At 73.3% G+C, this 90,391-nt stretch carries 90 protein-coding genes, 1 rRNA gene, 1 pseudogene and 1 riboswitch (1 of these 93 cut by a window edge); of the genes and pseudogenes, 62 read left to right on the top strand and 30 right to left on the bottom strand.

Annotation, left to right across the window (positions count from 1 at the left end; genetic code table 11):
• Positions 1-169 precede the first annotated feature (169 nt).
• The 11 genes from rrf to ACIGHB_RS13760 all read left to right on the top strand — a co-directional run bounded on the left by rrf (position 170) and on the right by ACIGHB_RS13760 (position 10,865).
• Positions 170-286, top strand: a 5S ribosomal RNA gene (gene rrf / locus ACIGHB_RS13810).
• Between the two features lie 138 nt (positions 287-424).
• Positions 425-1,033, top strand: coding sequence for a CDP-alcohol phosphatidyltransferase family protein (locus ACIGHB_RS13805; RefSeq protein ID WP_360318920.1), 609 nt, complete (start codon positions 425-427; stop codon positions 1,031-1,033).
• Positions 1,034-1,149: 116 nt separating this feature from the next.
• Positions 1,150-3,645 (top strand): mannose-1-phosphate guanyltransferase, encoded by a 2,496-nt coding sequence (locus ACIGHB_RS13800; RefSeq protein ID WP_360318922.1) that lies wholly within the window; start codon positions 1,150-1,152, stop codon positions 3,643-3,645.
• 100 nt (positions 3,646-3,745) lie between these two features.
• Positions 3,746-4,675, top strand: coding sequence for a DUF881 domain-containing protein (locus ACIGHB_RS13795; protein ID WP_360318925.1), 930 nt, complete (start codon positions 3,746-3,748; stop codon positions 4,673-4,675).
• The gene (locus ACIGHB_RS13790) at positions 4,672-5,004 is read left to right on the top strand and encodes a small basic family protein (protein WP_030492461.1); all 333 of its coding nucleotides are present in this window, start codon (positions 4,672-4,674) and stop codon (positions 5,002-5,004) included. Before ACIGHB_RS13795 ends, ACIGHB_RS13790 begins: the two co-directional genes overlap by 4 nt.
• Positions 5,005-5,009: 5 nt before the next feature.
• Entirely contained in the window at positions 5,010-5,933 is a 924-nt protein-coding gene (locus ACIGHB_RS13785) for a DUF881 domain-containing protein (RefSeq protein WP_399912723.1), read from the top strand.
• An 81-nt stretch (positions 5,934-6,014) separates the two neighbouring features.
• Positions 6,015-6,950, top strand: a complete 936-nt coding sequence (locus tag ACIGHB_RS13780; protein ID WP_399912748.1) for an FHA domain-containing protein — start codon at positions 6,015-6,017, stop codon at positions 6,948-6,950.
• A gap of 34 nt (positions 6,951-6,984) precedes the next feature.
• Positions 6,985-7,743 carry a MerR family transcriptional regulator gene (locus ACIGHB_RS13775; protein ID WP_360318930.1) on the top strand — a complete coding sequence of 253 codons (759 nt, stop codon included), beginning with the start codon at positions 6,985-6,987 and terminating at the stop codon, positions 7,741-7,743.
• Between the two features lie 124 nt (positions 7,744-7,867).
• Positions 7,868-8,335: a bifunctional nuclease family protein gene (locus tag ACIGHB_RS13770; protein WP_030492457.1), complete on the top strand. Its 468-nt coding sequence runs from the start codon at positions 7,868-7,870 to the stop codon at positions 8,333-8,335.
• Positions 8,336-8,638: 303 nt separating this feature from the next.
• Positions 8,639-9,256, top strand: coding sequence for a MerR family transcriptional regulator (locus ACIGHB_RS13765; RefSeq protein ID WP_360318933.1), 618 nt, complete (start codon positions 8,639-8,641; stop codon positions 9,254-9,256).
• 112 nt (positions 9,257-9,368) lie between these two features.
• Positions 9,369-10,865, top strand: a complete 1,497-nt coding sequence (locus ACIGHB_RS13760; protein WP_399912718.1) for a DNA polymerase IV — start codon at positions 9,369-9,371, stop codon at positions 10,863-10,865.
• 359 nt (positions 10,866-11,224) lie between these two features.
• Here the strand turns inward: ACIGHB_RS13760 and ACIGHB_RS13755 are convergent, their stop codons facing one another.
• Positions 11,225-11,593, bottom strand: a complete 369-nt coding sequence (locus ACIGHB_RS13755; protein ID WP_360318939.1) for a PRC-barrel domain-containing protein — start codon at positions 11,591-11,593, stop codon at positions 11,225-11,227.
• Between the two features lie 113 nt (positions 11,594-11,706).
• Positions 11,707-11,806, top strand: a riboswitch (glycine riboswitch).
• A 179-nt stretch (positions 11,807-11,985) separates the two neighbouring features.
• Here ACIGHB_RS13755 and gcvP point away from each other — a divergent pair.
• Entirely contained in the window at positions 11,986-14,871 is a 2,886-nt protein-coding gene (gcvP, locus tag ACIGHB_RS13750; RefSeq protein WP_399912713.1) for an aminomethyl-transferring glycine dehydrogenase, read from the top strand.
• A gap of 69 nt (positions 14,872-14,940) precedes the next feature.
• On the opposite strand, the gene ACIGHB_RS13745 is transcribed toward gcvP, so the two are convergent.
• Together ACIGHB_RS13745 and ACIGHB_RS13740 are read right to left on the bottom strand one after the other, a co-directional pair.
• The gene (locus ACIGHB_RS13745) at positions 14,941-15,147 is read right to left on the bottom strand and encodes a DUF5999 family protein (protein ID WP_360318943.1); all 207 of its coding nucleotides are present in this window, start codon (positions 15,145-15,147) and stop codon (positions 14,941-14,943) included.
• A gap of 329 nt (positions 15,148-15,476) precedes the next feature.
• Entirely contained in the window at positions 15,477-16,073 is a 597-nt protein-coding gene (locus ACIGHB_RS13740) for a hypothetical protein (protein WP_360318982.1), read from the bottom strand.
• Positions 16,074-16,584: 511 nt separating this feature from the next.
• Here ACIGHB_RS13740 and ACIGHB_RS13735 point away from each other — a divergent pair.
• Together ACIGHB_RS13735 and ACIGHB_RS13730 are read left to right on the top strand one after the other, a co-directional pair.
• Positions 16,585-18,090, top strand: a complete 1,506-nt coding sequence (locus ACIGHB_RS13735; protein ID WP_399912710.1) for a glutamate-cysteine ligase family protein — start codon at positions 16,585-16,587, stop codon at positions 18,088-18,090.
• A gap of 334 nt (positions 18,091-18,424) precedes the next feature.
• Positions 18,425-19,198, top strand: a complete 774-nt coding sequence (locus tag ACIGHB_RS13730) for a CPBP family intramembrane glutamic endopeptidase (protein ID WP_399912707.1) — start codon at positions 18,425-18,427, stop codon at positions 19,196-19,198.
• 79 nt (positions 19,199-19,277) lie between these two features.
• Here the strand turns inward: ACIGHB_RS13730 and ACIGHB_RS13725 are convergent, their stop codons facing one another.
• Positions 19,278-20,087, bottom strand: a complete 810-nt coding sequence (locus tag ACIGHB_RS13725) for a PhzF family phenazine biosynthesis isomerase (RefSeq protein WP_391085290.1) — start codon at positions 20,085-20,087, stop codon at positions 19,278-19,280.
• Positions 20,088-20,262: 175 nt separating this feature from the next.
• Between ACIGHB_RS13725 and ACIGHB_RS13720 the strand changes: the two genes are divergently transcribed.
• A complete protein-coding gene (locus ACIGHB_RS13720) occupies positions 20,263-20,904 on the top strand; it encodes a PadR family transcriptional regulator (RefSeq protein WP_399912703.1) in 642 nt (213 codons plus the stop codon).
• A 73-nt stretch (positions 20,905-20,977) separates the two neighbouring features.
• On the opposite strand, the gene ACIGHB_RS13715 is transcribed toward ACIGHB_RS13720, so the two are convergent.
• Positions 20,978-21,406, bottom strand: coding sequence for an SRPBCC family protein (locus ACIGHB_RS13715; RefSeq protein WP_360318954.1), 429 nt, complete (start codon positions 21,404-21,406; stop codon positions 20,978-20,980).
• A 70-nt stretch (positions 21,407-21,476) separates the two neighbouring features.
• On the bottom strand, positions 21,477-21,698 hold the full coding sequence (locus tag ACIGHB_RS13710; RefSeq protein WP_399912700.1) for a hypothetical protein: 222 nt from the start codon (positions 21,696-21,698) through the stop codon (positions 21,477-21,479).
• Positions 21,699-21,893: 195 nt separating this feature from the next.
• Between ACIGHB_RS13710 and ACIGHB_RS13705 the strand changes: the two are divergent.
• The 3 genes and pseudogenes from ACIGHB_RS13705 to ACIGHB_RS13695 form a co-directional block, all read left to right on the top strand.
• Positions 21,894-22,412, top strand: a pseudogene (locus ACIGHB_RS13705) (Clp protease N-terminal domain-containing protein); the annotation flags it as partial.
• Positions 22,413-22,779: 367 nt separating this feature from the next.
• The gene (locus ACIGHB_RS13700) at positions 22,780-23,793 is read left to right on the top strand and encodes an EamA family transporter (RefSeq protein ID WP_399912697.1); all 1,014 of its coding nucleotides are present in this window, start codon (positions 22,780-22,782) and stop codon (positions 23,791-23,793) included.
• Positions 23,794-23,964: 171 nt separating this feature from the next.
• The gene (locus tag ACIGHB_RS13695; RefSeq protein WP_399912694.1) at positions 23,965-24,966 is read left to right on the top strand and encodes a DMT family transporter; all 1,002 of its coding nucleotides are present in this window, start codon (positions 23,965-23,967) and stop codon (positions 24,964-24,966) included.
• Positions 24,967-24,987: 21 nt separating this feature from the next.
• Here ACIGHB_RS13695 and ACIGHB_RS13690 read toward each other — a convergent pair whose 3' ends face one another.
• Together ACIGHB_RS13690 and ACIGHB_RS13685 are read right to left on the bottom strand one after the other, a co-directional pair.
• Positions 24,988-25,635, bottom strand: a complete 648-nt coding sequence (locus ACIGHB_RS13690; RefSeq protein WP_360318962.1) for an FMN-binding negative transcriptional regulator — start codon at positions 25,633-25,635, stop codon at positions 24,988-24,990.
• Between the two features lie 10 nt (positions 25,636-25,645).
• Positions 25,646-26,479 carry a pyridoxamine 5'-phosphate oxidase family protein gene (locus ACIGHB_RS13685; RefSeq protein ID WP_399912691.1) on the bottom strand — a complete coding sequence of 278 codons (834 nt, stop codon included), beginning with the start codon at positions 26,477-26,479 and terminating at the stop codon, positions 25,646-25,648.
• Between the two features lie 47 nt (positions 26,480-26,526).
• Here ACIGHB_RS13685 and ACIGHB_RS13680 point away from each other — a divergent pair, with 47 nt between their 5' ends.
• The gene (locus tag ACIGHB_RS13680; protein WP_399912688.1) at positions 26,527-27,861 is read left to right on the top strand and encodes an aminotransferase class I/II-fold pyridoxal phosphate-dependent enzyme; all 1,335 of its coding nucleotides are present in this window, start codon (positions 26,527-26,529) and stop codon (positions 27,859-27,861) included.
• Positions 27,862-27,920: 59 nt separating this feature from the next.
• On the opposite strand, the gene ACIGHB_RS13675 is transcribed toward ACIGHB_RS13680, so the two are convergent.
• Positions 27,921-28,997: a DMT family transporter gene (locus tag ACIGHB_RS13675; RefSeq protein WP_399912685.1), complete on the bottom strand. Its 1,077-nt coding sequence runs from the start codon at positions 28,995-28,997 to the stop codon at positions 27,921-27,923.
• A 73-nt stretch (positions 28,998-29,070) separates the two neighbouring features.
• On the opposite strand from ACIGHB_RS13675, the gene ACIGHB_RS13670 reads away from it, so the two are divergent.
• Complete coding sequence (locus ACIGHB_RS13670; protein ID WP_360318970.1) at positions 29,071-29,973, top strand: LysR substrate-binding domain-containing protein; 903 nt, start codon at positions 29,071-29,073, stop codon at positions 29,971-29,973.
• A 67-nt stretch (positions 29,974-30,040) separates the two neighbouring features.
• Here ACIGHB_RS13670 and ACIGHB_RS13665 read toward each other — a convergent pair whose 3' ends face one another.
• Positions 30,041-30,508, bottom strand: coding sequence for a pyridoxamine 5'-phosphate oxidase family protein (locus ACIGHB_RS13665; protein ID WP_360318972.1), 468 nt, complete (start codon positions 30,506-30,508; stop codon positions 30,041-30,043).
• Between the two features lie 140 nt (positions 30,509-30,648).
• Here ACIGHB_RS13665 and ACIGHB_RS13660 point away from each other — a divergent pair, with 140 nt between their 5' ends.
• Positions 30,649-31,371, top strand: coding sequence for a cysteine hydrolase (locus tag ACIGHB_RS13660; protein WP_399912682.1), 723 nt, complete (start codon positions 30,649-30,651; stop codon positions 31,369-31,371).
• 71 nt (positions 31,372-31,442) lie between these two features.
• Here the strand turns inward: ACIGHB_RS13660 and ACIGHB_RS13655 are convergent, their stop codons facing one another.
• Positions 31,443-31,859, bottom strand: coding sequence for a Rieske (2Fe-2S) protein (locus ACIGHB_RS13655; protein ID WP_360318974.1), 417 nt, complete (start codon positions 31,857-31,859; stop codon positions 31,443-31,445).
• A gap of 214 nt (positions 31,860-32,073) precedes the next feature.
• Here ACIGHB_RS13655 and ACIGHB_RS13650 point away from each other — a divergent pair, with 214 nt between their 5' ends.
• Positions 32,074-33,222 carry an AraC family transcriptional regulator gene (locus ACIGHB_RS13650; protein WP_399912678.1) on the top strand — a complete coding sequence of 383 codons (1,149 nt, stop codon included), beginning with the start codon at positions 32,074-32,076 and terminating at the stop codon, positions 33,220-33,222.
• Between the two features lie 159 nt (positions 33,223-33,381).
• On the top strand, positions 33,382-33,993 hold the full coding sequence (gene lepB / locus ACIGHB_RS13645; RefSeq protein ID WP_399912675.1) for a signal peptidase I: 612 nt from the start codon (positions 33,382-33,384) through the stop codon (positions 33,991-33,993).
• Between the two features lie 11 nt (positions 33,994-34,004).
• On the opposite strand, the gene ACIGHB_RS13640 is transcribed toward lepB, so the two are convergent.
• Positions 34,005-34,622 carry a TetR/AcrR family transcriptional regulator gene (locus tag ACIGHB_RS13640; RefSeq protein ID WP_399912673.1) on the bottom strand — a complete coding sequence of 206 codons (618 nt, stop codon included), beginning with the start codon at positions 34,620-34,622 and terminating at the stop codon, positions 34,005-34,007.
• Positions 34,623-34,829: 207 nt separating this feature from the next.
• Between ACIGHB_RS13640 and ACIGHB_RS13635 the strand changes: the two genes are divergently transcribed.
• The 6 genes from ACIGHB_RS13635 (at position 34,830) to ACIGHB_RS13610 (ending at position 38,673) form a co-directional block, all read left to right on the top strand.
• A complete protein-coding gene (locus ACIGHB_RS13635; protein ID WP_360321538.1) occupies positions 34,830-35,510 on the top strand; it encodes a DUF6230 family protein in 681 nt (226 codons plus the stop codon).
• Positions 35,511-35,629: 119 nt separating this feature from the next.
• Positions 35,630-36,145 carry a DUF6114 domain-containing protein gene (locus ACIGHB_RS13630; RefSeq protein WP_399912670.1) on the top strand — a complete coding sequence of 172 codons (516 nt, stop codon included), beginning with the start codon at positions 35,630-35,632 and terminating at the stop codon, positions 36,143-36,145.
• Positions 36,142-36,927 (top strand): DUF6230 family protein, encoded by a 786-nt coding sequence (locus tag ACIGHB_RS13625; protein ID WP_360321532.1) that lies wholly within the window; start codon positions 36,142-36,144, stop codon positions 36,925-36,927. The genes ACIGHB_RS13630 and ACIGHB_RS13625 overlap by 4 nt, the downstream gene beginning before the upstream one ends.
• Positions 36,921-37,331: a DUF6114 domain-containing protein gene (locus tag ACIGHB_RS13620; RefSeq protein ID WP_360321529.1), complete on the top strand. Its 411-nt coding sequence runs from the start codon at positions 36,921-36,923 to the stop codon at positions 37,329-37,331. Before ACIGHB_RS13625 ends, ACIGHB_RS13620 begins: the two co-directional genes overlap by 7 nt.
• Before the next feature lie 59 nt (positions 37,332-37,390).
• The gene (locus ACIGHB_RS13615) at positions 37,391-37,972 is read left to right on the top strand and encodes a hypothetical protein (protein ID WP_399912666.1); all 582 of its coding nucleotides are present in this window, start codon (positions 37,391-37,393) and stop codon (positions 37,970-37,972) included.
• A complete protein-coding gene (locus ACIGHB_RS13610) occupies positions 37,969-38,673 on the top strand; it encodes a DUF6230 family protein (protein WP_360321523.1) in 705 nt (234 codons plus the stop codon). Before ACIGHB_RS13615 ends, ACIGHB_RS13610 begins: the two co-directional genes overlap by 4 nt.
• A 12-nt stretch (positions 38,674-38,685) precedes the next feature.
• On the opposite strand, the gene ACIGHB_RS13605 is transcribed toward ACIGHB_RS13610, so the two are convergent.
• From ACIGHB_RS13605 to ACIGHB_RS13590, 4 genes are all read right to left on the bottom strand, one after another.
• A complete protein-coding gene (locus tag ACIGHB_RS13605) occupies positions 38,686-38,868 on the bottom strand; it encodes a hypothetical protein (RefSeq protein ID WP_360321520.1) in 183 nt (60 codons plus the stop codon).
• Positions 38,869-38,977: 109 nt separating this feature from the next.
• Positions 38,978-39,934 carry a DUF4436 domain-containing protein gene (locus ACIGHB_RS13600; protein ID WP_399912662.1) on the bottom strand — a complete coding sequence of 319 codons (957 nt, stop codon included), beginning with the start codon at positions 39,932-39,934 and terminating at the stop codon, positions 38,978-38,980.
• Positions 39,935-39,957: 23 nt separating this feature from the next.
• Positions 39,958-41,127, bottom strand: coding sequence for an agmatine deiminase family protein (locus ACIGHB_RS13595; protein ID WP_360321514.1), 1,170 nt, complete (start codon positions 41,125-41,127; stop codon positions 39,958-39,960).
• 184 nt (positions 41,128-41,311) lie between these two features.
• Positions 41,312-41,893 (bottom strand): TetR/AcrR family transcriptional regulator, encoded by a 582-nt coding sequence (locus ACIGHB_RS13590; RefSeq protein WP_360321511.1) that lies wholly within the window; start codon positions 41,891-41,893, stop codon positions 41,312-41,314.
• A gap of 129 nt (positions 41,894-42,022) precedes the next feature.
• Here ACIGHB_RS13590 and ACIGHB_RS13585 point away from each other — a divergent pair, with 129 nt between their 5' ends.
• The 18 genes from ACIGHB_RS13585 to ACIGHB_RS13500 all read left to right on the top strand — a co-directional run bounded on the left by ACIGHB_RS13585 (position 42,023) and on the right by ACIGHB_RS13500 (position 61,711).
• A complete protein-coding gene (locus tag ACIGHB_RS13585) occupies positions 42,023-43,720 on the top strand; it encodes a protein kinase (protein ID WP_399912658.1) in 1,698 nt (565 codons plus the stop codon).
• 85 nt (positions 43,721-43,805) lie between these two features.
• Entirely contained in the window at positions 43,806-44,387 is a 582-nt protein-coding gene (locus ACIGHB_RS13580) for a helix-turn-helix domain-containing protein (RefSeq protein WP_360321505.1), read from the top strand.
• Positions 44,388-44,759: 372 nt separating this feature from the next.
• Positions 44,760-45,779, top strand: coding sequence for an agmatine/peptidylarginine deiminase (locus tag ACIGHB_RS13575; protein ID WP_399912654.1), 1,020 nt, complete (start codon positions 44,760-44,762; stop codon positions 45,777-45,779).
• Positions 45,780-46,054: 275 nt separating this feature from the next.
• The gene (locus ACIGHB_RS13570; protein WP_399912651.1) at positions 46,055-47,764 is read left to right on the top strand and encodes an ABC transporter substrate-binding protein; all 1,710 of its coding nucleotides are present in this window, start codon (positions 46,055-46,057) and stop codon (positions 47,762-47,764) included.
• Positions 47,761-48,720 (top strand): ABC transporter permease, encoded by a 960-nt coding sequence (locus ACIGHB_RS13565; protein WP_399912648.1) that lies wholly within the window; start codon positions 47,761-47,763, stop codon positions 48,718-48,720. Before ACIGHB_RS13570 ends, ACIGHB_RS13565 begins: the two co-directional genes overlap by 4 nt.
• Positions 48,717-49,571 carry an ABC transporter permease gene (locus tag ACIGHB_RS13560; RefSeq protein WP_360313385.1) on the top strand — a complete coding sequence of 285 codons (855 nt, stop codon included), beginning with the start codon at positions 48,717-48,719 and terminating at the stop codon, positions 49,569-49,571. The genes ACIGHB_RS13565 and ACIGHB_RS13560 overlap by 4 nt, the downstream gene beginning before the upstream one ends.
• Positions 49,568-50,569, top strand: a complete 1,002-nt coding sequence (locus ACIGHB_RS13555; RefSeq protein ID WP_399912644.1) for an ABC transporter ATP-binding protein — start codon at positions 49,568-49,570, stop codon at positions 50,567-50,569. The genes ACIGHB_RS13560 and ACIGHB_RS13555 overlap by 4 nt, the downstream gene beginning before the upstream one ends.
• Positions 50,559-51,356, top strand: coding sequence for an ABC transporter ATP-binding protein (locus tag ACIGHB_RS13550; protein WP_399912641.1), 798 nt, complete (start codon positions 50,559-50,561; stop codon positions 51,354-51,356). The genes ACIGHB_RS13555 and ACIGHB_RS13550 overlap by 11 nt, the downstream gene beginning before the upstream one ends.
• A 195-nt stretch (positions 51,357-51,551) precedes the next feature.
• A complete protein-coding gene (locus tag ACIGHB_RS13545) occupies positions 51,552-52,691 on the top strand; it encodes an agmatine/peptidylarginine deiminase (RefSeq protein WP_399912638.1) in 1,140 nt (379 codons plus the stop codon).
• Positions 52,692-52,856: 165 nt separating this feature from the next.
• Positions 52,857-54,308 carry a purine-cytosine permease family protein gene (locus tag ACIGHB_RS13540; RefSeq protein ID WP_399912635.1) on the top strand — a complete coding sequence of 484 codons (1,452 nt, stop codon included), beginning with the start codon at positions 52,857-52,859 and terminating at the stop codon, positions 54,306-54,308.
• Between the two features lie 164 nt (positions 54,309-54,472).
• Positions 54,473-55,639: an agmatine/peptidylarginine deiminase gene (locus ACIGHB_RS13535; RefSeq protein ID WP_399912632.1), complete on the top strand. Its 1,167-nt coding sequence runs from the start codon at positions 54,473-54,475 to the stop codon at positions 55,637-55,639.
• A 72-nt stretch (positions 55,640-55,711) separates the two neighbouring features.
• Complete coding sequence (locus tag ACIGHB_RS13530; RefSeq protein WP_360313373.1) at positions 55,712-56,551, top strand: HipA family kinase; 840 nt, start codon at positions 55,712-55,714, stop codon at positions 56,549-56,551.
• Positions 56,548-56,931 (top strand): DUF3037 domain-containing protein, encoded by a 384-nt coding sequence (locus ACIGHB_RS13525; protein WP_360313371.1) that lies wholly within the window; start codon positions 56,548-56,550, stop codon positions 56,929-56,931. The genes ACIGHB_RS13530 and ACIGHB_RS13525 overlap by 4 nt, the downstream gene beginning before the upstream one ends.
• A 165-nt stretch (positions 56,932-57,096) precedes the next feature.
• Entirely contained in the window at positions 57,097-57,858 is a 762-nt protein-coding gene (gene fabG / locus ACIGHB_RS13520) for a 3-oxoacyl-ACP reductase FabG (RefSeq protein WP_360313369.1), read from the top strand.
• Positions 57,859-57,894: 36 nt separating this feature from the next.
• Positions 57,895-58,662, top strand: a complete 768-nt coding sequence (locus tag ACIGHB_RS13515; protein WP_360313367.1) for an SDR family oxidoreductase — start codon at positions 57,895-57,897, stop codon at positions 58,660-58,662.
• Between the two features lie 149 nt (positions 58,663-58,811).
• Positions 58,812-60,392 carry an ABC transporter substrate-binding protein gene (locus ACIGHB_RS13510; RefSeq protein ID WP_399912626.1) on the top strand — a complete coding sequence of 527 codons (1,581 nt, stop codon included), beginning with the start codon at positions 58,812-58,814 and terminating at the stop codon, positions 60,390-60,392.
• A 90-nt stretch (positions 60,393-60,482) separates the two neighbouring features.
• Positions 60,483-61,166 carry a uracil-DNA glycosylase gene (gene ung, locus ACIGHB_RS13505; protein ID WP_399912623.1) on the top strand — a complete coding sequence of 228 codons (684 nt, stop codon included), beginning with the start codon at positions 60,483-60,485 and terminating at the stop codon, positions 61,164-61,166.
• Between the two features lie 71 nt (positions 61,167-61,237).
• A complete protein-coding gene (locus ACIGHB_RS13500; protein WP_360313362.1) occupies positions 61,238-61,711 on the top strand; it encodes a hypothetical protein in 474 nt (157 codons plus the stop codon).
• A gap of 125 nt (positions 61,712-61,836) precedes the next feature.
• Here ACIGHB_RS13500 and ACIGHB_RS13495 read toward each other — a convergent pair whose 3' ends face one another.
• From ACIGHB_RS13495 to ACIGHB_RS13485, 3 genes are all read right to left on the bottom strand, one after another.
• Positions 61,837-62,349, bottom strand: a complete 513-nt coding sequence (locus tag ACIGHB_RS13495) for a hypothetical protein (RefSeq protein ID WP_399912619.1) — start codon at positions 62,347-62,349, stop codon at positions 61,837-61,839.
• A gap of 115 nt (positions 62,350-62,464) precedes the next feature.
• Positions 62,465-63,004, bottom strand: a complete 540-nt coding sequence (locus ACIGHB_RS13490) for a DinB family protein (RefSeq protein WP_399912616.1) — start codon at positions 63,002-63,004, stop codon at positions 62,465-62,467.
• On the bottom strand, positions 62,992-63,654 hold the full coding sequence (locus ACIGHB_RS13485) for a TetR/AcrR family transcriptional regulator (RefSeq protein ID WP_399912614.1): 663 nt from the start codon (positions 63,652-63,654) through the stop codon (positions 62,992-62,994). The genes ACIGHB_RS13490 and ACIGHB_RS13485 overlap by 13 nt, the downstream gene beginning before the upstream one ends.
• 152 nt (positions 63,655-63,806) lie before the next feature.
• Here ACIGHB_RS13485 and ACIGHB_RS13480 point away from each other — a divergent pair, with 152 nt between their 5' ends.
• Positions 63,807-65,000, top strand: coding sequence for an FAD-dependent monooxygenase (locus tag ACIGHB_RS13480; protein ID WP_399912612.1), 1,194 nt, complete (start codon positions 63,807-63,809; stop codon positions 64,998-65,000).
• Between the two features lie 56 nt (positions 65,001-65,056).
• Positions 65,057-65,962 carry a Gfo/Idh/MocA family protein gene (locus tag ACIGHB_RS13475; RefSeq protein WP_399912609.1) on the top strand — a complete coding sequence of 302 codons (906 nt, stop codon included), beginning with the start codon at positions 65,057-65,059 and terminating at the stop codon, positions 65,960-65,962.
• A 31-nt stretch (positions 65,963-65,993) separates the two neighbouring features.
• On the opposite strand, the gene lnt is transcribed toward ACIGHB_RS13475, so the two are convergent.
• From lnt to ACIGHB_RS13455, 4 genes are all read right to left on the bottom strand, one after another.
• On the bottom strand, positions 65,994-67,721 hold the full coding sequence (lnt, locus tag ACIGHB_RS13470; protein ID WP_399912606.1) for an apolipoprotein N-acyltransferase: 1,728 nt from the start codon (positions 67,719-67,721) through the stop codon (positions 65,994-65,996).
• Positions 67,722-67,777: 56 nt separating this feature from the next.
• Positions 67,778-68,224 (bottom strand): nuclear transport factor 2 family protein, encoded by a 447-nt coding sequence (locus ACIGHB_RS13465; protein WP_399912603.1) that lies wholly within the window; start codon positions 68,222-68,224, stop codon positions 67,778-67,780.
• 159 nt (positions 68,225-68,383) lie between these two features.
• Positions 68,384-69,259: an undecaprenyl-diphosphate phosphatase gene (locus ACIGHB_RS13460; protein ID WP_360313346.1), complete on the bottom strand. Its 876-nt coding sequence runs from the start codon at positions 69,257-69,259 to the stop codon at positions 68,384-68,386.
• Between the two features lie 80 nt (positions 69,260-69,339).
• Positions 69,340-70,167, bottom strand: coding sequence for a TVP38/TMEM64 family protein (locus ACIGHB_RS13455; RefSeq protein WP_399912600.1), 828 nt, complete (start codon positions 70,165-70,167; stop codon positions 69,340-69,342).
• Positions 70,168-70,214: 47 nt separating this feature from the next.
• Here ACIGHB_RS13455 and ACIGHB_RS13450 point away from each other — a divergent pair, with 47 nt between their 5' ends.
• The 3 genes from ACIGHB_RS13450 to ACIGHB_RS13440 all read left to right on the top strand — a co-directional run bounded on the left by ACIGHB_RS13450 (position 70,215) and on the right by ACIGHB_RS13440 (position 72,907).
• Complete coding sequence (locus ACIGHB_RS13450; RefSeq protein ID WP_399912745.1) at positions 70,215-70,988, top strand: DNA alkylation repair protein; 774 nt, start codon at positions 70,215-70,217, stop codon at positions 70,986-70,988.
• Between the two features lie 66 nt (positions 70,989-71,054).
• Entirely contained in the window at positions 71,055-72,011 is a 957-nt protein-coding gene (locus ACIGHB_RS13445) for a patatin-like phospholipase family protein (protein WP_399912597.1), read from the top strand.
• A 50-nt stretch (positions 72,012-72,061) separates the two neighbouring features.
• Positions 72,062-72,907 (top strand): spermidine synthase, encoded by an 846-nt coding sequence (locus tag ACIGHB_RS13440; RefSeq protein WP_399912594.1) that lies wholly within the window; start codon positions 72,062-72,064, stop codon positions 72,905-72,907.
• Here the strand turns inward: ACIGHB_RS13440 and ACIGHB_RS13435 are convergent.
• Complete coding sequence (locus ACIGHB_RS13435) at positions 72,869-74,431, bottom strand: MFS transporter (protein ID WP_399912591.1); 1,563 nt, start codon at positions 74,429-74,431, stop codon at positions 72,869-72,871. The genes ACIGHB_RS13440 and ACIGHB_RS13435 overlap by 39 nt on opposite strands.
• 63 nt (positions 74,432-74,494) lie before the next feature.
• Entirely contained in the window at positions 74,495-75,682 is a 1,188-nt protein-coding gene (locus ACIGHB_RS13430) for a hypothetical protein (RefSeq protein ID WP_399912589.1), read from the bottom strand.
• A gap of 119 nt (positions 75,683-75,801) precedes the next feature.
• Here ACIGHB_RS13430 and ACIGHB_RS13425 point away from each other — a divergent pair, with 119 nt between their 5' ends.
• The 3 genes from ACIGHB_RS13425 (at position 75,802) to ACIGHB_RS13415 (ending at position 78,159) form a co-directional block, all read left to right on the top strand.
• A complete protein-coding gene (locus ACIGHB_RS13425) occupies positions 75,802-76,254 on the top strand; it encodes a DUF4442 domain-containing protein (protein ID WP_388878673.1) in 453 nt (150 codons plus the stop codon).
• Positions 76,255-76,801: 547 nt separating this feature from the next.
• Positions 76,802-77,311 (top strand): hypothetical protein, encoded by a 510-nt coding sequence (locus ACIGHB_RS13420; RefSeq protein ID WP_360313332.1) that lies wholly within the window; start codon positions 76,802-76,804, stop codon positions 77,309-77,311.
• Positions 77,312-77,490: 179 nt separating this feature from the next.
• Complete coding sequence (locus ACIGHB_RS13415; RefSeq protein ID WP_360313330.1) at positions 77,491-78,159, top strand: DedA family protein; 669 nt, start codon at positions 77,491-77,493, stop codon at positions 78,157-78,159.
• 288 nt (positions 78,160-78,447) lie between these two features.
• Here ACIGHB_RS13415 and ACIGHB_RS13410 read toward each other — a convergent pair whose 3' ends face one another.
• On the bottom strand, positions 78,448-78,975 hold the full coding sequence (locus tag ACIGHB_RS13410) for a gamma carbonic anhydrase family protein (RefSeq protein ID WP_360313328.1): 528 nt from the start codon (positions 78,973-78,975) through the stop codon (positions 78,448-78,450).
• Positions 78,976-79,143: 168 nt separating this feature from the next.
• Between ACIGHB_RS13410 and ACIGHB_RS13405 the strand changes: the two genes are divergently transcribed.
• The gene (locus ACIGHB_RS13405; RefSeq protein ID WP_399912584.1) at positions 79,144-80,013 is read left to right on the top strand and encodes an acyltransferase; all 870 of its coding nucleotides are present in this window, start codon (positions 79,144-79,146) and stop codon (positions 80,011-80,013) included.
• Here ACIGHB_RS13405 and ACIGHB_RS13400 read toward each other — a convergent pair.
• The gene (locus ACIGHB_RS13400) at positions 79,997-80,860 is read right to left on the bottom strand and encodes an EamA family transporter (RefSeq protein ID WP_388878688.1); all 864 of its coding nucleotides are present in this window, start codon (positions 80,858-80,860) and stop codon (positions 79,997-79,999) included. The genes ACIGHB_RS13405 and ACIGHB_RS13400 overlap by 17 nt on opposite strands.
• Positions 80,861-80,979: 119 nt before the next feature.
• On the opposite strand from ACIGHB_RS13400, the gene ACIGHB_RS13395 reads away from it, so the two are divergent.
• Entirely contained in the window at positions 80,980-81,552 is a 573-nt protein-coding gene (locus ACIGHB_RS13395; protein WP_399912581.1) for a helix-turn-helix domain-containing protein, read from the top strand.
• A 76-nt stretch (positions 81,553-81,628) separates the two neighbouring features.
• On the top strand, positions 81,629-82,192 hold the full coding sequence (locus ACIGHB_RS13390; protein ID WP_360313322.1) for a YbaK/EbsC family protein: 564 nt from the start codon (positions 81,629-81,631) through the stop codon (positions 82,190-82,192).
• Positions 82,193-82,271: 79 nt separating this feature from the next.
• Here the strand turns inward: ACIGHB_RS13390 and ACIGHB_RS13385 are convergent, their stop codons facing one another.
• From ACIGHB_RS13385 to ACIGHB_RS13375, 3 genes are all read right to left on the bottom strand, one after another.
• Positions 82,272-82,712, bottom strand: a complete 441-nt coding sequence (locus ACIGHB_RS13385; RefSeq protein WP_399912577.1) for a CoA-binding protein — start codon at positions 82,710-82,712, stop codon at positions 82,272-82,274.
• A 175-nt stretch (positions 82,713-82,887) separates the two neighbouring features.
• A complete protein-coding gene (locus ACIGHB_RS13380; RefSeq protein WP_399912574.1) occupies positions 82,888-84,513 on the bottom strand; it encodes a carboxylesterase/lipase family protein in 1,626 nt (541 codons plus the stop codon).
• A gap of 27 nt (positions 84,514-84,540) precedes the next feature.
• Positions 84,541-86,031 carry a long-chain fatty acid--CoA ligase gene (locus tag ACIGHB_RS13375; protein ID WP_399912571.1) on the bottom strand — a complete coding sequence of 497 codons (1,491 nt, stop codon included), beginning with the start codon at positions 86,029-86,031 and terminating at the stop codon, positions 84,541-84,543.
• A gap of 186 nt (positions 86,032-86,217) precedes the next feature.
• Here ACIGHB_RS13375 and ACIGHB_RS13370 point away from each other — a divergent pair, with 186 nt between their 5' ends.
• From ACIGHB_RS13370 to ACIGHB_RS13355, 4 genes are all read left to right on the top strand, one after another.
• On the top strand, positions 86,218-87,651 hold the full coding sequence (locus ACIGHB_RS13370; RefSeq protein ID WP_399912568.1) for a PucR family transcriptional regulator: 1,434 nt from the start codon (positions 86,218-86,220) through the stop codon (positions 87,649-87,651).
• 9 nt (positions 87,652-87,660) lie between these two features.
• Positions 87,661-88,287, top strand: coding sequence for a YigZ family protein (locus ACIGHB_RS13365; RefSeq protein ID WP_399912565.1), 627 nt, complete (start codon positions 87,661-87,663; stop codon positions 88,285-88,287).
• A 339-nt stretch (positions 88,288-88,626) separates the two neighbouring features.
• Positions 88,627-89,802, top strand: a complete 1,176-nt coding sequence (locus ACIGHB_RS13360) for an exonuclease SbcCD subunit D (protein WP_399912562.1) — start codon at positions 88,627-88,629, stop codon at positions 89,800-89,802.
• Positions 89,799-90,391: the beginning of an AAA family ATPase gene (locus ACIGHB_RS13355; protein ID WP_399912559.1), read on the top strand. The gene runs 2,464 nt beyond the window's last position; 593 of the gene's 3,057 nt are visible here — the first part of the coding sequence; the start codon lies at positions 89,799-89,801; its stop codon lies off the right edge, out of view. Before ACIGHB_RS13360 ends, ACIGHB_RS13355 begins: the two co-directional genes overlap by 4 nt.

Raw genomic sequence — 90,391 nt, 5'->3', positions numbered from 1 at the left:
CGGATGTGGAAGCCCAGTAATGGGTGGAGCTGACCGGTACTAATAGGCCGAGGGCTTGTCCTCAGTTGCTCGCGTCCACTGTGTTAGTTCTGAAGCAACGAACAGTTGCTGGTTTCTTGAGCTAGAACACAACTACAGAGTGTGCTTGTTCGCTCGAAACCGATAGGGTTTCGGTGGTCATAGCGTTAGGGAAACGCCCGGTTACATTCCGAACCCGGAAGCTAAGCCTTTCAGCGCCGATGGTACTGCAGGGGGGACCCTGTGGGAGAGTAGGACGCCGCCGAACAATCATTGTGGGAAAGCCCCGCACCTTATGGTGCGGGGCTTTTCTGCGTTTACGAGGCCCCGGGTCCGGAAGGGGTGGGGACGAGAGGTAAGGTCAGGGGTCAACGCGTCCGTACCGTTCTCAGCAGGAGGCCCCCGGGTGGAGGTCCAGGAGACCGAGGTCCAGACGGACCGGGTCCTCACCATCCCCAACATTCTCAGCATGGCGCGTCTCCTCGGCGTGCCGCTGTTCCTGTGGCTCATCCTCCGGCCGGAGTTCGGCGGGCCCAACAGCGACGTCTGGGCGCTGCTCGTCCTGATGCTCAGCGGCGTCAGCGACTACCTCGACGGCAAGCTCGCGCGGAAGTGGAACCAGATCAGCAAGCTCGGCCGGCTGCTCGACCCCGCCGCCGACCGGCTGTACATCCTGTCCACGCTCGTCGGCCTCACCTGGCGCGAGATCCTGCCGCTGTGGCTGACCGCCGTCCTTTTGGCGCGCGAGGTCATGCTGCTGGTCATGGTGGGAATCCTCCGCCGGCACGGCTACCCGCCGCCGCAGGTGAACTTCCTCGGGAAAGCTGCGACTTTCAACCTCATGTACGCGTTCCCGTTGCTGCTTCTCAGTGACGGAACCGGCTGGCTGGCGTCACTCGCTGAAGTTTTCGGATGGGCTTTCGCCGGATGGGGTACAACTCTGTATTGGTGGGCAGGGATCCTCTACGTGGTCCAGGTCCGCCGACTCGTGAAGGCGGATACCGCGGCCGATTGAGCCCGTCCGTCCCGTGCCGTGCAGCGTCGCCGGCAGGAACGAGGACGTCCGAGGGCGAGTGAGCGGACAGGTTCGGTCGGCAGGACCGTCGTCTCTTCAAGGAGGACGCTTCCGACATGAAGGCCGTCGTGATGGCCGGTGGCGAAGGAACACGCCTTCGCCCCATGACCTCGAGCATGCCCAAGCCTCTTCTGCCGGTGGTGAACCGGCCGATCATGGAGCACGTCCTGCGACTGCTCAAGAGGCACGGTCTCAACGAGACCGTCGTCACCGTCCAGTTCCTCGCCTCCCTCGTCCGGAATTACTTCGGCGACGGCGAGGAGCTCGGAATGGAGCTCACCTACGCCAACGAGGAGAAGCCTCTTGGCACAGCGGGCAGTGTGAAGAACGCCGAGGAAGCGTTGAAGGACGACGCCTTCCTCGTGATCTCGGGGGATGCCCTCACCGATTTCGACCTCACCGACCTGATCCGATTCCACAAGGAGAAGGGCGCACTCGTCACCGTCTGTCTGACGCGCGTGCCGAATCCACTGGAATTCGGCATCACGATCGTCGACGAAGAAGGACAGGTCGAGCGCTTTCTGGAGAAGCCGACCTGGGGACAGGTCTTCTCCGACACCGTGAACACGGGCATCTACGTCATGGAGCCCGAAGTTTTCGACTACGTCGAAGCCGATGTACCGGTCGACTGGTCCGGGGACGTCTTCCCGCAGCTGATGAAGGAAGGCAAGCCGATCTACGGCTATGTCGCCGAGGGCTACTGGGAGGACGTCGGCACCCACGAGAGCTACGTCAAGGCGCAGGCCGACGTGCTGGAGGGCAAGGTCCAGGTCGACATCGACGGCTTCGAGATCTCGCCCGGCGTCTGGGTCGCCGAAGGGGCCGAGGTCCACCCCGACGCGGTGCTGCGCGGACCGCTCTTCATCGGTGACTACGCCAAGGTCGAGGCCGGCGCCGAGATCCGCGAGCACACCGTCGTCGGCTCCAACGTCGTCGTGAAGAGCGGCGCCTTCCTCCACAAGGCGGTCGTCCACGACAACGTGTACATCGGGCAGCAGAGCAACCTGCGCGGCTGTGTCATCGGCAAGAACACCGACGTCATGCGGGCGGCCCGGATCGAGGACGGGGCCGTCATCGGCGACGAGTGCATGATCGGTGAGGAATCGATTGTGCAGGGCAATGTCCGGGTCTACCCGTTCAAGACCATCGAGGCCGGCGCGTTCGTCAACACCTCGGTGATCTGGGAGTCCCGCGGACAGGCCCACCTCTTCGGAGCGCGCGGGGTGTCCGGCATCCTCAACGTCGAGATCACGCCGGAGCTGGCCGTCCGGCTCGCGGGGGCGTACGCGACGACGCTGAAGAAGGGCGCCACCGTCACCACCGCCCGCGACCACTCGCGCGGTGCGCGAGCCCTCAAGCGGGCCGTGATCTCCGCGCTCCAGGCCAGCGCCATCGACGTGCGGGACCTGGAGAACGTGCCGCTGCCCGTCGCCCGGCAGCAGACCGCGCGGGGGAGCGCTGGCGGGATCATGGTGCGTACCTCGCCCGGTGTGCCGGACTCGGTCGACATCATGTTCTTCGACGAGCGGGGCGCGGACCTGTCGCAGGCCAGGCAGCGGAAGCTGGACCGGGTGTACGCGCGGCAGGAGTACCGGCGTGCGTTCCCGGGCGAGATCGGGGACCTGTCCTTCCCGGCGAGCGTCTTCGACTCGTACACCGGCTCCCTGCTGCGGAACGTCGACACCGGCGGGATCGCGGAGGCCGGGCTCAAGGTGGTCGTGGACGCGTCCAACGGCAGCGCGGGCCTCGTCCTGCCGAGCCTGCTCGGGCGGCTCCAGGTGGACTCGCTGACCATCAACCCGGGACTCGACGAGTCGCGGCCGACGGAGTCCGCCGAGCGGCGGCGGGCCGGGCTCGTCCGGCTCGGGGAGATCGTGGCGTCGGCGCGGGCCGCGTTCGGCGTGCGGTTCGACCCGGTGGGCGAGCGGCTGTCGCTCGTCGACGAGCGGGGCCGGATCATCGAGGACGACCGGGCGCTGCTGGTGATGCTCGACCTGGTGGCGGCCGAGCGGCGGTCCGGGCGGGTCGCGCTGCCGGTCACCACGACCCGTATCGCCGAGCAGGTGGCGGCGTACCACGGCACCCAGGTCGAGTGGACGACCACCTCGCCCGACGACCTCACCCGGGTCGGCCGGCAGGATTCGACGATCTTCGGCGGCGACGGGCGCGGCGGGTTCATCGTGCCCGAGTTCAGCAGCGTCTTCGACGGGGCAGCGGCCTTCGTGCGGCTCATCGGTCTGGTGGCGCGGACGCAGCTCACGCTCAGCCAGATCGACGCGCGGATCCCGCGGGCGCACGTCATCAAGCGGGACATCGCGACGCCGTGGGCGGTGAAGGGGCTCGTGATGCGGCGGGTGGTCGAGGCGGCCGGCAGCAGGTCGGTGGACACCACCGACGGCGTGCGGGTCGTGGAGGCCGACGGGCGGTGGGTGATGGTGCTGCCGGACCCGGCCGAGGCCGTCACCCATCTGTGGGCCGAGGGGCCCGACGACACCTCCGCGCAGGCGCTGCTCGACGAGTGGGCGCGGGTGGTCGAGAGCGCAGGTCGCTGACCAGATGACGGGCGGGGGCCGGGCGGCGGCGGGACGGAGCCGCCCGGCCTTTCGTGGGGCCATTCGGCGGTAGGGCGTGCGACGTGCGACGATGTGCGGCATGTCGCAGCAGCCCCCCGTTCGGAGCACCGGTTCTCCGCCTCCGCGTCCGGACGCGTCGATGTCGCTGCTGAACAACGTGATGGACCACGCGCTGGACGACGGGTACGCGGAGGCGACCGCCCGGCGCGCGGCCGAGGGCGGTGCCCTTCCGAAGCCGCTGCGGGCCAAGCTCGGTCTCGCGGCCGGACTGGTGCTGGCCGCCGCCGTGGTGACCGTCGGCGCGGCCGAGGCGCGGATCTCGGCCCCCGTCGTCGCCAAGGAGCGGCAGGAGCTCATCGACCGGATCGAGGGTGAGAACGAGGCGGCCGACGGGCTGGAGCGGGACGTCGAGCGGATCCGCGCCGAGGTCGGTGACCGGCAGCGGGCGGCGCTCCAGGAGCACGGCGGTGACCAGGGCGAACTGGTCGCGCTGCTGTCCGGTGCCACGCCCGTGCAGGGGCCCGGGGTGAAGCTCGTGGTCGACGACGCCAAGGGTTCCGACAGCGGGGGAGGCGGGCCGCGCGAGAGCGCCGGCTTCTCCGACACCGGGCGGGTGCGGGACCGCGACATGCAGCGGGTGATCAACGGGCTGTGGGAGTCCGGCGCCGAGGCCGTGTCGATCAACGGACAGCGGCTGACCTCGCTCTCCGCGATCCGGGCCGCGGGCGACGCCATACTCGTCGACAACCGGCCGCTCGTGCCGCCGTACACCGTGCTCGCCGTCGGCGACGGCCAGCGGCTGAACACCGCTTTCCAGGACAGCGCGGACGGGCAGTACCTGCACGCGCTGGTGGAGAACTTCGGGATCCGCAGCAGCATCTCGGTCGAGGGCGCGCTGAGCCTTCCGGCCGCGCCGAGCCTGATCGTACGTACAGCTGAGCCGCTGGGGGCCGGGGCGGCGACGCCGACCGGCCGGGCCACGGCCGACAAGGGGAAGGCAACATCGTGATCGCCGTACTGGGCCTGATCGTCGGAGTCGTGGCCGGACTGCTGGTCCGGCCCGAGATTCCGGCGGTCGTCGAGCCCTATCTCCCGATCGCCGTGGTCGCCGCCCTCGACGCGGTCTTCGGCGGCCTGCGGGCCATGCTCGACGGGATCTTCGTCGACAAGGTCTTCGTCGTCTCCTTCCTCTCCAACGTGGTCGTGGCCGCGCTGATCGTCTTCCTCGGCGACAAGCTCGGCGTCGGCGCGCAGCTCTCCACCGGTGTCGTCGTCGTGCTCGGCATCCGGATCTTCTCCAACGCGGCCGCGATCCGCCGCCATGTCTTCCGGGCGTGAGGCCGATGAGTGTGAACCCGAACGAGCAGCCCGGACCGGGTGGCGAGGAGCCGAAGGCCGCGGAGGCGCCGCAGCCGGCCGGGCAGCGGGAGACGCCGGAGGCCCCGGCGGCCTTGCCCGGGCCCATGCCCGCGTCCGTGGAGGGCGGTGAGAGCGCTCCCGAGGGGGCTGTGTCCTCCCCGGAGGCCGCGGCCGGTGCCGGGGGCGCGCCGGACGGGCGGCGGCGCCTGGCGGACGCCCTGTGGCCGCCGCGGGTGACGCGGGCCCAGCTCGTGGTGGCACTGCTCCTGGCCTGTCTCGGTTTCGGCCTCGCCATCCAGGTCTCCTCCACCAGCGAGGGCAGCGCGCTGCGCGGGGCCCGGCAGGAGGACCTCGTACGGATCCTCGACGAGCTCGACGACCGCACGCAGCGCCTGGAGGACGAGAAGGCGCGGCTCGAGAAGCAGCGGTCGGAGCTGGAGTCCAGCTCGGACCAGGCCGAGGAGGCCCGCCGCCAGACGCAGGAGAAGGAGCGGCAGCTCGGGATCCTGGCCGGCACGGTGGCCGCCGAGGGCCCCGGCATCACGCTGACCGTGACCGACCCGGTCGGGGCGGTCGAGTCCGACATGCTGCTCGACGCCATCCAGGAGCTGCGCGCGGCCGGTGCCGAGGCGATCCAGGTCGACGGTGTGCGGGTGGTGGCCAACAGTTATTTCACCGGCGGCGGTGATGACATGCGGATCGATGGAACGCAGGTGACCGCTCCGTACGTCTTCAAGGTCATCGGCAAGCCCGAGGATCTCGAGCCCGCGCTCAACATCCCCGGTGGCGTCGTGCAGACCCTGGAGAAGGAGCAGGCCACGGCCACGGTGGAGCGGTCGGCGAAGATCGTCGTCGACGCCTTGCGACCCGCGAAGCGGCCTGACTACGCTCGGTCGTCCTCCCCGTGAGAGAGGGGGTGGGGGGTCCCGCGACATGGGCTGGAGCGTTGCGGGGGGTCGGCGCACCACAACGGTGGTGCGTGGTGGAAACTGTCCGGAGGATACGGACGTTGTGAAGGTGTCCGGGTCGGCAGGTGTGATGGATCTCGGTTCGTCCTGCCCCACGGGCGGGTCTGTTTCGGTCAAGGGGAATCGCCCGTGAAGTTGTTTGCGAAGTTGTTCGGCAAGAGCGCACGCGAGGACGGCGGCAACGCCAGGCACCGCGCGCCGCGCCACGCCCAGAGCGAGGAGCAGGGCGGCGAGCGCCCGCTCTTCCGTGACGAGGTCGGTGGCGACATTCCGGGCGCGCAGGGCGCGTCGTCTGTTGACCACGCCGGTGCCGCGCGCATAGGTTTCGGTGAACCATCAACCTCAAGTACGGGTGGAGGGTTCAACCCCGATCCGTACGCGACCCAGACCTCCGCGGGGCAGCCGCGGCAGGAGGACGCGTCCATGCCGGTGTGTACGAGGTGCGGTCGCCGCAACGCGGCGGACAGCCGTTTCTGCTCCCACTGCGGTACGCCGCTGCGGGGCGGGATCGCCGCCGAGCGTCCCTCCGAGACGACGTCGACCATCTCGATCTCCGGTCTTGAGGCGTACGACGCGGAGACCACCGGTCAGATCGCGATCCCGGCGCTGTCCCCCGAGGCCCTCGCGGCCGTGGAGGCGCTGCCGCCGGGCTCCGCTCTGCTCGTGGTGCGCCGCGGTCCGAACTCGGGCAGCCGCTTCCTGCTGGACGGCGAGCTGACGACGGCCGGCCGACACCCGCAGAGCGACATCTTCCTGGACGACTTCACGGTCTCCCGGAGGCACGTCGAGTTCCGCCGGGGCCAGGACGGGCGGTTCACCGTCGCCGACGTCGGCAGCCTCAACGGCACCTACCTCAACCGTGAGCCGATCGACTCCGTCGTGGTGCTGAACAACGGCGACGAGGTGCAGATCGGCAAGTACCGGCTGGTCTTCTACGCGAGCCAGCGAGGCGTCTGACACACGCCTGGCGGAGATCCTTCAGGAAAGGTCCATGGTGCGAACACCGATGGGCGGTGCCGGCTCCGGCACCGCCACCGCGGGCGACCGGCTGGTGAGTATCGGCACCGTGCTGAACCAGCTGCGGGACGAGTTTCCCGAAGTGACGATCTCCAAGATCCGCTTCCTGGAGGCCGAGGGGCTCGTCGAGCCCCGTCGTACGGCCTCCGGGTACCGGAAGTTCAGCCCGCAGGACGTGGAGCGGCTCGCCGCCGTCCTGCGGATGCAGCGTGACCACTATCTTCCGCTGAAGGTCATCAGGGAGCATCTCGACGCCCTCGCCCGCGGCGAGCAGGTGACGCTGCCCGCGCCCGGACGGCGGCGTGATCTGCTGGACGGGCTGCTCGACCCGCCCGCGGACGGCGAGAGCGGGGACCGGCCGACCGCCGCGCGCCTCGGCCGCGCGGAGCTGGTCGCCGCGGCCGGGGTCACCGAGGTCGAGCTGGCGGAGTGGGAGTCGTACGGCCTGATCGGCGAGAGCGAGGGCGGCGGCTACGACGCGGAGACCGTGAACGTGGCCCGGATCGTCGCCGACCTGGGGCGCTTCGGCCTCGAACCCCGGCATCTGCGCGCCGTGAAGGCGTCCGCGGACCGGGAGGCCGGGCTGATCGAGCAGGTGGTGGCGCCGCTGCGCCGGCATCGCAACCCCCAGACCAGGGCCCACGCCGAGGAGACGGCGGCCGAGCTGGCGCAGCTGTCGGTGCGGCTGCACGCCGCGCTGGTGCAGACGGCCCTCGGGATCCGCCTCCAGTGACCCTTCGGTGACGTTCTCCGGCGGCTCCCCGGCGGGGCGCGGAGGGGGTTCCGGGGCGGGCCGCGGGGGCGCCGGCCGGGGGCCCGACTATCCAAACCGGTCGGGCACGTCCTAGGGTTGCTGTGTGAACGAGCTCGACGTTGTGGGTGTCCGGGTGGAAATGCCCTCCAACCAGCCGATCGTGCTCCTGCGTGAGGTGGGGGGCGACCGGTACCTGCCCATCTGGATCGGACCCGGCGAGGCGACCGCGATCGCCTTCGCCCAGCAGGGCATGGCGCCGCCCAGGCCGCTGACGCACGACCTGTTCAAGGACGTGCTGGAGGCCGTGGGCCAGGAGCTCACCCAGGTGCGCATCACCGATCTGCGGGACGGGGTGTTCTACGCCGAGCTGGTCTTCGCCAGCGGCGTGGAGGTGAGCGCGAGGCCGTCGGACGCGATAGCCCTGGCCTTGCGGACCGGTTCGCCGATCTTCGGCAGCGACGGGGTCCTCGACGACGCCGGCATCGCGATCCCCGACGAGCAGGAGGACGAGGTGGAGAAGTTCCGCGAGTTCCTCGACCAGATCTCGCCCGAGGACTTCGGGAGCCAGTGACCCGCGGCCGGTCGGTGCCGGTGAGCCGTCGGTGCCGGTGAGCGGTGCCGGTGACCGGTAGGAGGCGGCGGAGGCCGGTCGGTGCCGGTGAGCGGTCGGTGCCGGGCGCGGGGCGGGTGAGGGCGCGGAGGGGGCGACCGGAGAGCGCTGTCGGCGCATTCGAGTAGCCTTTCCCCGGAGTGGGATACGTGAAACCACTCTCTGGGTGATTATCACTCGGCGTGCCGAGTGTGGCGATCGTTGACGCACCCCGAGCGACTGCCTACCTTCGAGTGGGCAGGTCAAGGACGGAGGGTCGGCGTGATGAGCAGCGCGGACGGTACGGCAGGGAGCTCGCTCGGACGCGTGTCCGAGGAGAGCGGTCCGTATCCGCTTCACGGCAGTGTGGGCGACTTCGGTACGGAGACGAGCGCCGGGCCGGCGGACGAGGCGATCGGCTATCGCGGTCCGACGGCCTGCGCCGCCGCCGGCATCACCTACCGCCAGCTGGACTACTGGGCGCGCACCGGGCTCGTCGAGCCGAGCGTGCGGCCCGCGTACGGCTCGGGGACGCAGCGGCTCTACAGCTTCCGGGACGTCGTCGTCCTGAAGATCGTCAAGCGGTTCCTGGACACGGGCGTCGCCCTCCAGAACATCCGGGCCGCCGTGCAGCACCTGCGCGCCCGGGGCTTCCGCGACCTGGAGCGGATGACGCTGATGAGCGATGGTGCGACCGTCTACGAGTGCTCCTCGCCCGACGAGGTCGTCTCCCTGCTCCAGGGCGGGCAGGGCGTCTTCGGCATCGCGGTGGGGGTCGTCTGGCGGGACGTCGAGTCGGCGCTGTCCCAGCTGCACGGAGAGCGTGTGGACACCGGGGAGACGCTGGTCCGGCACAACCCGCAGGACGAGCTGGCCCGGCGGCGGCGCGACCGGGCCGTCTGAGGCCGTCCCGGATGCTTCATCCCGGCGGTCCTCCGCGCAGGGTAACCCCCGGCCGGTGCGGGCCCGTCGCCCGTACGGGCGATTGTCAGTGGCGTGAGGCAGCATCGGAGACGTGAGAGCCGCCCCCACGATCCTGCATCTGGACATGGATGCCTTCTTCGCCGCGGCCGAGCAGGCGTCGAAGCCGAGCCTGCGCGGCAAACCGGTCGTCGTGGGCGGGCTCGGGCCGCGCGGGGTGGTCGCCACGGCCTCGTACGAGGCGCGGCGCTTCGGGGTGCACTCGGCGATGCCGATGGGGCAGGCGAGGCGGCTCGCGCCCAACGCCGCGTACCTGGTGCCGCGCTTCGCCTTCTACCGGGCGATCAGCGGGCAGGTCATGGAGCTCCTGGGGCGGCTTTCGCCGCTGGTGGAGCCGCTCAGTCTCGACGAGGCGTTCGTGGACCTGGAGGCCGGCGGGCTGGCGGACGACAGCGCGGGCGCGCGGGCCGTGGGGGAGCGGCTGCGGGCCGAGATCCTGGCGACGACGGGGCTGACCGGATCGGTGGGGCTCGCCGGGTCGAAGATGCTCGCGAAGATCGCCTCGGAGGAGGCGAAGCCGGACGGGCTCGTGCTGTACGAGCCGGGCACCGAGCGGGCGCTGCTCGCGCCCCGGTCGGTGCGGATCATCCCGGGGGTGGGGCCGGCCACCGGGGACCATCTGCGGCGGGCCGGGATCACGACGGTCGCGGACGTGGTGGAGGCCGGCGAGGACGAGCTCGTACGGATCCTCGGGCGGTCGCACGGGGCCTCGCTGTACCGGATGGCGCTCGGGCACGACGACCGGCCCGTGGTGGCCGAGCGGGACGCCAAGTCGGTCTCCGTCGAGGACACCTTCGACATCGACCTGCACGACCGGCTGCGGATCCGGCTGGAGGTGGAGCGGCTGGCGGAGCGGTGCGTGGCGCGGCTGCGGGGCTCGGGGCACTCGGGGCGGACGATCGTGCTGAAGGTGCGCCGGTTCGACTTCTCGACGCTGACCCGGTCCGAGACCCTGCGCGGGCCGACGGACGATCCGCTGGTGGTGCGGGAGGCGGCGGAGCGGCTCCTCGAACTGGTGGACACCACGGGCGGGGTGCGGCTCCTCGGGGTCGGGGTGAGCGGGCTCGCCGACTACACGCAGGAGGACCTGTTCGCCCAGGCGGAGGCGGAGGCGGAAGCGGGGGCCGGGGCGGACTCCTCCGGCACGGCGGCGGAGGAGGCGGGGCGGGGGGCCGCCGGGGAAGCCGCCGGGCCGCCGGGGGCCGGGGACGCGGCGGCGGACGGCGTGGCCGGGCCGGGGACGGCCGTGGAGGCCGTCGTACGCCGGTGGGCGCCCGGGCACGACGTGCGGCACGCGGTACTGGGCGCCGGCTGGGTGCAGGGCAGCGGGCTCGGGCGGGTCACCGTCCGGTTCGAGGAGCCCGGCAGTACGGCACCGGGGCGGGTGCGGACCTTCGCGGTGGACGATCCCGAGCTGGAGCCGTCGGATCCGCTGCCGCTGGTGCCCGGCGGCGTCACGGGGGCGGAGGGAGCGGACGCCCCGGCGGCCCGCGCCGGTGCCGGTTCGGTGGGTGAGGTGGGCGCCGCGTGACGTGTCCGGCGGCGGGCGCGCGGCCGGCGTGGCCGGGCGCGTGCGCCGGGCTGGGCGGATGGGCGCGGGCAGGTGCCCCGATCAGTGGTCCCGCGCCGGTCGGGAGCGCCGCGGAGGCCGTCCGGTGCGAAACCGGCCCCGGAGATCGGAAGTCGGTCAGGCCCGGAGTCGGCCGGGTGGATCGGAATCCGGCCGTTCCGGAGTCGATCCGGCGGGAAAGAAGGCGGACGGGGCCCGACCGGACAGGGCGGAAGGCCGTACGCGCGGCCCGACCGGGCAATACGGAAGGCCCTGCCCCCGGCCCGACCGGGCAAGGGGCAAGGCGGAAGGCCCGTGCGCCGTAACCCGGAGGCGGGGCCCTACGCTGCGTCGTCCTGGCCGGCCAGGCGGCCGAAGTCGGGGATCGCGTCCGGCGGCGGGAGGGTCAGCTCGTAGTGGCGGTAGAGCTGGAGCTCCTGCTCGGGGGAGAGGTGACGGCCCACGCCGAAGTCCGGGGCGTCCTTGATCAGGGAGCGCTCGAAGGGGATGTGGAGACCGTCGTCGGCCAGCTCGCTCGGCTCCAGCGGGACGAACGCGTCCCGGCTGAACAGGCCGGTGCGGACGGCTGCCCACTCGGGCACGCCGGTCGCGTCGTCCAGGTACACCTCGTCCACGGTTCCGATCTTGTGCCCGTTCCGGTCGTACGCCTTGCGGCCGATCAGGCTGCGCGGATCGATGTCGGTCTGCACGGTCCCTCCAACTGGTCGCAACTGCTCTACACCCCTACGAAAGTGCACATCTGGGATGTCGGCCACTTGAGCGATGCGGGCGACAACCGCGCTGGTAGGCTGGCTGTGGCTGTCGACACCGTGCGGGAGAGTCCTCCGGAGAAGGTTTCCGGGGGCGCCGAAGGAGCAAATCCTCCCCGGAATCTCTCAGGCACCCGGTACCGCGCGGGCGAGGTCACTCTGGAAAGCAGGGCGGGAGTCCGACGGCATCCGCTCTCACCGACGGTGAAAGCCGGCGTGCCCACGGGCGTGCCGGTGAAGCTCTCAGGTTGAGATGACAGAGGGGGAGGCCGTCCGGGCACCCGCGCCGTGGTGCCCCTCGCAGGTCGTGACGACCAGGAGGCCCCCGCATCATGACCGCCAACCGCACCCCGCTCTCCGAGCTCGAGCAGGGCATCCCCTTCGAGCAGCGGCACATCGGACCCGACGCCGAGGCGCGGGCCAAGATGCTCGCCCAGGTCGGCTACGGCTCGCTCGACGAGCTGACCGCCGCCGCGGTACCGGACGTCATCAAGAACGCCGACGCGCTGGACCTGCCGGGAGCCCGCACCGAGGCCGAGGTCCTCGCCGAGCTGCGCGCGCTCGCCGGCCGCAACGAGGTCCTCGCCCCGATGATCGGCCTCGGCTACTACGGCACCTTCACCCCGCCGGTCATCCTCCGCAACGTCATGGAGAACCCGGCCTGGTACACGGCGTACACGCCCTACCAGCCGGAGATCTCGCAGGGCCGCCTGGAGGCGCTGCTCAACTTCCAGACGATGGTCGCCGACCTCACCGGTCTGCCGACCTCCGGCGCCTCCCTCCTCGACGAGGGCACCGCCGCCGCCGAGGCCATGGCGCTCTCCCGCCGCGTCGGCAAGGTCAAGAACGGCGTGTTCCTGATCGACGCCGACACCCTGCCGCAGACCATCGCCGTCATCGAGACGCGCGCCGAGCCGACCGGTGTCGAGGTCGTCGTCGCCGACCTGAGCGAGGGCATCCCGGCCGAGATCGCCGAGCGCGGGGTCTTCGGCGTCCTCCTCCAGTACCCGGGCGCCTCGGGTGCCGTCCGCGACATCAAGCCGCTGATCGACCGCGCCCACGAGCTCGGCGCGATCGTCACCGTCGCCGCCGACCTGCTCGCCCTCACGCTGCTCGTCTCGCCCGGCTCGCTCGGCGCCGACATCGCCGTCGGCACCACCCAGCGCTTCGGCGTCCCGATGGGCTTCGGCGGCCCGCACGCCGGCTACATGGCCGTCCAGGACAAGCACGCCCGCTCCCTTCCCGGCCGCCTCGTCGGCGTCTCCGTCGACGCCGACGGAAACAAGGCGTACCGCCTCGCACTCCAGACCCGCGAGCAGCACATCCGCCGCGAGAAGGCCACCAGCAACATCTGCACCGCGCAGGTGCTCCTCGCCGTGATGGCCGGCATGTACGCCGTCTACCACGGTCCGGACGGTCTCAAGCAGATCGCCCAGCGCACCCACCGGTACGCGGCGATCCTCGCCGCCGGTCTGACCGCCGGGGGCGTCGAGCTCACCCAGGGCGCGTTCTTCGACACGATCACCGCCCGCGTCCCCGGCCGCGCCGACGCCGTCGTCGCCGCCGCCCGCGAGGCCGGCGTCAACCTGTACCGGGCGGACGCCGACCACGTCTCGGTCTCCTGCGACGAGACCACCGGCCGCGCCCAGCTCGCCGCCGTCTGGGGCGCCTTCGGCGTCGACGCGGACGTGGAGGCCCTGGACGCCGCCACCGAGGACGGCCTTCCCGCGGGACTGCTGCGCTCCGACGCGTACCTGACCCACCCGGTCTTCCACGCGCACCGCTCCGAGACCTCGATGCTGCGCTACCTGCGCCGCCTCTCGGACCGCGACTACGCGCTCGACCGCGGCATGATCCCGCTCGGCTCCTGCACCATGAAGCTGAACGCGACCACCGAGATGGAGCCGGTGACCTGGCCCGAGTTCGGCCAGATGCACCCCTTCGCGCCGATCGACCAGGCCCAGGGCTACGCCACGCTCATCACCGAGCTGGAGGAGCGTCTGGCCGAGGTCACCGGCTACGACAAGGTCTCGATCCAGCCCAACGCCGGGTCGCAGGGCGAGCTGGCCGGACTCCTCGCGGTCCGCGCCTACCACCGCGCCAACGGCGACGAGCAGCGCACCGTCTGCCTCATCCCGTCCTCCGCGCACGGCACCAACGCCGCCTCCGCCGTGATGGCCGGCATGAAGGTCGTCGTCGTCAAGACCGCGGAGGACGGCGAGGTCGACGTCGAGGACCTGCGCGCCAAGATCGCGCAGCACCGCGACGAGCTCTCCGTGCTGATGATCACCTACCCGTCGACGCACGGCGTCTTCGAGGAGCACGTCGCCGACATCTGCGCCGAGGTCCACGAGGCCGGCGGCCAGGTGTACGTCGACGGCGCCAACCTCAACGCCCTGGTCGGCCTCGCCAAGCCGGGCCACTTCGGCGGCGACGTCTCGCACCTCAACCTGCACAAGACCTTCTGCATCCCGCACGGCGGCGGCGGCCCGGGTGTCGGCCCGGTCGGCGTCCGCGCCCACCTCGCCCCGTACCTGCCGAACCACCCGCTCCAGCCCACCGCGGGCCCGGAGACCGGCGTCGGCCCCATCTCGGCCGCCCCGTGGGGCTCCGCCGGCATCCTGCCGATCTCCTGGAGCTACGTCCGCCTGATGGGCGGCGAGGGCCTCAAGCGCGCCACCCAGGTCGCCGTCCTCGCGGCGAACTACATCGCCAAGCGCCTGGAGCCGCACTACCCGGTGCTGTACACCGGCCCGGCCGGGCTCGTCGCCCACGAGTGCATCGTGGACCTGCGCCCGCTGACCAAGGCCACCGGCGTCTCCGTCGACGACATCGCCAAGCGCCTGATCGACTACGGCTTCCACGCGCCGACCATGTCCTTCCCGGTCGCCGGCACGCTGATGATCGAGCCGACCGAGTCCGAGGACCTGGCCGAGCTGGACCGTTTCTGCGACACGATGATCGCGATCCGTGCCGAGATCGAGAAGGTCGCCTCCGGCGAGTGGCCCGCCGAGGACAACCCGCTGGCGAACGCCCCGCACACGGCGGCGGCGCTCGGCGGCGAGTGGACCCACGCCTACGACCGTGACGTGGCGGTCTTCCCCGCCGGCGTCTCGGCCGCCGACAAGTACTGGCCGCCGGTCCGCCGCATCGACGGCGCCTTCGGCGACCGGAACCTGGTCTGCTCCTGCCCGCCGCTGGACGAGTACGACCACTGACCGCAGGCATGACAGAGGGCCGGTCCGGAGTCTCCTCCGGGCCGGCCCTCGGCCGTGCCCGAGCGGCGGTCAGGCCGCCGTCGTCACCCGGCCCGTCGTGAGCGGCCGGTGCGGAGCGATGATCTGCCCGTCCGGCAGCAGTTCGCCGGTGTCCTCGAAGAGCAGGACACCGTTGCACAGCAGGCTCCAGCCCTGCTCCGGGTGGCACGCCACAGGATGGGCGGCCTCGCGGTCGGCGGAGTCGGCGGTGGGACAGGCAGGCTGGTGCTCGCACATGGGTGGGTTCTTTCGCTGCGTCGTGGTGGATGTCCTGCGGCTCGTCGCGCTCATGGCCGCCCCCGTCGGTCGGTTCGGTTCCGGTCCCCAGTCTTGCCGCACGGACGGTCTTCCGCAGGTATTTCGCGTCAGCTCGTCCTCTCCTGGGAAGACGCATCACCCGCAGGGGCGGTTCAGGTCAACACCCCCGCTATTTCGGGTGGTTCGGGATGGCCCGAGCGGGCTAGTCCGTACGGGAGGGGTGTTCGGCGACGGCGTTCGGGCACGGTTTCCGGACAGCAGTGCGCCCCGTGACCCGGTCGGGTCACGGGGCGGTGCGCGGGGCCGGATCAGGCGGGCGCGGGCGCCGCGGAGCCGAGCAGCGGCGGCGGCGCGAGCCGGGTGCTGAGCACGGGCAGCAGATCCGCCACCCGGTAGGGGCGGTTGGCGGCGATGCCGGGCGGCGCCGGGGCGAGCGGCACGAGGACGTCGGCGGACTCGGCCGCCGGGTCGGCGCCGTCCGGGTCCGGCTCGGCGTGCAGCCACAGCGTCAGCATGTACAGCTCCGGCACCGAGAGCAGCCGCGGCTCGTACGTGCCCGGCAGCGCCTCGGCCTGGACCAGGGCGCGTTCCGTGGCGGCGACGTACGGCCCCTCGAAGAAGTGCGAGAAGGACCAGCCGTCCGGGGTGAGCATGGTGTCCGCGGCGGCGATCGCCCGGTCCCCGCTCCGGATCAGGAACCGCCAGCCGACGAGTCGGGTGCCGGGCGCCTGCCCCGGCGCCTCGGAGATCCTCAGCACATGGACGGGCAGCGGGAGTTCGGGGCTCAGCGGCCCCGGCGCGGCCCGCAGGGCCGGGGTGCGGGCCTCGCGGACGGCCGTGGGCGAGCCGAGTGCAGCGAGGACGCTGCGGAGGGCGGGCGCGGGGGCCGGGGAGGGTCGGAGCATCGTGTGGGTCGCCTCTCGCTCAGGAGACACGGGGATACGGGAACGCACGGCCAAGGGACTGGTACGACGGCGCTGTCGGCGGCGGGGGCGGAGCGGGGGGCCATGGGTCATGGCCGTCGCCGGCGCTCTGCCTCGTCCGCGGAGTTTATACGACACGTGTTCACAGAGTGTTTCCGCTAGACGCCGCCGATATTCCTGACAAGACCTCATCAGGCCGCGTGCGGTGGATCGTGGAGCGGAATCGGAGCGAAGACAGGATCTCCGTCCTCGCATTCCCCGGCAAGCCGGACGTCAGAATTCCGAAAGTCGTGCCGCCCGCACCGGCAGGGCAATATGACAGTGGTATATGTCGTCAGCCGGTCCGGAGGTGGAGGGCCGTGCGCGCGGCGGCAGGTTCGTACCAGACTATCCGCGGAGCGGCCGGAAACGCAGGCGTTGTCGATCAGTGGCGTGGGCATCATCGTCCGTACGCGCGGCCCGCCCGGGCCGCCCACGCGGGAGGTACGCCTCGATGGGGGAGAAGGTCGCGACGGACGGCTTCGGCCCGGCCGACCGGCAGCGCTACCGGCGCAAGCTCCAGCAGTGTCTGGCGGGGCTCGCCCGGCTCCTCGCGGAGCAGCGGTTCGACCGTCCGCGGAACCTCATGGGCGTCGAGATCGAACTCAATCTCACAGGTTCCGACGGACTCCCGCGGATGTTGAACGACGCCGTCCTCGAAAAGATCGCCAGCGCTGATTTCCAGACCGAACTCGGAATGTTCAACCTGGAAGTGAACATCGCTCCGCGGCGGCTCGGGGGCCGGGTTTTCGACCGGCTCGCGGAAGAGCTGAGAACCGGCCTGGGATATGCCGACCGCAAGGCGGCCGAAGTCGACGCCGGCGTCGTCATGATCGGCATACTGCCGACCCTCTCGCAGCGCGATCTCGTCTTCGAGAACCTTTCCGCCGCCGACCGCTACGCCCTGCTCAACGACCAGATCCTGGTCGCCCGCGGGGAACACATCACCGTCGACATCCAGGGCGTCGAACGGCTCCGGCACACCGCGGAGTCGATCATCGCGGAGGCCGCCTGCACGTCGGTCCAGCTGCACCTCCAGGTCACCCCGGCCCGCTTCGCCTCCGTCTGGAACGCGGCCCAGGCCGTCGCCGGCGTGCAGATAGCCCTGGGCGCCAACTCGCCCTTCGTCTTCGGCCGCGAGGTGTGGCGCGAGTCCCGTCCGCCGCTCTTCCAGCAGGCGACCGACACCCGCCCGCCGGAGCTCCAGTCGCAGGGGGTGCGGCCGCGCACCTGGTTCGGCGAGCGGTGGGTGGACTCGGTGTACGACCTCTTCGAGGAGAACGTGCGCTACTTCCCCTCGCTGCTGCCGCTCTGCGACGAGGAGGACCCGCTGCGGGTCCTCGACGACGGCGGGGTGCCGCAGCTCAAGGAGCTCGTCCTGCACAACGGCACCGTCTACCGCTGGAACCGGCCGGTCTACGGCTGGATGGACGGCGTCCCGCACCTGCGGGTGGAGAACCGGGTGCTGCCCGCGGGGCCCACGGTCACGGACGTCCTCGCCAACGCCGCCTTCTACTACGGGCTCGTCCGCTCGCTCGCCGACGACCCGCGCCCGGTCTGGAAGCGGATGGCGTTCGAGGACGCCGAGGCCAACTTCGACACCGCGTGCCGGTACGGCATCGAGGCGGAGCTGCGCTGGCCCCGGCCGGGCCGCGCGGGCGGGACGGCGGTGCTGCCCGCGGTACGCCTCGTCCTCGACGAGCTGCTGCCGCTGGCCGCGGCGGGGCTCGACGCCTGGCACGTCGACCCGGCGGACCGCGACTTCTACCTGGGCGTCATCGAGCAGCGGTGCCGGCGCCGGGCCAACGGCGCGTCCTGGCAGGCCGACACCTTCCACCGGGCCCTGGAGTCCGGCCTCGACCGGGACGCGGCCCTGGCGGCGACGACCCGCCGGTACCGCGAGCTGATGCTGGAGGGCGAGCCGGTGCACACCTGGGCGGTGGGGGCCGAGGGCGCCTGAGACGGCGCCGGGCGAGGGCCTGGAGGGCGTGCCGGGCGGGGGCTGGAGGGGCGGGCGTGCCTGGTAGGGCCTGGAGGGGCGTGTCGGGCGGGGCCTGGAGGGCGCTCCGGGTGGGGCCTGGAGAGGCGGCGTGCCGGGCGGGGGCTTGGACGGCGCTCCGAGCGGTGGGGCCTGGACGGCGCTCCGGGTGGGGCCTGGGCGGCGTTCCCGGCGGGGCCTGGATGGCGTTCTGGGTGGGCCGTCGCGGATGATCGTCGTACGGGGGACCCGCCGGTGGTCCCCGAGACGGTCGTGACGGGAACGGGAGCCGGGCGTGGTGTCGGAACAAAGGGTCGTGGACACGGCCCCGGGCGGTCTCTCGCGGCGGGTGCTGGGCTCCGAGACGCTCATCGTGCTCGCGCTCTCGCTCGGCGCGAGCGCGGTCTCCTCGCTCATCAGCTTCATCGGCTCCCTGACCCGGCCCGGCGCCCTCAAGGAACAGGCCGCCAACCTCAACGGGTCGTACGCCCCCGACCGCCCCTGGCTCGACCTCGCCTGGCAGCTCTTCGGCATCGCCACGGCCCTCGTGCCCGTGGTCCTCGTGGCGCACCTGCTGCTGCGGGAGGGGGCCGGGCTCAGGGCCATCGGCTTCGACCGGACCAGGCCGTGGCCGGACCTCGGGCGCGGGACGCTCGTCGCCGCCGGGATCGGCAGCGCCGGCCTCGCCTTCTACCTGGTGGCACAGGCGTCGGGCTTCAACCTCACGGTCGTCCCCGAGTCGCTGCCGGACGTGTGGTGGAAGTACCCCGTCCTGATCCTCTCGGCGATCCAGAACTCCGTCCTGGAGGAGGTCATCGTCGTCGGCTATCTGCTGCGCCGCCTCGGCCAGTTGGGCTGGTCGCCGATGGCCGCGCTGGTCGCGAGCTCGGTGCTGCGTGGCTCGTACCACCTGTACCAGGGCATCGGCGGCTTCATCGGCAACATGGTGATGGGCGTCGTCTTCGTGCTGCTCTACCGGCGCTGGGGGCGGGTCGGGCCGCTGGTGGTCGCCCACGCGCTGCTCGACATCGTGGCCTTCGTCGGATACGGGCTGCTGGCGGGGAAGGTGGACTGGCTGCCGACGGTGTGAGTCCGTGAGGGGGCGGTGAGGGGCGTACGGCATCGGTGCCGTACGCCCCTTCGTCGTACCGGAGCGGCGGCCGACGGCGTCAGGCGTGCAGGTCGCCGTCGATCACCGTCACCGCGTGGCCGGTCAGGAGGGTGCGGTCGCCGCGCAGGCGGGTGCGCACCAGACCGGTACGGGCCCCGCCCTGGAAGCCGGTGAGCTCGTCGCGGCCGAGGCGGGCCGACCAGTACGGCGCGAGCGCGGTGTGGGCGCTGCCGGTGACCGGGTCCTCGTCGATGCCGACGGCGGGGAAGAAGCCGCGCGAGACGAAGTCGTAGCCCAGGCCGGGGTCGGCGGCGAGGGCGGTCGCGATCACGCCGCGCGAGGAGTGGGCCTTGAGGGCGGCGTGGTCGGGGGCGAGGCCCCGGACGGTGGCCTCGTCGCGCAGTTCGACCACCAGGTCGCCGATGTGGGCGGCGGTGTCGTGGACGGCCAGGATCTCGGCGCCGAGCGCCTTCGCCAGGCCGTCCGGTGCCGGCACGGGGGTGAGCGAGGAGGTCGGGAAGTCCATGGTGATGCCGCCGTCCGCCTCGGTGACGGCCCCGAGGACGCCCGAGCGGGTGGCGAAGCGGACCGGGCCGGTCGCGGCGCCGGTGGTGTGCAGGACGTGGGCGGTGGCGAGGGTGGCGTGGCCGCACATGTCGACCTCGGTGGTCGGCGTGAACCAGCGCAACGCCCAGTCGGCCTCGCCGCCGGCGGGCAGCGGGTGCGCGAAGGCGGTCTCGGACAGGTTGACCTCGGCGGCCACCGCACGCAGCCAGGCGTCGTCCGGGAAGGAGTCGAGGAGGAGGACCCCGGCGGGGTTGCCCGAGAAGGGCCGGTCGGTGAAGGCGTCGACGATTCGGATGCGCATGTGCCGGACCGTACCGGGGGCCGGTGGGGGAGGGCCAAGGCCAATCCGGGACCGGCGGCCCCCGGAGGCCGTACGAGGGGTGGGGCAGTCGGTGGGTTGCTCACCGAACAGTTCCGATATATCGTTGAGGCATCGCGACAGTTCGACGATGTCATCTCACGAAAGGAGCGTTGCGATGCGTTCACATGGACACGACCACGGACACGAATTCGGTCACGGGCACGGCCCCGGTGCCGGGCGCGGGAACTGCGGGCCCGGACCGCGGGGCGACTTCGAGGGACGGCGTGCCGCCTTCGGGCCCTTCGGCCCCGGTTTCGGCGGCGGGCCCGGTTTCGGCGGCGGCCCCTTCGGGCGCGGCCGGGGCGGCGGCCGGGGACGGGCGCGGCGCGGTGACGTGCGCGCCTCGATCCTGGCGCTGCTGAAGGACCGCCCGATGCACGGCTACGAGATGATCCAGGAGATCGGCGAGCGCAGCGGCGGGGCGTGGAAGCCCAGCCCCGGCTCGGTCTACCCGACCCTCCAGATGCTGGAGGACGAGGGGCTGATCGTCAGCGCGAGCGAGGGCGGCAAGAAGCTCTTCTCGCTCACCGACGCCGGTCGCGAGGAGGCCGAGGCCGGTGCCGAGGCCCCTTGGGAGGAGGTCGGCCGCGGCGTCGACTGGGAGGCCATGAACGAGGTCCGGCAGGCCGGTTTCGGTCTGATGGAGGCGTTCGGGCAGGTCTGGAAGACCGGCAGCGCCGAGCAGCGGCAGAAGGCCGTCGGGGTCATCAACGAGGCCCGGAAGAAGCTGTATCTGATCCTCGCCGACGAGCACTGAGGCGCGGTGGGGACAGGGGAAGGGCCCCGGTGGCACACGCCACCGGGGCCCTTCCGCGTTCCGGGTGCCCGGCTCAGCCGACCAGGCCGGCGAGCTTGCGCAGCGACTCGTTGAGCGCCGCCGTCGCGGAGTCCTTCAGCTTCCCGGCCATCAGGGAGACCGCCGCTCCGGTGAAATCGCCGTCGATGCGGACCGTGGTCGCCCCGCCTTCGTCGGCGAGCGAGTAGCGGGTGCCGACGATCACGCCCATCGGGCCCTTGCCGCGGATGGCGAGGGTCCGGCCGTCCTCCAGCTCCTCGACGGTCCACAGCACCTCGGCCGGGAATCCCATGAGCTTCATGTTCTCGGTGAACGTGGAGCCGGCGGCCAGGGTCTCGGGACCGCCGTTCGGGAAGCTGGTGTGGGTGGCGTTCCACTCGCCGTACGAACCGAAGTCGGTGAGGCGTTCCCACACCTTCCCGGCCGGTGCCTCGATCCGTGCCTCCGCGCTGACTTCGGCCATGACGACCACCCCTTCACGCGTGCCCGCTGGGTTCTGGTGTCGCGGAACGTAGCCGGAGGGGCGTGAACATTCAATACTGATGAACCGTCAGTTCTGCGGCGGCCGGGCCCGTACCGCCGATCCACCAGATCTCGGCGGCGTCGAAGGAGTCCGACACGCGCGGGCCGCCGTCCTCCTCGTGCCGGTGGAACGCGGCCCAGAACAGATCGCCCGGCAGCGCCTCCCGGGGGGCGTACACCCGGTACACGAACTGCCGGCCGTCACCCGCGGCCAGGCCCACCATCCAGAACACACAAGGAGGACGCCCGGCACCGGCACATGGTTGCGTTCCGGGCGCGAGGCAAGGCGGCGCGCGCCCCGTACGGGAAATCGTCCGGATCTCCTCCCCGAGGAGGAGGGGCCGCGCGCGGGCGCACGACTCGGGTGGGACGCGGACATGGTTCTCCCGTGGGATGACCCGTGCGGGCGCGGCTGGTGAGGTGGGAGGGTGCACCCTCCCGTCCCGTCGCGCTCCGCCCGGCCCTCGGCCCACGCCGACCCCGCGCCGCTCCTCGCCACCGTGCTCGGCGCCGCCCGCCGCCGGGCCCTGCGGGACGGCGACCGCCAGGTGGACACCGCCCATCTGCTGCACGCCCTCGTCGAGTCCGACCCCGAGACCCGCGCCGCGTTCGACGGCGAACCACGGGTCGCCCGGGTCCTCGGCTACCTGGTCCAGCGTTCGATCGGATACGGGCTCCGCTGGCAGCGGTCCGGCGAGGGCGGGGGAGCCCCGGTCCCGCTGCCCGCCGTACGGGCCGAGGAAGGGACGCGGCGCCGCACCTCCCGCTGGTCCCCGGCGGCCGCGGCGGCCCTGGAGGAGGCGCTGCGGCGCGCCGCAGCCCGGGGGGAGCAGCAGCCCCGGGGGCTCGACCTGCTGGCCGGACTCGCCGCGGACCCGGGCAGCCGGGCCGGCGAGGTGCTGCGGCACGCCGGGATCGACCCGCCGGTGCTGCGCGCCCGGGCCGCGGCGCTCGCCTCCGGCCTCGCGCCGGCGAGTGGTGCCGCCGTCCTCGACGGGGATCCGGTGGGAGGGGCTGGGGGGACGGGGGGGCAGGTGGGGGCTGTGGAGACTGGGGGGACGGTGGGAAAGGCGGGGGCTGCGGAGACTGTGGGTCCTGTGGGGCCTGCGGAGACTGTCGGGCAGGCGGGGTAGGCAGGGTAGGCGGGGCAGGCGGGGCACGCGGGGCACGTAGGGCAGGTGGGGGCGGCGGGGCGGTTCGGGGCGGTGGACGCGGAGCGCTGAGTTCCGCCCCGGCGAGGGGGCTTCGGGGGCCGTCGTCTCAACAGGTGCGACGGGGGTTACACGCCTGACCGGGTCCTGACATGATGGCCCGATGCACGCGTCTCAGGGGAGAAGCGCCGGCCTGGGACTCGCCCTGGCCTCGGCCTTCGCATTCGGTGGTTCGGGAGTGGCGGCCAAGCCGCTGATCGAGGCGGGCCTCGATCCGCTCCATGTCGTCTGGCTCCGGGTCGCCGGCGCGGCGCTCGTCATGCTGCCCGTGGCCTGGCGCCACCGGGACCTGCTGCGCCGCAAGCCCGGCCTGCTCCTCGGCTTCGGCCTGCTCGCCGTGGCCGGCGTCCAGGCGTTCTACTTCGCCTCGATCTCCCGGATCCCCGTCGGCGTCGCCCTCCTCATCGAGTACCTCGCCCCCGCGCTGGTCCTCGGCTGGGTCCGCTTCGTACAGCGCCGGCCGGTCACCCGCGCCGCCGCCCTGGGCGTGGTGCTCGCCGTCGGCGGTCTCGCCTGCGTCGTGCAGGTCTGGTCGGGGCTGAGCTTCGACCTCCTCGGACTGCTCCTCGCGCTCGCCGCCGCCTGCTGCCAGGTCGGCTACTTCGTCCTCTCCGACCAGGGCTCCGACGAGGCCGAACCGGCGGATCCGCTCGGCGTCATCGCGTACGGACTGCTCATCGGCGCGCTGGTGCTCACGCTCGTCGCCCGCCCGTGGGGCATGGACACGGACGTGTTGGCCGGGACGGCCGACCTCGACGGGACCTCCGTACCGGCCTGGCTGCTGCTCGGCTGGATCATCCTGATCGCCACCGTCCTCGCGTACGTCACCGGCGTCGTCTCGGTGCGACGGCTCTCGCCGCAGGTCGCCGGGGTCGTCGCCTGCCTCGAGGCGGTCGTCGCGACCGTCCTCGCCTGGGTGCTGCTCGGCGAGCACCTGGAGGCGCCGCAGCTCATCGGCGGCGCGCTCGTCCTCGTCGGCGCCTTCATCGCCCAGTCCACCGCGCCGAAGCCGGCGTCGGAGGGGCCCGTCGCGGGCTCCGACGGCGGGGGCGGGGGCGGGGCCCCGGTGGCGGGCCATGGGGAGGCGAGGGAGGAGCTGTCGGGCGGTCGGTCCTAGGACGGCGGCGGCTTTCGCCGCTCCCGCCGTCTCTCACCGGCCTCGCTGTTCCAGTCGTTTCTCATCGGCCCTCGCTGTTCCAGTCGTTTCTCATCGGCCCCGCTGTTCCAGCCGTCCCTCACCGGACTCTCGCTGTCGCTGTCGTTCTCACCGTCCTCACGGAGCGTCCACGTGCCGAAGCCGCCGTCCGGCGCCGCGCTGCCCGTCGGGCGGGGTCTCGGCTACCTCGCCGTCGCGGGCATCGCCTGGGGCACCGCCGGGGCCGCCGGTTCCCTGGTGTTCCGGAGCAGCGACATGGGCCCCCTCGCCCTCTCCTTCTGGCGGTGCGCCGGCGGGCTCCTGCTGCTCCTCGTCGTCCCGGCGCTGCGATCACCGCGACGGCCGGGGCGGCGGGCCAGCGCGTCCGCCGGCCCGGCCGTCGCCGAGCCGCGCCGGACCCGGCTGATCCGGATCGTCGGCACCGGGGTCGGGCTCGCGGTCTTCCAGACCGCCTACTTCGCCGCCGTCGAGTCCACCGGGCTCGCCGTCGGCACCCTCGTCGCCCTCGGCGCGGGGCCCGTCCTCATCGCCGTCGGTGCCCGCCTCACCATGGGCGAGCGCCTCGGCCCCGGCGGGTTCGCCGCGGTCGTCGGCGCGCTCGCCGGGCTCGCCGTCCTCGTCCTGGGCGGCGGGGGAGCCGAGGTGCGGCCGGCGGGTGTCGGGTACGGCGTGCTCTCCGCCGCCGGGCTCGCCTCCTTCACCCTGCTCACCCGGTGGCTGGGCCGCACCGGCGCCGGCGCGGCCGGCTCGCTCGCGAGCACCGCGTGGACCTTCGGCGTCTCGGCGGTCGTCGTGCTGCCCCTGGCCGTCGCCGAGGGGCTGCTGCCGCACACGGACGACGCCGTGCGGCTGCTGCTCCTGCTGCTGTACGTGGCGGCGATCCCGACGGCCCTCGCCTACGCCCTCTACTTCGCCGGGGCCGCGGTCGTGCGGGCCGCCACCGTCTCCGTGATCATGCTCCTGGAGCCGGTCAGCGCGGCCCTCCTCGCCGTCACCCTCCTCGGCGAGGAGCTGACGGCGACGGCCGTCCTCGGGACCGTCCTGCTGCTCGCCGCCGTCACCGGACTCGCCCTGGCGGAGGCCCGGACGGCGGCGGCCGGGCGGCGGGAGCGCGCGGAGCCCGCGGCGGCGTAGGCGGTCAGGCGGCGTAGGCGGTTAGGACGCGCCGGTCAGCCTGCGGAGCTGGTGGGCGCGGGCGGCGAGGTCGCCGGGCCCGGCCCGCTCGGCGAGCCGGTCCGCGATCCTCTCCTGCGTCGCGACGGGTTTGTTGCCCGCGTACTTGAACTTCGCCCGTACCTCCGTCACCTCCAGGACCAGCCCCCGGATCCCGGGGAGCAGCCGGCCGAACGGGGCCTCGCCGGGGGCGACCCGGGCGGTCCCGCCGTCCGGCTGGAAGTGGGCGACCTGGCGGTTCAGCAGCTCGGCCTTCTCCTCCGGGTCGTCCACCACGCGCGCGGCGCACCGCAGCTGCACCGCCGCGTAGTACGAGGTCGGGGTCCCGTGCTCGGCGGGCGCGCCCTCGGGCGCCGTCCAGGGGCCGGGGGCGTACACGTAGTCGTCGACGACGCTGAGCAGCACCCGCGGATCGGCCTCCAGGGCGCGCCACAGCGGGTTGGGGCGGGCGAGGTGGAGGAGGACGCGGCCGTACGGGCCCGGCTCCGCCTCGTAGCGGAAGTGCGCGGGCTGGACCCAGGGCGGGTCGCCGGGCAGGCCGTTGACGGCGAGCTGGCCGAAGTCGTGGCGGGCGAGCCACGTGCGCCACTCGGTGTCGTCGGTGGCGGCGTCCCAGGGATGGATGAGCATGCCGGCCCCCTCAGCGCGCGGTGAGGTAGGCGGGCAGGGCGATCGACGGGTCCAGGTCCGCCGCCGGGACCGGGAGACCGGTGTGCGGGGCGACCGGGACCACGCCCGCCCAGTGCGGCAGCGCAAGGTCCTCGGCGTCGTCGTTCGGGCCCGCGTCGCGGACCTTGGCGGAGACCTCCTCCAGGTCGAGCCGGAGGACGGCGGTGGCGGCCAGCTCCTTGGCGTTCGCGGGCCGCGAGTCGGCGGCGCGGCCGGGGACGACCTGGTCGACGAGCGCGTCGAGGGCGGTGCGCAGCTCCTCGGGGTCGGTGACCTGGTGCGCGGTGCCGTGGACGACGACCGAGCGGTAGTTGAGCGAGTGGTGGAACGCGGAGCGGGCGAGGACCAGGCCGTCGACGTGGGTGACGGTGAGGCAGACCGGCAGCCCGGGAGCTTCGGGGCGGTCCGGGCTGGTGGCGGTGGCGTCGGTGCCGGCGCCGGCGGGGGCCGCGGGGGCGCGCTTGGGGTGGGCGGCCATGCGGAGCGGCCGGGAGCCGGTGGAGCCGTGGACGTACAGCCGCTCGCCGATCCGGCCGTAGAGGGTGGGCAGCACGACCGGTGCGCCGTCCCGTATGAAGCCCAGGTGGCAGACGTACCCCTCGTCGAGGATCGCGTGGACGAGCGCCCGGTCGTACGAGGCGCGCTGCCGGGCGCGCGTGGGCACGGTCCGGTCGGTGGGCGTGTACTCCGGGGAGGCTTCGGCGGAGGGCCGGCCCTCGGTCCGGTCGGCGGGGGAGCGGTCCGCGCTGCGGTCGGCGGGGGCTCGGTCCGCCAGGTGTTCGGTGGCGGTGGTCGTGGTGTTCATGGCGGGTCCCCTTGCCCTCTCTATTGCACTAGTGCATAATCTGGTTTGTGCTAGGAGAGTATCGGATCGAAGGTCGTCGCGCATCGGATATCGCCGCCAGTGTGGAGCGAGGCGTGGGGACGGGGGCTCTGGAGCCTGGGCAAGCTCTCCCGCCCATGCGGGAGTTGGCGGCGCTCCTGGGGGTGAATCCGAACACCGTCGCCGCCGCGTACCGCACCCTTCGGGAGCGCGGGGTCATCGAGACCGACGGGCGGCGCGGCAGCCGGGTGCGTCCGCGACCCGCGACCACCGCGCGCGGCTCGCTGCGCGTCGAGGCACCGCCCGGTGTCCGGGACCTCAGCGGCGGCAACCCCGACCCCACCCTGCTGCCGGCGCTCGACGGGGCCTTCGCCGAGGCGGCCCGGCGGTACGCCGAACGGCCCGGCCTTTACGGCGAGGCGCCCGTCGACCCCGGCTTCGCCCGGCTCGCGCGCGCCGCCTTCGACGCCGACGGCGTCCCCGACGGACCGATCGGTGTGGCCTCCGGCTCCCTCGACGCCATCGAGCGGATCCTCGCCGTCCGCCTCAGGCCGGGTGACGCCGTCGCCGTCGAGGACCCCGGCTGGGGCAGCCTCCTCGACCTCGTGCCCGCCCTCGGCCTCCGGCCCGTACCGGTCGCCGTCGACGACGACGGGCCGCTCGCGGAGGGCGTCGAGCGGGCGATCGCCCGCGACGGCGCCCGGGCAGTGATCGTCACCGACCGCGCCCAGAACCCCACCGGGGCCTGCCTCGGTGCCACCCGCGCCGCCGAACTGCGTCGGGTCCTCGCCGCCCACCCCGGCGTGCTGCTCATCGAGGACGACCACGGCCACGGCATCGTCACCCGGCGGCTGCGGCCGCTCGCCGGCGTCACCGACAGCTGGGCGCTCGTCCGCTCCGTCGCCAAGGCGTACGGCCCCGACCTGCGGATCGCCGCCTTCACCGGCGACCCCGAGACCGTCGACCGCGTCCTCGGCCGGCAGCGCCTCGGCCCCGGCTGGGTCAGCCGCCTCCTCCAGCAGGCGGTCGCCCACCTCTGGAGCACGGACGCGGTCGATCCGGAGGCGGTCGCCGACGCGTACGGGGAGCGGCGCGACGCCCTGGTCGGGGCGCTGGCGCGGCGGGGCGTCGCGGCGCACGGCCGCAGCGGCATGAACGTCTGGGTGCCGGTCGCTGACGAGACCGGGGCCGTGGCGCGGCTGCTCGCCTCGGGCTGGGCGGTCGCCCCCGGCGCCCGCTTCCGCCTCGCCACGGGGCCGGCCGTCCGGATCACCGTCTCGACCCTCGCCCTCGACGACATCGAGCCCCTCGCCGACGCCGTCGCGACGGCCGCCGGCCCGGCCCCCGCCCGCAGCTTCGGCTGAGGGGAGGGGGCGGGCCGGTCTTGCCGATGCGAGTCGGGTTTGACACGACGGTGCGGGGTTCAGGTGCGGGCCGGGGTCTTCCCGGGCGACGCGACGGGGGCGGAAGCGGAGGCAGGGGCAGAGGCGGGAGCGGAGGTTGAGGTGAGGGTGCGAGTGGTGCGGGACGGGGCCGGGGTGCGGGGTGAGGTGCGGGTCTGGGTGAGGGCCGCGCCGAGGAGGACCACGACGGCGCCGACCGGGGTGTTCCACGCGAGCTGCTCGCCCAGGAAGGCCACACCCGCCGCCGTCGCGATGACCGGGATGAAGTACGTGACCATCGAGGCCGTCGTCGGGCCGACCTCCGCGACCACGCCGTACTGGAGCAGCATCGCGTACCCCGTACCGAGGGCGCCGAGGGCGATCACCGCGAGGAGCGGCAGGAGCTCGACCGAGTCCGGGACGGTCGTGAAGAGCGGGGTCACGACGGCGAGCTGCAGGGTCGCCACGCCGACCTGGCCGGTCGCCAGGGAGAGGTTCGACGCGCCCGTGCCGCTCAGGGTGCGGCGGACGTAGATCCAGCCGACCGCGTAGCTGAACGAGGCGAGCAGCGCCAGCACCGTGCCCGTCACGTCCAGGCCGGAGAAGCCCTGCCACGCGCCGAGCACCGTCAGGACGCCGATGAAACCGATGCCGAGACCCGCCGCGCGCACCCGTGTGGGCCGGTCCTCGGAGAGCGCCACGAGCGAGAGAACCATGCCCCACAGCGGGGTCGTCGCGTTGCAGATCCCCGCCAGCGTCGACGGGATCGTCAGCTCCGCGTAGGCGAACAGCGAGAACGGCAGCGCGTTGAGCAGGAACGCCGCCACCGTCAGGTGCCCCCACGTCCGTGCCCCGCGCGGCAGCCGGTCCCGCTTCACCAGCACCGCCACCGCCAGCACCGCCGTACCGAAGAGCAGCCGGCCGAACGTCACCTGGAAGGGCGCGAAGCCCTCCGTGCCGACCTTGATGAGCAGGAAGCTGAAGCCCCAGATCAGGGCCAGCACGCCGAAGCGCACCCGCCAGTCGAGGAGGCGCGAGCGGAGGGGGCGGCGGCCGGGGGCGGAGGACGGTCCGGGCGGGGTGGCGGAGGTGGGGGCGGGGACGGCTGCGTGGCTCATGCACTCAGGGTGACGGCCACGACATCGTAGAACAAGCGAGATTATCTCGACCCTTTCCCTTAGCATTGCTTACATGTTGAACCTGGAGCGCCTGCGCACCCTCGACGCCGTCGCCCGGCACGGCTCCGTCAGCGGTGCCGCCGACGGTCTGCACGTGACCACCTCCGCCGTCTCCCAGCAGCTGTCCAAGCTGGAGCGTGAGGTGGGCCAGCGGCTCCTCGCCAAGAACGGGCGCGGGGTGCGGCTCACCGACGCCGGGCTGCTGCTCGCCGAGCACGCGGCCCGGATCCTCTCCCACGTCCAGCTCGCCCAGGCCGACATCGAGGCCCAGCGGGGCCAGGTCGTCGGTGAGGTCCGGCTGGTCGGCTTCCCGACGGCCGCGCGCGGCCTCTTCCCCGCGGCCCTCGCCTCCCTCCGCGCCCGCCACCCCGATCTGCGGGTCCGCACCGCGGAGTTCGAGCCCGAGCACGGGGTACGGGCGGTGCTGCGCGGCGACGCCGACCTCGCGATCGTCCTGGACTGGAGCAACCGGCGGGCGCCGGTCCCCGGCGAGTTGGAGCGGGCGCATCTGCTCGACGACTCCGCCGACGTCGCCCTGCCGGCCGGCCACCGGCTCGCCGGGCGGGAGGCGGTGGACCTGGTGGACTTCGCCGACGAGGAGTGGGTGTCCTGGCCGGAGGGCGAGTTCTGCCACGACTGGCTGATGTTCACGCTCCGCTCCCAGGGCATCGAGCCGCGCATCGCCCACTTCGCGGGCGAGCACCACACCCAGCTCGCGCTCGTCGCCGCCGGACTCGGCGTCTGCGTCACGCCCCGGCTCGGCCGGCCGCACCCGGAAGGCGTCGTCTGCGTGCCCGTACGCCAGCAGATGCGCCGGCACATCTACGCCACCTGGCGCACCGACGCCGGCCGCCGGCCCTCGCTGCGGGCGGTCGTCGAGGCGCTGCGGGAGGCGGGCGGGCCGCACGCGGGCTGAGCGGCGGGAGGGCCTGCGCGCGGCTGAGGGGTGGGAGGGCCTCTACGCCGCTGAGCGGCGGGGGTTCCTACATGCCGCCGAGCTTGCGGAAGTCCCAGGAGGCGATCGCGTCAGGGGTCAGCCGGAGCCAGGCGTGCCGGCCGTCGTGCGGCATGGAGTCCAGGCCGAAGTTCTTCGCGGCGAAGAGACGCTCCACCGCGTCGAGTTCGGGACAGGGCTCGCCCGTGCGCGGTGCCTCGCCGACGAAGACGGCCGTCCCCGACAGTTCGACCCCGCGCAGATCTCCGTACTCCTCGCCGTCGTCCACCAGGACGGAGATCCGCGGATCGGCCCGCAGCTCCGCCCAGCGGCGGCTGCGCGTCAGCGAGTACAGCCAGAGCGAGGTGCCGTCCCACGCGAACCAGAGCGCGCTCACATGGGGCCGGCCGTCGGCGGACACGCTCGCGACCCGGCAGGTGCGCTGTTCGGCGAGGAAGGAGTCGAGCTCCTCCGGGGTCATCATGATCCGGCGTCCACGGCGCTGTGCGACGGTCATCGTCCGCACCCTTCTGGATTTCCGAGGGGACTGGTCGTCCGCTGAGACTGGTTTTCTGATGAAGCGTCAGAAAACATGGGCCGTCAGAAAGCATGGGTGCCTGTCCACGCCGGTGCAAGAGGTACGTCCGAGGGGGAGCGATGAGCGGAAGCGGAGCAGCGGGCCGAGAGGGAGCGGGCCGAGGGGGAGCGGGCCGAGAGGGGGCGGCGGACCGCCGGGAGGAACTGGAAGAGCGGCTGCGCCCCGACTCGACGGTGCTGCTCACCGTCGAGTGCCAGGAAGGGGTCGTCGGCGAACTCAGCGCCCTTCCCGAACTCGCCGCCGTCGCCCGGCGTTCGGGCGCCCTCGCCAACGTGGCCCGGCTGGTCGACGCCGCGCACGGCGCCGGCGTCCAGGTCGTCCACGCCGTCGCCGAGCGGCGTCCCGACGGGCGCGGCTCCAGCGGAAACGCCCGCCTCTTCCGCGCCGCCGCGCGGCTTCCTGTGCAACAGCACAGCGGTTCCACGGCGGTACGCGTCGCGGCGCCGATCCAGGTGGCGGACGAGGACCTGGTGGTGCGCCGCCTGCACGGCCTGTCCCCGCTGGCCGGGACGGACGTGGACGCCCTGCTGCGCAACCTGGGCTGCCGGACCCTCGTCGTCACCGGCGTCTCCGCGAATGTGGCCGTGCCCAACGCCGTCTTCGACGCCGTGAACCTCGGCTACACCGTCGTCGTCCCCCGGGACGCGATCGCGGGGGTCCCGGCCGACTACACCCCCGCGATGATCCGCAACACCCTCGCCCTCGTCGCCACCCTCGCCACCACCGACGACCTCCTCGCCGCCTGGAAGGCGCCCCGGCGTTCCTCGGCGCGGGAAGGGTGACGGCTTCGGGGTGACCGCCCCGGAGTGGCGGCCGTGGGGCGAAGGCCCCGGGGTGACGGCCGTGGGACGGGTCAGCCGAAGGAGATGTCCTCGCCCTTCACCTCGATCGGTTCCGGGGGGAGGGGCGAGGTCGCCGGGCCCGACGTCACGCTGCCGTCGTTCATGTCGAACCTGCTCTGGTGGCACGGGCAGATGATCACGCCGTCCTTCACCTCGCTCACCGCGCAGCCGGCGTGGGTGCACTTCGACGAGAACGCCTTGTACTCGCCGGCCTTCGGCTGGGTGATGACGATCCCCCTGTCCGCCAGGACCTTGCCGCCGCCGACCGGGATGTCCCCGGTCTTCGCGAGCGGGGCCTGCGGCGCGCCGTCGCCGCCCCCCGTACCGGTGCCGCCCTCGGCGTCCGAGCCCCCGCAGGCGGCCAGTGCCGCCGCCGCGAGCCCCGCCCCGCCGGCCGCCACTACGGTCCGCCGTGCCACTCCGCTCATGCCTGCCCCTCTCCCGTTCGTGCCCTCGCGCGCCGCCGGCAGCACCGTCGGCGCGTTCCTGGAGCGACGGTAGACGCAGTTCCTGTGACGTACGCCCCGTTCGCGCAGACTCCCTCCCCGCACCTGACAGTTCGCTTTAGAGTGTCCGAACCTGGACAGTGGGTGCATGAAGTGTCCAGCCTGCGGGGCGGGTCGGGGCGGGGAGGCGGCGGGCATGCGAACGGCGTCGGGGGTGGGCTCCGGGTCGGTCCGCGTGCGGCACGTACGGGCCGTGCTGCTGGGCGCCCGGCGGCGCGGGGCGGACACCGCGGCGCTGCTCGGCCGCTCCGGTCTGCCGGCCGGACTGCTCGCCGAACCGCTCGCGGACGCCGGAGCCGGTGTCGGAGCCGAAGTCGGAGCCGACTTCGACGCCGACGGGGCGGGCCGCGTGCCCGCCCGTGCGTTCGGGCGGCTCGTACGGAGGGTCTGGGCGGCCCTCGACGACGAGCTGATCGGGTTCGGCGGCGCCCCCACCAGGGTCGGCACCTTCGCGATGATGGGGCACGTCGTCGTCCACGGCAGCCGTGACCTCCGCGAGGCGATGCACCGCGCGGGCACCTTCTACTCCCTCTTTCCCGGCGGGCCGAGCTTCCGCCTCGTGGAACCGGCCGGGCCGGCGGGGGAGCGCGGCGGGCCCGACGAGGCCCGGCTGGAGTTCGACGTCTCCGAGTACGACGACCCGCTGCACTTTGGCGCCGAGGCCACCGTCCTCGTCGCCCACCGGTTCGCCGGCTGGCTCGTCCGCCGCCGGATCGGGCTGCGCCGCGTCGAGTTCGCCCACCCCGAGCCCCGCCACGCCGCCGAGTACGCCCCGCTGTTCGGCGCCCCCTGCGTCTTCGGCACCGGGCGCACCACCGCGGTCTTCGACCGCGCCGATCTCGACGAGCCCGTCCTGCGGGACGCGGAGGCCCTCGCGGACTTCCTCCGCCGCGCCCCCGACGACGTCCTCGGCTGCGCGGAGTGGGGGAGCACGACCACCGGCCGGGTGCGCCACCTCATCGGGCGGGCCCTGCCCGCCGGGCCCGTACCGACACCGGAGGAGCTCGCCGAGCGCCTCTCCGTCAGCCCGCAGACCCTCCGCCGTCGGCTGGCCGCCGAGGGCACCACGTACCAGCGGCTGCGCGACCAGGTGCGGCGGGATCACGCCCTCGCGGAGCTCAGCGCCGGCCGGGTCTCCATCGAGCGGCTCTCCCGCCGGCTCGGCTTCTCCGAACCCAGCGCCTTCCACCGGGCCTTCCGCCGCTGGACCGGCGAGACCCCGCGCGCCTACCAGGCCCGCGACCGGGGCGACGCCCTCACGCCCACCGCCGGGCGCTCTTGTTGACATACGGTCAACAAGGCTGAGCGGTACGGTCACAGCGGCCGCCCTCCGACCGGCCTACCGTCCCGGCATGACCGAACACGTCCGGTCCGGGGCCGCACCGCACCCGGGCCGAGGGGGCCGCCGCACAGGCTGCCGGGGAAGCCGCCGAAGGGGCGGCCGATGAGGGCGCGGCGGGCCGCCGGCGCGGTCGTCGGGGCCGGCGTCCTGCTCTGTCTGCTCGCGGGAGTGGCCGTCACCGCCCTCGGCGTCCGGGTCGACGGGGCCAGCATGGACCCGACCCTGCGCCCCGGCGACCGGATCCTCGTCTCGCCGGACTCGGAGGGCCGGGTGAGCCGCTTCGACGTCGTGCTGCTCCGCGGCGGCCGGCAGGACTCCCTCATGGTGAAACGGGTGATCGGCGTACCGGGCGACCGGGTGGCGATCGCGTCAACCGGCGAGGAACCCTTCCAGGTGCTGCTCCAGGAGAACGGCACGGGACCCGTCCGGCGGGTCGTCGCCGCCCAGTGGGCCGACCGGGCCCACCGCACGGGCGCGTGCTGCGCGGCGGACGGCACCAGGTCGGCCCGCGCCGCGCTGCGGACCGTGCCGGAGGGGTCCTTCTTCTACCTGGGCGACAACCCCGACCTCTCCGACGACTCCCGCCAGTACGGCTGGGGCGCGATCGACCGGGTCGAGGGGCGGGTCGGGCTGCGCGCCTACCCCGTCTCGACGGCGCCGGGCCTCGGCAACCGGCCCGTCCTGGAGGAGTACGCGGGCCCCCGGCCGCCCTAGGGCGGCGCGGCTCAGGCGCGGGGCTCGGCGGCCGGAGTGCGCTCCGCGCCGGTGCTGAGGGCGACCCGGACCACGGTGTCCGCGATCCGGCGGGCCGACTCCCCGGGCGGGGCTGCGGCCTGGACGACGTGGCTCGCCGTCAGGCGGACCGCCGCGTCCACCGCCAGTTCGCGTGCCACCGGGTCGAGCGAGGGCCAGGTCTCCGCCGCGTACGTGTCCGCCGCCGTCGTCGCGAGCTCGAACGCGGCGGCCGAGCGGGTCGTGAGGTAGGGGAGGAGGCCGTCCTCGCCGGCGCTCGTCAGCATCGCCCGGATCAGCGGATTCCGGCCGGCGAGCGTCAGCGTGAAGGCGACGGCCGCCTCCACCGCCGCGCGGAGGTCGTCCCGGTGCGTGTCCAGGGCCTGCTGGACACCGACCAGGCAGCGCTCCAGCTCGCGCCGGAACAGGGCCTCGCCGACCGCCTCCTTGGACGGGAACTCGGAGTACAGCGTCTGCCGGCTGACGCCCACGTCGCCGGCGAGGTGCGCCATGCGCAGCTTGGCGAAACCGTGCTCCGAGACCCGGACGAAGGCGGCGTCCAGCAGGCGTTCGCGCAGCAGTGTCCGGACGGTCTCCCTGAAGCGTGCCATCGCGCCAGCGTAGAGCAGCGCTCTCCGTCCGCCCGCGGATGTCGGAACGGCGAAGTCTGTCCGTTCTCTTGACACTCCCTCTCCAAGTGTCCAATTCTCGAACAGGCAGCCGCCAAGTGTCCGTCGTCCCGGGCTCCGGCTCCCGACGCACGGCCGTCCCACACCCCTCCCGCGCCCCGCGCGCGGACCGACGGTTGGAGAACCCTCATGCAGACCGAGCCCAGAGGCGTCACCCGCTGGCGCAGATCGGCCTTCCTCGCCGTACCCGCCTGCGCGGCGGTCGCCGCCATGGCCACCGCGATGGTGCAGGGCGCCCTCGCGGCGAACCTCTCCCTGACCAGCGTGCCGTTCACCCTCAGCTCCAGGACCGTGGCGGCCCCCCAGGGCATCGGGGCGGTCCTGCACACCATCGACGCCGGCGGACCCAAGGGCGCCGCGCAGGTCGGCATCGCCAAGGCGGGGCTCGACGGGATCTGCGTCCACGCCACCCAGTCCGTCAACCTCCCGGTGATCGGCAGCCTCGGCACCTGGTCGCTCAACATCTCCTCGCCCGCCGCCGCGACCCCGCTCACCAGCGAGCAACTGGTCAACGGCGCCGGGCTCCAGGCCAACAAGCTCGTCCTCGACGCGCAGGCCCTCCGGGCGGCCACCGCCACCCTCAACGCGAGCGACGCCACCCCGAACGTCATCGGCGCCGCGGCCGACGGCGACGGCATCAAGGCCACCGGCATCAAGGACGGCGCCGCCGGCCAGTTCGGTCTCGACGCCACCGGTGGCCGCACCGACATCAGCAACCTGAACGCCGACGCGAACGGCGCCACGATCGCCGGAGCCATCACGCTGCCGGACCTCGCGATCGCCATCAAGCACGGCGACTCGGGCTGCTGAGACCCACCTCCCACCGCGCGAAGCACCACCGCACGACCGGCACCGGGGCGGCGCGCCACCGCGGGGCGCCCCGCCCCGGAGCCGGCACCCCGTCCGCCGCACGCCCCTGCGAGGCCCCTGTGACGCGTACCGACCCACCCGCCCCCGGCGTCCCCGAGACGGCCGGTGTCTCCGAGGCGCCGCCCTCCGCCCCGGCCCGTGCCCGCCGCGCCTTCCGCCGCTGGCGTCGCACCCGGCCGTTCTGGGCCGCGCTGTGGATGGCCCTCGGCGGCTTCGTGATCTTCTTCCTGCCGATGGCCCCCCTCGGCAAGATCCTCCAGGTCGGCGTCGGCGGCGTCGCCGGCATGGCCGGCGGCGTCGTCATCATGGCGATGGCCCTGCTGGTCCTCGCCCTGCCCGGCCAGCGCCACACCGCGGGGACCATCGCCGTCATCGCCGGTGTGGCGTCCTTCCCCCTCTCCAACCTCGGTGGCATCTTCGCCGGAATGGCCCTGTCGGTCCTCGGCGGCGCCATGGCCTTCGGCTGGCTGCCCGAGAAGCCCGCCAAGCGGCCCGGCGGCCTCCTCCGCCGGCGTACCCGCGCCACCGACGGGACCCCCGCGTCCCCCGTATCCGTGGGGAGCGGCTCCGTATGAACCCCCTCATCGCAGGCTCCCGCACGGCAGGCGCCCGGCTCGCCCGGCTCCGGGCGCACGGCGCCCGTGCCACCGCCGAGTGGAACGCCCGGATGCTCGCCGAGGCCGCCGACGGCACCCGCCGCGGCACCCGCTGGGGGCGCGGCGCCTGCGCCCTCGTCCCCTCCTGCCTCGCCATCGGCGCGCTCGGCGCGGCCCTCGCCCAGGGCGCCCTCGCCGCCAACTTCAGCGTCACGGGCCGGCCGTTCACGCTCACGTCCAACGGCGTGTCCGGCTCGGGCTTCGGCGCCATCGTCAACACCCCCGCCGTGGGCCGCCCGGACGGTACGACGACCACCGACACGGCGATGGCACGGGTCGGGTTCGCCAGCGCCGGCCTCGCCGGGCTGTGCGGGATCGTCCACCAGTCGATCGCGGGCGTGCCGTACTCCCTCCTCCTCACCGGCGGCCAGAAGGTGACGGCGACCCCGCCCGCCTCCTTCACCACCGACATCGACGCCTCGAACCTCTACATCCAGGCGACCGAACTCCAGTCCTACGGCCCCACCACCCTCCAGAACGCGGTCCTCGGCCAGTCCGCCGACCAGGTCACCGTCGCCGGCAAGCCGCTCACCGGCGCGCTCCCCGGAGGCTTCGGCCTCGGCTCGGCCGGCGGCGAGGGCGGCAGCTCCATCACGCTGCACGGCCTCAACGCCACCGCGTACGACGCCGAGATGGCGGGCGCGCTGGTCCTGCCCGACCTGCGGCTGAGGGTCGTCGCCGGAACGGCCACCACATGCTGAGCCGGGCGCGGACGGCGTACGCGTGGTTCCGGGCCTTCCGCCGCACCCGCCCCTTCTGGGGCGCGGTGTGGCTGGTGGCCGGCGGCTGGACCGTGCTCAAGTTCTCCCTCAGCTCGGTGCAGCTCATCGTCAGCACCGGCTTCGGCGGCGTCGCCGGATACCTGGTCGGCGGCGGGATGATCCTCTGCGGGCTCGTCCCGCTCGCCGCCCCCCGGCAGCGCTACACCTTCGGGATCATCGGCTGCGTCCTCGCCGTCGTCTCGCTCGTCGTCTCCAACCTCGGCGGCTTCCTCGTCGGCATGGCCCTCGGGGTGCTCGGCGGCTCGATGCTGGTCGGCTGGGGCGCCCGGCGTCCCCGAGCCGCCGCCGGCTCCGCGGCCGTACCCGAGGCGGTGGAGGCGTGACGGGCGCGGCGGCGCCGCGGAGCGGAGGCGTACGGGGGAGGCGCAAGGCGCTCGCGGTCGTGGCCGCCCTCGGGCTCGCCGTCGCGAGCGCGCTCGCCTCCGGGCAGCCCAGCAGCGCCGCCGGGCGCCCGCCCGCGGCCGTGCAACCCCTCGGCGTACCGTTCCTGCCCAGCCCCGACCCGCTCCACGTGACGATCGACAGCATGGTCGCCATCTCCCTGACCGTGGACAAGGGCGTCACCATCCGGCTCTCCGACGGCACCACCCGGGTCACCAACAAGTACACCTTCACCAAGCTGAAGATCCGCTCGCACATGAACGTCACCCAGCGGGCCGCGGGACACACCCTCGTCATCGACGTGCCGGACGAGGGCTCGCTCGGCGGCTACGACAGCGCCGGCAAGCCCGAGACGACCACGATGTGGGGAAACATCACCCACGTCTGCGTCCGCGTCCTGCTCAAGATCTGCGGGGTGCAGGGACTGCTCGACTTCTTCGGCTCGCTCATCCCGCTCACCGCGGGCGCGGAGGAGTTCTCCGGCGACATCTACGCCATCCGGACCGTCGACGACCACGCCGCCCTCGACTCCACCGACAACCCCGTCCACCTCCCCGGAACGATCACGGTGACCACGCCATGAGCCCCCCGGACCTCCTCGGGCCCGAGGGCCGCACCCACTGGTGGCGCGCCCTCGCCGTCGCCGTCCCCGCGCTCCTCGCCGCCGGCGGACTCGGCTCGGCGATGGCCACCGGGGCGCTCGCCGTCGGCCTGCGCGTCCAGGACCGGGCCGTCGACTTCACCACGAGCAGCCTGTACGGGACGCGGTACGGCGCCGCGATCGTCGACCAGGAGGTCGTACGGTCCGACGGCACGGCCGGCAGCGTGCGGGTGCTGCGGATGGGGTTCGCCGAAGGCGTCCTCAACGGGCTCTGCCTCAGCCAGCGGCAGCGGATCGCGGGAGCCACGTACACCCTGCTGCTCACCCTGGGCGACGACAACCCCGGCTCCTGGGAGATCCGCACCCGGAACACCGTCCTCGACCTCAGGAACGCCACCGGCGTACTCGACATGGACGGCATCGTCGACCTCAACGTCAACGGCGCCGACGTCCGCACCGTCGAGGACGCCACAGGCACCCCCGTGCCGAACCCGCTGGGGGCACCGCAGCACCGTTTCGGCATCCAGGCCCGCTACGCCAAGTTCGACCGGATCACCGGCACCGCGCAGGACTTCCAGATCCCGGGGCTGCTCACCACGCCCCGGCTCAAGCTCTCCGTGAAGCCCGGTGCCGTCGCCTGCCCCGCGCCCGCCGCCCCCACCGGGACGCCCGGAACGCCGTGAGGGAGGGGTCTTTCAGCCGAGGAGGCCGAGCAGCCAGCCGAAGAAGTCCCCCACGGCGCCGAAGGCCCACTGCGCCACGACCACGAGGAGCACGCAGAAGCCGAGGAAGAGGACGGTGCCCCAGCCGCAGCCGTGGCCGCCCACGTCCGGCGCGTCGTTGCCCCGCCCGCCCGCCTCGAAGTCGAACAGATCCATGAGGACTCCCCCTGATCGCCGCGCGGAGCCCCCCGGCTCCGCCCCCGTGATCGGAGACTCTGCCACGGCCCCGCCGGTTCCAGGACCGGCGGGGCCGTCGAGCCGGATGTCAGGCGGTCTCCGGGGCGCTTCCTTCCGTTCGTCCGGCTGCTTCGGCTCTCTTCGCTCCTTCGGCTCGTTCCGCTCCTTCGGCTCGTTCCGCGCGGAAGCCCGTGACGGCCACCGCGACGAGGCAGCAGGCGACCACGGTCTCCGCCCAGAGGAAGGCGAGGTAGTCCAGGAGACAGCCGATCGGCGGTGTGCCGGGGGCCGTGTTGCGGAAGGCCGCGAGGGCGAAGAGCGTGGCCGCCATCCAGCCGAGGGCCGGCCAGGTCAGGCCCTTCCGTCCGGTGACGAGGAACCAGGCGCCGAGGAACACGGAGACGGCGAGCGCCCACATGGCCACCATCATGAAGACGGCGAAGACGAGCACGCTGTCGGACCGGCCGAGGGAGACGTCGTAGAGCGCGGTCCCGTTCTCCTCCGAGGCGTCCACCGTCGCCGCGAAGAGGGCGTCGGCGTTGGTCAGCGTCATGTGGACGGGGACCTTCTCGCCGCCCTGGACGGCGGTGAACTCGATCGCCGCGTCGTAGGCGTCGAAGGGGTAGTCGGTGATCGAGCCGCCCGTCAGCGTGACGGGAAGGTCCCTGGTCGCGATGCGGCTGTGCGCCGGGAAGGACAGGTCGCCCCGGGTGGAGGGGGAGGTCTGGAGCGTCAGGTCCTCGGTCGGCGAGACGCCGCCGGCCTCGGCCAGGGCGCCCCGGGGGGTGACCAGGACGCGGAGCGTGAGTTCGCGCCCGGCGGCGTCGACGCGCTGGACCGAGGCCAGGACGTCGACCCGGTCCGGGGCGCCGCCGCCCACGGTGTACGCCGTGTCCTGGGCCTGGCGTTCGCCGAACTGGACCCAGACGCCCAGGGCGAGGGCGGCCACGACGAGGAGGCAGGCGAGGGCGGCGGGCAGCGGGCCGCGCCGGTGCGGTCCGCCCCCGAGCGGTCCGCGGCGGCGGGTGGTGGACACGTGGGGCACGTGGTCTCTCCTCGGTTCCCGCGTCAGTCGACCGGCTTGCCGGGCTGGTCGTGCGTGGCGCAGTGGATCCCGCCGCCGCCGGTGGCGATGGTGTCGATGTTCACCTGCACAATGTCCCGCTTCGGGAAGTGCTCCTGGAGGATGCCCCGGGCCCGGTCGTCCGCCTTCCGGTCACCGAACTTGGGCATATACACAGCGTCGTTGCCGATGTAGAAGTTCGCGTAGGTGGAGAGGAAGTCGTCGCTGTAGCCCGGGATCCGGTCGGGGTCGGGCTGGGGGAGGTCGATGACCTCGAAGGGGCGGCCCTTCGCGTCGGTCGCCTCGCCCAGGACGGACGCGGCCTGGTCGGAGGAGCGGGACCAGGAGTCGGGGGGCGTGCCGGGGAAGGCGCGGTCGAGGAGGATCACGCCGGGCGCGGTGAACCGTACGAGACTGTCGACGTGCGCGTCGGTGATGTCCTCGCCGCGGACGCCCTTCAGCCAGATCACCTTCTCCATGCCCAGGAGCTCCTTGAGGTCGGCCTCGATCTCGGCGCGGCTCATGCCCGGGTTGCGGTTGTCGTTGACGATCGAGCTCTCGGTGACGAGGAGGGTGCCCTCGCCGTCGGTCTCGAAGGAGCCGCCCTCGGCGACGAGCGGTGCCTCCTCGCGGGGGACGCGGTACTTGGCGAGCAGCTTCCTGCCGACCTGGGCGTCGTTGTCGTGGACCTGTTTCTCGCCCCAGCCGTTGAAGTGGAAGTCGACGCCGACGACCTCGCCGCCCTCCTCGACGAAGACGGGGACGGTGTCGCGCGCCCACAGGTCGTCGACGGCGAGCGGGATGACCTCGACGTCCCTGCCGCACGCCTTCTGCGCCGCGGCGACCTGGTTCGGCCGCGCCATCATCACGACGTACTCGTACGCGGCGATGGCCCGGGCCACGCGGGCGATGTCCTCCCGTACGTAGGGCAGGTCCTCGCCCCAGACGGAGTCCAGGGCCGGCCACGACATGAAGGTGCGGGCGTGACTCTCCCACTCGGCGCCCAGGCGGCGGTCCACGTCGGTGCCGGTGCCCCTTCCGCCGGCGGGGCCGGTGGCGGAGGCACCCGCCCGGCCGGGGTCGGCGGGCCCGCAGGCCGTGGAACCGAGGGCGAGGGCGCCGATCCCCGCGAGCACCCGCAGGGCGGAGCGGCGGGAGGGACGGAAGGCGGACATCTGGGTCTCCGATCGAGTGGGGGGCGGGACCAGGTCAACAGCGTGCATGGACAGGCCCCTGGATCCCCGGCATCGCCGGGCCGGATGAGGCTGTCGTGTCGCCACTCTGACACTGACTGAAAATTCAGTCAAACCAGCGGAAGGGCGGGCGCGGCGCGTAGGGGTGAGGTGGTGGCGCCCGCCGTCAGCGGCTCAGGCGGTCGAGTTCGAGGGTGACCGCCTCCTCCACCAGCTCGCGGGCGTGGGGCAGGGGGAGCGCGCCGCTGAGCCAGCGGGTGCTCAGTCCCTCCAGGAGGCCGGTGAGCCGCTCGGCGGAGGCCGTGAGGGCGGGCGCGGGGGCCGTCGGCCGGATGCCGCCCAGGAGGTCGGCGACGTCATGGATCCAGGTCAGCGTGGCCCTGGCCAGATCGCCGCGCAGCTCGGGCTCGAAGACCGCGCTGGCCCGCAGCTCTCCCCAGGCCGTGCTGTTCTCCCTGACCTCGGGGAGGTCCTGGAACTCCAGGAGCAGGGACTGCACCAGCTCCTGCCGGGGGTCGAGCCGTCCGCCGGGGTCGCCCGCGCCCGAGGTGTACCGGTCGGCCCGGTCACTGATGAACTCCAGGGTGTGTCGCAGAACGCCGGCCCGGTCCTTGAAGTGGTAGTAGATCAGCGCGGTGGAGACCCCCGCCTCGGTGGCCAGTTCCTCCATGCGCAGCCCGCGCACTCCCCGCCGGGCTATCACCCGGGCCGCGCCTTCCAGGATGGCGTTTCGGCGGTCCGTCGCCACGTGTGATCCCCTCCCGATGGTTCGAGGCACCAGTGTCGCATGTTGACTGAATCTTTAGTTAGAGGCACGATGCGCCGGTTGTGTCCGTCGACCCGCGCCCCTCTTTCCACCTCGTCGAAAGAGCCCCGCATGTCCGCTCAGCTTCCTGGTGTTCCCGGCGCGCAGTCCGCCCACGCGGCGCTGACGGCCGACGACCCGCGAGAGATCGGCGGCTACCGCCTCCAGGCGCGGCTCGGTTCGGGCGGCATGGGGGTGGTGTACCTGGCGCACACGCCCGGTGGACGGCCGATCGCGCTCAAGGCGGTGCGGGAGGAGTTCGCGGGGGACCCCGAGTTCCGTCTGCGGTTCGCCCAGGAGGTGGCCAGCGCGGAGCGCATCCACGGCCTGTTCACCGCGCAGGTGGTCGCCTCGGGCGTGGACGCCCCGACCCCGTGGCTTGCGACCGCGTACGTCCCCGGGCCCTCGCTGCACGAGGCGGTACGGCGCCACGGCCCGCTCCCGGTCCGCACGGTGCTGCCGCTCCTGGCCGGGATCGCCGAGGCGCTGGAGGCGATCCACCGGGCCGGTGTCGTCCACCGCGACCTCAAGCCCGCCAACGTACTGCTCGCGGAGGACGGCCCCCGGGTCATCGACTTCGGCATCGCGCGCGCCGCCGACGCGGTCGCGCTGACCGGCACGGGGCTGCGGATCGGCACCGCCGCGTTCATGGCGCCCGAGCAGGCGCTGGGCGGCCCGGTGTCCCCGGCCACCGACGTGTTCGCGCTCGGCGCGCTGATCGCGTACGTGGCGGGCGGCGAGCCGCCCTTCGGGGCGGGCCCGGAGTCGGCGGCCCTGTACCGGGTGGTCCACGAGGAACCGGACCTCGCCCGCGTGCCGGAGGAGCTGCGCGGCCTGGCGGCCTGGTGCCTCGCGAAGCGGCCCGAGGACCGTCCGTCACCGGCGGACCTGATCGCGGCCGTCCACGCCCACCCGCTGGTCGGAGCCCGCCCCGAGTTCGGGGAGGGCTGGCTGCCGTGGTCGATCGGCAGCGAGGTGGCGGGACGGGCGGTGGGACCGACGGGGGGCGGGGCGGAGGGGCGGACGGTGGGACGCACGGAGGGACGGACGGCGGGGCGGGCGGAGGGGCTGACGGTGGGAGGGGCGGAGGGGCGGGCGGTGGGTCCGGCGCCCGTCTGGTCCGTGCCGGGGCGGCTGCCCGCTCCGGTCCACGCGCAGCCCACGGTCATGGCGCCGGCGGCTCCCGGAGCCACCCCGGTGCCGCCGGACGCCGCGGCGCGGGACGGCGCGGGGGGCTCCGCCGCGTCCTCCTCGCGCCGAGGCGTCCGGCGGGGCGGGCGGGACGGGCAGGGCGGGCGGCGCGGAATCGTGTGGGCGCTGACGGCGTGTGCGGTCGCCGGGGCGGTCGGCGGCGGGCTGTACGTTCTCGGTCCGCCGGCCGGCCCCGACCCGGCCGCCCCCTACACCCGGGTCGGGCAGGAGGTCACCCTCACCGCCCCGGACGACAGCTACGAGTTCGATCTGCACGCCCGGAAGGTCGTCCCCGCGGACACCGCCGGCTGGTACCTGGCGCGCGACCGGTCGGAGTTCGTCCTGCCCGAGGACAGCGACGCCTTCGTCGCCGAGGGGTTCGACCTGGGCCCCGACGCCTGCGTGCGGGGCGTCGACACGGAACCCGTGACCCGGGTCGCCTTCGCGGACCTGGACGACGAGCGCCCCTTCTGCATCCGGGGCGCGGACGGCCGGGACCTCGTCGTCGTACGACTCCTGGAGGCCCGGACCGACGGGGGTCCCGTCGCCGCCGCCTTCGAGCACTACCGGCGGGAGTAGAACGGCGAGCCCGTCAACCTCCTCACATCCGCCCCCTCACATCCGCCTCGTCCGGCGGCCGGTGGGGACCGGTAAGGTTCGGGCCATGGCGTCTCGCAGTACTCAGATCCTCGAAGCGGCCGCCCGGGTGATCGCCCGGCGCGGGGTCCGTGGCCTGCGCGTGGAGGAGCTCGCCGCCGAGGCGGGCGTGTCCACCGCGCTGATCTACTACCACTTCAAGGACCGCAGCGGGATCCTGCTGAAGACGCTGGAGTTCATCAACGACCGCGCCGAGCGGTACACGCGCGAGCGCGACCCGGACGCCCCGCCGCTCAGCCCGCGCGAGGAGCTGGAGCACACCCTGCTGCTGGAACTCCAGGACACCACCGAGGTCCGGGAGAACAGCAGCGCCTGGGGCGAGCTGCGCGCGAGCGCCGTCTTCGACGACGTGCTGCGCGAGGACCTGGCGCGGGCCACGCTCGTCTGGGTCCAGGAGGTCGCGGCGCTGCTCGGCCGGATCCAGCCGATGGCCCCGGCGGTCGCCCTCGCGGGCGCGGCCGAGCGCCTCACCGCCCTGCTGGAGGGGCTGAGCATGCGCTGGCTCAGCGGCACGCTCCAGATCTCCCACGCCCGGACGCTGATGAGCGAGGGCATCGACGCCGAGGTCGAACGACTCGGTCGCCGCTGACCCGCTCGGCACCTGCCCTGCCTGCCTGAAACCGGCGCAGGCAGGGCTTGCCTGTACCCCGCACCGGTAAGGGCGCACACCCGTACCTGTGCCAGTACCTGTACCCGGCCCGTACCGCCCCCCCACGTACCCGTACCCGTACCCGGCCACGTACCGGCCCCCGCGCCCCGTATCCGGCCACGTACCGGCCCCCGTGCCGCCCCCCGTACCCACCCCCCACGACATCCGCGGCCCGAATCCCTGCCCTCACCCTTGACTGAATTTTCAGTCGAGAGGAGGATGCTGTTCACACCGCGTACCCGTCCCCACGTTCGCGCCAGGCCGAGCCGGCGCCGCCGACGGGTACTTCTGGCGAAACGAAGAGAGACCGTGATGACTGCATTCCGTATGCCTGCCGAGTGGTCCGAGCACGAGGCGTGCCTCATGGCCTGGCCCGTCCGAGAGGACCTGTGGGGCAGCGTGCTGGACGACGTCAAGGAGGAGTACGCGAACGTCGCCCGCGCCATCGCCGCCTTCGAACCCGTCACCATGGTCGCGCCGCCCGGCCACGGCGACGACGCCAGGGCGCGGTGCGGTGACGGCATCACCGTCGTCGAGCTGCCGCACGACGACTCGTGGTTCCGCGACTCCGCCCCGCTCTTCGTCCTCGACGGCGACGGCAACCGCGCCGGCGTGGACTTCCGCTTCAACGCCTGGGGCCGCAAGCACCACCCGTACGACTCCGACGACCGCGTCAGCGCGCTCCTCCTGGAGCACCTGGGCGTCGACCGCATCGCCTCCGGCATGATCCTGGAGGGCGGGGCGATCACCGTCGACGGCGAGGGCACGCTCATCACGACCGAGCAGTGCCTGCTCCACACCAACCGCAACCCCGGTCTCACCCGCGACCAGATCGAGGCCGAGCTCAAGGCCAGGCTCGGCGTGGAGAAGGTGATCTGGCTGCCGTACGGCGGTCTCCTCGACACGGAGACCGACGGACACGTCGACGGCGTCTGCGCCTTCGCGGCCCCCGGCACCGTCGTGGTCTCCCTGCCCGACGACCCCGACCACCCGGACCACGCCCGGATGCGCGCCAACCGCGCGGTCCTGGAGTCGACCCGGGACGCCCGGGGCCGGCGCCTGGAGATCGTCGACGTGCCCCAGACCGCCTTCGCCGAGATGCCGGGCGGCGAGGTCGAGGTCTCGTACCTCAACTACTACGTGGCCAACGGCGGCGTCGTCGTCCCGGTGGCCGGGCGGCCCCAGGACGAGGCCGCCCTCGCGGTGATCGCCTCGGCCTACCCGGGGCGCAAGGTGGTTCCGGTGCGCGCCACCGCGATCGCCTACGGAGGCGGCGGCGTCCACTGCATCACCCAGCAGGTCCCGGCCGCCCGCGCCCGCGCCTCCGCCTAGCGCGCGCCCTCCGCACCGCGCGGGGCCGCCGGCGCCCCCGGAGCCTCCCGGAGCCGCACCGCGCGGGCCCCGGAGCCGCACCGCGCGGGCCCCCGGAGCCGCTCCGGGAGCCGCCCCGAGCCGCACCGGGAGCCGCCCCCGACTCCGTGCCCCGCGCGGTGCTCTCGCCCCCTTCCGTACGAACCGCCGCTGCGGTGCGGTCCGCCGCCGTGCCCGCCTCCGACGGCCGCCCCCGGCCGGCAGCCCCGTACCCCTCACGGAAAGACAGCGCGACGATGACGACACCTCCCTCACCGAGCAGCAGACGCTCCGACCGTCCCGCCCGGCCAGACCTCTCCGCCCGCCCCGACCTCCCCACCCGCCCCCGCCGCCGAGGCCGGACGGTCGCCGCCACCGCGGCACTCGCCGCGCTCGCCCTCCTCGCCGCCTGCTCGGGCCCGCCCAAGGGCGGCGCGAACGGCGTCGAGGCCCGGCTCTCCGCCACCACGCCCCCCGCCCGCGCCGAGATCGACTCCTTCACCTGGGCCCTCTACGCCGAGCCGCCCACCCTCGACTACACGGTCGCCTTCGACTACCCGCAGAACACCGTCCTGTCCAACGTGTGCGAGAGCCTCATGCGCTGGACGCCGCAGCTCACCGTCGAACCGGGGCTCGCCCGCAAGGCGTCGAGCCCGGACCCCCGCACCTGGGTCTACGACCTGCGGCCCGGGGTGCGCTTCCACGACGGGCGGACGATGACCGCCGACGACGTCGTCTTCAGCCTCGGCCGGCAGACCGACCCGAAGAACGCGGCGGCCTGGGCGCAGGTCTTCCAGAACGTCGCCTCGGTCCGCGCGACCGGCCCCCTCCAGGTCACCGTCCGCCTCAAGCGGCCCGACTCCCAGTTCCCGCAGTACATGGCCACCGCCGCCGGCGTCGTCGCCTCGCGCGAGGGCGTCGAGGCGGCGGGCAAGGACTACGGCACCACCGGCGGTCTCGCCTGCACCGGCCCCTTCCGGCTCGGCGCCTGGCAGAAGGGGCAGTCCATCGAACTGGAGCGGTTCGACGGCTACTGGGGCACCGGGGCCAAGGCGAAGAAGGCCGTCTTCCGCGTCCTCACCGACCCCTCCGCCCGTACCAACGCCATGCTCAGCGGCGAGATCGACGGCGGCTACCTCATCCCCACCGAGAGCTACGCCCGCCTCAAGGCCGCGGGGATCGGCACCCTGTACTTCGGCGAGGGCCTCAGCACCGTCAACGTCAACATCACGAACATGAAGGGCCCGCTCGGCGACGTCCGGGTCCGCCGGGCCCTCTCCCTCGCCCTCGACCGCTCCGGCTTCGTCAAGGCCGGACTCGGCGGCGCCGGCACCGTCACCGGCTCCCTCACCACCCGCGCCGCCTGGGCCGCCGCACCCGAGAGCGCCCTCAAGACGGCGTTCGACGGACTGCCGCCCACCACACCCGACATCGAGAAGGCCAAGGCCCTCGTCAAGGAGGCCGGGGCCACCGGCAAGACCCTGACCATGGTCACCAGCCCCATCGGCCAGGACGTCTCGCTGCTCGCCACCGCCGTCCAGGCCGCCGGCACCCGCATCGGCCTCGACATCCGCCTCAAGACGGTCTCCCCGAACGCCTTCACCGCGCTGTTCACCGACCCGGAGGCCCGCGAGGGCGTCGACCTGTTCCCGCTCACCCTCTACAACTCCATCACCGACCCCCTCGACCTGCTGACCAACTTCAAGACCGGCGCCTACCTCAACTACGCGGGCCACAGCGACCGGCGGTACGACGAACTCGTCGACCGGGCCTCCGCCGCGTACGAGCCGGGGGAGCGGCTGGCCATCGAGGCCGAGCTGAACAGGATCGCCGCCGAGCGGCTCCTGTGGATCCCCGTCGCCGAGTGGCCCACCTCGGTCTTCCTCAACAAGAGGATCACCGGCGCCCCCACGACCATCTCGTACATGTACCAGCCGTGGGCCGCCTCCGTGGGGGCCGCGCGGTGAGCTTCCTCCGCTTCGCCGTCCGGCGCGTGGCGGAGATGGCCGCGACCCTCCTCGCCGCCTCCTTCGTGGTCTTCGGCGCGCTGTACCTGGCCCCCGGCAGCCCGGCGAGCTTCCTGCTCGCCGGCCGCTCCGCCTCGCCCGACGCGCTGGCCGCGATCAACGCCCGGTACCACCTCGACGACCCCTTCGCCGTGCGGTACCTGCGCTGGCTCGGGGACATGGTCCAGGGCGACTTCGGACGCTCCCTCACCTACCGCACCGACGTCTCCCGCCTCCTGGCCGACCGGCTGCCGACCACCCTGCTCCTGATCGGCATGGCGCTCGTCGTCGTGGTGGTCGTCGGCCTCTTCCTCGGCCGGCTCTCCGCCGTCCGCGGCGGCGCCACCGACACCGCGGTCCTCGTCGGCACGACCTTCGCCGTCGGCACCCCGTCGTTCGTCGCCGCCGTGCTGCTCCAGACCGTGTTCGCCGTGAAGCTCGGCTGGTTCCCCAGCAGCGGCGCCGGCGACGGCTTCCTCGACCGGGTCTGGCACCTGACCCTGCCGGCCATCGCCCTCGCCCTCTACCTGATCGGCATGCTCGCCCGGGTCACCCGCTCCGCCATGCTCGAAGCCCTCGACAGCGAGCATGTCACCGTCGCCCGCAGCCGGGGCGTACCCGAGCGCCAGGTCATCCGCCGCCACGTGTTCCGCAACTCGCTCGGCACCGTCCTCACCACCGGCGGCCTCATCGTCTCCACCCTGCTCGTCTGCACGATCCTCGTGGAGACCGCGTTCAGCATCGGCGGCGTCGGCCAGCTCCTCGAACTGTCCACCTCGACCAAGGACTTCCCGACCGTCCAGGCGATCTCCCTGATCATCGTCGCTCTCTTCATGTCCGTGAACCTGCTCGTCGACCTGCTGCTCCCGCTGGTCGACCCCCGGATCGCGCTCGGAACGAGGAGCTCCTCCGCATGACCGCCGTCCTCACGCGCCGGCCGGGCCTCGCCCGGCTCCGTACCGCCCGGTCCCCGCTCCACCTGGCCTGCCTCTGCCTCGTCGGCCTCGTCACCGCCGCCGCCCTGCTCGCGCCCTGGATCGTCCCGTACGACCCCAACGAGATCGACCTCGGCAACGCGCTCGCGGGCCCCTCCGCCGCGCACCCGCTCGGCGTCGACGCGGCAGGGCGCGACACGCTCTCCCGGCTGCTGCTCGGCGCCCGCACCTCCCTCCTCGGGCCCCTCGGCGTCGTCCTCTTCTCCACGCTCGCCGGCCTCGCGATCGGCATGGCGGCCGCCTGGCGCGGCGGCTGGCTCGACTCCGTCCTCTCCCGCTCCACCGAACTCGTCTTCGCCTTCCCCGGCATGCTGCTCGCGATCCTGATCATCTCGATCCACGGCGAAGGGCTGCTCGCCCCCGTCATCGCGCTGTCGCTCGCCTACCTGCCGTACGTCAGCCGGCTCACCCGCTCGCTCGTCCTCGCCGAGCGGGCCCGGCCCTACGTGAGCGCCTACCGGGTCCAGGGCCACTCGGCCCTCCAGATCTGCCTGCGCCACATCCTCCCCAACATCGCCCCCGTCGTCCTCGCCCAGTCCACCATCAACTTCGGCTACGCGCTCATGGACCTGGCCGGCCTGTCCTTCCTCGGCCTCGGCGTCCCCGCGCTCACCCCCGACTGGGGCCGCATGGTCTTCGACGGGCAGACCGCGGTCCAGCACGGCTACCCGCTCTCCGCGGTCCTGCCCTGCGTGTTCATCGTGCTGACCGTCGTCGCCTTCAACGTCGTCGGCGAGCGCTGGGCCGACCGCGTCGCCAGGAGAGACCGATGACCCCCACCACGAAGCCCCCGCACGCCCTCGATGTCCAAGGGCTGAGGGTCACGCTGCCCGGCACCGCCCGGCCCGTCCTCGACGGCGTCGACCTGCACGTCGCCGCCGGCGAGACCGTCGCCCTCGTCGGCGAGTCCGGCTCCGGGAAGTCCCTCACCTCGCGCGGCGCGCTCGGCCTGCTGCCGCCCGGCGCCACCGTCGAGGGCCGGATCCGGGTCCGCGGCCACGACGTCCTCGCCATGAAGGCGGAACAGCTGCGCGCCCTGCGCACCGACACCGTCGCCATGATCTTCCAGGACCCCCGGGCCGCCCTCAACCCGATGCGCCGCATCGGCGACTTCCTCACCGAGAGCGTCACCCTCACCCGGACGATGAACCGGGCCGACGCCACCGCCCGCGCCGCCGAACTCCTCCGCGCCGTCGGCCTGGACGACTCCGCGCTGCGCGCGTACCCCGGCCAGGTCTCCGGCGGCATGCTCCAGCGCGTCATGATCGCCGCCGCGCTCATGGGCGACCCCGAGCTGCTCCTCGCCGACGAGCCCACCACCGCGCTCGACGTCACCACCCAGGCCGAGGTCATCGCCCTCCTCGCCGAACTCCGCGCCCGCTTCCGCACCGGACTGCTCTTCGTCACCCACGACCTCGACCTCGCCGCCGCCATCAGCGACCGCGTCTACGTCATGTACGCCGGGCGGATCGCCGAGAGCGGACCCGCCGAAGCCCTCTTCGCCCGGCCCCGGCACCCGTACACCGCCGCCCTTCTCGCCTCCACCCCCCGCCTCGAAGCCCCCGGCGGCCGGCTCGCCGCCATCGACGGGCAACCCCCCGACCTGCGGCAGGAACTGACCGGCTGCCCGTTCGCCGCCCGCTGCCCCTTCGCCACGGAGCTCTGCGGCCGGAAGGCGCCCGAGCCGGCCGGCGCGCCGGGCCTTCCGGACCACCGGGCCGCCTGCCACCACACCGACCGGCTCGAAGGGAGCACCGTCGATGTCCGATAACGCCCTGGAGGCCGTCGGCCTGCACCGCGCCTTCGGGAGCGTCCGCGCCGTCGACGACGTCTCCTTCGCCCTCCCCGAAGGCGGATCCCTCGGCATCGTGGGCGGATCGGGCTCCGGCAAGACCACGACGGCCCGCATCGTCGTCGGTCTGGAGCGGGCCGACGCCGGAGAGGTACGGATACGGGGCCGGGCCCGGACCGCCGCCGGACGCGGCCGGGCACGGCGCCTGGCCCGGGCCCGCGAGGTCCAGATGGTCTTCCAGGACCCGTACCTCTCCCTCGACCCCCGCGTCAGCGTCGAGGAGGTGCTGCGCGAGACCCTGCGCCTGCACTTCCCCGGCACCGACCACGACCGGCGCGTCCGCGAACTCCTCGACCAGGTCGGCCTGGGGACCCGGGCCGCCGACGCCCGCCCCCGGCACCTCTCGGGCGGCCAGCGCCAGCGGGTGGCCATCGCCCGCGCCCTCGCCGTCGAACCGGCCGTCCTCGTCCTCGACGAGGCGGTCGCGGCCCTCGACGTCTCGGTCCAGGCCCAGATCCTCAACCTCCTCGCGGACATCCGCGAACAGACCCGGATCGGCTACGTGTTCATCACCCACGACCTCGGCGTGGTCCGGTGCGTCACCGACGACGTCCTCGTCATGCGCCACGGTCGCGTGGTCGAGGCCGGCCGCACCGCCGACGTCCTCGCCGCGCCCGCACACCCCTACACCCGGCTGCTGCTGGAATCGGTGCCCCGCCCCGGCTGGGACCCCGAGGCGATCGCGGCCGCCCGCCGGGCCCTCTGACCACTGCGCCCGCACCGGGCCGCCTGAACACCCTCCCGCCCGCGGGGCTCTCTGTCCCTCCCATCCGTGGGCCCTCCGTCCCCCTCCCGTCCGTGGGCCCTCCGTCCCCCTCCCGTCCGCGGGCCCTCCGTCCCCTCCCGACCGCCCCGCCCGTGCGGGCGTCTCGCGCCCGCCGATCCCAGGAGACCGACCACCATGAACGAGCAGACCGCAGGACGCCACGCCCGCAGGGGCCTGAACCGGCGCGGATTCCTCGTCGCCGCCGGAGCGACCGCCGTCGGCGCCGCACTCGCGACGACCCTGCCCGAGCGCGCCGACGCCACCGCGCGGCCCTTCCGGGTCCCGATCGAGGACGTCCGCCACACCCGCACCTGGATGGCCTGGCCCGACAGCACCTCCATCTGGGGCGGCCGGCTCGGCGGCGTCCAGGCGGACATCGCGCTGATCGCCCGTACGATCGCCCGGTACGAGCCCGTCGTGCTGTGCGCCAACCCGGGCGGCGCCGCCCGGGCGCGGGAGCTGTGCGGGCCCACGGTCACCGTGCTCACCTCCATCCCCGTCGACGACTGCTGGATGCGCGACACCGGCCCCGTCTTCCGCGTCGACGGCGCCGGCGGGCTGGACGCCGTCGGCCTCAACTTCAACGGCTGGGGCAACAAGCAGGCGCACGCCAGGGACGCCCGTGTCGCGGAGCGGATCGCCGCCTGGGCCGACGTCCCCTTCACCCACGCCGACGTGGTCGGCGAGGGCGGCGGCGTCGAGCAGGACGGCGCCGGCACGCTCATGGCCACCCGCAGCAGCTGGGTCAACCGCAACCGCAACCCCGGGATGTCGGAGCGGCGGATCACGGACGCCCTGTGCGACGCGTACGGCGCCTCGAAGGTCATCTGGTTCGACGGCGTCTACGGACAGGACATCACCGACGACCACGTCGACGCGACCTCCCGCTTCCTCGCTCCCGGCGAGGCCCTCGTCCAGATGCCCCTCCGCTCGGACACCGACGCCTACGCCCGCGACGCCCGGCAGCAGTTCGCCGTCCTGTCCCGCTCCACCACCGCCTCCGGCCGCGCCATCGAGGCCCTGCGCCTCCAGGGCCCCGACTACGAGCGGATCCGCTCCACCGACCGCGGCTTCCTCGCCTCCTACGCCAACTTCTACCTCTGCAACGACGCCGTGATCAGCGCCCGGTTCGGCGACCGGAGGGCCGACGAGGCGGCCCGCGCGACGCTCACCCGGCTCTACCCGGACCGGGTGATCGAGCAGCTCGACATCGACCGCCTCGGCACCGGGGGCGGCGGCATCCACTGCGTCACCCAGCAGCAACCCGTCGCCTGACGGCCCTTCGACGACGAAATCCGTAGTGAAATTTCAGTCAATTCCTTCGGTTCGAAGGATTGACTGAAATTTACGTCAGTTCCTACGGTGTCTGCACCGAGCGGCGCCCCGGGGGTCCTGGGGCGTCCGCCGGTTCCGTGGAAGCACCCCTGAACAGGAGCCCGCATGGGGCCAGTTGCCTCGCAGACGAATGATCCCGCCCCCCTCGCCGGGATCGAGCAGCACTCGATCGACTGGGTGCCCCTCTCGGAACGCCACGGCAAACCGTCGGACGTCGGAGCCATCTGGTTCGTCGGCAGCCTCAACCTCACCGGCCTGGCGACCGGCGTCGTGACCCTCTCCATGGGGGCCTCGCTCGTCTGGACGGTCACCGCCACCGTCCTCGGCTCCCTCTTCGGCACCTTCTTCATGGCGTTCCACTCCGCCCAGGGACCCCAGCTCGGTCTGCCCCAACTCGTACAGTCCCGCCCCCAGTTCGGCTACCTGGGCGCGGCGCTCACCGTGTGGGTGTTCGCCCTGGTCAACTACGTCGCCTTCAACACCTCCGACGCGCTGCTCTCCGGCCAGGCCGTGAACCTGCTGACCGGCATGCCGAACACCGCCGGCTACCTCCTGGCCGCCGCCGTGGCGACCGTGATCGCCCTCTTCGGGTACGAGTGGATCCACCGCATCAACGGCTGGCTCACCTGGCCGTTCGTCGTGGTCACCGCTGCCGTCACCGCGGCCGCCCTCTTCGGCGGCGGACTGCCGGACGGCGTCTGGGAGGCGGGCCCGTTCGAACTCGCCCCGTTCATGTTGGTGTTCGTCTTCGTCGCCGGCTTCCAGCTGGGCTGGGCGCCGTACGTCTCCGACTACTCGCGCTACCTCAGACCCGACGTCCCGGTCCGCTCCACCTTCTGGTGGACCTACCTGCCGAGCGCGGTCTCCGGCATCTGGGTCTTCGTCCTCGGCGCCGTCGTCTCGGCCGGCGCGCCCGAGGGCACCGATCCGGTCACCGCGCTGAAGCTGGCGGCGGACCGGCTGTTCGACGGATTCGGCACCGTCGCCGTCGTCGTCCTGCTCGTCGGACTGCTCTCCATCATGGCGATCAACCAGTACGGCGGCAGCCTCACCATGATCTCGATCATGGACTCCTTCCGGCCGGTCAAGCCGACGCGGACGCTCCGGGTCGTGACGATCGGCATCATGCTGGCCGCCGTCGGCACGGTCTCCACCCTCGTCGGCATCGACCGGTTCACCTGGTTCTACTCGCACGTGGTCGTCGCCCTGACCTACCTCTTCATCCCGTGGACGGCCATCAACCTCGTCGACTACTTCTTCGTCCGCCGGGGCCAGTACGTCGTCGGGGAGATCTTCAACCCCCGCGGGATCTACGGCCGGTGGGGCTGGCGCGGCAACCTCGCCTATGTCGTCGGCCTGGCCTGCATGGCCCCCTTCATGGTCGTCACCGACGTGTTCGTCGGGCCCGCCGCGCGGCTCCTCGGCGGCGTCGACTGCTCGCTCCTCGTCGGACTGCCGGTGGCCGGCGGCCTCTACCGGCTCCTCGCCCGCAGCCTCGACCTGGCCGCCGAGCGCCGGCTCGTCAGGGAGGAGGGACTGCTGGACCGCCTCCACTGACCGCACCGCAAGGAACACCGCGCGGCGCCCGCCCCGCACCCGCGTCCGCACCGCACCCGCGCCCGCTCCGCACGCGCCCGCACCGCCCCCGTACGCACCCGACACAGGAGAGGACACCCGCACCGCCCCCGTACGCACCGAACACAGGAGAGAAGGAGCACCACGTGAAGAACGCACACGACGGCGACCGCCCCGGTCTCAGCCGCAGATCCCTCCTCGCCCGCACCGGAGCGGTCGCGGCCGCCCTGGCGGTGGGACCGGTCCTCGGCGCCCAGCCCGCGCGGGCCGCCTCCTGGCGCGTGCCGGGCGAGGACGAGGCGCACCGCAGGACCTGGATGGCCTGGCCGTCCAGCTCCACGATCTGGGGGAGCGACCTCTCCCGGATCCAGGCCGACATCGCCAGGCTCGCGAGGGAGGTCGCCAAGCACGAGCCGGTCGTGATGTGCGCGGACGGCTCCACCGCCGCCTCGCGGGCCAGGAGCGCGTGCGGCTCCACCGTCACGGTGATCAGCTCGATCCCGGTCTCCGACTGCTGGACGCGCGACACCGGCCCGCTCTTCCGCGTCGACGACGCCGGCGGCCTCGACTCCTTCGGCCTGAACTTCAACGCCTGGGGCGAGAACGCCACCCGCTTCTACGGCATCCCCGCCTCCGCCTACGACAAGGACCGCGTCGTCGCCCAGCGGATCGCCTCGTACGCCGGCGTCCCCTTCGCGAAGTCCTCCGTGGTCGGCGAGGGCGGCGGGATCGAGTACGACGGCGACGGCACCCTGATGGCCACCGACAGCTGCTGGGTGAACTCCAACCGCAACCCCGGCCGCACGCGCGCCCAGATCGAGGCCGAGCTGCTGGCCCGCTTCGGCGCCTCCAAGATGATCTGGCTGCCGGGCGTCCGGGGGCAGGACGTCACCGACGGGCACATCGACGGCACCGCCCGCTACATCCGGCCCGGCGTCGTCATGGTCCAGCTCGCCGGAGCCGTACGCCCCGACGTCTGGACCGCGAACGCCCGGGCCATCCGCGACACCCTCGCCGGCGCGACCGACGCCCGGGGCCGCAGGCTCCAGGTGCTCACCATCGAGGGGCCCGACACCCTGCCCCGGATCCCGGCCGGGCGGCGGGACGAGTTCCTCAGCTCCTACATGAACTGGACGGTGACCAACGGGGCGATCATCACCACCCAGTTCGGCGACACGGCGAAGGACGCGGCGGCGAAGGCGGCCATCGCCGCGGCGTACGGCCGGCCGGTGGTCCAGCTCAACCTCGACAACCTCTACGGCAACGGCGGCGGAGGCGCCCACTGCGTGACCATGCAGGAACCGAGCCGCTGAGCCGGTGAGCCGCCGGCCCGGGCCCGCCGCGCGGGCCCGGGCCGAGTCCCGCGGTCCGGATAGCCTGGGCCGATGCTTACCGAAGTGACGGCGACCCGCTACGTCACGCCCTTGCGCGAGGGCGGATCGCTCCCGGGGATCGTCGAGGCCGACGATCTCGGCACGTATGTCATGAAATTCACCGGCGCCGGGCAGGGCCGCAAGACCCTCGTCGCCGAGGTGATCTGCGGGCGGCTCGCCCGCCGCCTCGGGCTGCGCGTGCCCGAGCTGGTCGCCATCCAGCTGGACCCGGTCATCGGGCTCTCCGAGCCCGACCAGGAGGTGCAGGAGCTGCTCAAGGCGAGCGGCGGCCTCAACCTGGGCATGGACTTCCTCCCCGGCTCGCTGGGCTTCGACCCGCTCGCGTACGAGGTCGACCCGCTGGAAGCCGGCAAGGTCGTCTGGTTCGACGCGGTCGTCAACAACGTGGACCGGTCCTGGCGCAACCCGAACATGCTCGTCTGGCACGGCGACCTGTGGCTGATCGACCACGGCGCCACGATGATCTGGCACCACAACTGGCGGGGCGCCGCCGCCTCCGCCGCCAAGCCGTACGACGCCTCCGACCACGCGCTCGCCCCCTTCGCGCCGGACGTCGCCGCGGCGGCCGCCGAGCTCGCGCCGCTCGTCACCCGCGAGCTGCTCGACGAGGTCGCCGCCGACGTGCCCGACGAGTGGCTGGTGGACGAGCCCGGCTTCGACTCCACCGACGCCCTGCGCGCCGCGTACGTCGAGGCGCTGCTGCCCCGCGCCGCCACCATCCACGAGCGGATCACGCTCGGCCCCCGTACCGACCGCCGCCCGCAGCAGCCGCCGGGCTGGCTCGCCGAGCGCCTCGCCCCCCGTACCACCCAGAAGGACGGCACCACGTGACCGACCGCGATGTCTTCGAGTACGCGCTGCTGCGCGTGGTGCCGCGCGTCGAGCGGGGCGAGTGCTTCAACGCGGGCGTGGTCGTCTACTGCCGTGCCCGCTCCTTCGTCGCCGCCCGCACCCACCTCGACGAGGCCAAGCTGGCCGCGCTCGACCCGGCGGCCGACGTCACCGGCGTCCGCGCCGCCCTCCGGGCCGTCGAGGGCGTCTGCCTCGGCGGCGACGCGGCGGGGCAGGCGTCGGGGGACGACGCGGGACGGCGCTTCCGCTGGCTGATCGCGCCGCGCTCCACGGTCGTCCAGCCCGGCCCGGTCCACACCGGCCTCACCGGCGACCCCGAGGCCGAGGTGGAACGCCTGCTCGAACTCCTCGTGCGCTGACCGCGGGGTGACCACCGCGGTGTGACGACCGAGTGACGGGGTGCACCCGGTGGGCCGTTGACACCGGGTGCCAGGGCTTCTAGCGTCTCGTTCTGCGGTCGATACTAAGCGGTCGCTCATGAGCCCGGGAGAGTCCGGGACCCCTGAGGGCGAGGAGAAGCAAGCATGTCCACCACCGAGCAGCGCGTAGCCGTCGTCACCGGTGCCGCACGGGGCATCGGCGCCGCCACCGCGCTCCGCCTCGCGGCCGAGGGCCGCGCCGTCGCCGTTCTCGACCTCGACGAGGCGGCCTGCAAGGACACCGTCGAGAAGATCACCGCCGCGGGCGGCCGCGCCCTCGCGGTCGGCTGCGACGTCTCCGACGGCGCCCAGGTGGAGGCCGCGATCGCCCGCGTCGCCGCCGAGCTCGGCGCGCCGACGATCCTCGTCAACAACGCCGGCGTCCTCCGCGACAACCTGCTCTTCAAGATGTCGGAGTCCGACTGGGACCTCGTCATGAACGTGCACCTCAAGGGCGCGTTCCTGATGGCGAAGGCATGTCAGAAGCACATGGTGGACGCGGGCTTCGGCCGGATCGTCTCGCTCTCCTCCTCCTCGGCGCTCGGCAACCGGGGCCAGGCCAACTACTCCGCGGTCAAGGCCGGCCTCCAGGGCTTCACCAAGACCCTCGCCAAGGAGCTCGGCAAGTTCGGCATCACCGCCAACGCCGTCGCCCCCGGCTTCATCGTCACCGAGATGACCGCGCAGACCGCCGAGCGCGTCGGCATGGGCTTCGAGGACTTCCAGGCCGCCGCCGCCTCCATGATCCCGGTCCAGCGCGTCGGCCGCCCCGAGGACGTCGCCAACGCCATCGCCTTCTTCACGGGCGACGACGCGGGCTTCGTCTCCGGGCAGGTCATGTACGTGGCCGGCGGACCGCTCAACTGACCCGGCGCGGCGAGAATCGAGAGTGAGGAGAGCGGGATGACCGCACAGCAGCCGCCGGAGCTCTCCGGCAGGGTCGCCCTCGTCACCGGCGCCAGCCGGGGCATCGGCTACGGCATCGCCGAGGCGCTCGTCGCCCGCGGCGACCGGGTCGTCATCACCGGGCGCGGCGAGGACGCCCTCAAGGAGGCCGTGGAGCGGCTCGGGGCCGACCGGGCCGTCGGTGTCGCGGGCAAGGCCCACGACACCGCCCACCAGGCCGCCGCCGTCGCCGCCGCGATGGACGCCTTCGGCCGCGTCGACTTCCTGGTGAACAACGCCGGCACGAACCCGGTCTTCGGCCCGATCGCGGACCTGGACCTCGACGTGGCCCGAAAGGTCTTCGAGACGAATGTCGTCTCGGCGCTCGGATTCGCGCAGCGGACCTGGCACGCCTGGCAGAAGGAGAACGGCGGCGCGATCGTGAACATCGCCTCGGTCGCCGGAATCTCCGCCTCCCCGTTCATCGGCGCGTACGGGGTGAGCAAAGCCGCGATGATCAACCTGACGCAGCAGCTCGCGCACGAATTCGCACCGGTGGTCCGGGTGAATGCCATCGCGCCGGCCGTCGTGAAGACGAAATTCGCCCAGGCGCTCTACGAGGGCCGGGAGGCCGAGGCGGCCGCCGCCTACCCGATGGGCCGGCTCGGCGTGCCGGAGGACATCGGGGGCGCCGCGGCCTTCCTGACCTCGGACCAGTCGGGCTGGATCACCGGTCAGACGCTGGTCGTCGACGGGGGCATTTTCCTGAACGCCGGAGTCGGGTGACCGATTACCGGACACTTTCCGGAATTACCTGTCCGGATTGGCCCCGGTTACGTCTTGATTGCCTCAAGTGCCCCGCCGGGCTCGCCCATTGACCTGGCGGGGTACTGCGGTATCGTCGGCCGACCCCAGGCTGAACGAGGAGCGTGCACGTGTTCAACCGGACGAGTCTGCAGGCCGCTGCAGCCCTTGCGTCCATATCCCTGGTATCCGGATGCGGTGTTTTCTCGGATACCGAGTCCGCCGGGGAGCAGAGGATCACGATCGGGACCACGAGTTCTCCGACGACACTCGATCCCGCGGCTTCCTGGGACAATTCCTGGGAGCTTTTCAGAAACGTCTACCAGACCCTGCTGAGCTTCCCGACGGGAAGCACCACACCGAAGCCGGACGCGGCGGACTGCAAGTTCACCGACACGTCCAGCCGGGTCTACGAATGCACGCTCTTCGAGGGGCTCAAGTTCTCCAACGGCCACACGCTCGACGCCAAGGCCGTGCAGCACTCGATCGAGCGCATCCGCACGATCGACGCCGAGGGCGGCCCCAACGGCATGCTCGGCTCGCTCGACTCCATCGAGACCGTCGGCGAGCGCACCGTCGTCTTCAAGCTCAACAAGCCCGACGCCACCTTCCCCTTCATCCTCGCCACCCCGGCGATGTCGATCGTGGACCCGGCCGAGTACCCGGCCGACCAGCTCCGCCCGAAGGACGGCAAGATCGCCGGCTCCGGTCCGTACGTCCTCGACTCGTACGAGGTGCGCAAGCAGGCCGAGCTGACCCGCAACCCGTCCTACAAGGGCTTCGCCGACCGCAAGAACGGCGGCGTGACCATCAAGTACTTCGACCAGTCGGAGGCGATGGTCAAGGCGCTGCGCGCCGAGGAGATCGACGCCACCTACCGCGGCCTCACCGCCGAGGAAGTCACCTCCCTGGAGGAGGACAACGACGCGAACCAGGGCCTCCAGCTCGTCGAGTCCACCGGCGCCGACATCCGCTACCTGGTCTTCAACACCGAGGACGAGTCCGTCGCCGACCCGGCCGTCCGCCGCGCCATCGCCCAGCTCGTCAACCGCGACGAACTGGTCAGCAAGGTCTACCGGGGCACCGCCGAGCCCCTGTACTCCATGGTGCCCAAGGGCATCGCCGCCCACACCACCAAGTTCTTCGACACCTACGGCCACCCCGACAAGAAGAAGGCCAAGAAGATCCTGGAGAAGGCCGGGATCACCGAGAAGGTCGAGCTGAGCTTCTGGTACACGACCGACCGGTACGGCTCCTCGACGGCCGCCGAGTTCGCCGAGCTGAAGCGCCAGCTGGAGGACTCCGGCCTCTTCAAGGTCACCATCCAGGGCAAGCCGTGGACCGAGTACCAGGCCGCCTACCAGCAGGGCGAGTACGCGGTCTTCGGCCGCGGCTGGTTCCCCGACTTCCCGGACCCGGACAACTTCATCGCCCCCTTCCTCGGCAAGAAGACGGTCCTCGGCACGCCCTACCTGAGCCCGCGGATCACCGACGAGCTGCTGCCCAAGTCCCGCCGCGAGAGCGACCGCGGGGCCGTCACGGACGAGTTCGTCGAGGCACAGTCGATCATGGTCGAGGACGTCCGGCTGCTGCCCCTGTGGCAGGGCAAGCTGTACATCGCGGCCCGTGACGACATCGGCGGCGGCGAGCGCGCGCTCGACCCGCAGACCGTCATGCAGCTGTGGGAGCTGCACCGCCGGGCCAGCTGGTAGTCACCCGTACCGGAGGCCGCCGGGGCCCACTGTCAGTGGGTCCCGGTAGGTTCCGTGTCGGAACTGCCGAACCACCGGAGGTTGTGGACCGTGACCGACATCAACATGCTGCCCGAGTCCTGGCGGGGCGTCCTCGGCGAGGAGCTGGCCAAGCCGTACTTCGCGCAGCTGACCGAGTTCGTCGAGCAGGAGCGGGCCGCCGGGCCGGTCTACCCGCCGAAGGACGAGGTCTTCGCGGCCCTGTCCGCCACCCCCTACGACCGGGTCAAGGTCCTGATCCTCGGTCAGGACCCGTACCACGGCGAGGGCCAGGGCCACGGCCTCTGCTTCTCGGTCCGCCCCGGCGTGAAGACCCCGCCGTCGCTGCGGAACATCTACAAGGAGATGCAGGCCGAGCTGGGCCACCCGGTCCCGGACAACGGCTATCTGATGCCGTGGGCCGAGCAGGGCGTCCTGCTGCTCAACGCGGTCCTCACCGTCCGCGCCGGCGAGGCGAACTCGCACAAGGGCAAGGGCTGGGAGAAGTTCACCGACGCCGTCATCACGGCCGTCGCGTCCCGGCCGGACCCGGCCGTCTTCGTCCTCTGGGGCAACTACGCCCAGAAGAAGCTGCCCCTCATCGACGAGGAGCGGCACGTCGTGGTGAAGGGCGCGCACCCGTCGCCGCTGTCGGCGAAGAAGTTCTTCGGCTCGAAGCCGTTCACCCAGATCGACGAAGCCGTCGCGGCTCAGGGGCACGAGCCGATCGACTGGCGCATCCCCGACCTCGGCTGAGCCTCGGAGGGATCGGGCCCGCGGCCGGTTAGCGTCGGACCTCCACGCAGTGCGAGCGCCGGGAGGCCGCGGTGACCGAGCAGCAGCGGACGTCGGACGAGGCGGTCCTGACGAGGATCGGGCAGGCCAGGATGCTGCTGCACGGCGGTGACCGGGAGGAGGCCCGCAACCGCCTCGGCGTGCTGTGGCAGCAGCTCGACCCCGAGGGCGACCCCCTGCACCGCTGCACCCTCGCCCACTACCTCGCGGACGCCCAGGACGACCCGGACACCGAGCTGGCCTGGGACCTGCGGGCCCTCAGCGCCGCCGAGGGCCTGGAGGACGGGCGGCTGGCCGCACACGACTCGGCCGCCGCCCTGCGGGCCCTCTACCCCTCGCTGCACCTGAACCTCGCCGCCGACTACGCCAAGCTGAAACGGCCGGACGCCGCGCGGGCCCATCTGGACCGGGCCCGCGCCGCCTCGGAGGCGCTCGACGACGACCGGTACGGCATGGGCGTCCGGGCCGCGATCGAACGGCTGGACAGGCGCCTCCGCGAGGGGTGACGGCTGCGGGTTTGGTGCCCGTGCCTGGGCTGCGTGCCCGGGGAGGCGGCGGGGCTTCAGCGCCCGTGCCCGGCCTGCGTGCCTGGGGCGGCGACGGGCCCTCCGCGCGGGGGACGGTTGCGGGCTCAGCGCCCGTACGCGCCCCGGCAGAGTCCGGCCTCCACGCCCGCCGGGTCCCAGCCGCCGTATCGTTCGCCCAGCTCGCACACGTCCTCGCGGGAGACCGGCGGTGCCTGCGGCAGCCGTTCCGCGAGCCGTGCCGCCTCCCGCGCCCCGGGTACGGCCGTGGCGGGGACCGGCGGCTCGGGCGGGGGCGAGGTGCGCCGGGCGGCGGGGGAGGACGGCTCGGGCGAGGGGGTACGGGACGGGGCCGCGTGGCCGGTGGCGCGCCGGGTCTCGCCGCGCGGCGCGGCCGTGCGGGACGGCGGCGACGGGAGGGCCGCTTCCAGCGCCTCCCTGGCCGGCCCCTGGAGGACGATCTGCGGCGCGACGTCCTGGGCGGGCCGTACGGGATCGGCGACGGGCGCGGGGGCCGGCGAGGGCGCCGGAGGCGGCCCGTCGACGGCCACGCACCCGGTCAGGGCGACGGCGGCGGCCGCTCCGGCCAGCAGGCGCGCGGAGGTTCGGGTTTCATGCACCCGCGCCACTCTGCTCGCCCCGCGCCGATCTTCGAACCCCTACCGGCGGGGAATGCCCCGCACGGGTGAGCGCCCCGTCACCCTCCTTGACCGGACGAGGGCCGCGTACCGCGCGTCAGGCCCCGGTGGCGCCGTCGATGCGCTCGCGGATGAGGTCGGCGTGGCCGTTGTGCCGCGCGTACTCCTCGATCATGTGGAGGTAGATCCAGCGCAGGTTGTAGAGCTCGCCGCTGCGGTGGTGGGCGGCCGCCCCGAGGTCGTCGAGGTCGCGTCCCGCGGCGAGCGCGCGGGCCTCGGCGATCTCCGCCTGCCAGACGGCGTACGCCGCCTCGTAGGTGTCGCCCCCGGCGGCGCGGATGTCCCGGTCGGCGTCCTCCTCGTCGGCGTAGAGCCAGGGCGCCGCCTCGCCGCCGAGGACCTTGCGGAACCAGCCGCGCTCGACCTCGGCCATGTGGCGGACCAGGCCGAGCAGGCTGAGGTCGGAGGGCGGGACGGAGACGGTGCGGAGCTGTTCGTCGGTGAGGCCCGCGCACTTCATCGCGAGCGTGGCGCGATGGAATTCGAGCCACTGCTCCAGGGCCTGGCGCTCGCCGGTGGTGGTGGCGGGCCAGACGCGTTCGGGCGCTTCGGTGTGATGAGTGGTCATATGTCGCATGGTGGCGGATCACCGGATTCCGCGCCAGGGTCCCACGGTGACGTCCCGGTGAGCATTCCGCGCAGCAACTCGTCGAAACCGGTGCGCAGTTCCGCCCGGCTCGGCACGGCCGCGTGGAAGGAGCCGGCCGCGCAGGAGAACATCAGCCCCTCGCACCAGGCGATGACGGAGAGCGCGTGCCGCTCCGGGGCGGGCGAGCCGGCGCCCCGCATCATCGCCGTCACCGGGTCGTGGAAGGCCGAGCCCGCCCGGTCGAAGAAGCCGCGCAGCTCGGGGCGGCGGGTCGCCTCCAGGGCCAGCTCGTAGCGGGAGACGAGCAGCGCCCGGTGGTCGGTCAGATAGCGGTGCAGGGCGAGGGCGAGGGCGTCCGCGAGCAGCTCGGGCCCCGCACCGGGAGGCGGCAGCTCGTCCGGTGTCAGGACCTGAGCCTCGCGCGCTGCCTGCCGTCGTACGGCGGTCTCCAGGAGGGCCTGGCGGGTGCGCGCGTGGTTCGAGGTCGAGCCCTGCGGCAGCCCGGCCCGCTCGTCCACCGCGCGGTGGGTCAGCCCGCGCATCCCGCGCTCGACCAGCAGGTCGAGCGCCGCGTCGCCGATCCGCTCGGCGCGGTTCGAAGGGGCGGGATCGGCCTGGGCGGGGGTGCGCGCGGTCATGGGGACAACCTACCCATGGCCTCCCAACTACACCTGTAGTACGGTCGAGGCGTCCGGTCGCACTACAGGTGTAGTTCGACAGGGGTGGCGGGCACGCCACCCAGCCCGACCCGCCCCTTCCGCCCCCGTCCCGCCCGACCCGAGGAGCAGTCATGCCGCAGCACCGTGCCGTCGTCCTGGGAGCGGGCATCGGCGGCCTCACCGCCGCCGTCGCCCTCCACCAGCGCGGCTGGAACGTCACCGTCCTCGAACGCGCCGCCGACTTCGCCCCCGTCGGCGCCGGCCTCGGCCTGGCCCCCAACGCCCTGCGCGCCCTCGACGTGATCGGCCTCGGCGACCGCGTCCGCGCGCTCGCCGCCTGGCAGGGCGACGGGGGGATGCGCTCCCCGGACGGACGCTGGCTCGCCCGGACCGACGCCCGCGCCGCCGCCGCCCGTTTCGGCGACCCCCTCGTCCTCCTCCACCGCGCCACCCTCGTGGAACTCCTCGCCGCCGCCCTCCCCGCCGACACGGTCCGCACCGGTGCGCCCGCCGTGCTCGACCACCCCGGCGACGCCCGTACACCCGCCCGGGTCATCGCCCCCGACGGCGTACGGGAGGCCGAACTCGTCGTCGCCGCCGACGGGATCCGTTCCGCCGCCCGCACCACGCTCTTCCCCGCCCACCCCGGCCCCCGCTACTCCGGCTGCACCACCTGGCGGCTCGTCGTCCCCGCCCCCGAGCGGCCCTTCGCCCCGCACGAGACCTGGGGCGCGGGGCGCCTCTGGGGCACCCAGCCCCTCAAGGACGGCCGGATCTACGCGTACGCGATGGCCGCCGCGCCCGCCGGCGCCCACGCCCCCGACGACGAGCGGGCCGAACTCCTCCGGCTCTTCGGCGACTGGCACCACCCGGTCCCCGCACTCCTCGCCGCCGCCGACCCCGACCGGATCCTGCGGCACGACGTCCACCACCTCACCGACCCGCTGCCCGCCTACCACCAGGGCCGTACCGTGCTCCTCGGCGACGCGGCGCACGCGATGATGCCCACGCTCGGACAGGGCGGCAACCAGGCCGTCGAGGACGCCGTCGTCCTCGCCCACCACGCCCGTACCCCGGCCGCCTTCGACCCGGGACCGGCCCTCGCCGCGTACACCGCCGACCGGCTGCCCCGCACCACCGCCCTCGTCCGCAAGGCGGCCCGCACCGGCGCCCTCACCCTCGTCTCGGCCCGCCCCGCCGTCCTGCTGCGCGACACGCTCGTGCGGACCGTCTCGCGCTTCGGCCCCGGCTTCGTCCTCCGCGGCTTCGACGGCATCGCCGACTGGCGCCCCCCGGCCGCCACGGAATCCTCCCGCGTAAGCTGACCAGCGCGAACGGCCCCCGTGCCACGGGCCGTCGGACCACCGCAGAGGGAGACCCCGTGAAGATCGGCTGCATCGGACTCGGCGACATCGCCCAGAAGGCGTACCTGCCCGTCCTCGCCACCCTCCCCGGGGTCGAACTGCACCTCCAGACCCGCACCCCCACTACCCTCGACCGGGTCGCCGACACCTTCCACCTGCCGGCCACGCGCCGCCACCGGGACCTCGACTCGCTGCTCTCCGCCGGACTCGACGCGGCCTTCGTGCACGCCTCCACCGCCGCCCACGCCGAGATCGCCACCCGCCTCCTCGACGCCGGCGTCCCCACGTACGTCGACAAGCCGCTCGCCTACGAGTACGCCGACTCCGAGCGGATCGTCGAGCTCGCCGAGAAGCGGGCCGTCTCCCTCGCCGTCGGCTTCAACCGGCGCCTCGCCCCCGGCTACGCCCAGTGCCTCGACCACCCCCGCGACCTGATCCTGCTGCAGAAGAACCGGATCGGGCTCCCGGAGGACCCGCGCACCATGGTCCTCGACGACTTCATCCACGTCGTCGACACCCTCCGCTTCCTGCTGCCCGGCGAGGCCGACCACATCGACGTCCGCGCCCGGATCCGCGACGGGCTCATGCACCACGTGGTGCTCCAGCTCTCCGGCGACGGCTTCACCGCCATCGGCATGATGAACCGGATGAACGGCTCCACCGAGGAGGTCCTGGAGGTGTCCGGCCAGGACACCAAGCGCCAGGTCCTCAACCTCTCCGAGGTCGTCGACCACAAGGGCCAGCCCACCGTCCGCCGCCGCGGGGACTGGGTCCCGGTCGCCCGGCAGCGCGGCATCGAGCAGTCCGTGCACGCCTTCCTCGACGCCGTACGCGACGGCCGGGTGCTCAGCGCTCGCGACGCCCTGCTCACTCACGAACTGTGCGAGCAGGTCGTCCGCGACGCCCTCCTCCGGTCCGCCTGAACCCCGCCCGCCTGAACCCCCTCCGCCTGAATCACGTCCGCCTGAATCCGGTCCGCCTGAATCCCGTCCGCCTGGCCGCACCGGTACCCGCCGCCACGGCCACGGCGCCGATCACCACGAACGCCCCGTACAGCGGCCAGTCGCCCCAGCGGGCGTAGACGGTCGTCGACTCCGACAGGGGCAGTTCGCGTACGACGGCGGTGCTCGCGTCCGTGCCGACGGGCGGTCCCACCCGCCGGCCGTCGGGGCCGTACGCGGCGCTGACCCCGGTCAGCGTCGCGTGCACCACCGGCCGGCCCGTCTCCGCCGCACGCAGCGCGGCCAGGGACGCGTGTTGTGCGGGTGCCCAACTCCGCTGGAAGGTACTGGTCGCGGACTGCACCACGATCACATCGGCCCCGTCCCCGGCCAGGCGGCGGCTCATGTCGGGGAACGCGGACTCGAAGCAGACCAGCGGGCCCACCGTCAGCGGGCGCTCGCCGTTGGGCAACCGCATCACCACCGGTGCCGTGCCCCGGCGCCGGTCCTCCTCCGCGGCTTTGCCCACGGAGGTCGCCCAGCCGAAGAGACCGCGCGCCGGCACGTACTCGCCGAACGGCACGAGCCGCATCTTGTCGTACCGGTCACCGGTCGGCCCGTCCGGCGCGAACAACAGCGCGCTCTTGTAGATGCCGGGGCGGTCCTCCCGCCGCGCGTCCACGTTCACGAGCAGCGGGGCGTGGACCGCCCGCGCCAGCGCGGTCAGCCGCGCGGTGAGCTCCGGATCGGCGGCCGGGTCCCGGGCCACCCCGCTCTCGCCCCACACCACCAGGTCGAGGTCCTGCCCGGCGAGGCCGCGCGTCAGCTCCTCGGCCCGGTCGAGCCGGCGCTCGGCACCGTCCGTCCCGCCGTGCACCCCCGGCTGCACCATCGCCACCCGCACCGACCCGGACGGCCGCGGCGCCCCGACGCCCCACACAGCCGTCCCCACCACCAGCGCGTACGCGGCGAGCCCCGCCACCCCCACCGCCCGCAGCCCCGGCACGGCGATCAGCAGCACGAGCGCCGTGTTCACCGCCACCACCAGCAGGCTCACCAGCCACACCCCGCCGACCGAGGCGAGCCGCAGCGCCGCCGGCACCTCCCACTGACTCGCGCCGAGCAGCCCCCACGGCCCGCCCAGCCCCTCCCACGACCGCACCAGCTCGATCAGCAGCCACCCCGACGGCACGGCACACAGCGCGGCGGCGGCCCGCGCGGGCGTCGGCGCCCCGCCGAGCAGCGCTCGTACGAGGACCCCCCACGGCAGCCACAGCAATCCCAGCAGCACCGCCATCACCAGCAGGAACACATGGACGCTCGGAAGCAGCCAGTGGTGCATGGCCAGCAGGAAGCCGATGCCCCCGCACCACCCGTCCAGCGCCGCCCGCCGTGCGCCCGGAGCCGTCCGTACCAGCAGCAGCCAGGGCACCAGCGAGACGTACGCCCACCACCACAGCCCGGGCGCGGGGAAGGCGAGCACCGGCAGCGCCCCGAGAACGACGGCGAGCAGCGACCGCGCCAGCCCCGCCCCCCGCCGCCCCCGCACCGCACCGTCCCCGGACCCGGACCCTGGTCCTGCCTCGGACCCGGACCCGGACTCTGGTCCTGCCCCAGACCCGGACCCGGACCCCGGTCCTGCCCCAGGCCCGGCCCCGGGTTCCGGCGCGGCGCGCGGCCGGGGGTCCGGCTCCGCGCGGGACCCGGGGTCCGGCTCCGTGCTCCCGAAGGGGTTCCGCATGGCGTGCCTCCCGCTCGTCGCCTCCAGTCTGCGCCGCGCGCCGGGGCGAGGCCCGGTCAGGGGAGCCGGCGCCAGCGCTCCTCCACGACGACCGAGCGCAACCGCCAGCCGTCGGCCATGCGGCGCGCCGCGAAGGCGTATCGGCCGCCGCAGACGAAGTCCTCGCCGGAGGCCATCCGCATCGGGTTGACGTAGTCGGCACGGACCTCGGCCGCGTCGCCGGTCTCGGCGTAGCCGCCGGGCCGGTGCAGGGTCACCCGCCGGTTGACGATGAGGTGCTGGCGTACCGGGAAGAGCGTCATCGTCTCCGCCAGCCAGTCGGCCACCCGGGCCGCGGGCCCCTCGATGCCGCCGGAGCCGGTGTAGTCGGCGCGTCCGTCGGGGGTGAAGAGGGCCAGGTAGGCGGTCCAGTCGGCGTCGTCCACGGCCACCGCGTAACCGGTGACCAGGTCCTCCACGGCAAGCCGGTCCATCACGTTCGCGAGGTCCACGCGTTGCGTCATCGCCTCAGTGTCGGGGCAGTCGGCACACCCCGCCAAGAGGCGTGCGCTCCCTGTCCGTACGACCGCGCGCCCGACGACCGTGCGCGGTTCCTGCGGAAACGGGCGGGGGCGGTTCCCGCGTCGCAGGAACCGCCCCCGGGTGGGCGTCGCGCCTCCGCGTCAGTGCCCGGACTCGCCCGCGTGCGGGCTCAGTACACCTGCTCCCACCAGCACGAACAGCAGGATTCCGAGCAGGATTCGGTAGATCACGAACGGCATGAAGGACTTCGTGGTGATGAACTTCATGAACCAGGCGATCACCGCGTAGCCCACGCCGAAGGCGACGATCGTGGCGAAGATCGTCGGGCCCCAGGAGACGTGCCCGCCCTCGGTCGCGTCCTTCAGCTCGAAGACGCCGGAGGCGAGTACGGCGGGGATCGCCAGGAGGAACGAGTACCGCGCGGCGGACTCGCGGGTGTACCCCATCAGCAGACCGCCGGAGATCGTCGCGCCGGAGCGCGAGACGCCGGGGATGAGGGCCATCGCCTGGCAGAAGCCGTAGATCAGGCCGTCGCGGATGCCCAGGTCCTTGAGCGTCTTGCGCTCGCGGATCGCGCGGTGCCGGCCACCGATCTCGTCGCGGGCCGCCAGCCGGTCGGCGATGCCGAGGACGACGCCCATCACGATGAGCGTGGTGGCGATGAGCCGCAGGTCGCGGAAGGGGCCTTCGATCTGGTCCTTGAGCGTGACGCCGAGGACACCGATCGGGATCGAGCCGACGATCACCAGCCAGCCCATCTGGGCGTCGTGGTCGGAGCGCATCGACTTGTCCGTCAGCGAACGGCACCATGCCGTGACGATCCTGCCGATGTCCTTGCGGAAGTAGATCAGGACGGCGGTCTCCGTGCCGATCTGCGTGATCGCCGTGAAGGCCGCGCCCGGGTCCTCCCAGCCGGCGAAGGCAGCGGTCAGCCGAAGGTGCGCGCTGGAGGAGATGGGAAGGAACTCCGTCAGCCCCTGGACGAGTCCGAGGATGAACGATTCGAACCAACTCATGGGGCTTGGGCCGTCCCGGTATGTACGAGTGCGTCAGAAGGTCGAGCGCACTGTACCGCCCCAAGGTGACGTGTTCGTGATCAGCCCATGTCGGAGGCGGAGGCGAGGGCCGGAGCGTGGGCCGGGGGCGGCGACGGAGCCGGCGTCGAGGAAGGGGGCGAGGCCGGGGGCGAGGCCGCCGCCGGCGCGGCGGGAGTGGTTCCGGCGGCGGGGCGCCTCAGCGCGTGTCGCTTCCGCCAGGCCATCACCGCGGCGCCCAGCCCCGACAGCACGATGAACCCCGCCGAGATCAGGAACGCGGGGGACCCCGGCTCGCCCGCCTGCGCCCCGGCCACCACGTACGCCGTCGTGTTCGGCACCGTCCCGATCGCCGTCGCCAGCAGGAACGGCACGTACCCCATCCGCGAGACCGCCGCACAGTAGTTGGCGGCGGCGAACGGCACGCCCGGGAAGAGCCGGATCGCCAGCATCGAGCGGAATCCGTGCCGGCTCAGCTGCCCGTCCGCCGCCCGCAGCCACCGCCCCTTGACCAGCGGCCGCAGCGCGTCCTGCCCCAGTACCCGCCCCAGCGTGAACGCGATGCCCGCGCCCAGTACCGTTCCCGCCACGGCCGCCGTCAGACCGGCCGCCGCGCCGAAGAGCGCGCCCGCCGCCAGGTTCAGCACCGGCCGCGGCACGAACGCCGCCGTGCACAGCCCGTACGCCGACGCGAACAGCAGCACCGCGGCCGCGCCGCCCGTCTGCGGCCACCCCGAGGACAGCAGCCGCTGCGGCTCGTACAACAGCACCAGCGTCCCGGCGGTCAGCAGTACGAGCGCGAGCAGCGAGAGCCGCGCCCGGGGCGAGAGCAGGGCCCGGGAGCAGCGGACGGCGAACGGGTCCGTCGGCCGGGGCACGGGAGCGAGCATCCCGGGAGAGTAACGGACACCTCCGTATGATCGCCGTAATGTGCGCCATGTCCGCCCCGGAACCCGACGCCTCCACCGGTCCCGGTCCCGGCCCAGAACCAGTCCTTCCCATCCCCGCCCCCGTCCCCGTTCGCGTCCCCGACAGCGAGCTCGCCGACGCGGTCCTGGGCCGGCTCACCGTGCTCTACCCGGCCGCCGGGAACCCCTTCCGGGCGCAGGAGATGGTGGCGTACATGAAGGGCGTGGCGCCCTTCCTGGGCATCCGCACACCGGAGCGCCGCGCCCTGTCCCGTACTGTCCTCGCCGGCACGCCCCGCCCCAGCGAGGATGACTGTGCGGCTGTCGCGCTGCGTTGCTTCGCCCTTCCCGAGCGCGAGTACCACTACTTCGCCGTCGACTATCTGCGACGGCACGTCAAGAGCTGTTCGTCCGGGTTCCTTCCGGTGGCGCGCCGGCTCGTGACGACGGTGTCCTGGTGGGACACCGTCGACCACCTCGCCGCCCATGTCGTCGGCGGACTCGTCGCCGTCGACCCGGCGCTCGCGGCGGAGATGGACGTCTGGATCGACGACGAGGATCCGTGGATCGCGCGTACCGCCCTCCTGCACCAACTGCGGTTCAAGGCCGACACGGACGCCGACCGGCTCTTCGCGTACTGCCTGCGGCGCGCCGCCGACACGGACTTCTTCCTCCGGAAGGCGATCGGCTGGAGCCTGCGCGAGTACGCCAAGACCGCCCCCGGCGAGGTCCGGGCGTTCGTCGCCGGCAACCGTTCCCTCTTCTCTCCGCTGTCGGTCCGCGAGGCACTCAAGCACCTCTGACGCCGCCACCCTCCTCGTATTCGTCACGGCCACCCCGCCGCTCGACGGCTGCGCGAGACTCGGCTCATGAGCGACGCGGGGACGCCCATGGGCGAGACGACGGCCGGCACGACGGACGCAGCGACGGGCGGTGTGGCGGAGGCAGCGGGGGGCGGTGCTGCGGGCGGAGGGAGGGCGCTCGTCCTCGGCGCGGGCGGGCTCGTCGGTGCCGCTTGGGAGGTGGGCGTCCTGCACGGCCTCGCCGAGGCGGGCGTGGACCTCTCCGGCGCCGACCTGGTCGTCGGCAGCTCCGCCGGCGCCGTGGTCGGGGCGCTGCTCACCGCCGGCATCCCCCTTTCGGAGCTGTACGGGCGCCAGCTCGACGGCACGGACGCCGAACCGGCCGTCCGCTTCGGTGCCGGCACCCTCCTCCGCTACACCCTCGCCGTGCTCACCTCCCGCACCCCGGAGGCGTACGGGCGCAAGCTCGGCCGGCTCGCCCTGGGCGCCCGGACCGTCGACGAGGCGACCCGGCGGGCCACCGTCGCGAAGCGCCTCGGCGACCTCACCGACTGGCCCGCCGCCGGCCGTCTGCGGATCACGGCGGTCGACGCGGAGAGCGGCGCGCTCGGCGTCTTCGACGGCGCGAAGGACGCGGCAGGGGAGACGGTCGGGCTCGTGGACGCGGTCACGGCCAGTTGCGCGATCCCGGGCGCCTGGCCGCCCGCGAGCCTCCTCGGCCGGCGCTGGATCGACGGCGGCATCCACTCCACCGCCAACGCCCACCTGGCGATCGGCCGGCGGCGGGTGGTCGTCGTGGCGCCCACGGCGTTGGGCAACAAGGTGGTGCACGCGCCGTCACGCCAGGCGGCCGACCTCATCGCCGGCGGCGCGCGCGTCAAGGTCATCACGCCCGACGCCGACGCCAAGGCCGTGCTCGGCGCCCGCGCGCTCGACCCCGCCCAGCGGGGCGCCGCCGCGCGCGCCGGACACGCCCAGGCCGCCGCGCACGCGAGGTCGGTCGCGGCCGTGTGGGCGGGCTAGGACACGTGTGCCTGGTACGAGCAGGCTCTGTGCGGTTGCACAATGAAGGAGTGAACGAGCAGATCCCCGTCCTGCGTACCGTCGACCACGGCACCGCGCGCCTCATGCCCGACGTGGACCGGGAGCGGGCCTGGCTCCTGACGGTCGACGGCGCCCCGCAGTCGTACGTCGACCTCGACGCCCCGGACCACCTGGAGTTCGAGTACGCCCGCCGGCTCGGGCACGTGGTCGACGGCGCCGCGGACGCGGGCCTGCCGCTGGACGTGCTCCACCTCGGCGGCGGGGCGCTCTCACTGCCCCGTTACGTCGCCGCCACCCGGCCCGGATCGCGTCAGGACGTCGTCGAGGCCGACGGCGGACTCGTCGCGCTCGTCGCCGAGCACCTGCCGCTCCCCGAAGGCTCGGGTGTCACCGTGCACACGGCCGACGCGCGCGCGTGGCTGGGGACGGCGCCCGCGGACTCGGCCGATCTGATCGTCGGCGACGTCTTCGGCGGCTCGCGCGTCCCGGCCCACCTGACCTCCCTCGCGTACGCGCGCGAGCTCCGGCGGGTGCTGCGTCCGGGCGGGATCTACGCGGCCAACCTGGCCGACGGCGCGCCCTTCGCCTTCCTCCGCGGCCAGCTCGCCACGTTCGCCGCCGTCTTCCCCGAGCTGGCGCTGATCGCCGAACCGACGGTGTTGCGCGGCCGGCGGTTCGGGAACGCGATCCTCGTCGCCTCCGCCGCGCCCCTCGACGTCCCCGCCCTCAGCCGCCGGGCCGCCGGGGACGCCTTTCCCGCGCGCGTGGAGCACGGGGAGGCGCTGGCGCGGTTCACCGGGGACGCCGTAGCGGTGGACGACGCCGAGGCGGTGGGGTCACCCGTTCCGCCGGACGGCGCCTTCGGCATCGGCTGACACGTCGGGCGCGGGTGCCACGGCGACGGCTTCGGCTGACACGTCGGGGGCGGATGCCGTGGCGACGGCTTCGGCTGACACGTCGGGCGGGGGTGCCACGGCGACGGCTTCGGCCGCCGCCGCGACGGGTCCGCCCGCCCCGACCGGTCCGCCCGCCGCGGCCACGGGCGCGCCGAGGGCCCCGCCTCCGTCGACGTCCGTACCTCCGCCACCCCCCTTGGCGCCGCCGCCTCCCCGCGTCCCTCCGTCGCCCTTCCCGTCACCGTTGCCCCGCGCCGCCGGCAGCCCGTGCGGACGCCGGGTCATGTTCCGTACGTCCGGGACGAGGAGGACGAGCGCGGTGACGAGGGTCATCAGTGCCGCCGCGCCCCACAGCGACTCCGTCCGGCCGAACGCCGTCTCGGCCGGGCCCGCGAGCGCCGTCGACAGGGGCAGCAGCGCGGTCGAGCCGAACCAGTCGTAGGCGGAGACCCGGGACAGCTTCTCCTCCGGGATCTCCTGGTGCATCGTCGTCATCCAGGAGACGCCGAAGATCTCCATCGCCACACCGCTGACGAACATCACCGCCGTCAGCCCGACCGCGGGCAGCGGGACGGCGAGCGCCGCCGAGGGCAGCGCTATCGGGAACACGCCGAGCGTGCCGACGAGCAGCAACCGCCGCGGCTTCCACCGCGTCATCAGGATCGCGCCGGCGACGGTGCCGACGCCGTATCCGGCGAGCGCGATGCCCCAGGGGCGGGCGCCGCCGAGTTCGTCCCGGGCGACCAGCGGCCCGTACACCGACTCGACCGCGCCGATGAGCGCGACGACGACGGAGAACTGGGCGACGATCGACCACAGCCACGGGCGGCCGGTGAACTCCTGCCAGCCCTCGCGCAGATCGGCGAGGAGGCCGCCGCCGGGCTTGCGCTCCGGGATGCCGCTGACGTCGAGGAAGGCGCGCAGGGCTCCCGCCACGGCGAACGCGGCCGCGTCGATGGCGAGGACCCAGCCCGCGCCGACGAAGGCGACGAGCGCCCCGCCGAGCGCGGCGCCGCCGATGCCAGCCCCGTGCATGGCCATCCGGTAGAAGGCGAAGGCGCGGCTCGCCTGCTCGCCCGTGACGCTGGACATGAGCATGCCCTCGGCGGCCGGGTTGAAGAACGCCTGCCCGGCGCCGCAGAGCCCGGTGAGCACCATCATCTGCCAGAGTTCGGCGGTGCCGGAGAGCACGAGGGCGGCGAAGACCGCCTGGGAGACGAAGTTGACCGTGTTGGCCGCGACCATCACCCGGTGCCGGGGCATGCGGTCCGCCACGGCTCCGCCGATGAGCAGGAAGAGGACGAGCGGCAGGAAGCGCGCCATCGAGACCAGGCCCACGTCTCCCGCGTCGCCGCCGGCCTCGAAGACGGCCCAGGTGGTGGCGATCAGGGCGCCGTTCGCGCCGAGACTGGTCACGATGGTCGCGGCGGTGAGCAGCACGTAGTTGCGACCGGCCCATTCGGGGCGGCGGGTGCCGTGGGGGGAGGCGGAGCGTTTCGTCACTCCGGGACTATCCCCGCCTCCTCCCCTTCCTGCCAAACCGGATAACGGCTTCCGGACGTCCGATCAGGACGTGGACTGCTCGGTGAGGCGGACCGTCGAGAGGATCTTCTTGATCGTCGCGTCGGGCAGCTCGTCCTTCACGCCGTCGACCCCGAACAGCACGAAGGCCGCGTAGTCGTTCGCGCCGTTGAGGAAGGTGAAGGCGACCGACTTGCCGTCGGTCTCGCACTTGTTGCGCTTCTTCACGCCGGGGGCCGTGGCCGTGGCCAGGCTTCCCTTGAGTCCGGACGCCGTCGTGTACGGGACTGCCTTGGTGATCTTGATGCTCTTCTCGGGCATGTGCTGGGCGAACGCCGCCCACACCCACGTTCCGGCCTGTCCCTGCGCGGCGGTGGCGGTGTCCTTCGCGCCCTGGAGGCCCTTGGTGCCGGCGGAGGCGAGGCCCCAGGTCTCGGGGGTGCCGTTCTTGTCCTTGTCGAAGGCGCACCACTTGCTCTTGTAGTCCGTGGGGCCCGACATGATGACGAGGGGGCTGCCGTCGCCCTTCTTGGCGTCCGCGAAGCCGGTGTTCATGGTGGGCTTCAGGACCTCCCACTCCGGCGGGACGTCGAAGAGGGTGCCGTACTTCGGATTGTGGACGACCTTCCAGCCCGGGATGGTCGGCTCGAAGGTCTTGCCGTCGCGCGGGTTGTCCAGCTCCGTCGTGGCGCCGTCGGTCGGCTCCGCCGGCGCGGTCGGGTCCGTCGAGGCCGTACCGGTGGGCGGGGCGGACGTGGTCGTTCCCGGCTTGTCGGCGACGTTCTCCTTGTCGTCGTCGCCCAGGACGAAGAAGGTGGTCACGCCCGCGGCGACGACGACGGCGGTGGCGGCCGCGATCGCGATCAGAGTCGTCCGCTTGCCTCCGCCGCCGCCGGAGCCCTGCGGCGGCGGGGTGGGGCCGGGCACCTGGTACTGCGGCACGGTCGGCTGCTGGTACGGGTTGGGCTGCGCGTACCCCTGCTGCGGATGTCCCTGCTGTGGGTGACCCGGCTGCGGATGCCCCGGCTGTGGGTGTCCCTGCTGCGGGTACCCCTGGGGAGGCTGCCCCTGCTGCGGGTAGCCCGGCTGCTGCCAGCCGCCCTGCTGCGGGTAGCCCGGCTGGGTCGGCTGCTGGTACGGGTTCGGCTGCTGGTACCCCGGCTGCTGGTACGGGTTCTGATTCTGGTCCTGCGGGTTCTGCTCGCCCCCGGGCGGCTGCTGTCCTGGCCACATGGGCCGTAACGATAGAGGGGCGCGGGCGGCCCGGCCATGCCCGGCCCCTTCGGCGGAGGTGGCGGCGAGGACCGCAGAGGCATGGCCAAGACTTCTACTCACGGGTAACATCGCGGTCCATGAGCGCGAACCAGAAGTCCATAGGCGACATGCTCGCCGCCACGGTCCCCATGGCCGGAACCCTCAACCTCGAGTTCCTGGAGACCACCGCCGAGCGCGCCGTCGTGCGCCTGCCCGACCAGCCCGCGTACCACAACCACGTGGGCGGTCCGCACGCCGGCGCCATGTTCACCCTCGCCGAGTCCGCCAGCGGCGCCATCGTGCTGGCCGCCTTCGGCGACCAGCTCGGCCGTGCCGTACCGCTCGCCGTCAACGCCGAGATCGCGTACAAGAAGCTGGCCATGGGCGTCGTCACCGCGACCGCCACCCTCGGCCGCCCGATCGCCGACGTCGTCGCCGACCTCGACGCCGGCCGGCGCCCCGAGTTCCCGGTCCGCATCGACATCACCCGCGAGGACGGCGCCGTCACCGGCGAGATGACCGTCCTGTGGACGCTTCGGCCGAACTCGTAGGCTTCGCGGCCGGGGGAGTTCCGAATGACGTTGCCCAGCCGTCGTGCTGTCGGCCCGTCAGACGCCTTCCGTGGAAAGCTCGGTGGGTACGGGACAGCGCTCGGCACGCGTTCTCACGCGTTCCGGGCGCGAGCCGTTGTACGGCCGTCCCGCGCACGTGGCGCGCGAGGGGCTGCGCGTCCCGCGCTCGTGGCGCGCGAGGAGTTGCGCGTCGCGCCGGCGGCCCTGTTCAAGGGGCCGGGACGGGGTCCGGCCCGAATCGACAGGCCCCGTGGGCCGCGAGACGATGGAAGTACGTGAGGTCCCTCAGGGCCGCCGCGGATGGGTGGCAATCGTACGAGGCCGGGGCCGTGGACGATGGCCCCCACCACGCGGGGCTCTCCACGGCGCGTTGACGCCTCCGGTCCACTCCGGCGGGGCGTCGGAAACGCGTGTATCTGAGCGCGCTGCCGTGCCCGACTGTCGTGCCCATCCGTGACCATCCATGGTTCATCACCTCTCCGTCCCGTGCCTGACAGTGCGGGTTCTGCCACTGGAGGGAAGAGAAGTGAACAGAAAGATACGCAACGCGGTACTGGCCCCGTTGGCCGCCTCCTCGCTGCTGATCGGATCCGTGGCGTTCTCCACCAGCGCGGCACAGGCCGCGCCCTCCGCCACGTGCAGCGTCAAGCCGAGCGCTACGGGCGGCACGGTCGACGTCTCGGGCAAGGGCTTCAGGCCAGGGAAGGCCTATCTCATAGAAGGCGGCGGCCAGACCTCGACCGGGACGGCGAACGCCAAGGGCGAGATCTCGAGCACCGGCTTCTTCAAGCCGGGCCAGGAGATCACGGCCCTCCAGGCCGGTACCCCTGAGACCAAGTGCGGCACGGTCGAGGAAGCCGAGCAGAAGGACGCCCAGGAGCAGTACCGCATGGGCTACCGACAGGGTGTCTCCGACACCAGGGAAGACTGCAAGAAGAAGGAGCCCAAGCCCGGCGTCGCCCAGATCGACCCGAACTACGAGAAGGGCTACAACGCGGGGTCGGCGGCCGCGCTCGCGTCCGCGTTCTGCAAGTAGCGAAGCACCCGTTTCGGCACCGGGGCCCGAGCCGGACACCGTTCCGGCCCGGGTCCCGTTCGTGCGCGCGGCCCGTCGAAACGAGCAGGTAGGCTGCCCGGCGGCGTGCCCGACGCGGGGCACGCCACCACAGCGGCCCGTGACCGGGGACCGCGCCTGCACAACGGGAGGAACCCGCGTTGCACGTCCAGGAGTGGCTGGAGACCATCCCGCCCGTCGCGATCTACGCGCTGGTGGGGGTGGTGATCGGACTGGAGAGCCTCGGCATCCCGCTCCCCGGCGAGATCGTCCTCGTCAGCTCGGCCCTGCTCGCCTCGCAGCACGGCGACATCAACCCGTACGTGCTCGGCGGCTGCGCCACCGCGGGCGCGATCATCGGCGACTCGATCGGGTACGCGATCGGCCGCAGGGGAGGCCGCCCGCTGCTCGCCTGGCTCGGCGGCAGATTCCCCAAGCACTTCAGCGAGGCCAACATCGCGCTCGCCGAACGCTCCTTCCAGAAGTGGGGCATGTGGGCGGTCTTCTTCGGCCGCTTCGTCGCCCTGCTCCGGATCTTCGCGGGGCCGCTGGCAGGCGTCCTCCAGATGCCGTACTGGAAGTTCCTCGTCGCCAACGTCTTCGGCGGCATCCTGTGGGCGGGCGGCACGACCGCCGTCATCTACTCGGTCGGCATCGTCGCCGAGGCGTGGCTGAAGCGCTTCTCCTGGCTGGGGCTGGTGCTCGCCGTCCTCATCGGCGTCGCCTCCATGCTGATCATCAAGAACCGCGCCAAGAAAGCCGCTGCTGCGGCGGAGGCGGAGACGAACCACCGCGCGGAGGCCCCTCTGGAGCCGGTCGCGGCGGACTGACCGGGCGGGCGGCCGGCCGTACGAGGCGGACCGGGGACGCGGCGGTACGAGCCGGTACCGGGTACCGGGTACCGAGCACTGGGTACTGGGTACCGAGTCCGCTGCATGGCGAGCGGGTCCGGGCACGCGCGGCCGTACGAGCGGGTCCGAAGCCCGCCGCCGTACCAGACGTTCCGAGCGCGCGGTCGTACGCGGCGGAGGGCGGCGCCCGGGAATCGTCCCGGGTGCCGCCCTCCGTCACGTACCGCCACGGGCCGCGACGGGCGGTCGGCGGTCCTGCAACGGCGCTCAGCCGTCGTACGCCTCGGCGTGGCTCTTGGCCAGGTGGAGGTACATCTCGGCGTTCAGCCGGATGCCCGCCAGCTCCTCCTCCGTCAGGGCGCGGCGCACCTTCGCGGGGACGCCGGCGACCAGTGAGCCGGGCGGGATCTCCATGCCCTGCGGCACCAGCGCCTGCGCCGCCACCAGCGAGCCGGCGCCGATCCGTGCCCCGTTGAGGACCGTCGCGCCCATGCCGACGAGGACGTCGTCCTCGATGACGCAGCCGTGCACGGTCGCGTTGTGCCCGACCGTCACCCGGTCGCCGATGGAGACGGGGAAGCCGGGGTCGACGTGGACGGTGCAGTTGTCCTGGATGTTCGAGTCCTCGCCGACGGTGATGGGCCCGCAGTCGGCGCGCAGCACCGCGTGGTACCAGACGCTGGCGCGCGCGCCGAGCGTCACCTCGCCGAGCACCACCGACGTCGGGGCCGTGAAGGCGGTCGGGTCGACGTCCGGCTCCTTGCCGCCAACGGCCTGGATCAACGCCTCTGCCATGGGTCACTCCTGGGGTCTCTCCGGCTCGCGCGGCCGTGGTGCACGGCCCGCGCGGCCGAGGTGGTGTCGCGCCTTCCGGTTGTCTGCCCGCACCCTATGCCGAGCCCATGACGGACATCACAGGGGACCGCACTGATCAGGCCCGAAGCCGCCGACTACGGTATCGGGGTGCCCAGAAACGGAAACACGTTCTCATCGCTGGCCGCCTGGCGGCGCCGGGTCGTCGCCCACGCCCTCCAGGGCGGCTGGCGCTGGGCGCAGCAGGCGGGCGCGGTCACCGCGGAGCACCCCGGACGCCTCCGGTTCCGGCGGCTCGGCGCGGGCACCCGGCTGGCCTTCCCGCAGGGCACGGTCTTCGGCGAGCGGTGGATCGAGATCGGCGAGTGCTGCATCATCGCCGAACAGGTCACCCTCACCGCCGGGATGCTGCCGGGCCTTGAGCTCGGCACGGAAACGGTCCTGACGCTGGGCGACGGCGTCGTGCTCGGCCGCGGCAGCCACGTCATCGCCGACACGACGATCACCATCGGCTCGGACACCTACTGCGGGCCGTACGTCTACATCACGTCGACGAACCACAGTTACGACGACCCGCACGAGCCCATCGGCCGGCAGTGGCCCCGCTCCGAACCCGTCTCGATCGGCCCCGGCTGCTGGCTGGGCACGGGGGCGGTGATCCTGCCGGGCGCGCGGATCGGCCGCAACGTCGTGGTCGCGGCCGGCGCGGTGGTACGCGGCGAGGTGCCGGACCACTCGGTGGTGGCGGGCGCCCCGGCCAGGGTCGTACGGCGCTGGGATCCGGAGCAGGGCTGGCAGCCGCCGCTGCGGACCCCGGCCCCGAAGCCGATTCCCGAGCACGTCACTCCCGAGCAGCTGGCGGCGCTCGCGGCCTGGGAGGTCGAGCAGACGGAGGCGGCGGACACGCTGGACGTGACCGACACACCGGATGCGGCGGAGGCGCCGGGGACGCCGGATGCGGCGGAGACGGTGGAGGCGGCGGAGAAGGTGGACGCGGGGCGCGTCAGCCGCCCGCGATGAGGACCGTGCCCACGAGGGCGAGGCCCGCGCCCGCCGCCTGGATCACGCGCAGGCGTTCGCGGAGCAGGCCGAAGGCGGCGAGCGCCGTCACCACCGGGTAGAGGCTCGCGAGCACGGCGGCGACGATGACCGGGCCGCGCTGCGCGGCCAGCGCGTACGTACCGTTGGCGGCGACGTCGGCGAGGCCCACGAAGGCGAGCGCCGGCAGCGCGCCGCGGATCACTCCGAAGCCCTCCTCGGGCAGCGCGCGGCCACCGCGCCGGACGGAGACGTACAGCGCGCCGCCGCCGACGGCCACATTGGTCACGCGCTGCACGAACAGCGCCAGGAACAGTCCGGTGACCGTCGTGGACGCCTCCGCGATGAGGGCCATGACGGCGCCGAACCCGAACGCCGCGAACAGGGTGAGCAGCACGGCCTGCCGCTGAACGGGCGCGCCGCGCAGTTCCGGGCCGCCCGCGAGGACGATGCCGACCACGGCCGCGAGGATGCCGCCGACCTGGAACAGGCCGGGCCGGTCGCCCAGAACCAGGCCGACGGTGACGGGGACGACCACGCCGAGCGAACCGAGCGGCGAGACGACGCCCATCGGGCCGAGCGCGAGCGCCTTGTAGAAGGCGAGCATCGCGGCCGGGCCGACGACGCCGGCGGCGACCGCGTACCAGAGTCCGGGCCCGGCCTCGGTCCACGCCGAGGTGGCGACGACGACCGTGCCGAGGACGACGACGGCGATGCACTGCGAGACCACGACGACGGTGAGGGCCGGGATGCGCCGCGTGAGCAGTCCACCCCCGAAGTCGGCGAAGCCCCACAGGAGGGCGGTGGCCAGGGCGAACACGGCGGTCATGGGGGTTCCTCGCAGGCAGGTACGGGGCGGAGCGGGGCAGTACAGTGCAGTGCACAGTCGGGTACACCCCACCGTAGTGCAGTCTGTTGAACTATGTCATCCAAGATATTGGACGGAATGTGTCGGACCTCGACCAACTGACCCAGTCGCTCGCCCGCAACCTCAAGCGCTGGCGCAACGAACGGGGCTTCACCCTGGACGCGCTCGCCGCCCGTTCCGGGGTCAGCCGCGGCATGATCATCCAGGTCGAGCAGGCCAGGACCAACCCGAGCGTCGGCACCACCGTGAAGCTGGCCGACGCCCTCGGCGTCTCCATCACCACCCTCCTCGACCACGAGCAGGGCCCCCACGTCCGGCTCGTGCCGCCGGAGCAGGCCGTCCGCATGTGGTCCACCCCGGCCGGCAGCCACACCACCCTGCTCGTCGGCACCGAGGCCCGCGGCCCCCTCGAACTCTGGTCCTGGTCCCTCGTCCCGGGCGAGGGCAGCGCGTCCGACCCGCACCCGCAGGGCACCACCGAACTTCTCCACGTCGTCGCCGGCGTGCTCACCCTGATCGTCGACGGCGTCGAGCACACCGTCCCCGCCGGCACCTCCGTCGCCTTCGAGGCCGCCGCCCCGCACACCTACCGCAATGACGGCGACGAGACGGTCGAGATGACGATGGCCGTCTCGATCCCGCCCGTACGCTGAGACGCCCGTACGCTGAGACGCCCGTACGCTGAGACGTCCGGCCGCGCGGCGTGTGGCAGCGGCTAGCGTGGCGGGCATGCGCGCACCCATCGGAGACTTCGACGACGCCCTGCCCGCCCCCGACTGCCTCGGCCTCCTCACCCCGCCCGTCGCCGCGGCCGTCCGCGCCTGGACCGGCCCGGTCCCGGCCGAGCAGGTCCTGTACGTCGACACCGACCCGGCCATCGCCGACACCGCCGTCTTCGTCGAGCACTACGGCCCTGAGCTGCTCGACCAGTCCGCGAACTGCGTGGTCGTCGCCGGCAAGCGGGGCGAGACGACGACCCTCGCGGCGTGCGTGGTGAAGTCCGCGACGCGCGTCGACGTCAACGGCGTCGTGCGCAAGCACCTGGGCGTGCGCAAGGCGAGCTTCGCCGCGATGGACACGGCGACCGGCGACAGCGGCATGGAGTACGGAGGCATCACGCCCATCGGCCTCCCCGCCGACTGGCCGCTCCTCGTCGACGCCGCCGTCATCGACACCCCGTGGGTCCTCATCGGCAGCGGCCGCCGCCGAGGCAAGATCATCGTCCCGGGCAAGGCGATCGCCCAACTCCCGAACGCCGTCGTCCTGGAAGACCTCGGGCGCCCCACGGCCTGACGACCGGGCACGAGAACGCGGCTTGGGCATCAGCCCAGACGTCCTGGACATCAGCCGGGATGCGGGCTCAGCTTGGGCATCAGCCCAAGCGCGGGATCTCGATGGCGGGGCAGCGGTCCATCACCATGTCCAGCCCCGCGCCCGTCGTGCGGGCGTACGCGCCCTCGTCCACGACGCCCAGCTGGAACCAGACCGCCTTCGCGCCGATCTCCCGCGCCTCGTCGGCCACCGCGCCGGCGAGGTCGCTGTTGACGAAGACGTCCACGACGTCGACCGGGAAGGGGATGTCGGCGAGGGAGGCGTAACCCGGCTCGCCGTGGACCGTCTCCGCCTTCGGGTGGACCGGCACGATCCGCTTGCCGAAGCGCTGGAGGACGGCCGCCACCCCGTACGCGGCACGCTCCCGGTTCGAGGACAGGCCCACGATCGCCCAGGTGCCACCCGTTGCCGTCAGGATCCGGCGGACGGTCTCCTCCTCGGAACGCTCCGTCGCCTCGGTGGTCGTGGTGTCGACGCTCATCCCTGGTGCCTTCCTTCTGTCTGCCCGTTCGGTGCTTCCCTCGATACGAACCCACCGCGCCGCCGGATCCTTCCCGTCGACGGGAGGCCCGCGCTCAGGGGGCGCTCCCGGTCCAGGGGCTCTTGCCTGCCGAGGGGCGCGAGGGTGAGGGGCGGGGCGGGACCCGGCAGCCGGATCAGACGTCCCAGGCGCGGCGTTCGTCCTCCCGCGGGGCCAGGACGACGGCCGGCCGACCCGCGCCGAAGGTCATCACGGGCCGCTCCGCGTCCCACGCCCGCCACCCGGGATCGCCGTCCGTCGCGAACGCCACCCAGGCCGCGTGCATCGCAGCCGCCAGCTCGCGCGGCGCGTCCGGTCCCGTCATCGCCTCCGCCTCCGGCGTGTCGAGGGTGTCGAAGACGAAACCGAGCTCCAGGGCGTGGCAGGCGCCCAATCCGAGGACCGGCGACGGCCAGCCGAACTCGTACAGATACGTCCGCCCCACCGCCCCCGACCGCAGCCGCGCGTCGGCGACGCGGTTCAACGGCACCCGCAGCAACTTGTCGGTGGCGAGCGCCCCCAGCACCTCGCCGGGCCGCGCCTGGGGCCGGTTCGCCCGATAGACGCGTGCCGTACGGGACGGCACCCGCGTCTTCCACAGAGCCAGCCGCAGCATCAGCGGCGACAGCCGCTCGACGAGCCCGCCGGGTACGAACCAGAGCCGGTACTCCTCCGCGGTCGTCCCCATCAGCAGGTCCACGCCACCCGAGGCCACACCCGCCCCTTCGCACGCACCATCGGAGGCGCCCTTGGGCACGTGCCCAGCAGCCTGCCGTCCCGAGCCCCCGGCCGGGTCGGCCGTCGTCAGGGCCTCCGCCGGATCGCGCGGCACGACGTCACCGTCCACGGCGATCTGGAACGCGTGCCCGCCGCCCGCCAACGGCGAACCCTTCGCCGTCACTTCGGTCTGCGCCGTGAGCAACCGCTCCCGGTCCACCGCCGCGAACGCCTCCGCCGTCGCGGGTATCCCCAGCCGCTTCGCCATCGCCTCCGTCGTCCGGCGCGCCCGCTCCAGGGGCAGCGCCATCGGCGCGCCGCTCTGTACGACCGCCCGCCGGAACAGGCCGCGGGCGAGCGGCGAGGTGAGGAGCGCCGCGATCGAGATCGCGCCCGCCGACTCCCCGAAGACGGTCACCCGTCCGGGGTCGCCGCCGAAGGCCGCGATGTTGTCCCGGACCCACGCGAGCGCGGCGATCTGGTCGCGCAGCCCGAGGTTGGCCGGCGCGTCGGGGAAGACGCCGAACCCTTCCACGCCGAGCCGGTAATTGACGGAGACAAGGACCACGCCGTCGCGCGCGAACGCGGAACCGTCGTAGACGGGAACGGCGTTCGAACCGTGGATCAGCGACCCGCCGTGGATCCACACCATCACCGGCCTGCCGCCGCCCGTTTCCCCCTCGCCACCGGAGCAGCCCGCCGGACCGTCAGGACTCCACGGAGCCCAGACGTTCACGTGGAGGCAGTCGTCCCCCTCGACGCTCGGGTCCGGCAACAGCGCGTCCAGCGGCGGAGCGTACGGCCGCTTCGGCGCCGTCGCCCCGAACTCCTTCGCCTTCCGCACCCCCTCCCACGGCTCCACCGGCTCGGGCTCCCGGAAGCGGAGCGGCCCGAACGGTGCCCGCGCGTACGGCACACCGAGGAAGCCGGCCACACCGTCACCCACGTACGCCCCGCTGACCCGCCCCGCAACCAGCGCCGTCTCGGGCGCCGCCCCCGTCCCGTACCCGCCGCCCCTCGTCCGGTCCTGGCCCGACGTCGTCATGGCTGTGTCCCCTTCCGCGTCGAGTGGTCAGGAGGCGGGCGTCGTCAGAGCGCGCTTGAGGACCTTGCCGGTCGGACCGAGCGGCAGCGCGTCGACGAAGCGGACGATCCGCGGATACTTGTGGCGGCCGAGGCGCTCGCGCGCCCAGTCGACGAGTTCGTCCTCCGTGACGGGGGAGGCGCCCTCACGGCGTACCACCACCGCGCACACCTCCTCGCCCTTCGCGTCGTCGGGCACGCCGACCACGGCGACCTCGGACACCGACGGGTGCCGGACCAGGACCTCCTCGACCTCGCGCGGATAGATGTTGAAGCCGCCGCGGATCACCAGGTCCTTCTTCCGGTCCACGATCCGCAGGAAGCCGTCCTCGTCGCGCGCGCCCAGGTCGCCCGTGCGGAACCAGCCGTCCACGACGGCCGCCGCCGTCGCCTCCGGGTCGTCGAGGTAGCCGGCGAACACGTTGTGCCCCCGCACCACCACCTCTCCGACCTCGCCGTCAGGCAGCAGCCGGATCGCGCCCTCGACCGCCGCGTCCGCCACACCGATCTCCACTCCCCACACGGGGTGCCCCACGGTGCCGGGGCGACGTCCGAGGTGCGGCTGGTTGAACGTGGCCACCGGCGAGGTCTCCGTCAGGCCGTACCCCTCCAGGATCTGCGTCCGGAAGGTCTCCTCGAAGCGCTCCAGCACCGCGACCGGCAGCGCCGCGCCACCGGAGACGGCCGCCCGCAGCGCCTCCGGACGCCGTTCGGACACCGCCGCCGCCTCCACGAGGGCGTGGTACATCGTCGGCACGCCCATGAACACCGTCACGCCCTCGTCGGCCAGCACCTCCAGCGCCGCCGGCCCGCTGAACCTGGGCATCAGCACAAGAGTGGCTCCCTGGCGCAGCGTCCCGTTCATCGCACACGTCTGCCCGTAACTGTGGAACAGCGGCAGGCAGCCGAGGACGACGTCGTCCGCGCCGAGGCCGAGCAGATCCTGCGAGGTCACGGCGGCGTTCATGACGATGTTGAGATGGGTCAGCCGGGCACCCTTGGGGCGCCCGGTCGTCCCGCTCGTGTAGAGGATCACCGCCGTGTCGGACGGCTCCGCGGGCTCCACGGCGGCCAGCGGCTCCGGTGCCGACGGCGCGCCCTGGAGCGCGCGCACGCCGGCCGCCCGCGCCGCCTCGTCGGCGACCGGCCACAACGGACCGCCGCTCACGATCGCGACCGCGCCACTGTGCTCCAGCACAAAACGCACCTCGTCGGCGACGAGGAGCGCGTGCACCGGCACGACGGTCGCGCCGACGGCGAGCGCGCCGTAGTAGACGCGCAGGAACTCCGTCGTGTTCGGCAGCAGCACCGCCACCCGGTCGCCCGGCTTCACCCCCGCCTCGCGCAGCCCGGCGGCGCAGCGCAGCGCCGCGTCCCACAGCTCGCGGTAGGTGAACCGGCTCGCGCCCTCGACGACGGCGATCCGGTCCGGGAAGTGACGGGCGGACTCGCCCAATACGCCGGCGACGCTCAGTGACATGACACGCTCCAGAGACGTGGAGTTGACGGCGGTGTCAACATTCCGTGACACGGCACAGAATCGATCGTGGAAGTACCGCCAGGCCATGTGCAGACGCCCACCGTGTGGGTTCCCCGGGTGGGCATCGGCCCCTCGGCCGCTTCCGGAACGTGGCAATCGCCAAAGCGCGGCGCTACGGTGCCAGCCATGACGCCCAGCCCGCCCGGCGCCCCCGACCCCTCGTCCGACCGTCGGACGGGCCCCTCGTCGCCTCCTTCGCCCGACACGTCGGGCACACCCCGCAAACACACCCCGCTCGGATCGGCCGGCGGCTCCGCCGCCCTGCGCCGGGCCCTCGCCGCCGCACTCCTCGCCGACGTCGACCGGCTCACCGACCGGGCCGTCGACGACATCCGCGCCCACTCCGGCACGTACGCCTCGGGCGACCCCGTCACCCGCGAGGACCTGTGGGCGATCTGCCGCGACAACCTGCTCCGGGCCCTGGAGGACTTCGGCGGGCTCGCCCCGACCGGAGGCGACTTCGAGGGCGCGGCCCGCGAGACCGGCCGCCGCCGCGCCGAACAGGGCGTCCCTCTCGACACCGTCCTCCAGGCGTACCGGCGCGGCGGGCGGATCCTGTGGCAGGTCATGGCCGAACACCTGCGCACCCGCACCGGCCGCGAGACGGACCACCGCGACCTGGAGCTCGACATGGCCGGCGCCGTCTGGGAGACCATCGACCGCTACTCGGTCGCGATGGCCGACGCGTACCGCCTCGGACAGCTGGAGCTCCAGAACCGCCAGGACACCCGCCGTGCCGCGCTCTTCGAGGCACTCCTCGACGGCCGCGCCGACGATCCCGCCGTCGCGGGTGCCGCGGCCGCCGCGCTGGGCGTGCCCGTCCAGGACCGTTACGTCGTCGTGGTCGCCACCCAGGACCCGGCGGCGCCGCCGCACCCGGCCCCTGTCCTGGAGGCCCAGGGCCTGTGGTCGTTCTGGCGTCCGCGCTCCGGCCGGTACGCCGGTCTCGTCCGCCTCCCGCGCCGTGACACGTCCGCCGGCCGGAGGCCGGCCCCGCCCGGTGCCCTCCTCGATTCGCCGCTGCGCCGCCTCCTCGCCGCGCTCCGCGAACGCACCGGCGCCACCGCGGGAGTCTCGCCCGAGTTCGAACGCCTCGACCAGGCCGGCCGCGCCCTCCGACTGGCCGAGCAGACCCTCCGTACCCTCCCCGCCGGCAGCGGCGAGGCCGCCGTCTTCGACGCACGCCTCACGGAGGTGCTGCTGAGCGGGCGCCCCGACATCGCGGAGCGCATCGTCACCGTCCACCTCGGGCCCGTCCTCATCACCGGCGGCGAACGCAACGCCCTCCTGACCACCCTCCGCGTCTGGCTCGACCACGGCTGCTCGGCCTCCCGCGCGGCGGAACTCCTCTACTGCCACCGCAACACCGTGCTCAACCGCATCGGACGCGTCGCCGAGCTCACCGGCCGCTCCAGCGAATCCGGCGAAGCACGTCTCGGTTGGGCACTTGCCCTGCGCGCGCTGCCCTACGTCGGCCTCCCCGACTCCCCGGGGGCCACCCCCGGCACGGTGGAGCCGTCCGGTCCGGGCGGCGCGGAACGAGAGGCGTACGGCACGTAGGCTGGCGGAATGCAGGAGCAGTACCGCACGCTGGCCCGCGAGGGCGTCCACGAGACCGAGATCAACCGATCGCGCTTCCTCTGTGCACTCGCACCGGTCGCCGACGAGCGCGAGGCGCAGGAGTTCGTCGCGCGCATCCGCCGTGAGCACCCCACGGCCACGCACAACTGTTTCGCGTACGTCATCGGCGCCGACGCGTCCGTCCAGAAGGCGAGCGACGATGGCGAACCCGGCGGCACGGCCGGCGTCCCCATGCTCCAGATGCTGCTGCGCCGTGAGATGCGGTACGTCGCCGCCGTCGTCACCCGGTACTACGGCGGCGTGAAGCTCGGCGCGGGCGGCCTCATCCGCGCCTACGGCGGCGTCGTCGGCGAGGCACTCGACGCCCTCGGCACCATCACCCGGCAGCGATACCGGCTCGCCACCGTCACCGTCGACCACCAGCGGGCCGGAAAACTGGAGAACGACCTCCGCTCCACCGGCCGCGCCGTGCGGGACGTGCGGTACGCCGAAGCCGTCACCATCGAGATCGGCCTCCCCGACGCCGACGTGCCCGCCTTCCAGGCGTGGCTCGCCGACGTGACCGCCGGCACCGCCGGGATGGAACTGGGCGGCGAGGCGTACGGCGACGCCTGACCCGCCCGCCGCCCTCCCGCCACACTCGTACGGTCCCTACGCAGACGGCCTCCTCCCCACCCGGCCTGCCCACCCCGCCTGCCCACCCCGCCTCCGCACTCACCCCGCCGCCCCGCCCGCATCTCCCCGGTGTGGCCCCGCCCACCACCCCCGCCGGGTTAGCGTGGTGGCCACACACGAACAGACCCGGAACCAGCGCGCACGCGCACGCCGTGCACACGCACGCGCGCCGCGCCTGTGCACTTGCACACCGCTTGCACCGCTGCACACCGAGCGCGGCGCGAGGTTCCGGACATCAGGGGCGAGGAGCGGCACGCGCATGCGGGGTGGGACGACGACGTGAGGTTCCTGCACACCTCGGACTGGCACCTCGGCCGGTCCTTCCACCGCGTCGGCCTCCTCGGCGCCCAGGCCGCCTTCCTCGACCACCTCGTCGCCACCGTCCGCGACCGCGAGGTGGACGCCGTCCTCGTCGCCGGCGACGTCTACGACCGCGCCGTGCCGCCGCTGCCCGCCGTCGAGCTCTTCGACCGCGCGCTGCACCGCCTCGCCGAGGCCGGCGTGCCCACCGTCATGATCTCCGGCAACCACGACTCCGCCCGCCGCCTCGGCGTCGGCGCCGGACTCCTCGGCCGCGCCGGCATCCACCTCCGTACCGACCCCGCCGGCATCGGCATCCCCGTCGTCCTGGCCGACGCCCACGGCGAGGTCGCCCTCTACGGCCTGCCGTACCTGGAGCCGGCGCTCGTACGCGAGCAGCTCGGCGCGGAGAAGTCCGGCCACGAGGCGGTGCTCTCCGCCGCCATGGGCCGGGTCCGCGCCGACCTCGCCGGCCGGCCGACCGGCACCCGTTCCGTCGTCCTCGCCCACGCCTTCGTCGCCGGCGGCGCGCCCAGCGACAGCGAGCGGGACATCACCGTCGGCGGAGTCGCCGCCGTCCCCACCACCGTCTTCGACGGCGTCGACTACGTGGCGCTCGGCCACCTCCACGGCTCCCAGACCCTCACCCCGCGCGTGCGGTACTCGGGCTCCCCGCTCGCCTACTCCTTCTCCGAGGTCGACCACCGCAAGACGATGTGGCTGATCGACCTGGGCGCCGACGGCAGCGTCACCGCCGCCGAACGCGTCGACTGTCCCGTGCCCCGCCCCCTCGCCCGGCTCCGCGGCCGGCTCGACGAGCTTCTAGCCGACCCCGCGCACGACCGGCACCAGGAGTCCTGGATCGAGGCCACCCTCACCGATCCCGTACGCCCCCACGACCCGATGGCCCGGCTCACCGCGCGCTTCCCGCACACCCTCAACCTCGTGTTCGAGCCCGAGCGCGCCGACGCCGAGTCCCTCGCCTCCTACGCCCAACGCCTGCGCGGCCGCAGCGACCAGCAGATCGCCGAGGACTTCGTCAGCCACGTCCGCGCGGGCGGCGCACTCGACACCGCGGAACGGACCGTGCTGTACGGCGCCTTCGACGACGTACGCGTCGACGCCGCCACCACCGAGCGGGAGGCGGGACGATGAGGCTGCACCGGCTGGAGATCACCGCCTTCGGTCCCTTCGGGACCACCCAGACCGTCGACTTCGACGCGCTGTCCACGGCCGGACTCTTCCTCCTCCACGGCCCCACCGGCGCCGGCAAGACGTCCGTCCTCGACGCCGTCTGCTTCGCCCTGTACGGGAGCGTGCCCGGCGCCCGACAGGCCCCCGGCACCACCCTCCGCAGCGACCACGCGCCCGCCGGCACGCTCACCGAGGTGCTGCTCGACCTCACCGTCGGCGGCCGCCGCCTGGAGATCAGGCGCAGTCCCGCACAACTCCGCCCCAAGAAGCGCGGCGGAGGTTTCACCACCGAGAAGGCGCAGAGCACCCTGCGCGAGTACGACCCCGCCACGCGCGCGTGGACCGGCCTCAGCAGGTCCCACCAGGAGATCGGCGAGGAGATCACCCAGCTCCTCGGCATGAGCCGGGAGCAGTTCTGCCAGGTCGTCCTGCTGCCGCAGGGCGACTTCGCCCGCTTCCTGCGTGCCGACGCCGAGGCCCGCGGCAGACTCCTCGGCCGCCTCTTCGACACGCGCCGCTTCGCCGCCGTCGAGGAACGCCTCGCCGAGCT

Source organism: Streptomyces sp. NPDC085460 (genome assembly GCF_044541975.1).
GTDB lineage: Bacteria > Actinomycetota > Actinomycetes > Streptomycetales > Streptomycetaceae > Streptomyces.
The sequence above is the reverse complement of the archived record's forward strand: the minus strand, read 5'-3'. Positions and strand labels throughout refer to the sequence as shown.

Bases quoted from the DNA above. Each gene is read 5' to 3' on its own strand.
- ACIGHB_RS13800 (WP_360318922.1), top strand. From the start codon at position 1,150: ATGAAGGCCGTCGTGATGGCCGGTGGCGAAGGAACACGCCTTCGCCCC.
- ACIGHB_RS13795 (WP_360318925.1), top strand. From the start codon at position 3,746: ATGTCGCAGCAGCCCCCCGTTCGGAGCACCGGTTCTCCGCCTCCGCGT.
- ACIGHB_RS13785 (WP_399912723.1), top strand. From the start codon at position 5,010: ATGAGTGTGAACCCGAACGAGCAGCCCGGACCGGGTGGCGAGGAGCCG.
- ACIGHB_RS13775 (WP_360318930.1), top strand. From the start codon at position 6,985: ATGGTGCGAACACCGATGGGCGGTGCCGGCTCCGGCACCGCCACCGCG.
- ACIGHB_RS13765 (WP_360318933.1), top strand. From the start codon at position 8,639: ATGAGCAGCGCGGACGGTACGGCAGGGAGCTCGCTCGGACGCGTGTCC.
- gcvP (WP_399912713.1), top strand. From the start codon at position 11,986: ATGACCGCCAACCGCACCCCGCTCTCCGAGCTCGAGCAGGGCATCCCC.
- ACIGHB_RS13745 (WP_360318943.1), bottom strand. From the start codon at position 15,147: ATGTGCGAGCACCAGCCTGCCTGTCCCACCGCCGACTCCGCCGACCGC.
- ACIGHB_RS13740 (WP_360318982.1), bottom strand. From the start codon at position 16,073: ATGCTCCGACCCTCCCCGGCCCCCGCGCCCGCCCTCCGCAGCGTCCTC.
- ACIGHB_RS13735 (WP_399912710.1), top strand. From the start codon at position 16,585: ATGGGGGAGAAGGTCGCGACGGACGGCTTCGGCCCGGCCGACCGGCAG.
- ACIGHB_RS13725 (WP_391085290.1), bottom strand. From the start codon at position 20,087: ATGCGCATCCGAATCGTCGACGCCTTCACCGACCGGCCCTTCTCGGGC.
- ACIGHB_RS13720 (WP_399912703.1), top strand. From the start codon at position 20,263: ATGCGTTCACATGGACACGACCACGGACACGAATTCGGTCACGGGCAC.
- ACIGHB_RS13715 (WP_360318954.1), bottom strand. From the start codon at position 21,406: ATGGCCGAAGTCAGCGCGGAGGCACGGATCGAGGCACCGGCCGGGAAG.
- ACIGHB_RS13700 (WP_399912697.1), top strand. From the start codon at position 22,780: ATGCACGCGTCTCAGGGGAGAAGCGCCGGCCTGGGACTCGCCCTGGCC.
- ACIGHB_RS13690 (WP_360318962.1), bottom strand. From the start codon at position 25,635: ATGCTCATCCATCCCTGGGACGCCGCCACCGACGACACCGAGTGGCGC.
- ACIGHB_RS13685 (WP_399912691.1), bottom strand. From the start codon at position 26,479: ATGAACACCACGACCACCGCCACCGAACACCTGGCGGACCGAGCCCCC.
- ACIGHB_RS13675 (WP_399912685.1), bottom strand. From the start codon at position 28,997: ATGAGCCACGCAGCCGTCCCCGCCCCCACCTCCGCCACCCCGCCCGGA.
- ACIGHB_RS13670 (WP_360318970.1), top strand. From the start codon at position 29,071: ATGTTGAACCTGGAGCGCCTGCGCACCCTCGACGCCGTCGCCCGGCAC.
- ACIGHB_RS13665 (WP_360318972.1), bottom strand. From the start codon at position 30,508: ATGACCGTCGCACAGCGCCGTGGACGCCGGATCATGATGACCCCGGAG.
- ACIGHB_RS13660 (WP_399912682.1), top strand. From the start codon at position 30,649: ATGAGCGGAAGCGGAGCAGCGGGCCGAGAGGGAGCGGGCCGAGGGGGA.
- ACIGHB_RS13655 (WP_360318974.1), bottom strand. From the start codon at position 31,859: ATGAGCGGAGTGGCACGGCGGACCGTAGTGGCGGCCGGCGGGGCGGGG.
- ACIGHB_RS13650 (WP_399912678.1), top strand. From the start codon at position 32,074: ATGCGAACGGCGTCGGGGGTGGGCTCCGGGTCGGTCCGCGTGCGGCAC.
- lepB (WP_399912675.1), top strand. From the start codon at position 33,382: ATGAGGGCGCGGCGGGCCGCCGGCGCGGTCGTCGGGGCCGGCGTCCTG.
- ACIGHB_RS13640 (WP_399912673.1), bottom strand. From the start codon at position 34,622: ATGGCACGCTTCAGGGAGACCGTCCGGACACTGCTGCGCGAACGCCTG.
- ACIGHB_RS13635 (WP_360321538.1), top strand. From the start codon at position 34,830: ATGCAGACCGAGCCCAGAGGCGTCACCCGCTGGCGCAGATCGGCCTTC.
- ACIGHB_RS13625 (WP_360321532.1), top strand. From the start codon at position 36,142: ATGAACCCCCTCATCGCAGGCTCCCGCACGGCAGGCGCCCGGCTCGCC.
- ACIGHB_RS13620 (WP_360321529.1), top strand. From the start codon at position 36,921: ATGCTGAGCCGGGCGCGGACGGCGTACGCGTGGTTCCGGGCCTTCCGC.
- ACIGHB_RS13610 (WP_360321523.1), top strand. From the start codon at position 37,969: ATGAGCCCCCCGGACCTCCTCGGGCCCGAGGGCCGCACCCACTGGTGG.
- ACIGHB_RS13605 (WP_360321520.1), bottom strand. From the start codon at position 38,868: ATGGATCTGTTCGACTTCGAGGCGGGCGGGCGGGGCAACGACGCGCCG.
- ACIGHB_RS13595 (WP_360321514.1), bottom strand. From the start codon at position 41,127: ATGTCCGCCTTCCGTCCCTCCCGCCGCTCCGCCCTGCGGGTGCTCGCG.
- ACIGHB_RS13585 (WP_399912658.1), top strand. From the start codon at position 42,023: ATGTCCGCTCAGCTTCCTGGTGTTCCCGGCGCGCAGTCCGCCCACGCG.
- ACIGHB_RS13580 (WP_360321505.1), top strand. From the start codon at position 43,806: ATGGCGTCTCGCAGTACTCAGATCCTCGAAGCGGCCGCCCGGGTGATC.
- ACIGHB_RS13575 (WP_399912654.1), top strand. From the start codon at position 44,760: ATGACTGCATTCCGTATGCCTGCCGAGTGGTCCGAGCACGAGGCGTGC.
- ACIGHB_RS13570 (WP_399912651.1), top strand. From the start codon at position 46,055: ATGACGACACCTCCCTCACCGAGCAGCAGACGCTCCGACCGTCCCGCC.
- ACIGHB_RS13560 (WP_360313385.1), top strand. From the start codon at position 48,717: ATGACCGCCGTCCTCACGCGCCGGCCGGGCCTCGCCCGGCTCCGTACC.
- ACIGHB_RS13555 (WP_399912644.1), top strand. From the start codon at position 49,568: ATGACCCCCACCACGAAGCCCCCGCACGCCCTCGATGTCCAAGGGCTG.
- ACIGHB_RS13550 (WP_399912641.1), top strand. From the start codon at position 50,559: ATGTCCGATAACGCCCTGGAGGCCGTCGGCCTGCACCGCGCCTTCGGG.
- ACIGHB_RS13545 (WP_399912638.1), top strand. From the start codon at position 51,552: ATGAACGAGCAGACCGCAGGACGCCACGCCCGCAGGGGCCTGAACCGG.
- ACIGHB_RS13540 (WP_399912635.1), top strand. From the start codon at position 52,857: ATGGGGCCAGTTGCCTCGCAGACGAATGATCCCGCCCCCCTCGCCGGG.
- ACIGHB_RS13530 (WP_360313373.1), top strand. From the start codon at position 55,712: ATGCTTACCGAAGTGACGGCGACCCGCTACGTCACGCCCTTGCGCGAG.
- fabG (WP_360313369.1), top strand. From the start codon at position 57,097: ATGTCCACCACCGAGCAGCGCGTAGCCGTCGTCACCGGTGCCGCACGG.
- ACIGHB_RS13515 (WP_360313367.1), top strand. From the start codon at position 57,895: ATGACCGCACAGCAGCCGCCGGAGCTCTCCGGCAGGGTCGCCCTCGTC.
- ACIGHB_RS13490 (WP_399912616.1), bottom strand. From the start codon at position 63,004: ATGCGACATATGACCACTCATCACACCGAAGCGCCCGAACGCGTCTGG.
- ACIGHB_RS13485 (WP_399912614.1), bottom strand. From the start codon at position 63,654: ATGACCGCGCGCACCCCCGCCCAGGCCGATCCCGCCCCTTCGAACCGC.
- ACIGHB_RS13480 (WP_399912612.1), top strand. From the start codon at position 63,807: ATGCCGCAGCACCGTGCCGTCGTCCTGGGAGCGGGCATCGGCGGCCTC.
- lnt (WP_399912606.1), bottom strand. From the start codon at position 67,721: ATGCGGAACCCCTTCGGGAGCACGGAGCCGGACCCCGGGTCCCGCGCG.
- ACIGHB_RS13465 (WP_399912603.1), bottom strand. From the start codon at position 68,224: ATGACGCAACGCGTGGACCTCGCGAACGTGATGGACCGGCTTGCCGTG.
- ACIGHB_RS13460 (WP_360313346.1), bottom strand. From the start codon at position 69,259: ATGAGTTGGTTCGAATCGTTCATCCTCGGACTCGTCCAGGGGCTGACG.
- ACIGHB_RS13455 (WP_399912600.1), bottom strand. From the start codon at position 70,167: ATGCTCGCTCCCGTGCCCCGGCCGACGGACCCGTTCGCCGTCCGCTGC.
- ACIGHB_RS13450 (WP_399912745.1), top strand. From the start codon at position 70,215: ATGTCCGCCCCGGAACCCGACGCCTCCACCGGTCCCGGTCCCGGCCCA.
- ACIGHB_RS13445 (WP_399912597.1), top strand. From the start codon at position 71,055: ATGAGCGACGCGGGGACGCCCATGGGCGAGACGACGGCCGGCACGACG.
- ACIGHB_RS13430 (WP_399912589.1), bottom strand. From the start codon at position 75,682: ATGTGGCCAGGACAGCAGCCGCCCGGGGGCGAGCAGAACCCGCAGGAC.
- ACIGHB_RS13425 (WP_388878673.1), top strand. From the start codon at position 75,802: ATGAGCGCGAACCAGAAGTCCATAGGCGACATGCTCGCCGCCACGGTC.
- ACIGHB_RS13410 (WP_360313328.1), bottom strand. From the start codon at position 78,975: ATGGCAGAGGCGTTGATCCAGGCCGTTGGCGGCAAGGAGCCGGACGTC.
- ACIGHB_RS13400 (WP_388878688.1), bottom strand. From the start codon at position 80,860: ATGACCGCCGTGTTCGCCCTGGCCACCGCCCTCCTGTGGGGCTTCGCC.
- ACIGHB_RS13390 (WP_360313322.1), top strand. From the start codon at position 81,629: ATGCGCGCACCCATCGGAGACTTCGACGACGCCCTGCCCGCCCCCGAC.
- ACIGHB_RS13385 (WP_399912577.1), bottom strand. From the start codon at position 82,712: ATGAGCGTCGACACCACGACCACCGAGGCGACGGAGCGTTCCGAGGAG.
- ACIGHB_RS13380 (WP_399912574.1), bottom strand. From the start codon at position 84,513: ATGACGACGTCGGGCCAGGACCGGACGAGGGGCGGCGGGTACGGGACG.
- ACIGHB_RS13375 (WP_399912571.1), bottom strand. From the start codon at position 86,031: ATGTCACTGAGCGTCGCCGGCGTATTGGGCGAGTCCGCCCGTCACTTC.
- ACIGHB_RS13370 (WP_399912568.1), top strand. From the start codon at position 86,218: ATGACGCCCAGCCCGCCCGGCGCCCCCGACCCCTCGTCCGACCGTCGG.
- ACIGHB_RS13365 (WP_399912565.1), top strand. From the start codon at position 87,661: ATGCAGGAGCAGTACCGCACGCTGGCCCGCGAGGGCGTCCACGAGACC.